The organism is Corynebacterium sp. MSK073 (assembly GCF_030232085.1).
Classification (GTDB): Bacteria; Actinomycetota; Actinomycetes; order Mycobacteriales; family Mycobacteriaceae; genus Corynebacterium.
The window spans coordinates 108912-224254 of sequence record NZ_JASPIY010000002.1 but is presented as its reverse complement, the minus strand read 5'-3'; the positions used below and the strand labels follow the sequence as shown (position 1 = coordinate 224254).

Below are 115343 nucleotides of genomic sequence, written 5' to 3'. Positions count from 1 at the left end.
AAGACCGGTGGCCTTATTGATGGTCCAGGCGTATTCGAAGGCGTTTTGGCGCCACTTATCGTAGCGGCCGGATACGCCACCATGCCCGGCGGCCATTTCCGTCTTGAGCAGGAACTCGCCGCCGGTGGCGGTAGCGCGCAGCTGCGCAATCCACTTCGCCGGTTCCACATACAGCACGCGGGTATCATTCAGCGAGGTGATAGCCAAGATGTCCGGATAGTCCTTGGCCTCAACATTCTCGTAGGGAGAGTAGGACTTCATGTAGTCGTAGTATTCCGGATCGTGGTACGGATCGCCCCACTCTTCCCACTCGGGAACGGTAAGGGGAAGCTCTGGCATGAGCATCGAGGTCAGCGGGTCCACGAAGGGGACCACGGCTTGGATAGCGGTAAAGCGGTCAGGTGCCATATTCGCCACGGCGCCCATGAGCATGCCGCCGGCGGATCCACCTTCGGCCACCATTTGGTCCGGGGTGGTCACGCGGCGCTCGATGAGGTCATCAGCCACAGCGATGAAATCGGTGAAGGTGTTTTTCTTCTGCAGCATCTTGCCGTCGTCGTACCACTGACGGCCCATCTCGCCGCCGCCGCGCACGTGGGCAACCGCATAAATCATGCCGCGGTCCATGAGCGATAGCCGGGTCGCGGAGAAGTACGGGTCCATGCTGGCCTCGTAGGAGCCGTAGCCATACAGCAGCGTCGGATTGGGTTTGGTGCGGTCCAAGTCAGAACGGTGCACCACGGAGACTGGGATCTTGGTGCCATCGCTGGCGGTCGACCAGATGCGGTAGGCCACGTAATCATCCGGAACATAGCCGCCGGGGACTTCCTGTTCCTTTAGCAGCGTGTACTCGCCGGTATCCACGCGGTAATCAAAAAGCTGCGCGGGCTGGATATAGGACACGTAGTTCACGCGGACTACCGGCGCGTCCCATTCCGGGTTGCCGTCCACGGCGACGGTAAAGAGTTCCTCGTTGAAGTTGAGTTCTTCGAATTCCCCGAAGTCATCGCCAACGCGCATGATGGCGGCGCGGCCGATGCCACCGCGGCGGTAGCCCACCACCATGTGGTCGCGGTAGGTGTCCACGCCCTCGATTCGGGTGGTGTCATCGTGTGCCAAAAGCTCCGGCAGTTCGCGCAGGGCGGGAAGATCCTCATCGACCTTGGCATAGCCCACCGCGAAGTTCGGGCCGGTGGCATTGTGGGTGACAATCCAGTAGTCTTCGCCGCCCACCACGGCATGGTCTACGTCGTAGTCAACGCCGGTCTCGCGCGTCCACAGCGGGCGGAATTCGCCTTCTGGGTTGTCCGTATCTAGCACCCAGGCTTCCGAGGTAATCTTCGACCCCACCCCAATGAAGAGGTATTTATCGGAGCGGGCACTGCCGATGCCCACGTTAAAGTGCTCATCCTCCTCATGGAAGACGCGCACATCCGCGGATTGCTCGGTGCCTACCTTATGGCGCCACACCGCATCCGGGCGCCAGGCATCATCCACCGTGGAGTAAAAGATATAGCCGTCGCCTGCCCAGGTAGCGCCGTAGAAAATGCCGGTGAGGTGATCGTCCAGCAGCTCTCCGGTATCGAGGTCCTTAATGGACAGTTCAAAGCGCTCATCGCCAGCGAAGTCCACGGAATAGGCCAAGTAGCGGCCGGAATCTGAGATGGAGGCCGCACCAAGGGCGAAGAAGTCCCTTCCCTCTGCCAGGGCATTGGCGTCCAAGATAATTTCTTCGCCTTCTGGGCTTCCTTCTTCCGGAATCACCGGTGCGGTCCAGGGATCGCTGCCTTCTTCTACCGGGATGCGGCAGGAATAGCCGTAGTTCTTGCCCTCCTCGGAGCGGCCGTAGTACCAGTACTTACCGCGGCGGGCTGGCACGGACATATCGGTTTGTTTAATGCGGGATTTAATCTCTTGGAAGATATTCTCCGTCATCGCATCCAAGTGCCCGGTATGCGCCGCCGTGTAATCGTTTTCGGCATTGAGGTAATCCAGGGTTTCCTGCGATTGCTTATCGCGTAGCCACTCGTAATTATCCACGAATTCGCGGCCGTGAAATTCGCGCTTTACGGGGTGGACTGGGGCTACCGGTGCGGTCGTCTTTTCATCACTCATGCCCTACCACTGTACGCGTCACCGGTTATGCCCCAGCGGCGGGCAACAGCCGTGGGCAACCAGCTAACGCGCGGTTGCCCTATCCGGCCTAGACCGGCCTGGGCGGCTAGGAACGCGGCGCAAGGAAGTCCGCGAAGCGCTCACCCGATAGCTTTTCGTAGGCCTCGATATAGCGCAGGCGGGTGGCGGAAACGACGTCATCGGGAAGCGCGGGCGGGGTGGTCTCAGAGGACTTATCCCAGCCGGAGGCATCAGAAGTCAGCCAATCGCGCACGTACTGCTTATCAAAGGAGGGCTGGACCTCGCCTTCCACGTAGGAATCTGCGGGCCAGTAGCGGGAGGAATCGGGGGTGAGGACTTCATCGGCAAGCACGAGCGTGCCATCCGCATCGAGGCCGAACTCGAATTTGGTATCGGCCAAGATGATGCCCTTCTCCTCCGCCAGCTGGGCTGCCTTGGCGTAAATGCGCAAGGTAGCCGCGCGTAGCTCCTCGGAGCGCTCGCGGCCGAGCTTATCTGCCACGTGTTCGAAAGAGACGTTCTCATCGTGATCGCCCTGCTCCGCCTTCGTAGCAGGGGTGAAAATGGGTTCGGGCAGGCGGGAGGCCTCGACAAGGCCTGCGGGCAGCTCGATGCCACAGACGGTGCCGTCTGCCTGGTATTCCTTCAAGCCGGAGCCGGTAAGGAAACCGCGCGCCACGCACTCGAAGGGCAGCATGTCTAGCTTCTTGACCACCATGGCGCGACCCAAGCATTCTTCCGGAATGCGCTCATCATCGAGGGGCCCGGCGAGGTGGTTGGGAAAGTCGATGGCATCGAAGAAGAACTTCGAGGTAGCCGTGAGAACTCGGCCCTTATCAGGGATGGCCGGTTCCAAGGCAAAGTCGTAGGCGGAGATGCGGTCAGAGACCACCATCAGCAGGGTGGTGTCATCCACATCGTAAATATCGCGGACTTTACCGGAGGCTACATGGGTATAAGAAGAAAGCTCAGGACGCATGGTCTTCATCATAACGCGCGGGCGTGCGCGGGAACGTAAGCCCGCGCACAGCGCTAAAGGATTTCGCCCGGTGTATAAGCCGCGGCCTTGGGGTGCTCGCCCACAAGGGCCTTGATGCGGTTTAGGACCTGGGAGACTTGGGATTCGGCGGCGCCGATGAAGGCGTGCTTATCCTCGAGGACCCTTTCGAGCTCGGCCTCGTCCATGGGCAGGCGGTCATCTGCGGCAAGGCGCTGGACCAAGTCCTGGTTGCCGCCGTTTTCGCGCATATTCAGGGCCACGGCCACGGCGTTTTCCTTGATGACCTCGTGGGCGGTCTCGCGGCCCACCCCGGCGCGCACCGCCGCCATGAGGATGCGGGTGGTGGCGAGGAAGGGCAGGTAGCGCTCCAGCTCGCGGTCGATCATGGCGGGGAAGGCTCCGAATTCATCGAGCACGGTAAGGAAGGTTTCGAATTGGCCGTCGATGGCAAAGAAGGCATCGGGAAGCGCCACGCGTCGCACCACCGAGCAGGAGACATCGCCCTCGTTCCACTGGCTGCCGGCGAGGTCTGCGGCCATGGTGAGGTAGCCACGCAGGATGACCTGCAGGCCGGTCACGCGCTCGCAGGAGCGGGCGTTCATCTTATGCGGCATGGCGGACGAGCCCACCTGGCCTTCCTTGAAGCCCTCGGTGACGGTCTCGTTGCCGGCCATCAGGCGGATGGTGGTGGCAAGCGATGCCGGGGCGGTGCCCAGGGAGACGAGGCAGGAGATGGCATCGAAATCCAGCGAGCGCGGGTACACCTGGCCCACGGAGTTGAAGATGCGGCGGAAGCCCAGGTAATCCGCAATATTGGTCTCTAGGGAGGCGAGCTTATCCTCGGAACCGTCCATGAGATCCAGCATGTCCTGCGAGGTACCCATGGGGCCCTTGATGCCGCGCAGCGGGTAGTGCGACAGCAGGTCTTCCACGCGCTCGATGGCCAGCAGCATTTCATCGCCGGCGGTGGCAAAGCGCTTGCCCAGCGTGGTGGCCTGCGCGGCCACGTTGTGCGAGCGCCCGGCCATGACCAGGGATTGGTACTCGGCGGCGTGGCGGCCGATGCGCGAGACCACGGCGATGGCCTTATCCCGGATGATTTCCAGCGAGGTGTGGATCTGCAGCTGCTCCACGTTCTCGGTGAGATCGCGGCTGGTCATGCCCTTGTGGATGTGCTCGTAGCCGGCCAGCGCATTGAATTCTTCGATGCGGGCCTTCACATCGTGGCGGGTGACGCGCTCGCGCTCAGCAATGGATTCGAGGTTCACGTCCTCGATAACGGCTTCATACGCGCTAATGGCCTTGGCGGGGATGTCCACGCCCAGGTTCTTCTGGGCGTGCATCACGGCGATCCACAGCTTGCGCTCGAGGATGATTTTATGCTCCGCGCTCCAAATATTGGCAAGCTCCGCAGAAGCATAACGGGAGGACAGGACGTTGGGGATATTCTTCTTCTCAGCCACGTGGCTTATTATTCCATGCCTGCCCTCCCCCGTGGCTACTTGCTAGATAGAAATTTCACCGGCTGCCGCACGCTTGCCGATGTCCCCACGGACAAACCCTCCCGCAAATTCAATGCCCTGAGCGGTGGCGTAGGCATTCTCGCGCGCGGCATCTAGCGTGTCTCCCTTGCCCAGCACGTTGAGCACGCGGCCACCATTGCTTTGGAATACCCCATTGGAGCGTTTCGTGCCGGCGTGCAGCACGCGCTCTGGATCCTCGAGGCCCTCGCCCGTGATGGCATCGCCCTTGCGGGGCGAGGCGGGGTATCCCTCGGCTGCCATGACCACGGTGATGGCATAGCCATCTTCCCACTGAAGGGGCTCGAGTTCTGCCAGCGTGCCGGTGGCAGTGGCGTTGAGCGCTTGCGCCAGCGGGGACTGTAGGAGCGAGAGCACCGCTTGGGTTTCTGGGTCACCAAAGCGACAGTTAAATTCCACCACCGCTGGGCCCTCGTCGCCCCAAGCTAGCCCGGCATAGAGCAGGCCGGAATAGGGGGTGCCGCGGCGCACCATTTCCTTGGCAACCGGGGTACATACCTCGTCGACGATGCGCTGCACGTCGTCCTTGCCCAGCCACGGCAGCGGTGTGTACGCGCCCATGCCGCCGGTATTGGGGCCTTCGTCGTTATCGTAGGCGCGCTTGTGGTCCTGGGCGGGCAACAGCGGCACGACGGTCTCGCCATCGACAAGGCAAAATAGCGATACCTCGGGGCCGTCGAGGAACGATTCCAAGAGCACCGGATTGCCGGCGCCTAAGACCGCATCTACATGCGCGCGGGCGGCGGCGCGCTCGCCGGTGACTACCACGCCCTTGCCACCTGCCAGCCCATCATCTTTGACCACGAACTGCGGGCCAAAATTATCCAGCGCGGCCTCAATATCGGTATCGCTAGCGCCTGGGCGCAGCTGCTCCGCGCGGGCCGTCTTGACCCCAGCGGCTTCCATGACTTCCTTGGCAAAGGCCTTGGAGCCTTCAATTTGGGCCGCGTCCTTATTCGGCCCAAAGACGGCGATGCCTGCTGCGCGCAGCGCATCCGCCACGCCGGCGACCAGCGGCACCTCAGGGCCGATGACCACGAGCTCGGCAGCGATCTCCCGGGCCAGTTCCACCATGCGTTCTGGATCATCTACCTGGGAGTATTCCGGGTGCAGGGTAGCCAGCGGTTCCATGGCCGCGCTGCCGGGCGCGACGTGGATCTCCGTAGCCTGTGGATCAGCGTGCAGTCCTTTCACGAGGGCGTGTTCACGGCCGCCCGAGCCAATTACGAGAATGCGCATGCCCACTATCATAGCTGGGGGTAGCCTGGCAGCTATGGCTTCTGTATTTAGCAAAATCATCACTGGTGACCTACCCGCCCGCTTTGTCTACCGCGATAAGACCTGCGTGGCATTTCTCTCCATCGAGCCGCTGCGCTACGGCCACACCCTGGTCGTGCCCGTAGAGGAAGTGGATAAGTGGACCGACCTGGATCCGCAGACCTGGGCGCACCTGAACGAGGTGGCCCTGGAAATCGGTGAGGCCATCAAGAACGCGTACGACACCCCGCGCACCGGTTACGTCATCGCCGGCTTCGATGTGCCGCACACCCACATCCACCTCTTCCCCACCGAGAAGATGGAAGAGTACGACTTTTCCAAGGCCTATGCCGCCGAGGACACCGACGATGCCGCCATGGATGAGGCGGCCGCGCGCATCCGCCAGCACCTAGGCACCAACGAGGATGGCTACCGCGAGGACTAATCCTCTGGTTCCTCCAGCGCGGGCAGGCGCACCGTAAAGGTGGTGCCCTGGCCCAACTTGGAGTCCACGCTGATGCTGCCGCCGTGCTGTTCCACCAAGGAATGCACGATGGCAAGGCCCAAACCGGATCCGCCGGTATCGCGCGTGCGCGAGGAATCCGCGCGGTAGAAGCGCTCGAAGATGTGGGCGGCGTCCTCGGACGACATTCCCTTGCCGTCATCGATGACATCCACAAGGATGTCCTTGTTGTCGCGGCGCAACTGCAGGGTGACCGTGGCATCCTCGCCGCCGTGGCGCAGCCCATTGGTAATCAAGTTGAGCAGAACTTGGTGGAGGCGGTCTGCATCGCCATTGACCACGGGGATGGACTGCGCATTATTGACCACCTTGACCTCGCGCTCGGGGAAGGCAGCGCGCGCGGACGATCCCACCGAAAGGGAAAGTTCCAGAAGGTCCACCGGCCGCAGGTCTAGACGCGTTCCTTCCGCGCGGGTAAGCGCAAGCAGATCCTCTACCAGCAGCGACATGCGCTTGGATTCCTTATCGATCTTGGAAAAGACCAGATCGACATCGTTTGTCGCCCCGGAGCGATAGAGCTCCGTGTAACCGCGCAGGCTGGTCAGCGGGGTGCGCAGTTCGTGGGAGGCATCGCCGACAAAGCGGCGCATCTGTTCCTCTTTTTCCTGCGCCGTAACGACCGAGCGCTGCAGGTGGCCCAGCATGATATTGAGCGCGGCGGCCAATTGGCCAACCTCCGTATGCAGCGGCCATTCAGGCACGCGCTTGTCCAGATCGCCGGCTGCGATTTCCGATGCCGTCGATTCCACCACCCGCAGCGGCCGCAACGCCCTACGGATAAACCAGAAGCCCACGCCGGCCATGGCTGCCAAGGCAATCGCTGCAATGGATACCTGCACCATGGCAAGGCCGTGCAGGATCTCCTTTTCATGGGTCATGTCCTTGGCAATGACGGTGATAACGCCATTGGAATCCGCAAAGGCCAGCGCGCGCCACTTGGTGTTATTTTCAATCGAGCCCACCGTCGTGGGGTACCCGCCCAAGGGAACGCCCTCCACGTCCGGGGTGGTGGACGTGGGCCCCGAATAGCGAATGGTGCCATCCGGAAGGTAATTGAGCACCACGTATTCCGTGGGCGGGCGCTTGGTGTGATCACCTAAAAAGAAGTCATTGCCCACATCGCGTGCCCAGGAAGACGACGCTGAGCGCAGTTCGCTATCGACGTTGTTATACAGCACGTTGCGCATGATCGAGTTCACGGCAAAGGACGAACCCGTCAACCCGAGGCCGGAGATGACCACGAGGAGAACCACAAGCCAGGTGCGCAGGGGCATCGCCTGCGGAATCTGCTTGATGTAGTCGCGCTTGGAGCGCTTCTTTTTCTTTCCCTGCCCCTGCTGTGGCAGCTGATCCAGCTGCTCATGCCACTTCTTTGGCGGCTGCTGCGGCTGCTGGGGCTGGGACTGCGCGGTCCTTCCCGCAGCGGGGTTCTCCTGTGAATCTGCCATTATAAAACGTCAGTTTAGGATCGCGGGGTGCGCAGCACATAGCCAACGCCGCGCACGGTGTGGATAAGCTGCGTATCGCCGGTATCGATCTTGCGGCGCAGGTAAGAAATATAGGATTCCACGACGTTGCCATCGCCGCCGAAGTCATAGTGCCAGACGTTGTCCAGGATCTTGGACTTGGAGAGCACCACTTCCTTGTTTTGCATGAGGTAGCGCAGGAGGTTGAATTCCGTGGGAGAAAGCTCAATGAGCTCGCCGCCCTTGGTGACCTCGTGGGTATCGTCATTCAAGGTCAGATCGGCATAGCTCATGGTGGCGTCGTTAGAAGACTCCTCGGCGGCACCGCCGCGGCGCATGATCACGCGCAGGCGGGTGATGACCTCTTCGAGGCTAAAGGGTTTGGTGACGTAATCATCTGCGCCGATGGTCAGGCCGTGAATGCGCTGATCCACGCCGTCCTTGGCGGTCAGGTACAGCACTGGGCCATCCAGGCCTTCCTGGCGCAGCTTGCCCAAGAGCTCAAAACCGTCCATCCCCGGCATCATGACGTCCAAAATGTAGGCATCCGGGTTGACCTCGCGCGCCACGCGCAGGGCCTCATTGCCCGAGTTGGCGCTGTAGACCTCAAAATTTTGGAACTTCAACGATACCGTCAAAAGCTCCACGATATTCGGCTCGTCATCAACGACGAGGACTTTGGCAAGTTTATTGTCTTCCATGCGTCCTGTAGCTCCTATTACTTCCTGTCATCTGCACACCTGCGTGCGTGCAAGCTTCACTAAACCATCATGGCAAACCCAGTTTCTAGCCTACTGATAAGTTTCTGACTGAAACCTGTGAAAGCAAAAAAGCCACGCTTCCCCTTCCCAACCGTGGAACGGAATCCGCGGTAAGAAAAAGGAAGCGTGGCTAGCGCGCTATTTGGCAGTTATAGCTTAGAAGTCCTGCGGGCGCGGGATATTGCGCAGGTTGGACTTGGCCATGGACAGCATGGAGCCCACGCCGCCGCCGAAGACGGTGCGGGTAGCGGCCTTGGAGAAGCCCAGGAGCTGATCGAAGGTCAGCGTCGGTGGCAGGGACAGGGCGTTGGGGTCAGTGACGACATCGATAAGCGCAGGGCCGTTATAAGCCAAGGCCTTCTTGATCTGCTTCGGAGCCTGCTTCGGATCCTCGATTCGGAAGGTCTTGATGCCGGCGGCTTCTGCGATCTTGGAAAAGTCCACGGACTCGTGGTCGGTCTCGTGCTCTGGGATGCCGCCTACCAGCATCTCCAGCTTGACCATGCCCAGCGAGGAGTTATTGAACACGAACATCTTGACCGGCAGCTGGTGCAGCTTGACCGTCAGCAGCTCGCCCATGAGCATGGACAGCCCGCCGTCGCCAGAGAAGGTAATGACTTGGCGGCCAGGATTAGCCTGCTGCGCGCCGATGGCCTGCGGCAGGGCGTTTGCCATGGTGCCGTGGCGGAAGGAGCCGATCTGCTCGCGCTTGCCATTCGGGGTGATGTAGCGCGCGCCCCAAACGTTGCACATGCCGGTATCGACGGTGAAGATGGCGTCATCGTCGGCCTCTTGGTCAATGAGATCCGCAATGTACTCGGGGTGGATCGGGGTGTGCTTTTCCACGTTGGAGGTATAAGCCTCCACGACGTGCTCCAGCTTGTCGTAGTGCTTCTTCAGCATCTTATCCAAGAAGGAGCGGTCCTTCTTCTCCTCCACGTGCGGCAGGATGTTGTCGATGGTGGCGGCAACGTCACCGGTCACGGGGTAGGAGATCTTGGTGCGGCGGCCGATATGGGCACCGTTGATATCCACCTGTGCCACATTGCCCTTAGGCAGGAAGTCGTTATATGGGAAGTCCGTGCCCAAGAGGATCAGCAGGTCTGCCTCATGGGTGGCCTCATGCGCGGCGCCGTAACCCAAAAGGCCGGACATGCCCACGTCAAACGGGTTATCGTACTGGATGTACATCTTGCCGCCGAGCGCGTGACCGATGGGGGCCTTGACCTTTTCCGCCAGCTGCAGCACCTGCTCACGGGCATTTTTCGCGCCGGCGCCGACAAAGAAGGCGACGGACTCGGCTTCATTGATGGCCTGGGTCAGCGCTGCGGCCTCGGCCGGGTCCGGGTAGACCACGGGGCGGCCGGAGGAGATCTTGGATTCTACGAAGGTGTCATCATCAACCTCTTCGGTAGAAACGTCGCCAGGGATAACCAGCACGGACACGCCGTTGCCGGCCATGGTGGACTGGATGGCGTGGTGGAGCACTACCCCGCCCTGGTCACCGGACATGACCATTTCGCAGTAACCGGAGCACTCCTGGAAGATCTGCTCTGGGTGCGTTTCCTGGAAGAAGTGGGAACCAATCTGGCGGGAAGGAATGTGCGATGCCAGGGCCAGCACCTTGGCGCCATTGCGGTTGGCATCATAAAGGCCCTGGATGAGGTGGGTATTGCCCGGGCCACAGGAGGCCGCGCAAACGGCCAGCTTGCCGGTGGTCAGCGAGTCCGCCTCGGCGGCAAAGGCCGCTGCTTCCTCATTGCGCACGTGGATCCACTCGATGGAGGAGCGGCGCACCGCGTCCACGATCGGGTTGAGGGAGTCTCCCACGAGGCCATAAATGTGCTCGACGCCCTGCTTTTCTAGCGTCTCAACAAGTTGTTCTGCGTAATTGCGTGCCATTAAACATCATCCTTAACTCTTTAACTGTTCTAGTACCACTGTGCTACTAAACGTGCAGGAAAGTCCAGCAATTCCTGCATACTCACACCACCGGCCTATCTGTGAGGAAGGCAATACTAACCTGAATTATCACACACTGATTCGCTACGGTTTCTAGCGATGAGCATCGAGTCACCTGATACTGCCACTAAGCCCCCGCACCGCGCGGCCGCGGCGCCCTCCACCCCAGCACAGCGGTGGTCCTTCTTTGCCGTGGTGTCCTTGGGGCTGCTCATGGTGGGCCTGGATAATTCCATCCTTTATACGGCACTGCCTCAGCTAACGCAGCAGCTGCACGCGACAGACATGCAGCAATTGTGGATCATCAATGCCTATACGCTGGTTTTATCGGGCTTGCTCCTCGGTACCGGCACGTTGGGCGATCGCATTGGCCACCGCCTGATGTTCCTCATTGGCCTGGCCACCTTTGGCACCGCCTCCCTCGTTGCGGCTTATTCGCCCAATGCCTGGTTGCTCATCGCCGGGCGGGCTTTATTGGGCTTGGGCGCTGCCATCATGCTGCCTTCTACCCTGGCGCTTATCCGCCTGACCTTCCCCAATGAGGTAGAGCGCAATAAAGCCATCGGTATCTGGAGTTCTGTCGCCGTCGTGGGCGCTGCCGCTGGGCCCACCGTGGGCGGATTCCTCCTAGAGCATTTCTGGTGGGGCTCCGTCTTTTTGATCAACGTGCCCATCGTGGCCCTCGCCATCATCCTTACCTTCCTCCTTGGCCCACCCAACCTGCCGAATCCGCACAAGCACTGGGATTTCCCCTCCTCGTTCTATGCGCTTATCACCCTGTCCAGCCTGGTCCTAGCTATTAAGACGGCGGCGGCCACCCAGATCAATGTCGCGCTGCTGGTCTGTTCCATTGCCGCTTTCTTACTCGGCGCCGCAGCCTTTGCCCACCGGCAAAGCCGGCTTAATGATCCGCTTTTGACCTTTGACATCTTCCACTCACCCACTTTTACCGGCGGCGTGCTTACCGCCGGTGGCGCCATGTTTGGCCTTACGGGGCTTGAACTGCTTACCACCCAAAAGCTCCAGCTTGTCGATGCCCTCTCGCCCCTCGACGCCGGCCTTTTCATCTCCGCCATGGCGGTTGCGGCCATCCCCACCGCCATTGTGGGCGGCACCATCTTGCACCGCGTGGGCTTTTTGCCCATCATCAGCGGCGGTTTCCTGAGCATGTCCATCGGCATGCTGGGCATCATCTGGGCCGACCGCGCCGATAACCTCGCGGTATTTATTACCGGCCTCATCCTTACCGGCTTAGGTGCTGGCTCCTCGATGTCTGTTTCTTCCACCGCCATCATCAATGCCGCCCCGTCCCACCGGGCGGGCATGGCCTCTGGCGTCGAAGCCGTCTCCTACGAATTCGGCACGCTGCTTTCCATCGCCATAACCGGCTCCCTCGTGCCGCTACTGATGACGCACAAGCTTCCCGATGCCCTCGCCCCGCAAGGCACCGACGCACTCCTATCACCCGCCACGCACGACACCGCCGCGGCGGCGTATGATTCCGCGTATTTCCTCACCGTCGGCGGGCTTGCCTGCACCACCTTCATCTTCGCGGCACTAACCGCCTGGTGCTTCCGCGATAACCCGAAGTCTGGGGCGCTGTCTGCGCAAAGTAGCGGGTAAATAGCCACCTGGCTGACTTGTAAACTTTTACCCCCTAACTGTTTGTGCAGCTAGGGGGTAGTTTTTTGAGCTGGAGACGAGACTTGAACTCGCAACCTACGCATTACAAGTGCGTTGCGCTACCAATTGCGCCACTCCAGCACCGCGGAATTTCTTCCGCTCGTTGCATGGTACCCGAGGACCTCGCCCAAGTGGAAAGCTGGTCCCCCTTGTATGCATTTGCGCCCCACAAGGGTTAGAGTTCAGGCTGAAATTATTACTAGTGTCCCACCGCTTTTTCGAGGGTTATTTTCGTGTCACTACTGTCCGCTATGCGGGAGCGCCTGCGCGCATCTGCAGGCCAAGTCGCCATCATTGACGCGGCCAAAGCCGCACCCCCACCATCACCACTCGCCCCGGTCGATCTGACCGATGCCGCCCAGGTCACGGGCGTGATGGAGATTGCCGCGCGCATCGGCGAGCTGCTCATTAGCGCAGGATCCGCCAACTCGGATGCCCGCGCGCAGGTCCACCTGGCGGCGTCGTCGTATGGCCTGCACTACTGCCACGTGGATATTTTGATGAATACCATCACCATCCACACCGCGATTGGCACGGGCGATAAGCGCCAGAACCTCCACGTCTTTCGCGTGGTGCCGGATGTGGGCGTGAACTTTTCCAAGCTTTCGGAAGTAGACCGCCTCATCCGCGATATCCACTCCGGTAGGGTGCCGCCCGCCATGGCGGAAAAGCGCCTGGATGACATCGACCGCATGCCAGCGCCCTATAAGCCGTCCACGGTGATGCTTGGCTGGGGCGGCATGGGTGGCCTGATTTCCATGATGCTCGGCGGCGATCTCCTCGTCGGCCTCGTTGCCTTCGTGGTTTCCGCGCTGATTATGGGGCTTAATGATTGGTTGGCCAATTACCGCCTGCCGCCCTTTTATCAAAACGTCGTCGGCGGCTTCTTGGCCGTCTTCCCAGCAGCGATTTTGTATAACGTAGCCGCCGCCTTTGGCATTAGCATGTCGCCGGCGCAGATTATTGCGTCCGGAATCATCGTGCTGGTGGCGGGGCTGACGTTGGTGCAATCGCTTGTCGATGGCATCACCCGCTCCCCCGTAACCTCTTCCGCGCGTTTTTTCTCCGCGCTGTTATCAACGGGCGCGATCATCGCCGGCGTGGGTGTGGGCATCCAGCTTGCCTCCGCCATGGGCTTTGACCTGCCCCCAATGGGTACCTTGGCGCCGCCGGTCTATCACAAGATTCCCCTCTTGGTGCTGCTCGGCGGCACGGGTTCGGCCGCCTTCGCGCTGGCCTGCGGTGCTAATTGGATAGAAATTACCCTCTCAGGCCTCACGGCGGCCGCCGGTATGGTCTTCTACTACTTCGTGGTCGTGCCCTTCGGCGTCGGCCCGGTGATTGCCTCGGGCCTATCCGCCATCGTGGTGGGCCTAGCCGGCGGTTTGATGTCGCGCCGGTGGGGCATCCCGCCGCTCATTACGATGATCGTGGGCTATACGCCCATGCTGCCAGGCCTCATGCTGTACCGCGGCATGTATGCCTCCATCAACGAGCAGATGATTACCGGCTTTACCAACCTGGCTACCGCGCTGGCCATCTCCGGCGCGCTAGCAGCCGGCGTCGTTTTTGGCGAGCGCGTCGCGCGCCGCCTGCGCCGCCCGAAGTACTTCCGCCCGTACTCCGCTTTCAAGCGCATCGGCCGGTTCTCCTTCCACAAGGCAACTCACCTGGCTCGCAAGGCCCCGCGCATCCCGCGCGTGCCGATGTCCCCCTTTGCCCCACGCGTCAACCGCCCCGAATTGCCGCCCACGCTGGGGCCAAAGCCACCGCAACACGCGCAGGCTCAGCAGCACGCGCCGGGGACCACTCCGGCGGAAGATTTGTGGCCGGCAGATTCCCAGTGGCCGGCCCAGCCGCAAGAAACTGAGCGCACCACCTATACGGTGCCCGGCCAGAAATCACCCGCGCCGGAGGAATCCGATCACACCAAGCCCGACGGGGAGGAACCCGAGGAGCCCTAAACGCCGCCGGTAGCGTACAATATTTAGCCTGATAGCTTTCCCAACATTCAGGAGGACTCGCCGTGCCACCCAAGGTCCAAGACACGCACCCACAGGCAGAACAAGATATTGCCCTGGCAGAGGAAACCGCCCGCGCCGCCCGCCGCGTGGTGGCCACCTACTCCCAAGATTTCTTGGATGGCGTGACCTTGATGTCCATGCTGGGTGTCGAGCCCAAGGGCTTGGTGCACAAGAAGGTGCTGGCGGAACAAGCCGATACCGCGCCGAAGAAATCCACGAAGAAGGCCACCAAGAAGTCGACGTCCAAGGCATCGAAGAAGTCCACTAAAAAGTCGACGAAGAAGACCACCAAGGCGGCCAAAAAGTCCACCAAGAAGTCGACAAAGAAAGCAACAAAGAAGTCGACCAAGAAGTCTTAAGCTAGTCTTGGGCTATGAGTGAGCGCGGCAATGACTTCGTAGTAGTGGCAAACCGCCTGCCGGTAGATTTAACTACCGCGGCCGATGGCAGTCAGGAGTGGACGCCCTCGCCTGGCGGTCTGGTCACCGCGCTCTCACCGGTGCTGGAAGCGCACCAGGGCTGCTGGGTGGGGTGGCCCGGCGTTGCCGATGCCGCGCCCGAGCCCTTCCGCACCGAGGCCGGGGTGTTATTGCACCCGGTCAGGCTTAGCGAGGCCGATTTTGAGGCCTTTTACGAAGGCTTTTCCAATGCCACGCTGTGGCCGCTCTACCACGATCTCATCGTCACCCCGACCTATGACCGCGACTGGTGGGATGCCTACCGCGAGGTCAACCTCCGCTTCGCGGACGAGGTAGCCCACGTGGCCGCAGAAGGCGCGACGGTCTGGGTGCAGGACTATCAGCTGCAATTATTACCGGGCATCCTGCGGCAAATGCGCCCCGATCTCACCATTGGGTTCTTCCTGCACATCCCGTTCCCCTCCCCCGATCTTTTCCGGCAGCTGCCTTGGCGGGAGGAAACGGTGCGCGGCATCTTGGGGGCAGACCTGATCGGCTTCCACTTGGAGGCCAATGCCCGCAATTTCTTGGAATTGGCCCGCCGCCAGGGCCTCGAGGTGCGTGGCGAGGCCACCACCCGCGATGTCACCGCCCATATCCGCCTCCCCGGTGGCCGCACCGTGGGCGTGGGCGCGTTCCCCATTTCCATCGCCGCGCAGGATTTCGGCCAGTTTAGCGACGAGGATAAACGCCGCGTGGCCCAATTGCGCAAGGATTTGGGCAGCCCCAAGCGCATCATTTTGGGCGTGGATCGCCTCGATTACACCAAGGGCATCCTACAGCGCCTGACCGCCTTCGAGGAGCTCCTAGAAACCGGCGCCTTGGATCCGGAAGAGGTCACCTTAGTGCAGCTGGCCACGCCCTCGCGTGAGCGCCTCGACCACTACAAGGCCACCCGCTCCCAGGTGGAAGAGGCCGTCGGCCGCATCAATGGCCGCTTTTCCCGCATGGGCCACCCCGTGGTGCACTACCAGCACCGCGGCGTGCCCAAGGACGTGCTGCGCTGCTACTACCGCATGGCCGATATCATGCTGGTCACGCCCTTTAAAGACGGCATGAACCTCGTGGCCAAGGAGTTCGTGGCCTGCCACGATGACGGTTCCGGTGCCCTGGTACTCTCGGAATTCGCCGGCGCCGCCGTGGAGCTGGATGAGGCCTACCTGTGCAACCCCTTCGATATCGAGTCCGTCAAACGCGCCTTGCTCAATGCCGTGCGCGCGCTTTCCGATGCCCCCTCCACCATGACCCAGCGCATGCTCACCATGCACAACCAGGTCATAAGCCACGATGTGCGGCTGTGGTCGCAGTCCTTTTTGGGCTGCCTGCGCGCCGTTCGGACCGAAACCGCCTCGCAAGCTCCCGACTCACTCGGAAAGGACTCCTAATGCCTCCTTCCCTCCCCCGCGTACGCACGGCCGGAGCGGCCGGTGCGGGTACACCCGCTGTGAACAAAGGCATCGGCAGGCATGCCGCAGCCGTGGCCACACTGGGTGCCGTCACGCTGCTTGCTGCCTGCGGTTCCGAGGACGATGCCCCACGGCCCGCGGGTGATGACCGGATTGTGGACAAACACTGGCAGGTCGTCTCCATCAATACTGCGCCGGACGCAGCATCCACCATCCCGGAATCGATTCCTCACGCGCCGGAATTTAGCTTCGGCGAATCCACCATGGTGGGCACCACCGGTTGCACCCGCCTTGCGGCCCGGCTGAGCTACACCGCCGATGATGAGCGCGAAAATATCCGCGATGGCAATAAGTTGCACTTCGATGAGGTTAAATACGACGACACCGATGAGGACTGCGAGGGCAGTTCCGTGTGGGCTGATAACCTGCTGCGCAACCTCATTACCTCGGATAATGATTTTATCTACACCGTAAATAGCAATAACCAGCTCATCTTGGAGCTCGATACCGATGAGGTAGATTCGCCCTCCATCAAGCTGGTCTCCGGCGCGTAGCATGGGATGCCATGACGCTTTCTACCACCATTAAGGCCTTGGCCGCGGCAGAAGAGCTCGCCGTGGTTTCTGATTTTGACGGTACGCTGGCCCCGATTGCCGCCGACATTTATGACGTGGAAATCAACGCCGATGCCGCCCGCGCCCTCAACCACTTGGCCCACCTGCCGCGCACCACGGCCGCGGTGCTGTCTGGGCGCCACCTCGAGGGTCTGCAGCGCGTGTGTCCCCTGCGCGAGCCCGTCCTCTTCGGTGGCTCCCACGGCGCCGAGTCCTCCTGGCAGCAGACCGAGCTCACCCCCGCCATGCGCGAGCACCTTGCGCGCAAGGAGGAAGAAATCCGCGGCATCATAGACCGCTTCCCCGGCGCGGAGCTCGAGGTCAAGCCCTTCCAACGCGTGCTGCACCTGCGCTCGCTCGAGCTGGACAGCCCGGAGCAGGGCGCGGCCGCCTATGAGGCGGGCCTGGCGCTCGATACCGCCGGTTTCCCGCGCACCGCCGGCAAGTCCGTCATCGAGTTTTCCGCCACCACCGCCACGAAGGGCACGTGGCTGGAGACCCTCCGCGAGCGCACCGTCGCCACCGCCATGGTCTTTCTAGGCGATGACGTCACCGATGAGCACGGCTTCCGTGCCCTCCACCAGCCGCCGGACGTGGGCGTCAAGGTGGGCGAGGGCGATTCCATCGCCGCCGTGCAGCTTGCCGATGTCGACGCCGTCGCCCACTTCCTCACCGAGCTCGCTACCGCCCGCGCGGCCGCGGTGCAATAACCGATTTCCCCGGCGCGAACCGCGTCTGCAGCACCCGCCGCGGCACCTCCTCCGCTCCTTCGGCGCCGACCTTCGCGCTGCCTGCACCGGCAGAATCACTTGTCGCGCTAGCGATGAGCTTTTCCAGCATGTGCCCGGCCGCGGCCCCCTTGGCCTTATTGGGCTGGATGACGGTAGCCAGGTCGAGGCGCTGCGCCGCATCGATGCCGTCAAAGCCGGTCACGGATAGGTCTTCTGGCACACTCAGCCCGCGCTCGCGGGCATAAGCCAGCACTCCGAGCGCCATGGAGTCGGTCGTGCACAGCACGGCCGTTAGCTCCGGATGGGCGTCGAGCAAGAGCTCGGCGGCGGCACGGGTGGTATGGGCATCGTTAATGTGCTGCGTGACCACAGGCACGGATTCGGGCGCGATGCCCGCCTCGGCGAAGACGTCGAGCGCGCCCATCACCCGCGAGCGCTGCACGTGCATCTCCGCGTCCTGGACTTCCTGCCAGGAAATCGGGCCGTCGTGGCGCTGCAGGCGCAGGCGGATGGCGAGGATGCCGATGCGGCGATGCCCGGCATCGATAAGCGCACGTGCCGCCGGGGCAATCGCCGCGCGATCATCAATGCCCACGAACGGCAGGCCTGCGTCCGTGGGCTGATCGCAGACCACCAGCGGCAGGCCCCGGCCCCGCGCGGCCGCGAGGTAGGCATCGCCCGCGGCGACCGAATAGACCACGAAGCCATCGACCGCAGCCGAACCCACCAGGCTGGTCGCCTCCGCCTCGCCTTCTGGGCCGGCGGGAATCAGCGTCAGCGTAGTCTGCGCGCCTGCCGATGCCTCCGCCATGCCCGCCAAGAAATCCACCGACGCCATGTCCTCGAAGGCGTAGGACAGGTGCTCGGTCAGCAGCACGCCTACCGACCCAGCGCGGCGGGTGCGCAGGCTGCGCGCCGTGGGATCAGGCCCCGGGTAACCGCGCGCCTTGGCGGCGGCCAAAATGCGCTCCCGCGTTGCCGGGGAGAGCTGGTCAGGGCGGCTATAGGCATTGGATACGGTTGTGCGCGAAACCCCCAACTCCGCGGCGAGGGAGGCCAGTGTCTTCCGGGTGGGGCTGCGTTTAACCATGCCTGTTACCTTACCCTGCGCCCTGGCGCCGGATTTTCAATGCATGTTCAATTGACAATGATTGCCAGCAAACGCACACTGGAGGGTATGCACACGTCACTACGCGCAACAACAGCCCTACTCGCAGCAAGTGGCCTCCTATTTACCGCCGCATGCTCTACAGATTCCGATTCTGGATCCGGAACCGACTCTGGTTCCGGCGACTCCGGTGATAAGAAGATTTCCATCGTCGCCTCTACCTCCATCTGGGCCGATGTTGCCCAGGCCGTGGCCGATACCGCCTCCGGCGTCGACATCGAGGTCGAGCCCATCGTGGAGGGCAATGACACCGACCCCCACCACTTCGAGCCCACCGCGGCCGATGTAGCCAAGGCCAACGACGCCGACATGCTCGTGGTCAACGGCGGCGGCTACGACGCCTGGATCTACCAGGCCGTCTCCGATCAGGACAACATCATTTCCGCCCTGCCGCTGACGGACCACGGCAAGCTGGACGAGGACCCCGATGTCATGACCATCGATGCCGCGAAGGCCACCGCCAAGGATGACCCGGACAAGGTCACTAATATCGAGGGCAACGAGCACATCTGGTACGACCCCGCCGCCCTGGAGGAGGTCGCCGGATCCATCGCGGACCAGATCAACGAGAAGTACTCCGACGCCGGCGCCACCACCGAGAAGATCGACTCCCACGTGGACCAGCTGCGCGATAAGCTCAAGGAGCTTCCCGATGGCCTGAATTACGCCCAAACCGAGCCCATCGCCGATTACCTCATGAAGTACACCGACGGCAAGGACGTCACCCCCGAGGGCTACCGCAAGGCCACCATCTCCGAGGGCGAGCCCGCTACTGCCGATGTCGCCGCCTTCATCAAGGCCATCGACGATGGCGAGGTCGATCTCCTCATCTTCAACCCCCAGACCGAAACCGATACCGCCGGCCGCATCAAGTCCGCCGCAGAGGACAACGACGTCGATATCGTAGAAATCGGCGAAACCCCACCGGATGGCAAGAAGTTCTGGGAATACTACGACGAAGTCACGAGCAAGCTGGGGAAGCACTAGTGCTCGTTGAATTCCATGAGGCCGCAGTAGACCCGCTGTGGTCGCAGCTTAATCTCGCCGTGGACCGCGGCGAGTTTATCGCCGTTTTAGGCCCCAATGGCGTGGGCAAGTCCACCCTGCTGGGCACCATCCTCGGCACCCGCACGCTGACCAGCGGCCGCGTCGACGTCAACTGCCGGGTCGGGTTCATCCCCCAGCAGCGCATGTTCCCCGCTGACCTTCCCCTGCGCGCCCGCGACCTCGTTTCGCTCTCCGTGGCGCACGGGGTATTCCGCCACCGGCACCCACCCCGTGGACGGGTGGACGAGCTTTTGGAAGAGGTGGGGGCCACGGGGCTGCGGGACCGGCGCGTCGGCCTGCTATCCGGCGGCCAGCAACAACTCATCCGCCAGGCCCAAGCCCTGGCCAATGACCCGGACCTTATTCTTGCCGATGAGCCCCTCCTCTCCCTCGACCCTGCCCGGCAAAATGCCACGGTTAACAAGCTGAACTCGCTGCGCCGCGAGCGCGGTACCTCCATCGTCTTTGTCACCCACGGGATCAACCCCGTGCTCGGGGTGACGGATAAGGTCCTCTACATCGCGCCCAATGGCCACACCTTCGGCCCGGTCGATGAGGTCATGCGCTCCGAGGTCCTCTCGGAGCTCTACGGTTCCAAGGTCAATGTCTTAAACGTCGACGGGAGGCTCATCGTTGTCTAATTACTGGGAAGATACCCAATACCTGCTCAGCGTGGACTTCGTGCAGTCCTCGCTCATCGCCTCCGCGCTGCTGGGCATCCTGTCTGGCGTGATGACCTCGCTCATCGTGCTGCGCCAGATGTCTTTTTCCGTCCACGCCACCTCTGAGCTGGCGCTTATGGGTGCCTCCGCGGCACTCCTCTTCGGCCTCAACCTGGGCTTCGGCGCGGTCGCTGGCGCCATCGTCGCCGCTATCATCCTGGCCATGCTGGGCTTTAAGGGCCAGCAAGACAGCGCCATCGGCGTGGTCATGAGCTTTGGCCTGGGCCTCTCGGTGCTGTTCTTGCACCTCTACCCCGGCAATTCCAATACCGCGATGACGCTTTTGACCGGCCAAATCGTCGGCGTTTCCTCCGCCTCGGTGTGGCTGCTGGCCGCCACCACGGTCATCATCGTGGCCACCGTCGGCTTCCTCTGGCGGCCCATGCTCTTTGCCTCCGCCGATCCTGATATGGCCCGCGCCGCCGGCGTTCCCACCCGCGCCATCTCCGTCGCCTTCGCCGTCCTCGTCGGCCTCGCCGCAGCGCAGTCGGTGCAAATCGTCGGCTCGCTGCTCGTCATGGCGCTGCTTATCACCCCCGGCGCGGCGGCGGTACAGATCACCTCCTCGCCCCTGCGCGCGGTGCTGTGGTCCACCATCTTCGCCGAGGTCTCCGCCGTGGGCGGTTTCATCCTCTCCCTCGCCCCCGGCCTGCCGGTTTCCGTCTTCGTGACCACCATTTCCTTTGTGATCTACCTGGTGTGCCGGTTCATCGGCTGGCGGCAAGGCAAGCACGCCATCCGCGATGAGGTCGCGGCCAAGCATTTCCACGCCGATAACCGCGCCGCCGCAGAGGCCCACCACGCCGACTAAACTCGGCGGGCATGCATATTCATCGCCGCACCGCGGATGTGGCTGGCCACACCCGCCGCTTCATCGTCATCGAGCCCGAGAACCTCGGGCCCCAGCCGGATCTGCTGCTGTTTTTCCACGGCTCCCACCAATCCGCCAACGTCATCCGCCGCTTTACCAACGGCACGGTGGACGCGCTTGCCGATGCCACCCATACCCTCATCGTCTACCCCGACGGCATCGACCACCACTTCAACGACACCCGCGCCAACCTGCCGGTCCGCGCCCGCGAGCTCGGGGTGGATGACGTTGCCTTTAGCACCTTCCTCATCGAGACTATGCAGCGCGAGTACTCCACCGCGCGCACCTTCGCCGCGGGCTATTCCAATGGCGGGCAGATGGTGCTGCGCCTGCTTTACGATGCCCCCTTTACCCTCACCCGCGCCTGCGTCTTCGCCTCCACGCTGGGCGAAGGTTCCAATCACGCACCCACCCACCCCGATGGCTACCGGCCTACCCCGCTGCTGTTTATCCACGGCACCGAAGATCCGATTGCGCCCTATGATGGCGGGCTTGCCGGCATCGATGGGCAGCAAACCCGCGGGTGCGTGATTTCTGCCCCCGCCACCGCGGAGCACTTCGCGCTGGCCAATGGCTGCCGCCCGCCCCGCGAAACCCAGCCCATCCCCGGGATAACCTCCACCTACTACGACGGCGACTACCCCGTGGAGCTCTGGACCATGGAGGGCCTCGGGCACGTGATTCCCTCTAGCAAAGAAACGCCAGCGAGCATAGGACCAAATACGGATTCCTTCAATGCTGTGGATAAAGTCCGCGAATTTTTCGGCTTAGGTGACGCTTAAGGGTAGTTGTCCACAGGGAGGTGGGGCATCGGCTAGCGCGGGCTTGCGGGGCTTCTTAGTCTCTGGGGCATGAACGCGCTGCAGACATTTCTCAAGGGCCTGGCACCCGGCATGGATATCATCGCCGACTGCCACGGCCTCTCGCTGCACGCGCTGATTGCGGCCGGGTGCCCCGATACCACCGCCACCCGACTGCTCACGCTTGCCGATACCTACTTCGGCACCACCGCCTTCCGCCGCCAGCAGCGCGAATCCATCGCCGCCAGCCGCGCCAACGGGCACAGCCTCACGGCCCTGCTCACCATCGAGCGCCACGCCGCCAAGCTGAAGAAGAAGCGCGATGCTTGGGCTCTGCGGCGCGAATTGTGCGGGATGAAGGGGAAGGTCTCGGATATTGATAAGCGGGGCCGCGCCCGCGTCAAGGAACTCAAGGGTCCCGTGAAACGCCAGCCCGGCGTGAAGATTTATCGCCGCGCCGACGGCCCCTGGACCATGTCCATTACCGGCCCGTCCGCCGATATCGCCGATATGCACGCCGCGATTAATAAAGATGCCCCGCTTGCTTCTGTGCAGAATATCTTCCACGGCGAGGCCGCCGCCCGCCCCAGCGTGACGACCAATGTCGTGCTTCGTCTCGACGAGCTCGACCGCCTCGTCGATTTCGGCTCCGGCTCCCCCGCCGGTTCAAGCTCCAAGCCTGGCTCTAGCACTAGGCCTCAGCCTGGCTCGAGCTCCAACGCCCGAGCCGGCTCATCATCCGGCACAAACTCGAACCCCAGCGCCGGTTCCGCCTCCAACGCTACAGCGGGCCCTGGACTTGGCTCTGGCGCAGACCAAGGTGCTGACTCTACCCATGGTTCTGACTCTGACGGCGATATCGTGGTCCAGCTGACCAATGGCGCCACGATGACCGGCGCTGAGCTGGTGCGACGGGTATTTACTGAGCACGGCTACGTCACGCTCATCCACCCAGTGGAAGGTCCAGTCAACCTCTACCGCACCTCGCGCTTTGCTTCTGCAAAGCAACGCCTGATGGCAGCGGCCGAAAACCCGGTCTGCCCATGGCCGGAGTGCCGCTACCCCGCCGATGAATGCCAGGTTCACCACCTCAATGCCTGGAAAAATGGCGGCGAAACTAACCCGGGAAACTTGACCATCGCCTGTCCGTACCACAATGGCGTGAACGACGATGATCCCAATGCCCCGCCCCTGCGCGGGCACTTAGCCCGGGTCGACGGAACCATCCGGTGGCTGCCACCCTGGGCAGATAATGGTTAACTGTTGTGTGCCACAACGATTCGCACTGAGAAGGTTGTGCCTCGCAAAGACCCAGCGCGCCTTTGACACTAGCTGCACCGACAACCGCACCGGCGGCTGGGGAGGCGATTCTGTGCGCTCGACTTTGCCAGCACCGAACGTGGATGGCGCTTATCCGTCGCGGCGAGCTGGCGCAGCGGAAATGGGTTATTTTTCGGCGGCGCGGCGTTGGCGCGCGAACTCGGATAGCACCGAACCCGCAGCGACGGAGGCGTTGAGGGACTCAACCCACCCGGTCATGGGGATGGACATGAGGACGTCGCAGGTTTCGCTGACCAAGCGCGAAATGCCTTTTCCCTCGGAACCGATGACGATGACGACGGGATCCGTGCCGCCTTCATAGGTATCCAGCGTGTGATCGCCGCCGGCATCAAGGCCGACGACCTGGTAGCCGTTTTTCTGGAATTCCTTCACGGTGCGGGTGATATTCGTTGCACGGGCGACCGGCAAGCGGGCAGCGGTGCCGGCCGAGGTGCGCCACGCCACCGCGGTGACAGAAGCCGAACGTCGCTCTGGAATGATCACGCCATCGCCGCCGAAAGCGGCCACGGAACGGATAACGGCGCCCAGGTTGCGCGGATCGGTGATGTTATCCAGGATGACGAACATGCCAGGGCGCGGGTTCTCGGCGGCGTTGGCAATCAAATCCTCCACCGCGGCGTACTTATACGGCGGGATCTGCAAGCCGATGCCCTGGTGCATGCCATTTCCCGTCATGCGGTCCATCTCGTGGCGCTGGACCTCGATGATGGGGATATTGCGGGTATTGCACATGGACACGGCCTCAGAAAGCCGCTTATCGTTGCGCGTTCCGGCAGCGATGTAGAGCGTGGTGGCCGGCACCTTGGCGTGCAAACACTCGATGACCGGGTTGCGGCCCACCACCATCTCTGCGGTTTCTTTCTGGTGGCGCCCAGAGTTGCGGCGCTCGCGCTCCAGCTTCGCCTTGTGCTTGGCGTGGTAGACGCGGTCCTCGGCCTTCGGGGTGGGTCCCTTGCCTTCTAGGCCCTTGCGGCGCTGCCCGCCGGAGCCTTTGGTAGCGCCCTTCTTATTCGTCTTGCGGATGCCCGCGCCACCGCGGCCATGGGTTCGTGCCATCGTTTCAGTCCTTTCGAGGAAACCGTTCAATAACCAGCGAAAATAACAGCGGAAAGCTGTCTAGCGCTGGGTCAACGACCACGTGGGGCCGTCTGGGGTATCGGTAATGGTGATGCCGGCGGCGGTGAGGCGGTCACGCACGGCATCGGCAGTAGCGAAGTCTTTTTCCGCGCGGGCCTGCGTGCGCCGTTCCAGTTCTGCCTGGACCAGCGCATCGAGCGCCGCGTCTGCTCCGCTAGCTTCGCCTCCATCTTCCCACTCCAGCGGGTCAAATCCAAGTACGTGCGCCATCCCGCGCACCTGAGCGGCCTTCGCGCGGGCGGCGTCCTCGTCCCCGGCGGCCAGGTCCTTATTGCCCGCGCGCACGGTGGTGTGGATAGCGGCCAAAGCCTTGGGCACGGCGATATCGTCGTTCATGGCGTCCTCGAAGTCCGGCGTCCAGTCGCCGCGCTCGACGCCTGCAAAGCGCTTGACGAAACCCTCAATACGCCGGTAGCCCGCCGCCGCCTCCGTCAGGGCGGATTCGGAGTATTCCAGCACGGAGCGGTAATGCGCAGAACCCAGGTAGTAGCGCAGCTCTACCGGGCGCACGAGCTCCAGCATGTTCGAGATGGAAAGCACGTTGCCGAGCGATTTCGACATCTTCTCGCCGGCCATGGTCACCCAGTGGTTGTGCATCCAGTAATTGGCGAACTTATCGCCTGCCGCGTGCGATTGCGCGATCTCGTTTTCGTGGTGCGGGAATTGCAGGTCCAAACCGCCGCAGTGGATATCGAAATTGGAGCCCAGGTAGTACGTCGACATGGCGGAGCACTCGAGGTGCCAGCCCGGGCGGCCGCGACCCCACGGGGTGGGCCAGCTCGGCTCGCCCGGCTTGGCGGCCTTCCACAGGGCGAAGTCGAGCGGGCTGCGCTTGCCCGCGTTGTCTGACTCGCCCTGTTCCATCTCCTCGACGCGGTTGCCAGACAGCGCACCGTAGTCGGATCCCTCCGCCTTGGTCCAGGCCTCGACGTCAAAGTACACGGATCCGGCCGCGCCATCGGTCTGCGGGGTGGCCTCGGCGTCTTGGGCGGGAACGGGGTAGGCAAAGCCGGCATCGATAAGCCGCTGCATGTACTCGACCATCTGGGTGACAAACCCCGTCGCGCGCGGCTCCACGGACGGCGGGAGCACGCCGAGCAGGTTATAGGCCTTGGTGAACTCGCGCTCGTAGGTGGACACCCACTCCCACCAGGGGCGATTATTCTCGGCGGCCTTGGTGAGGATCTTGTCATCGATATCGGTGACATTGCGAACGAGCGCGACGTCATAGCCTTGCGCGAGCAGCCAGCGGCGCAGGATATCGAAAGCCACGCCGGAGCGCAGGTGCCCGATATGCGGCTGCGCCTGCGGAGTGGCGCCACACAAGTAGATGGAGGCGTGGCCGGGGCGGATCGGCTCGAAGTCGCGTTGGCTGCGGGTGGCTGTGTCAAAAATGCGCAAAGTACTCACGCCCCCAGTCTAAATCACCCGTGCGCGGGGTTAGTGTTGGCGCCGCCAGACAACGGCCGTTGCCACCGCCGCGCGGCCCTCTTTGCGGCCAGTAAAGCCCAAATGGTCGGTCGTGGTGGCGGAAATGGACACATCAGCGCCGAGGATTTCCGAAAGCACGGCCTCGGCTTCCTCGCGGCGCGGGCCCATCTTCGGCGTCTGGCCAATGAGCTGGGCGGCGGCATTGCCGATGATAAAACCTTCCGCTTCCAGCAGCTCACGGCACTCGCGCAGGAGCTGGGCGCCGGACACACCGTCGTATTCGGGCCGGCCCACCCCCACGAAAGAGCCGAGATCGCCGAGGTGGGAGGCGGAGAGGAGGGCATCGACAAGCGCGTGGGCTACGACGTCGCCGTCGGAGTGGCCTTCGCAGCCGGGGGTGTCATCGAAAAGCAGCCCGGCAATCCAACAGGGCTTGCCGGCTTCGATCTGGTGGGCGTCGGTCGCGATGCCGACGCGGGGAATGATGGGCTCAGTCATGCTGCTCCTCTGCAAGGGCGTGGGCCAGGGTCAGGTCCGTGGGGGTGGTGATTTTGAAGGCGAGGATATCGCCCGGCACGGTCTCCACGCGCTGGCCGTGCCATTCCACCAGGCTGGCATCGTCCGTGGCGGTGAAATCCGGCTGCTCGCGCCAATAATCCAGGTTGGCCTGGCGCAGCGCGGCGAGGCGGAAACCCTGCGGGGTCTGCACGGCGCGCAGGCGGGCGCGATCGGGGGTGCCAACCACGGCGTTACCGGCGACTTCTTTGATGGTATCGGTCACGGGAACCACGGGAATGACGGCGGGCGCGCCGGCAAGAACGCGCCGCGCCACGCGCTCGACCATCGCGGTGGGCGTAAGCGCGCGGGCGGCATCGTGGATGATCACCACGGCATCCTCGTCCGGAATGGCCTGCAGCCCGGCCCAAATCGAATCGGCGCGCTCGCCTCGCCCATGCACCAGGCGCACCGGGATATCTGCGCCCACGCGCTTGACGATGCCCCCAGCTTCCCCCTCCATGGCCGGGCTCACCACCGCGATGACCTCGTCCACGAGGCCGGAGTTGGCCATGGTGCGCACGGATCGCTCCAGGAGGGTGCGGCCGCGAAGTTCGACGTAGGCCTTGGGCACCTCCGCGCCGAGGCGGGTGCCTTGCCCGGCCGCGGCGATTAAGGCGATAACGCGGGGTTTAGTCTTCGTCGTCGAAGGAGAGGTCATCGAGATCGATGTCGTTGTCGATATCGGTGGTGATGGACTGGTCATCGACTAGACCTGCGGCGCGGTGGCGCTCGATGGTGGCGTCGATTTCTTCCATCATGGTATCGGCCTTTTTGTCATCGACCGGCTGCGCCAGCGCCAGCTCGCCCACCAAGATGGTGCGGGCCTTGCCCAGCATGCGCTTCTCGCCGGCGGACAGGCCGCGGTCCTGATCGCGGCGCCACAGATCGCGCACCACCTCTGCGACCTTGTTGATATCGCCGGAGGCCAGGCGCTCCTGGTTGGCCTTGTAGCGGCGGGACCAGTTGCCGGCCTCTTCCACGTCCTCATCGCGCAGCACGGAGAAAACCTTTTCTAGGCCCTCCTTGCCCACGACATCGCGCACGCCGACGTTATCCGCATTCTTCTTGGGCACGCGGACGACGAGATCGGATTGGTTAATGTGCAGCACGAGGTATTCCAGCTCTTCGCCGCCCATTTCGCGAGTTTCGATATCCTCGATGACCGCCGCGCCGTGGTGCGGGTAGACGACGACCTCGCCGACCTTATATTCCATTGCCACTCCTTATAATCCCGTGAATATGCCGATGACTAAGGCCGCCATTTTATCACGCGCGACATGCCTACCACCGGATGCCCCCGATTACCCCCACGGACTACCCGCTAGGTTAGCGAGAAACTGTGTACTTTATATCGAAAGGGACTAGGCTAAAGATTTGATAAGTCCTGAGATCGCAATTGATGGAGGATGCTCAACGTGCAGTCCCTGAAGTCCGCCGCCCGCCGCGGTGCCATTATTTCCGTTACCGCCGTCTCCGCTTTGGCGCTGGCTTCTTGCTCGGCAGGCCACATCGCCCAGACCGCAGAGAAGGTAGCTGCGGTTGATGGTGCTTCTGCCAGCACCAATGACGATAAGATTGCCGTCCGCGATGTCACCATCCTGACAGAGCCTGACGGTGGCGCCGCATTGAAGTTCAACGCCGTCAACCAGGGCTATGAAACCGATGTCATCACTTTGAAGTCCGTGAAGGTCGATGGCCAGACCGTCGAGATGAAGCAGACCCAGCCGCTTAAGCGCGATCACTCCATCGTGGCGGACTCCCAGAAGAACCTGGACGCAACCCCGGATCACGATTCCGAGACCGTGCAGTACGTGGCCACCCACCTGGATAACGATGACTTTGGCTACGCCGGCCACCGCCCGGTGACCTTCGAGTTCTCCAACGGCACCATCGAGATCGACGCCACCGTCGCCGCCTCCCAGATGGAGTCCGGTAAGTACGACCGCGACGTGGAATCCCCAGAGGGCTACACCACCGACGCGAACACCGGTAACTCGCACCACTAATAGCCACCGCACGCGCGCCCTACTTTGCGGAGTACGGGCGCGTTCGTCGTTTTTGCCGCCACGTTCTAGGCTCTACACCATGGCCAAAAAATCTCGCCCCATCCACACCTGCTCCGAATGCGGTTATGTCTCCCCCAAGTGGCTCGGGCGCTGCCCGGATTGCGGTTCGTGGGGCACGATGGAGGAAAAGGCGCCGGTGGTGGCGGGGGCATCGGCAAGCGGGGGGCATGCGAGCGTGGCGCCTGCGAGCCCGGTGCAGCCCATCACGCAGGTGGGCGCGCAGGCGACGAAGACGGTGCGCACGGGCATCGGCGAGCTCGACCGCGTGCTGGGCTCCGGCATCGTGCCGGGCTCGGTGGTACTCATGGCCGGCGAGCCCGGCGTGGGCAAATCCACGCTGCTTCTCGAGGTCGCCTCCCGGTGGGCGCAGCTCGGCCGCACCGTCCTCTACGCCACCGCCGAGGAATCCGCCGGCCAGGTCCGCGCCCGCGCCGAGCGCACCGGGGCGCTGCAGGAATCGCTGTACCTCGCGGCCGAATCCAACCTGGACGCCGTCTTTGGGCACGTCGATGCCGTCAAGCCCGGCCTCATCATCGTGGACTCCGTGCAGACCATGCATGCAGTGGGGGTGGAAGGCGTGCCCGGCGGCGTCGCGCAATCGCGCGCCGTGACCGCGGCGCTGACGTCGCTGGCGAAATCCACCGGCATCCCCGTGCTGCTGGTGGGGCACGTGACCAAGGACGGAAACGTGGCGGGACCGCGGGTTTTGGAGCATCTTGTCGATGTCGTCTTAAACTTCGAGGGCAACCGCCAGTCCAGCTTGCGCATGCTGCGCGGGATGAAAAATCGCTTCGGCGCGACCGACGAGGTGGGCTGTTTCGAGCAAACCGCCGGGGGTATTAGGGAGGTCGCGGACCCGTCGGGGCTCTTCCTTTCCCACCGGGGCACGACGCCGGATGGCTCCGCGGTGACCGTCGCCATGGACGGTGTGCGGCCCATCCTCGCCGAGGTCCAAGCGCTGACCGTGGACCCCGTGGCGAAAAATCCGCGGCGCGTGGTCACCGGACTCGATGCCAACCGCGTGCCCATGGTGCTGGCCGTATTGCAGGCGCACGCCGGACAGCGCACAAACGATAAGGATGCGTATGTAGCCACGGTGGGCGGCATGCGGATTACCGAAACCGCAACCGACCTCGCGGTGGCGCTGGCCACGTGGTCCTCGCTGCACGAGCAGCCGCTGCCTGCGAAGACCGTGGTCATCGGCGAGGTGGGCCTGGCAGGCGAGCTGCGGCCGGTGCCCAATGTTGAGCGGCGCCTGCAGGAGGCGGCGCGGCTGGGATACAAGCGGGCGATTGTCCCGCGCGGGGAAATCAACCCCGTGGACGGCATGCAGGTGCGCCAAGTTGCAACGCTTGGCGAGGCCCTCGCCGCGGTCCAGCCGTAGACCAACCGTAACCGCTGGCCGGTTCTAACCCGGCCGGTTCTAGCCTGGCTGGCGACGAGGAGCCGGGTGCTCCAGCGGCGCGAACTTCCGTGCGGTCTGCTCCCGCGCGACCTGCTTCCGCCCGGGCTGGCTCTGCGCGGACTGCTTCCACGCGACCTGCTCCCGCGCGGGCTATTTCCGCCCGAGCTGGTTCTGCCCGAGCTGCTTCCGAGCGGCCGACTGCAAGGAGGCCGCGCGCTTAGCGGAGGGTGAAGTCCTGCGGCGGGGAGGAATTATCGCCAATGACCGTGTGGGCGAAGTAAGCACCCGGCTCGGCGGTCGGGCGGTCGGTGCACTTGCCCGGTTCGGACGCCTGGCGGGACCATTCGGCCTCGAATTTCAGCTCCTTGCCCGCAGGGAAGGTCTGCTCTCCGGTCTGTACGGAGGCGTAGCAATCGGTATCGGACCACACGCGCTGGTTATCGGCCATCTTGTAGACCTCGAAGCGCAGCGAGTTCTCATCTAGATCGATCGTGCAATCCGCGGCGGTGGGGTTGGTCACGGTCATAAAGAACTTCGGCAGCTCGCCGTCCGGCACGGAGTAGTTGAGCATGGAAGTGCGCACCTCCAAATCCTCAAGCGAGCAGGTATCCTTCGCGGCGTGCACGGACTCCTCGGGCTCCTTGCTTTCCGATGCCCCATCCCCTGCTTCCTCCGCCTCGGACTCAGATTCAGAGGCAGACTCGGATTCGGATTCGCCCGTCGAATCCGCGGACGTGGTTTCAGATTCGCTGGTGGATTCCGAAGACGTGGTCGCCGCCGAAGACTCTGAGGACGCGGCAACGGAATCATCGCTATCGCCGCCGAAGGCGGCCACCGCCGCCCAGATCAGCACCACGGCCAGGACGATCACGATGATAAGCGCGGCGACCCGGCGGCGCTTATAGATCTCTTCTGGAAGGGGCTTATTCTGGTTCACGCACTCAATTTTAAGTGGTAGACGCGCCTGGATCCGCTAAGAGGGCTCCGCGTGTCAACTCAACGCCGTAAGAGTGCAACGGCTCCACGCGCGAGTCCTCGAGGAGGTAGCGGGCGCCGACGATGCCGAAGGAGCCATCGTCAAGCTGCTTGCGCACGTTGGGGATGCTGGCCACTACCTGGGTGACGGTTTGGAGGGTGTGTTGGCGCTCGACATCGGCAAGCGTGGCATCAGGCCCCGCAGTCCAGGCGGACGTCGCGACCTTCTCGATGATGGGCCGCTGCAGGCCGATGGGCAGCTCGCCGCCGCTGACAAAATCCACCGCGGCCGCCACCGCACCGCAGGACTGGTGACCCAAGACCACCAGCAGGTTGGGGTGCAGGTGGTCGAGCGCATAATCCAAGGAAGCCAGCACGGAGGCGTCGAGGATGTGGCCGGCGGTGCGGATGACGAAGGCATCGCCAAAGCCGATATTGAAGATGTGCTCGATGGGCGCGCGGGAATCCGAGCAAGCCAGGACCACCACGCGGGGATCCTGGCCCTTGGTGAGCCCTTCGCGCTCATAAATCTTGTTGAGATCCATGATGGTGCCGTCGATGACGCGCTGGTTTCCGGCCTGGAGGGCCTCCCAGACGGCCTGCGGATTATGGGCAACGTTACTTAATGGCATGAAGTATATTTTAATGCCCTAGACTGTCCTGCGAGATGGATACGCACGCACTTCTTTCCTGGTTTGACGCCAATGAACGCGATTTACCCTGGCGGCGCCCCGGTACCTCCGCCTGGGGAGTGCTGCTTTCCGAGGTCATGAGCCAGCAAACCCCCGTCGCGCGCGTCGCCCCCGTGTGGGAGGAGTGGATGCGGCGCTGGCCCACCCCCGCGGACTTCGCCCAAGCCTCCCGCGCCGAGGTGTTGCGCGCGTGGGGCAAGCTCGGCTACCCGCGGCGCGCGCTGCGGCTCTGGGAGTGCGCGGGGGTAATGGACGAGGTTCCGGCGGACGTGGATGAGCTGCTGGCGCTGCCTGGAATTGGCGACTATACCGCCCGCGCCGTGGCGTGCTTTCACTTTGGCCAGAACGTGCCGGTGGTCGATACCAACGTGCGCCGTGTCTATGCCCGCGCCGAAGACGGGAATTTCCTCGCTCCGTCGCCCTCCAAGCGCGAGCTCGCCGCTGTGGCCGCGCTGTTGCCCGAGCGCAATGGGCCGCGTTTTTCCGCCGCGCTCATGGAGCTCGGCGCGCTGGTGTGTACTGCGAAAAATCCCGATTGTAAGCGCTGCCCCCTGCGCGCGACCTGCGCCTGGCAGCTCGCCGGATGCCCCGAACCTTCCGCCGCGGAACAAACGCGCGCCAAAAAGCGCGTGCAGAAATTTGCCGGGACCGATAGGCAGGTGCGCGGCAAAATCCTAGACGTGCTGCGCGCCGCCGATCACCCAGTGCCGCAGTCCGCGATCGACGTAGTCTGGCCCGATGCCGCGCAGCGTTCCCGCGCGCTGGCTTCGCTGCTTGACGATGGCCTCGCCGAGCAAAACCCCGCCGGCCTCTTCCATCTGCCGGACTAACTGGCCGCCGGGCCTGCCAGCGTTTAGGCGCAGCGACTCGCTAACGCCAGCGACCGCGGAAGTTGAGTCCGCCCGGTAGGTTGACCCACATGCCGCCGCGGGAATTAAAGGTCACCGGCCCAATCTTCGTGGACATGGAGGCACCGGATCCGGAGATGTTAATCCAGCTATTCTTGCCGGTCTTTTTGCGCGAACGATACTGAAGTCCCATAACCGGTCATTCTAGCAATACCCCCGTGCACGACGCTGCGCCACAGAACCAGCGGGCCGCTGTACCGCCATACCGCTGGACAGAGGCATTCGCCCGCCCCGGCTGGTGAGCAAGCTGACCATGGGTGGGCGCATACGAAAACCACCCAGGGTTCGCGGTGGAACCGTGGGTGGTTTATGCAGGCCCGCACGGGGGCGGGGCTTAGCCGATTAGTTACATCGGCTGGCCAGCGCCTGCCGGTGGCGGGTTCTTGCCATCGTCGTCGGAGTTGCCGAGGCCCGGCTTTTCCGAAGGCACATCCGGGGAAATGACATCTGGCTCGCCGTTGGTGTCGATGCCATCATTGCTGGAACCGGAACCGCCGTCCTTCGGGCCACCATCCTTCGGATCGTCGCCCTCTGGGCCGCCGTTACCATCGCCGTTGTCGCCATCGGAATCGGAATCGGAATTATCCGAAGCGGAACCGTCGGCGGCCTCGTCGGAGGGGTTGTTGTCGCGCACGGAGGCATCGGCAAGCGAGGGCTCATCGATGTCATCCGGCAGCGGCTTCGGGCGCGGGGTGAAGGTGAAGGTAGCGCCGGAGTCGTCCTTGGACTCGCCGTCCCAGCCTTCGACGTCGACCGAGATGATCTCGCCGGCGCCAATCTCGCCGAAGAGAATCTTCTCCGAGAGCTGGTCCTCGATATCGCGCTGAATGGTGCGACGCAACGGGCGGGCACCAAGAACCGGGTCGAAGCCGCGCTGGGCCAAGAGGTTCTGGGCTTTATCGGTGAGCTCGATGCCCATATCGCGCTCTTCCAGCTGGGTACCCACGCGGTCAATGAGCAGGTTAACCATCTGCACGATCTGCTCGCGGGTGAGCTGGTGGAAGACCACGACGTCATCGATACGGTTCAGGAACTCGGGGCGGAAGTGCTTCTTCAGCTCGTCGTTAACCTTCGCCTTCATGCGCTCGTACTGGGCGTCCGAATCGTTCTCGCTGGCGCCGGTAAAGCCCAAGCCCACCGGCTTCGAGATGTCCTGGGTACCCAGGTTCGAGGTGAAGATGAGGACGGTGTTCTTGAAGTCGACGACGCGACCCTGGCCATCGGTAAGCCGGCCATCTTCCAGCACCTGCAGCAAGGTGTTGTAGATCTCCTTGTGGGCCTTTTCGATCTCATCAAAAAGCACCACGGAGAACGGCTTGCGGCGAACCTTCTCGGTCAGCTGGCCGCCCTCTTCGTAGCCAACGTATCCCGGAGGGGCACCGAAGAGGCGGGAGGCGGTGAAGCGGTCGTGGAACTCACCCATATCGATCTGGATGAGGTCATCATCCGAACCGAAGAGGAAGTTAGCCAGCGACTTCGACAGCTCGGTCTTACCCACACCGGACGGGCCGGCGAAGATGAAGGAACCGGACGGACGGCGCGGATCCTTGAGGCCTGCACGGGTGCGGCGGATGGCGCGGGAGACGGACTTGACCGCCTCGTCCTGGCCAATGATGCGCTTGTGCAGCTCTTCTTCCATGTTGAGCAGGCGGGAAGATTCCTTCTCCGTCAGCTTCAGCACGGGGATGCCGGTCCAGTGCGCCAGAACCTCAGCGATTTGGTCCTCGCCCACCTCGGCGATTTCCTCCAGGTCACCGGAGCGCCACTGCTTTTCCTTCTCGGAGCGCTCCTCACCCAGCTTGCGCTCGTCATCGCGCAAGCCGGCGGCCTTTTCGAAGTCCTGGGCATCGATAGCCGCTTCCTTTTCCCGGCGAACCTCGGCAATGCGGTCATCGACCTCGCGCAGGCCCTTCGGGGCGGTCATGCGCTTGATGCGCATGCGGGCACCGGCCTCATCGAGGAGGTCGACGGCCTTGTCCGGCAAGAAGCGGTCATTGATGTAGCGGTCCGCCAGCTGCGCGGCGGCGTGCAGCGCCTCATCGGTGTAGGACACGCGGTGGTGCGCCTCGTACTTATCGCGCAGGCCCTTCAGGATGAGGAAGGTGTCATCCAGCGAAGGTTCATCGACCTGCACCGGCTGGAAACGACGCTCCAGCGCGGCATCCTTTTCGATGTGCTTGCGGTACTCATCCAGGGTGGTAGCACCGATTGTCTGCAGCTCGCCGCGGGCCAGCTTGGGTTTTAGCAGCGAAGCGGCGTCGATGGCACCTTCGGCAGCACCGGCACCGACGAGGGTGTGGATCTCATCGATGAACAAGATGATGTCGCCGCGCTGGTTAATTTCCTTAAGAACCTTCTTCAGGCGTTCCTCAAAGTCACCGCGGTAGCGGGAACCGGCAACCAAAGAACCCAGGTCAAGCGAGTACAGCTGCTTGTCCTTGAGAGTTTCTGGGACCTTGCCGTTAACAATGTCCAGCGCCAAGCCCTCAACCACTGCGGTCTTACCAACGCCAGGCTCACCGATGAGCACTGGGTTGTTCTTGGTGCGGCGCGAGAGCACCTGCATGATGCGCTCAACCTCGGACTCGCGGCCCACGACGGGGTCTAGCTTGCCGTCCTTGGCTGCCTGGGTGAGGTTGCGGCCAAACTGGTCTAGCACGAGCGAGTTGGAGCGCTCGCCCGAGCCGCCGGAACCACCGCGCCCGCCGGCACCGGCACCGGAGCCTGCGCCCGCACCGATGGGGCCTGGGCCCTGGTTCGAGTCGCCGCCGCCTTCTTGCTGGCCGCCTTCGTAGCCAGACAGCAATTGGATAACCTGCTGGCGCACGCGCGGCAGATCAGCACCCAGCTTCGTCAGCACCTGTGCGGCAACGCCGTCACCCTCACGGATAAGTCCGAGCAGGAGGAACTCCGTGCCGATGTACTTGTGCCCCATCTGCAGGCCTTCGCGCAAGGACAGCTCGAGGACCTTCTTGGCGCGCGGGGTAAAAGGAATGTGGCCGGTGTGCGGCTGGCTACCCTGGCCGATGATCTCCTCTACCTCACGGCGCACGTCCTCCAAGGAAATGCCCATGGACTCTAAAGCCTTGGCAGCTACACCTTCTCCTTCGTGGATAAGGCCGAGCAGGATGTGCTCGGTTCCGATGTAGTTGTGGTTAAGCATGCGTGCTTCTTCTTGCGCCAAGACGATGACGCGACGAGCACGGTCTGTAAACCTCTCGAACATGACTCCCCTAAAATTTCGCTTCTAATGTGGTACCCACTGTAACGCCGCACGCCCCAAAGGATTTCCTGTTTTTGGCCCCCAGCGCCCTCTACACGGCCCAAACTGCCCATACTCGCAGCTCACATGGGTGTACGCCGGTAGCGAACAGGCCCCATTTGGCCTAGAATCTTCTTCATTCTCCCTGTCGTTCCATAGATGCAAAGGACTAAACCAACCGTGCCACACCTTCCCGAATTCTTTGCTTCCCTGCACAACTTGCACGAAAAGGCAGTGCTGGATGAGGCGCCTAATTCCACCCTTTTTGCCGTGGAGGATGGCTCCACTAACGAGGAACTTACGGTGGAGATTTTCGCTCCGGGGACTACGGGCATAGTCAAGGCCTCCACCGCCTTGCACGGCCTGCACCACCCTGCGCTTGCCGGCTTGGTGGGCTCCGGAACGACTGCGGATGGCCAGGAGTTTTTGGTCCGCAAGGGCTGCTCAGGCACAGCCTTGCCCGCGCTTGCCGATGCCCCCACCACTCACCGCGCCCAAGAAATCCTCACCCCCGTGGCCGGCGCGGTGGATTTCCTGATTAGCCGCAACCACCCGGATTTCGCCGTCCATGGGCTTCACGCCGAGCGCGTTTTCGTGGATGAGGACAAGGAGGTCGCTGTCCTCGCCGCCGCGGGTCCAGGTGGTGCCAGCACGGCGGAGGAATCGGCGGAGGAAACCGCCGAGAAAACTCCAGAAAAGGCCGAGAGCGTGACCGGCGCCGATGCCGTCCGCGCCTTCCAAAAACTCGTTGCCGCCACGTGCCCTTCCTTTACGCCGGACAAAGATTACTCGAGCGCCAAAGAGGTGGTGGCAGCGCTGCGCCCCGAGCGCGATCTCGATACTTCGCAGTTCCCGCCGGTGCAGGCCGAAGAGCCCGAGTCCCAGCCGCAACAACAGTTCCCACCGCAACCGCAGCAGCAGTTCCCGCCGCAGAACCAGGCGGGCCCCCAGTATCAGCCGCAGTATCAACAGCAATACCAGCAACAGCCGGTACCACCGATGAATGCGGCCCCGCCAAAGAAGAAGGGCAAGGGCGGGCTCATCGCGCTCATTTCTGTTTTGGCCGTCATCGCAGTGGCTGCGGCGGGAGCGTTGTGGTATTTCCTGTCCTACCCCAGCTGGGATGACAAGGAAAAGAACCTAGCGAATGCTTATCCGAGCCTGATTGGCTCGCGCAGCGGCCAAGACGGCGCGCTCGGCGCGGAGTGTTCCTCCCGCGCCCCAGAGGATGGTCAAGAAGCGAAGATCACCTGCTCGGGAGACGGTTTCGACTACACCGCCGCCTACTACCCCAGCGTGGAAGAACGCGATGCCGTCCTCCCAGACGCTGACCCAGTAGAGCTGTCTAACGATAGGTGCACCATCCAAAGCTACGAGGCCTCAACGGATCCGCAGACCTACGTCATGGCCGTAGAGGGTACTCAGTCCATCTTCATGGTGTGGGGCGACGATGCCGAAGCCGCGCGGCTAAAGCTGCCGCTGTGTGCGCAGTAGGCGTCGCAAGATAACCGGCGGCGGGATGGCCCGGAACGCCCGCGCGGAGGCCACTCCGTCGGCGCGTCGGGCGACGTGCAGCTTCCCGGCACGGGGACTAGTCTTCGGCGGGCACGCGTTTGAGCAGGGGCGCTAGCACGAGCACGAAAAGCGAGAGCACGCCGGCGAAAAGGAAGGCCCAGTGCGCGCCTTGGGCGGTGGCGGCGGCCTCGCTCATCCCCTCGGCTTGGCCGGATTTGGTGCCGCTGGTCAAAAAGGCCACGAGGAAGGCGGTACCCGCCGCGCCGGCGAGTTGCTGCAGCGTATTTAGAATGGCAGAGCCGTGGGAGTAGAGGTCATCGGGAAGCGAGGACAGCGAGACCGTCATCAGCGGGGTCATCATGAGCGCGATGCCCACGGCGAACAGGATATGCATGCCGATGACCATCCACACCTCGCTGTTTTCTGTCAGCAGGGTCATCAGCCAGATGCCGGTAGAAAACATGACTGCGCCGGGAATCAACAGCGGCCGAGGTCCAAGGGCGTCATAAATCCGTCCCACAATCGGGGAAATCCCGCCCTGCAAAAGGCCGCCGGGCATCACCACGAGGCCGGTGACCAGCGAGGATACCGCTAGCGAGGTCTGTAGATAAATGGGCAGGATATTCACCGTGCCCAGCAGCAGGGCGAACATGAGCAGCATGGCGATGACCGCGAGGGTGAAATTGCGGACTTTAAACGGGCGCAGGTCCAAAAGCGCGCGGTTTACCTTAGCCAGCCGGAGTTGGCGCACGGTAAAGGTAATGAGGGTGAGGACGCCGAGGAGGAGCACGAGGGCATCGGCAAGCGAGCCGCCCTCCACCATCTTCTCGATGGACGATAGGCCATAAATGAGCCCGCCGAAGGCCAGGGCGGATAAGAATACCGACGGGATATCGAGCGGGGTATCCCTGCGCTCGCCCACGTTGACCAGGCGGAAGTAGCCGGCGATGCAAATGGCGGCGATGAGCGGGACCATGGTCCAGAAGATGACGTGCCAGGTCGCCATGCTCAAAATGAACCCGCCGACGGTGGGGCCCAGGGCCGGCGCCACGGAGATGACCACGGTGATAATGCCCATGACGGTGCCGCGGCGTTGCGGTGGAACGAGCGTCATGGCCACGGTCATAAGGGTAGGAATCATCAGCGCGGTACCGGCGGCCTGCAGCACGCGGCCGGCAAGCAGCAACCCAAAGGCCGGGGCGAGGGCCGCCAGCACCGTGCCCGTGAGGAAAACGCCGGTGGAGGCGCCAAAAATCTGCCGGGTGGTGAATTTATCCATCAGGAACCCGGTGGTGGGAATGACCACACCCATGGTGAGCAAGAAGCCGGTCAGCAGCCACTGCGCGGAGGTCGCCGGGATGGAGAAATCCGCCATGATGGTGGGCAGCGCCACCGAAAGGGCGGTTTCATTCAAAATCATCACCATCGCGGAGAGCACCAAGATGGTGAGGTTGACTATGACCTCTGCGGAGATTTTCGGAGCGGGATTCTGAGACACCAAATCAGGATACTGACTTGGCTAAACCTGCAAAACTTGGGGCGTATGATTTAGATGTCTTTTCCTGCACCCTCGATTCACGTTAGGCAATCTCACAGTGCATTTCCTCAATGATTCCCGCCCGCCCTACGAGCTGACCTACTCGGATGTATTTATGGTGCCGAACCACTCAGATGTTGGCTCGCGGCAGGCGGTCGACCTCACCGCGGCCGATGGCACGGGCAATACCATCCCGCTCATCGTGGCGAATATGACCGCTGTGGCCGGCCGCCGCATGGCAGAAACCATCGCCCGGCGCGGCGGCATGGCCATCCTGCCGCAGGACCTCAGCCTGGAGGCCGCGGCGGAGACGATCGCCTCGGTAAAGGCCGCCGACCTGGTCTATGACACCCCTATCACCATCAAGCCGCACCATACGGTGGGCTATGCCAGCAACCTTTTGCACAAGCGCGCCCACGGCGCGGCCATCGTAGTCGACGGCGCGCTGCCTGTGGGCATCATTACGCCGAAGGACCTGCGCGGGCAGGATAATTTCACCGCCGTGGGCGAGCTCATGACCCCGGATTTGGTGACCCTGCCGGTGGGCATCGACCCGCAGGAGGCCTTTACCCGCCTGCGCGCAACCTCGCGCAAGCTCGCCCCAGTGGTCAATCCGGATGGCACGCTGGCGGGCATTTTGACGCGCAAGGGTGCGCTGCGGGCGACGATGTATAAGCCGGGCATCGACAAGCAGGGGCGCTTGCACATCGGTGCTGCGGTGGGCATTAATGGCGACGTTGAGGGCAGGGCGCGGGCGCTTGCCGATGCCGGCGCTGACGTCCTCGTCATCGATACCGCCCACGGCCATCAAGACAGCATGCTGGCGGCGCTGCGCAAGGTCAAGGCCCTGGATCTGGGCCTACCGATTGCCGCTGGCAACGTCGTCACGGCCGCCGGCGTGCGCGAGCTGGCCGAGGCGGGCGCGGATATTATCAAGGTCGGCGTGGGCCCCGGCGCGATGTGCACCACCCGCATGCAAACCGGCGTGGGCCGCCCGCAGTTTTCCGCCGTGCTGGAATGCGCGGCCGCGGCTCGCGAGGTTGGTGCGCACGTGTGGGCCGATGGCGGCGTGCGCGATCCCCGCGACGTGGCCCTGGCGCTGGCTGCGGGCGCGTCCAATGTGATGATTGGCTCCTGGTTCGCCGGCACCTTTGAATCGCCCGGTGACCTGCACAAGGACGCCGATGGATCGTTCTACAAGGAATCGTTCGGCATGGCCTCGCGCCGGGCGGTGCGCGGGCGCAATTCCGCCACCGAGGCCTTCGAGCGCGCCCGCCGGGAGATGTTTGAGGAAGGCATTTCCACCTCGCGCATCTACCTCGATCCGGAGCACGGCGGCGTGGAGTATTTGGTAGACCGCATCATCTCCGGCGTGCGCTCATCCTGCACCTACGCCGGGGCCGATTCACTGGCTAGCTTCCACGAGCGCGCCACCGTGGGCGTGCAATCGGCAGCCGGTTTTGCCGAGGGCCAGCCGCGGGCCACCAACCGCTAGGGTGCTTTGGGCGCGTGCTACTTTTGCAAGTATGTTGACTCGCTATGACCAGGCGGCCTCGCGCGCGGCCGCGCGGGTTATGGGGCAGTATTCCACCAGTTTTTCCCTGGCCACGCGCCTGTTGCGCGGGCGGGTGCGCGAAGACATCCGCCACCTTTATGCCGTGGTGCGCATCGCGGACGAGCTTGTCGATGGCACCGCACATCAAGCCCGCATCGATGCCGCCGCCGCGCTCGATGCCTACGAGGCCGCTATCTTGGCGGCGCCGGAGAAAAGGCTGCACACCGATCCCGTCGTGCACTCTTATGCCATTACCGCCAGGCGCTGCGGCTTCCAGCGCGATCATCTCGTGGCTTTTTTCGATTCCATGCGCGCAGATCTCACCCATCGGGAGTATTCCGCTTCCGAGCTCGCCGAGTATATCTACGGCTCCGCCGAGGTCATCGGCTTATTGTGTGTGCAGGTCTTCTTGGCGGAAGAGACCGTCTCCGCCGCCGATCGCGCCACGATGGACCGCGGTGCGCGCTACTTGGGTTCCGCGTTTCAAAAGATTAACTTCCTGCGGGATCTGGGCGAGGACTCCTCGGTCCTGGGCCGGGCCTATTTCCCGCAGGCCGCTGGTGGCGAGCTTTCCGAGGCCGCCAAGTCCGCCCTCATCGCCGAAATCCGCCGCGAGCTCGCCGCCGCCGAAAAAGCCATACACCTCTTGCCGCTATCCGCCCGCGTTGGCGTGCGCGCGGCCGCCGATATCTTTGCCGAGCTCACCAACCGGCTCGCCGCTACCCCCGCCGCGGAGTTAAAAACCACCCGCATATCCGTGCCGAATCGCACCAAGGCGTGGCTGGCCGCCCGCGCGGTGCGTGCGGTGCGATAGCGCACCGCACGTAGATGAACCCGCACGTAGATGAACCCGCACGTAGATGAAGAACCCCGCCGAAGACTGAATACTAAGGAGAACATTATGCACGCTGTCGTCATCGGGGCCGGCATCGCCGGCCTTGCCACCGCTGCCCTCCTGGGAAAAGAGGGCTACGAGGTTACCGTCGTAGATTCCCTAGACGAGGTAGGCGGACGCGCGGGCAGCTATACGGAGGCGGGGTTCCGCTGGGATACCGGACCGTCCTGGTACCTCATGCCGGATGCCTTCGACCACTTCTTTTCCCTCTGCGGTACCTCGACAGAAAAGGAACTGGATCTGGTGGGCCTCTCACCCGATTACCGCGTCTATACCGGCGGCCCCGCCGAATCCGCTCCTGGCACCGCCGCGCGCCCTACCCCCGTGGATGTACATTCCGGGACCGATAACGTTGCCCACCTCTTCGAATCGATTGAACCAGGTGCTGGCAGCCAGGTGCGCACTTATTTAGCAGATGCCAGCGACGCCTACCACGTAGCGCTCGATCACTTTTTGTACACCACATTTTCGGCGCCGTTGAACCTGGTGCATGCAGATATTCGGCATCGGCTAGCGCGGATTGCAGCGCTGCTGACTACCAGCTTGCAAAAACACGTCAACGGGCAATTTTCGGATACGCGCCTGCGCCAGATTCTGAGCTACCCAGCAGTTTTTCTCTCTTCCGAGCCCGCCGCGGCCCCAGCACTGTATTCCCTTTTAAGCCATACCGACCTGGTGGAAGGCGTGCGCTACCCCCTCGGCGGATTCCACGCAGTGGTGCAGGCCATTTACCGCCAAGCAGAAAAATTCGGCGCCACATTCCGCTTGGGCGAAGAGGTCACCGCCATCACCACCGCCAGCGGGTCTTCCACACGTGCCACCGGTGTCCGCACGACAACCGGGCATATCGATGCCGATATTGTGGTCTCCGCCGCGGATTTGCACCATACCGAAAATCAGCTGCTTCCCCGGAAACTGCGCACCTATCCGGAGCGCTACTGGGCCCGCCGCAATCCGGGGCTGGGCACCGTGGTGGTACTTGCCGGTGTGCAGGGCAAGCTCCCGCAGCTAGCTCACCATACCTTTTTGTTCAGCCAGGACTGGGACCCCGATTTCCGCGCGGTCTTTTCCGCACCGGACCCAGAACGTCCCCTCGGCGCCTCTGAGTCCATCTACATTTCGAAGGTTTCTGCCACCGACGCGAATGTCGCACCGGAAGACCACGAAAACCTGTTCTTCCTCGTCCCCGTACCCGCTGCAGAAGCCTACGGGCACGGCGATGCCTACCACTCCGAGGCTTCCCCGCGCGTTGCTGCTATTGCCGATGCCGCCCTCGACCAGCTTTCCCGCACCGCCGATATTCCTGACCTCCGCGAGCGACTCACCATCACACGCAGTCTCGGACCAGCCGATTTTGCCGAGCGCTATCACTCCTGGTCAGGTGGAGCTTTGGGGCCAGCGCATACGCTATTTCAATCTGCATTCTTCCGCGGGCGCAATGCCTCGCGCAAGGTGGCCGGCCTCTACTACGCTGGTGCGACCACCGTGCCGGGCGTCGGCGTGCCTATGTGCCTGATTTCTGCAGAAAACATCATCAAGCGCCTGCGCGGCGATACCTCCGCTGGGCCCCTGGCAGGCTAATCGAGGTTACGCGTCGAGCAGCACGACGCGGCTAATCCCGCTCCGGTCCTGACAATTGGGCAATCTGTTGCTTGGCTCAGTGTCATCGAGGAATTTCGGTGCAGCAAAGCTGCATTCCCACTCGCCGATATTCAGGATGCCACGCGTATTGACCTCTTTAGGCTTGAACTCATAGTGCACATAGTAATCCACCACTTCCATTGCCTTGGAGCAGTTGGTGCCATCTACCTGCACATAAACATTTTTAAGGCCCCATTTAGTCTCCATCTGTCCACAGATGGTGCCTTGCTCCGCATAGCCATTGGAATCCGGTTCTAATGGATAGGTATCGGCGGAGAACTGACCGTTATCTTTAAGAGTGAAGTGATGGCCGTTGACGGTGACCATAAATTCATCTTCATGTGGGGCCGAAAAGGTCACGCCACTGATTTCTACCTCTTCGCCGGCATTGAGTGGTTGTGCTGGAACAAGATCGCCCGGCTCGACTACAGCCGCAGGAAAGAACCCTGCGCCTTTCTTGTAGCTAACCATATTGGCCTCCCATTGCGGGATTTCCGGGTCCGGCAGAATTGGTGGGTCGGAGAATTGTACGGAGCACCACGGGCCTTCAGATTGCTCATTGAAGGAGCACTGAACCTTCCCATCGGGGCTTTTTACTCCCCAAGAGTTCATCTGCTCGTATGCGGGACCGGTCGCGAGAAAGTCTTTGGCATCGCGCTGTTTAAGACCGTGAGAATCTTTCTCCTCCTCCGTCTGCTTAGTCGTTGTGGTTGTCTCTTCCGTTGACTCAGGAGCGGAGGTTTCTTCCGAGGATGCCTGCGTTGTGGGCGAACTAAAGGCCTGGTTCTCCGCGTCATCGTCGGGCGAAGAGCACGACGCGAGGCCGACTGCTAATAAGGGGACGGATAGGAGAGATACGATTCTTTTCATATATTCAGTTTCGCACAGTATGTGCACCATCACATGAGTTTGCAAGCCCTACCGGCGCCGCTGCCTGCGATTGCGAAAACAAAATCCGCCGACCCCAGTGAAGTCGGCGGATTCGGTGATTGCAGCAGCGTTGCGGGCTACTTCTGTTCCTCCAGCAAAGTGCGACCTCCGATGCACAACGTCTGATGCAATAGGTCCTCGGTGATAACTGAGCAAACTCGGCCCTGAAATGTAGCATTTTCCGCTCAGATATCACCGAGGAGGTTGCACTTTTGTGAAGTCGATAGAAGTAGGCGTGCGACTCGGGCTGCGAGGCACACGCGGCGGGTGCAATGGGCAAACAAAAAGGCTGCAGCCAAAGGAAGGCTGCAGCCGGTGTCGTTGCGCTAACGGTGCCCGCGCGGGTGGGCACCGAGTGGGAGCGCCGGGTATGGACTACTTCTGTTCCGGCTTTACCAGTGGGAAGAGCACGGTCTCGCGGATACCGAGGCCGGTCAGGGCCATGAGCAGGCGGTCCATGCCCATACCGGTACCGGCCGTGGGCGGCATGCCCTGTTCCATCGCGGCGAGGAAGTCCTCGTCCAAGACCATGGCTTCCTCATCGCCGCCGGCGGCAAGGCGGGCCTGATCCTCGAAGCGCTCGCGCTGGACAACGGGATCGACAAGCTCCGAGTAGCCGGTGGCCAGCTCGAAGCCGCGCACGTAGAGGTCCCACTTTTCGGTCACGCCGGGTTCGGAACGGTGCTGGCGGGTTAGCGGGGAGGTCTCCACCGGGAAGTTCTTCACAAAAATGGGGCCTTCCAGTTGGTCCTCGCACAGGACCTCCCAGATTTCCTCCACCAGCTTGCCGTGGCCCCAGCCCTCGCCCTGCGGCACGTCGAGGCCGATGACCTTGGCAATGCCCTTCAAGGTCTCCACGTCGGTATCGATGGTGACCTCCGGCTGGCCGGGGAACTTGCGCTGCAAGGCCTCGTTCAGGGAAGGATACATCTCGATTTCGGGCCATTGCTCGCCGCCGAAGTCGAAATCGGTGCCGTCGGCAAGCGTGACGGTAGTGGAACCAAAGACCTCGCGGGCCACGGACTGGATGGATTCGCGGGTCATGCGGGCGCAATCGTTGTAATCGCCCCAGGCGGCGTAGGTCTCTAGCATGGCGAACTCCGGCGAGTGGGAGCGGTCCACGCCCTCGTTGCGGAAGTTGCGGTTGATTTCAAAGACGCGGTCGATGCCACCGACGACGGCGCGCTTCAAGTACAGCTCCGGGGCAATGCGCAGGTAGAGGTCAATATCGAGCGCATTGGAGTGGGTGATAAACGGGCGAGCGGCCGCACCACCGTGCAGGGTCTGCAGCATCGGGGTTTCGATCTCTACAAAGTCCTGGCCTTCCAGGTAATTGCGCAGCGCGCGCATGACCTTCACGCGCACCATGGCGTTCTTGCGGGCCTCTTCGCGGATAATGAGGTCGTTATAGCGCTGGCGCACGCGGGTATCTTCAGCCATTTCCGCGAAGGACACCGGCAGCGGGCGCAGGGACTTAGCCGCCATGGTCCATTCCTCAGCCATGATGGACAGCTCGCCACGGCGGGACGCAACCACGTGGCCGCTAACGGAGATGAAGTCGCCCAAGTCCACATCGGACTTCCAGGCATCGAGGCGCTCCTTGCCCACCTTGGCCTGCGAAAGCATGGCCTGCATTTGGGTGCCATCGCCGTCCTGCAAGGTGGCAAAGCACAGCTTGCCGGTATTGCGCATGAAGATAAGGCGGCCAGCAATGGCGTGGGAAACCTCGGTTTCCTCGCCGGGCTCCAAGTAGGTCACGTCCTCTTCATTGCCCGGCTCTTCGCCCTCGGCCACTACGCGGAAGTCATGGCGCAATTCCTTAAGCGCGATGGTGCGCTCGACGGATACCGGGTAGGCCTCTACGCCGGATTCGAGCAGGCGGTCGCGCTTTTCACGGCGGATGCGCAGCTGCTCAGGGACATCATTTACTTCAGTATTCTTCTGCTCGCTCACGTTAGCCTAGGGTAGTCGATCCCAGCTGCTACCCGCGATTTGGCCCAGCTATGTCTACCAAAGCAGCGAAAGGGCGCACAGACCGCAAGCACACACCATGACGTTGTATCGACTGAGAACACTAACGATTCCTACAAAATATCGTTTAAGCCTGCGCTTCCCCACCTATAAAAAGAATCCGGCCCTGAGATAGTTTCTCAGCGCCGGTATTCTGTAGCTGCGGGTACTGTCCCGCTTTATAGCTAAGATATTATACCTATTCTAAAAGAAAGACAAGTGTGTGATGCCTAAACTGACATATCGTGCGGCTAGGCAAATAGAACGGGCTATCCCTCCTGCGCGCTTCCAGACATATAAGCAAGCCACGGTAGGGCTTGTTGAGGCAGCTCAGCTTTATCTATGGAATATACAAGCCTCCAGCGCGGTTACCGAGCTGACGGGGATAGTTGAAGTCTTGCTTCGTGACACAATCGATATGCGTCTCCGTCAATGGAATGCTGCTCTCGGAGGTCATGAAGATTGGATTGTGAATCCGGCTCCAACGATTTTGCAACATCTAGTTCGTCCCAATGTCCCCGCTTCATGGCAGCCCCGAAATGATTCAGACCTATATCCAAGGTGGTGGGAGAAGAAGGCACTAGATAATTATGCTAAGCCCCATCCCGGTAGCCGTTCTGTGAGGTCCGTTCCACCAACTCACGATGATTTGGTGGCGAGTTTGAACTTCGGTTCATGGACTAGCATTCTTCCTTCCCCGAATGCTGGTCCTCGAAACAAACGAGTCGAAATATGGAACTCAGCACTGTCATCAGGATTTCACGGCGTTCGACATGAAGCGGTATATCGCTATGCCCATGAACTACGGTGGATGAGAAACCGAGCTGCTCATCTACGGCCAATGCTTGATATTAATCGTCTCTGGTCTACGCATCGCTACGCGATACGCTTACTTAGGTCTATGGATACTGATTTTGCACAGATCATTGCAGGCCAAGCTACTCTTCCGACCGTTATTAAGGCCAAGCCCCATACTCTATGAAGAAGCCAATAAATCCAAGGGCGAGTGACATGCCTGAATGCCCTGGGCTTGCCTAGCATTTTCTGCGACCCAGCCTTTGAGCATCGGTTTCGAGGTACTTATATCGGGCCACTTTAATTGCACTCTGCTCAGCCAAAGAAGAATAAACCAAGTGCCGCCTCGGAGCTAAGGTTTCCTGCGATCAAGCAAACCCAGGAAATCCAGATTTGATTGGCCCCTGTCTTTAAATAGATCGATGCTGCTAGTAGTTACTACCATTGAAGCGTGATTACTAACGAACTTCGGGGATTAACAGCCAAAGCAACCGCCCATGCGCAGCGTTTCCAAGACGGAGGCGACCACACCGTCGCCGCAGCCCTCCTGACCAAATCAGGAAAACAGGTTCTCGGTTTAAACGCACACCATTTCCTTGGTGGCCCCTGCGGTGAAGTCTCTGCTTTAGCAAACCATGCCGCTAGTTACCCAGAGGATCCCATCCAAGCAATGGTCGCCGTATATGGACCTACCGGACAAGTAATTTCACCCTGTGGTAAATGCCGCCAGGTACTTTTTGATGTCGATCCATCCATCCAGTGTATTGTGCGCGGAAGCAACGGCCTTGAAGCGCTCACCGTGGAAGAGCTTCTTCCATTCGCGTTTAACTGGCGAGATATGGAAAAAGAGCAGCGTATCTACATGTGGGAAGGCTACGAGGATTCCATTCGGAGCGGAGAAAAGCAACAAACAATCCGAGTAGATGATCCCTTCTATGAAGGAAAAGCCCAAATAGTCTTTGAGAAGGAAACCGGAGAAGTTGTCACGCTACCCGCACAGGTCACAGCCGTTGTATCTACCCAGCGCGGGCTACTGTCGGAAAAGCAAACTAAAAATGACGGGTTCAATTCTCTATCCGAGCTTCACGAAGCTTTAGATACCCACTACCCCGGATTAGCGGATACAGACGAAGTTGACGTTGTAGAATTCGAGCTCCAGTAGACTATCCAGACCGAAAATCGGATCATTCGCTACCTAACCAAAAAGCTGCTGTTCGGAAATTTTTGAGATATTTCGTCAAGATTTACAAGTGCCGCCACCAAAGGGCTCCCAACTGTAGGAAGCGAGCTAACGACTCCTCCATAAGTCCAGTCGATTGAGCCTTCGCCGTTAACCACGGTACTTCGGCACGACTGGCTCCATGCCGCGCCAGCAGAGTCCTTTAATCCCGGCCGCTACCCGCGATTTGACCCAGCCATGTCTCCCAAGCGGCGTCGAGCACGCATAAGCCCCTGCGATCCACTCCCGCGCGTCCACATAGTGGAACACCACCCCCTTAATTTACCCGCACTGCAAGAATTTGTGTGAACCGTGACATACTGTTCAGACCTGTGATACACAACACCTCACCTTCGACGCGCAAGGAGACACAGCCATGAACTCTCTCATCCTTGTCATCATCGGCGTGGCGATGATGCTGGCCGGCTACCTGCTCTATTCCAAATTCCTGGGCAAGAGCATCTTCCGGCTATCAGAGAACTACACCACCCCGGCGCACCGCCTCAAAGACGGCGTGGATTACGTTCCCACCAATAAATACGTGCTGTGAGGCCACCACTTCACCTCCGTGGCGGGTGCGGCACCGATTATCGGCCCGGCAGTAGCCGTCATTTGGGGCTGGCTCCCGGCATTCTTGTGGGTCACGTTCGGCACTGTTTTCATCGCCGGCATGCACGACCTCGGTGCGCTGTGGGCCTCGCAGCGGCACAAGGGTCAGTCGATTGGTACGTTGTCGGGGCGCTACATCGGCAAGCGCGGGCGCAACCTCTTCCTCATCGTGATCTTCTTGCTGCTGCTCATGGTCAATGCTGCGTTCGCAGTGGTGATTTCGAACCTGCTTATTTCCACGCCCTCGGCGGTCATTCCCACGTGGGGTGCAATCGCCGTCGCGCTGCTGATTGGCCAGGCCATCTACCGCCTGAACTGGAACCTGCCGCTGGTGTCCCTGGTGGGCGTGGTGGCGCTGTATTCGCTGATGGTTCTGGGTGACCGCTTCCCGGTCGTGCTGCCAGAGACGGTCCTGGGCATTCCCGCCAACGGCGTGTGGATCATCCTGCTATTTATCTACGCCTTCATTGCTTCGCTGCTGCCGGTGTGGGTGCTGCTCCAGCCGCGCGATTACATCAATGGCCTGCAGCTTTTCGTAGGTCTTATCATCTTGTACGGCTCCTTCCTCATCACCCGTCCGGAACTCGCCGCCCCTGCCGTGCGCGAGAATGTTCCTGAGGGCACCCCCGGGATTTTCCCGCTGCTTTTTGTCACCATCGCCTGCGGCGCCATCTCTGGTTTCCACGGCATCGTGGCCTCGGGTACCTCGTCCAAGCAGATTGATAAGGAAACCGACGTTCGCTTCGTGGGTTACTTCGGCGCTGTGGGCGAGGGCCTGCTGGCGCTCGGCACCATCATCGCCACGACCGCCGGCTTTAAGACTCTGGCGAATTGGGAGGAAATCTACGCCGAGTGGAACGCCGGCGGCGTCGACGCCTTCGTGCAGGGCGGCGGTGCGCTGATGAACGAGGGCCTGGGCATTCCCACCTCGCTGTCTGCCACCATCCTGGCAACCATGGCCGTGCTCTTCGCCGCCACCACGATGGACTCCGGCGTGCGCCTGCAGCGCATCGTGGTCCAGGAAATCGGCGAGATCTTGGGCATCCGCATCACGGCGCTGGTTTCCACCATCATCGCGGTGGGCCTGGCCTTCGGCCTGACCTTCTCGGCGGGCGCGGACGGGTCCGGCGGCATGACCATCTGGCCGCTCTTCGGTACCACCAACCAGCTCATGGCCAGCCTGTCCTTGGCCATCGTCATGGTCATCCTCACCCACCTGCGTCGGCCCACCCTGCCGGTTATCATCCCGCTCATCTTTGTCACCATCATGTAGCTGTGGGCAGCGCTGCTACAGCTGAAATCCCTGTTTACAGATCAGAACTGGCTGCTCTTCGGCATGGACGTCGTCATCGTCATCGCCTCCATCTGGGTCATCGTGGAGTCGATCGGCGCCATCTCCAACGCGCGCAAGGAACCGCCGCTGGAGTGGACCGATGACGATACCGACGCTCCCCTTCCCCAGCATGCTCGACAAGCTTAAGGCCTTCGGCGCGGGGCTCAATGAGTTCTACCAAGCCCCGTACCGCGCCGTATTTGCCAAGGCCCAGCAGCAAGAAGATGACCTATTTATGATGCTGGTGGCCTCGGAGGCGCTCGGCATCCCCAACCCCGCCAGCTACTACACGCTGGAGCTATTGCCGCTGGTCTACGAAGATTTCCACGCCTGGCACACGCGCATGGGCATGGATAAATCACCCCTGGAGAATATTCAATGCTGCTAGAAACCGCGCCCATCATGTTCTTTGGCGGCAAGGGCGGCGTAGGCAAGACCACCCTCGCCACCGCCACGGCCCTGTCTCTTTCTCAGGACCACAACGTGCTGTTGGTCTCCACGGATCCGGCGCACAACCTGGGGCATATCTTTGATGCCACGCTTTCCGATGCCCCCACTCACCTCACCCCCTCCCTCTCCGCCATCGAGCTCGATCCGGCCCAAGCCACCGAGGAACACCTTGCGACCGTAGGCGCCTCGATGCGCCGTTTCATGCCGGAGCACCTGCACGGCGAGGTAAAAAAGCACCTGGATTTGGCCCGCCAATCCCCCGGCACGCAGGAGGCGGCGCTCTTAGAACGCATGGCCGCCCTGGTCGCCGCCGCGGACGAGTACGACTACCTCATCTTCGATACCGCGCCGTCCGGCCACACCTCCCGGCTGATGGCCCTGCCGGAAATCATGGCGGCCTATACCGATGGGCTGCTTGCCCGGCGCGAAAAGTCCGATAAATTCGGCTCGCTGGTGCGCGGGATGTCCGCGGAGTCCGGCGCCGATAATGACCCGGTGGACCGGCGCAATCAGGAAATCCGCGCCACGCTCTTCCAGCGCCGCGAGCGCTTCGAGCACCTGCGCGCTGCGCTGACCTCTCAGCGCACTGTGTTTCATATCGTGCTTACCGCCGAGCGCCTGCCCGTCCTAGAGTCCTCCGAGTTCCACGCGGATCTCACCGGCAATGGCGTGCGGGTGGACTCCATGCTGGTCAATCGCCGCACCCCGGCGGACCAAGGCGAGTTCTTGGCCTCTCGGCGCGCCGCCGAGGACGAGGCTCTGGCGCTCTTGCACGATAAGCTTCCCGATACCCCGGTCCACGAAATCCCCTGGCTCCCAGAAGAAGTGGGAAGCCCCGAAGCCGTGGCGCGGCTCGCGCGGCATCTATAGCGATCTGTAGCGATCTCTAACGGCCCATCCAGCCCCAGCGGCCTCGCGTGAGATCGCCGTCTGCTAAAACGGTGAGTATGACTTTGCTCACCAATGACTTCCTGTCCCAATTGCGCGAGGAGGCCGCGGCGGACTCCCAGCTGCGCGTCGCGCGCAATGCCATTACCAGCGTAGGGGTGGCCAAGGCGGCCCTTGACCGCGACCGCATTACCGCGCTCTACCCCACCACCGAGGTAAAGCTCGACAGCCTCGGGGTCACCGACCAGATGCGCTCCGGGCGCTGCTGGATGTTTGCCGCGCTCAACGTGTTCCGCCACCGCGCGGCCAAGGAGCTCAACATCGATGACTTTGAGTTTTCCTTTACCTACCTGCAGTACTTCGACAAACTCGAGCGCGCCAACTTCGCACTCAACCAGCTGCTGGATCTCACCGAAGACGGCACCGACTGGGATGACCGCGACGTGGCTACTTCCCTCGAGCTCACAGGCGACGACGGCGGCTGGTGGTCATTTTTCACCAACCTCGTGGACAAGTATGGCGTTGTCCCGGCCGAGGTCATGCCGGAGGTGCACTCGTCCGGCCACACCGCGCAGATGAACCGCGATATCGCCACGATCATCCGCCGTGCTGCGCACCGTGCGGTGGAAGGCGAGGGGGATCGAGGGGACATCGTCAAGCAAGCCCGCACCGATATCCAACGCGTGCTCGCCATTCACCTGGGCACCCCGCCCGAGGAATTTACGTGGAGCTACCGCACCAAGGACGATCAATTCTTCCGTGTGCACTCCACCCCGCGCGAGTTTGCGGATAAGTACCTGCCGAAATTGGACGAATACGTCGTGCTTGCCGATGACCCCCGTACCACCAACGACAAGCACCGCCTCTACACCAGCGCCGGCGTGAACAACGTCGCTGGCGGCGCGCCCGCCGGCTACCTCAACGTGGATGTGGACGAGCTGCGCTCCGCCGCGCGCGCCAGCATCGAGGCCGGCGAACCGGTGTGGTTTAGCTGCGATGTCTCCCGCCAGTTCTCCTTCCAGAACGCCGTGTGGGACGAGGGCCTCGTCGATACCGATGGCCTCTACGGCATCGATTCCACCATGAGCAAGGAGGAGCGCTTTACCTCCGGCGAATCTGCGCCCACCCACGCGATGGCGCTGACCGGAGTTGATGGTGCGCCGCGGGCATGGCGCGTGGAGAACTCCTGGGGCACCAAGCCGCCGCGCAAGGACGACGCCGACGAGGTACCCGGCAAGGGCTTTGCCACGATGTCGGATAAATGGTTCGGCGAAAACGTCTTCCACATCGCCGTGCGCAAGGAATTCCTCACTCCCCAGCAGCAGCAAGCGCTAGAGACCGAGCCCATCGAGCTTCCCTTCTGGGACCGGATGAACTAAGGAGCATCGAAAAATGAATGAGATCAATCCACAGGAAGTTCACACCACCAACGCCACGCTTGCCAGCGAGCCGGCCATCAGGGCGGCGCGGAATGCGGTGGCGCAGGAGGGCATCGATAAGCTGAGCGTCGACCGCGACCTCGTGCGCGAGCTCACCACGGCGACCAGCCACAAGCTCGATAAGTGGGGCGCGGCCAACCAGAAGGCCTCTGGCCGCTGCTGGATTTTTGCGGGCCTGAATTCTCTGCGCGGTGGCATCATGGACCGCACCAACATCAAGGATTTCGAGCTTTCGCAGACCTACCTGTACTTCTACGACAAGCTGGAAAAGGCCAATTGGTTCCTCACCGCGGTAGATGAGCTCAAGGACCGCGATATTACGGACCGCACCTTGACCAAGCTCATGGATGACCCCATCGGCGATGGCGGCCAGTGGTCCATGTTCGTCTCCCTGGTGGAAAAGCACGGCGTGGTGCCCAAGTACGCCATGCCGGAGACCGCGTCCTCCGAGGCCAGCGCCATGCTCAACCGGAACCTGGAGACCGTCCTGCGCCGCGCCGCCCACCAGATCCGCGCGGGCAAGTCTGGGGCACAGGAGCAGGCGCTTGCCGATGTCTACCGCATCCTCACCGCCAACCTCGGCCTCCCGCCCACAGAGTTCCAGTGGCAGTACCGCGATAAGGACGATAACTTCCACCGCGAGGGCACTTTTACCCCGCAGGATTTCGCCCGCGAATACCTCCCGAAGGACCTGGGCGAGTATGTCTGCGTGGTCAATGACCCGCGCAATTCCTACGGCGAGCTCTACACCGTGGACTACCTGGGCAACGTCGCCGGTGAAAAAGTCACCTACCTCAACGCCCCGGTCGAGGTATTGCGCGATGCCACCCGCTCTGCCGTCGAGGATGGCCAGCCCGTCTGGTTCGGCTGCGATACCAGCCAGCAATCCGATGCCGATAGCGGTGTCTGGGCCAAGCAATTGCACGATTATGAGGGGCTGTATGGGGTGGATATGGGCATAGAGAAGCCAGATCGCCTCCGCCTGCACGAGTCCCTGATGACGCACGCGATGGTCTTTACCGGCGCAGATATTGCCGAGGGCGGCGACGTCACCCGCTGGCGCGTGGAAAATTCCTGGGGCACCGAGAAGGGCGACAAGGGCTGTTGGACCATGGCCGATGACTGGTTTGACGAGTACGTCTTCGAAATCGCCGTCCACCCGTCCCGCCTGCCTGAGCAGTACCAGGAGGCGCTCAAATCCTCCGATATCACCACCCTGCCAGCGTGGGATCCGATGGGCGCGCTGGCGAACTAACGCGGCGCGGGTGGCGCGGGCGGCGCGGGGAGGACCCGCGCCGCGAGAGTTCGTGCCGCGAAGTCTGTAGCGTTCGCCGATGTGGCTGCGTTGCGTGGCGTGACGCTCCGTTCGTTTGCGTGGCGTGACGCGGTAGCCTCACGCCACGTGGCGCACGTACAGCATGCAGGTAAGGTCGCGGTCCTTATCGATGGAGATTTGCTTCTCCCCCACCCGCTCAAAACCGCGGGAATCGTAGAACTGATAGGTGCAGCCATCGTCGGTGTAAAGGTAAATATCCTTGCCGGGGTGGCGCTCCTCAAAGGCCTCAATGAGCGCGGTGCCCACGCCTTTTACACCCGAGTTCGGGTCAGCGACGAGAAAGCCGATCTCTGCGTCCACGGTATTTTCGGCCAGGTAGCTGACCAACATGTCCTCGTTCGCGGCATCATAGTCACCGCGGTGCCCGCCAGGGCGCAGGCTATTGAAGAGATCCACGGCCTTGACATAAGCCTTGCGCCACCACGGATACGGCAGCGCTGGTTCGCCTTTAATCGATGCCAGAATCACGCCGAGGAAACGCCCATCATCGGCATAGGCGGCCAAAATATCGGTGGCCTGGGCCCGCTCTAAATCCCAAAAGTAACGGCCGTAGGCGCGCTCGAAGCGCGGGTTCTTCACAAACCAATGCAGGTGCATGCCTTCGATGGCAAACTCAATCGCCTTGGGCTCATCGCGCGGGTCGAGGTCGCGGATGTGGATTTCGGTCATTAGCCCTCCGGGGATTGGTCTTGTTCGCGCTGCTTTTCGCGCTCGAGCTCGGCCTTAGCCTCGTGCTCTTCAATATTAGTGAAACCAATCCCCAACGGCAGGCCAACGTTGTCAATTAATCTAACTCCGCCAATGGTGGCCGCAACGAGCAGGCGGGCATCGCCCTCGGCGGGTGGCTCGCCCAGATCGCGGCCGCGCACCTCTAAGTATTCCGGTTCAACGCCGGCGGCTTCTAGGACACCTGCGGCAACCTCGCGAACCTTGTCTGCCCCCGCCTCTGCGGCATGTGCCCCGGCGGTAAGCGCGGCGGACAGGGCGGCTACGTCCTCCCTCTTATCTTCGGGCACGCGGGTATTGCGCAGGCTCATCACCACGCCATCGGGCATGCGCACGGCGGGTACGCCCTGCACGCGAACCCCGAGGTGCAGGTCCTGCACCGCATGGTGAATGGCCAAGAGGAGCTCGTAGTCTTTTTCCCCGATGAGGACATCGGTGGGCGACAGTGCCATCATCAGCGTGAGGTAGAGGGTGAGCTCGCCTGATAGATCGGGCTCTAAGCCTTCAGGTGCAGATTCAGCATCAGGCGTCTGCTCGGCAGCGGCGGAGTTCGCGGCGTCGCGTTCGACGGCGACGCCGCGAGCCGAGATAGTAATCCGGCGACCATGAGGCCAGAGCTTCTCGGGAGTGTAATCCCAGATGACGTCCACGCCCTCGGCGCGCAGGAGATCTACATCCTCGGCACGAGGTTCTTGGAGCGCCACGACAGTCACCGCGCCGCGGATGCGGCGGGCCGCACGCACCAGCGCGATATGCCCAGCATGCACGCCGGTGGTCAATGGCACGAAGGCCACAGGGCGGCCGGTCTTGCGCAGCGCGCTACCCACCATGCGGATGCGGTCGACCTCGCTGATGACGGTGGCTTGTCCCATCTTCAAGCTCATCGGGATTCCTCCTGCAAGGCCCACATTTCCAATTCGGTGCGATCTTCTACTTCACCCAAGCGCCGAGCGGTTTCTAAGTAGTGGCGGCGCATTCCGGGATCCGTGGCACCGCGATAGGCTGCGATGATGTCTTCTGAATCGATGTCGAATTCAGACGGTGGGATCTCATCAAACTCGGCAAAGAAATTGGCTTCTACGGCAGCTGCTAGGTGCAGGCGGCTAAGCATTTCTATGTAGTAGGAGCGGGCGGCGAAGGCGGGACGTTCGGCATCGGAAAGCGGCACTGCCTGCCCCCGGAATTCGCTCACTACGAAGTCAGCGATGTTTTCTCCCAGCTCATCTAGCGTGGATACTGCCCAGCGCCCGCCCGCCATGGGTGCGACGGCCGCCACGATGCAGCCGTGGGTCTCCAGCGGGTCAAGGCCTTGCACGCCTCGGGACAGGCACGTGTGGAAAGCGATGAGACCCTTGTGTACGTGGTCCTCAACAAGCTCTACAGCAGCATCCAGCCGTGCCTCACCCACGGCAAGAATCAGTGCCTGGAAGGAGCCAAGCTCGGCCGGATCATCAAGCATCTCCACGGTATGGCCGGCGCGCTCCATGGCAGTGGCCAGGGAGATCCCGGCGAGGCTGCGCCCGAAAAGGGCAACGCGCATGCGCGGTGGACGCATTTATTTATCCTTCTTCATCTGTGCCAATAGCTCCGACACGGACACGGAACCATCGCGCTGTTCATCGCTGCGGCGGCGGCCGCGGGTCTGCTGCTGGCGGCGCGAGGCCGATTGCTTCTGCTCGGCGGCCACGTGGTGTCCCGAGCCCTTATATTCCTCGCGCGCATCCTTGCCTGTGGTTTGCTGCGGGATGTTCTGGGTCACCGCATCGGAAGCGGGCTCGGCTGCGGTATCAGCCTCTGGCTTGCGGTGGCTACCTCGTGCGCCAGAGTGAGCTGCGTTGCCAGAGCCCGACTGCCGAGAGCCTTGGCGCTTGATATTGGAGTCCCCACCCGAATCCCAGCGCACGGCCTGGAAGCTGCCGGTATCGAAGGAAACGTCCTTCGGCTCCTTCGCCCCCGCGGCCTCGCTGGACGTGGCGGGCTTGGGGGCATCGGCAAGCTGCTCGGAGTGGGCGGGCTTAGCGGCATTATCGGTCCGGGAAGAGCTGCGCTGCGCGCGGGTGTTTTCGCTGATGATGTCATTGAGCGGGTTAGAGTCCGCGTGCTCGCCGGAGGGTTGATTGCCCAGGCGGCCAGCGATGGCATCGGCAGACGGCGCGCCGGTAGACGTTTGCTCAAAGTCGACGTTTTCTTCCCTGTGGTGGGACGCCGCGGCGGTCTGCGCCTCCAGCTCCATGATGCGGCGCGCCTCCGCGTGCAAGGCGGCTGGCTCGTAGGTGAAATCGTGGCCGGACAAATCCTCGATCTGCTTCCGGATAGAGGCCAGCTCGGTGCGGATCTCATCGAGGATTTGCTGATCCGGCAGCTCCTTGCCTTCGGCTGCGCGGGCCTGCTTGAGCTCCGCGCGGTGGGCGCGCTCCTGCAGCTCCAGCTTGGTCACGGATTCCTCGGCCTGGCGGCGGTAGCGCATCACCAAGAAAAAGCCCACCACTGCGGCCCACAGGGCGGCAATCAGCGCAATCTTGAGCGCCGCTGCGGAGCCGGAAATGAGCATGACGATGCTGGCGATAACGGCCAAGATGACGAGGGCGATAATCCCAATTTGTCCCCAATCTGGCGAGGACGACGAGTTTTTGGAAGAAGAGCGCGGCTGAGTCATGTTCCCTAATGTACCGCTTGAAGCCCGTCCGGTGGCGGCGGGGTCTCACAGTGTCGCTCCAATCGCAGGCCAGCCGCAGACATGGCGATGCCGCCAATCGCGGATGCGAGCACTCCCACCAGATCATCGGAAGCCGCGACAAGGGTGCCCGCATTCGGGATGACATACACCGCCACCCCTGCATAGAGCCCGCCGACGATCGCACCCGTCCACGCCGAAGCCTTGCCCACCAGCATGAACTGCGCGATGGTCATCGGATTAAGCTGCGAATTATCTAGCCCGATGCCGTGATCCTCATCGGTGGCCTTATCCACTTTCCAGGTAAGCCCCAAGCACACCACCACCATGAGCCATAGCGTGGCAGATACCGTAACCGGGATGGACATCATGGAGCCATAAAAGCGCGTGGTGAGGATGGCCGCCGCGGCTGCCATGAATATCCCAACACCGATAAGCGCACCGAGCGAGGTCCGTTTCATAACTCCTCCATCAGGCCCAAGCGGTGGATATTGACGGTTTCCTGCGGGTCCAACGCGGCAACCAGCGCGGAGACATCCTGTCCCTTCAACTTAGCAGCCGGCTCGGCGGCCAACCAGGGTATAAGCACGAATGCGCGCTCGTGGGCATAGGGATGCGGGACGATAAGTTCCGCATCGGAGGAGCTATAGCCCTCGATATCGACGATGTCCACGTCCAGGGTGCGCGGGCCCCAGTGGCGCACGCGCACGCGCTCAGCCGCCTCTTCCAGCTTCTGGCCGCGCCGTAAGAGCTCCAGCGGGCTCTCCTCGACGTCCACGATGAGCACCGCATTCAAGAATTCATCCTGGTCCGTTACTCCCCACGGCGGGGTGGCATAGACGGGCGAGGCCGCCACGATGTCCTCGCGGAACTCGGTAAATACCGTGCGCAAAAGCTCCACGCGGTCATCCATATTGGAGCCGATGGATAGTACCGCGCGCATTACTGACTCCCGGGGTTCGTGCCGGGGCGCTGCGCGTCGGCTCCCTGCGGAGTTCCCACCTGCGGAGCGGGCCGTGGGGCTCCGGTGCGCGCGTGCTTGCGGGAGCGGCGGGCGACGACGGCGACATCGGCAAAAGTGCGCGGGATCGGCGCCTTGGGCTTGTGCACGGTCACTTCCACCGCGTGCAGGTCGGCGAAGGATTCCATGATGGTATCGGCCACCTCGCTGGCGACGGTCTCAATGAGGTCGCGGGAGGGGCCTTCGACGATGCTGGCGGTGACATCGGCAAGCTCTGCGTAATTGATGGTCTTGGTCAGATCATCGTGAGCTGCGGCCTCGGCAAACTCGGACCAGCAGGTGATATCGACGATGAAGGGCTGGCCGGTGCGCTTTTCCTCATCAAAGACGCCGTGGTAGCCAAAGCACTCCAGGCCGGTTAATTCGATGCGATCTGCCATGGTTAATTCCTTTCCGTACCCATCGCGGTAGAGGTCACTGTGCCCGTGCCGGTGGCGGCATTGCGGTAGCTGCCGGTGGCATTGGCGCCGCCTACATAGGACTCGCCGGCGTTCCACGCGGCGGCCACGTCGACGGCATCGCGGGATACGCCCACCTCGTGCACGCGCACGCCCCACGCGCCCATCTGGGCGGAAATGGCGGTCACGGCGGCGGTGGCGGGATCGGCAAGCAAAGGGCTCGCCTCTACCCCGCGGTCTTCCCGGATAGCGGCGAGGAAGCGCTTGCGCGAGGCGCCCACCAGGATGGGGAACTCGCCGTCCAGGAACTCGGGCAGGGCCTTAAGCAGCGCCCAGTTATCCTGTGGGCTCTTGGCAAAGCCGAGGCCCGGATCCAGCACGATATTGTCCTTTTTCACGCCTGCATCCAGGGCGTTTTGGCTCAGCTGGGCGAGGGTCTCGTGCACGTCGCGGACCACATCGCCGCCGTGATCGGCCGTGCCCGCCGCGGATCCGAACGCGCCTTCCTGGAGAGTGCGCCAGTGCATGAGGCAAACGGGCACGCCGGCATCAGCCATGGCGGCATACATTTCAGGATCGGCAAGGCCGCCGGAGACATCGTTAATCATGTCCACCCCGGCCGCAGCCGCCGCGGCGGCAACCGAGGCGCGCATCGTATCCACCGAGGTGCGAATGCCCTGCTCGTGCAGCGCCTGGATGACCGGGACCACGCGGTCGGCCTCTTCCTGCGCCTCCACGCGCACCGCACCCGGGCGGGTGGATTCGCCGCCCACATCGATCATGTCCGCACCCTGTTCCACCAGCTCACGGGCATGAGTGGTGGCGGCGTCGAAGTCGAGCCACCGCCCGCCATCGGAAAAGGAATCCTTCGTAACATTCACGATGCCCATGACGAGCGTGCGCTTCGGGATGGTCAATTCTCCAACTGAGGAAGCCGGGTGCACTGCGTTCTCCTTTTCGCTCGACAAACTCGACTGCGTACGCGCTACGTACGAATGAAGCTGAGCACTTCCGCGCGGGAGGCGGCGTTATTTTTAAACCCGCCGCGCACCGCGGAAGTCGTTGTGGTCGCGCCCGGCTTGCGGATGCCCCGCATGGCCATGCACAGGTGCTCACACTCGATGACCACGATGACGGATTGGGCCTCGAGGACATCCACGAGTGCATCGGCAATCTGCTGGGTCAGGCGTTCCTGGACCTGCGGGCGCTTGGCGTACATATCCGCCAGGCGCGCCAGCTTGCTCAGCCCGGTGACGTGACCGTCCTTGCCGGGGATATAGCCAATATGCGCCACCCCATAAAACGGCACGAGGTGGTGCTCGCAGGTGGAATAGATGGGAATATCGCGCACCAAGACCAGTTCCTGGTGGTCCTCCGCAAAGGTCTTGTGCAGCACCTCCGTCGGGTCCTCGTGCAGGCCGGCGAAGACCTCGCGGTAAGCGCGGGCCACACGGGCCGGGGTTTCGCGCAGTCCTTCGCGATCAGGGTCCTCGCCCACGGCAAAGAGTAGCTCGCGGACGGCCGCCTCCGCCCGCTCCTGGTCATACGGTGCGCGGGCGGGCACCTGCTGGTTATCAGTGTGATTTTCAGACATGCACGTACTTCTTACTCTTTATCATCGCGCGGTTTTTCCGCATCGCGCGCGTAGGGGTTATCGCGGCGGGAAGACTCATTCCAGCCTGGGGTGAACCATTGGCTGGTTTCTCCCTCTGGCTTGTGGTGCTTGCCCCTGCTTTCCGATGCCGAATCCGATCGCGCTTCCCCACCGTCGCTGCTGCCGTGGTCGCTCTGGTCGGCGCGGTCGCCGCGGTCGCTCTGGTCCGCGCGGTCGTTCTGGTCGTTTCGGCCGCTGCGTCCATCGCTGCGGCCGCTCTGGTCAGTTCGGTCTTCGCGGTGGCTGCTGCCACCGCCGTGCAGCTCGCGCACCGTTTCGGGGTTCACGTAGTCGCCGGCGTGCTGGCCGAAGTTAAAGCCAACCTCGCCCTTGATCTCTTCGCCGGCGAGGCGGCGCTCGCGGGCTGCCCGGGAGGCATCGAGAAGCGTCATGCGTTTAGGAAGTTCCTCGCCGCGCTCCTTGGCCAGCTCAACCGGGGTCTTGACCGGCGCGTAACCAATCTGGCGCGGGAAGCGATCGTCTTCGCCGGGGAAGACATCATAGGCATCGCGCGGCTCAATGCCGTCGAAGATGCTCTCCAGGTCCGGTCGGCGCAGGGTCTCCTTCTCCAGGAGGGCCTCGGCCAGCTTGTCCAGGAACTCGCGGTTGGTGCGCAGGATGTCGTAGGCCTGCTCGTGCGCGCGCTCGAGGAGGTAGCGCATCTGCTCATCGATCTTGGAGGCAACGTCATCCGAGTAATCGATGGAGCTGCCACCCCCGCCCATCTGGCTGAACGGATCGCCCTGCTCCTGGCCGTACTTGACGGTGCCCAAGTCAGGAGAAAAGCCGTATTCCGTCAGCATCGCGCGGGCGATCTTGGTGGCGTTCTCGATATCGGAGGACGCGCCCGTGGTGGGAGCGCCGAAGACCAATTCCTCGGCGGCGCGGCCACCCATGGCAAAGACCAAGCGGGAAAACAGCTCGTCGCGGGTGTACATGCCCTTGTCGTCTTCCTGCGAGGTCATGGCGTGGCCACCGGTGCGGCCGCGGGCCAGGATGGTGACCTTGTACACGCGCTCGATGTCCTTCAGTGCCCACGCGGACAGGGTGTGGCCGCCCTCGTGGTAGGCGGTGACCTTCTTCTCGTGCTCGGAGATGATCTTGCCCTGGCGCCGTGGACCGCCCACCACGCGGTCGGTGGCTTCTTCCAGCGCGTCATAAGTAATGACGTTGCCGCCGATGCGGGCGGTGAGAAGCGCGGCCTCATTAAGCACATTGGCAAGGTCCGCACCGGACATGCCGGCGGTGCGCTTGGCCAGCTGCGCCACATCGACCTCTTCCGCCAAAGGCTTGTCCTTGGCGTGGACGCGCAGGATCTGCTCACGGCCGGCCAGATCCGGGTTGGTGACCGGAATCTGGCGGTCGAAACGGCCCGGGCGCAGCAATGCGGGGTCCAAAATATCTGGGCGGTTGGTGGCCGCGATGAGGATAACGCCCTCGCGATCGCCAAAGCCGTCCATCTCCACCAGCAGCTGGTTCAGGGTCTGCTCGCGCTCATCGTGCCCGCCGCCGGTTCCGGATCCGCGCTGGCGCCCCACGGCGTCGATCTCGTCCACGAAGATGATGCACGGGCTGTGCTCTTTGGCCTGTTTGAACAGGTCACGCACGCGGGAGGCACCCACACCGACGAACATCTCCACGAAGTCCGAACCGGAGATGGAATAAAAAGGCACGCCGGCCTCGCCCGCAACGGCGCGGGCCAACAGGGTCTTACCGGTACCCGGAGGGCCATAAAGCAGCACGCCACGCGGAATCTTCGCGCCGAGCTCGTAATAACGGGAAGGATCATCAAGGAAGTCCTTGATTTCCTGCAGCTCATCCACGGCCTCATCGGCGCCGGCAACATCCTCGAAGGTATTGGTCGGCATATCCTTGGTCAGCTCCTTGGCCTTGGAGCTGCCGATGCCGAACATGCCGCCTGCACCCTGCTGCATGCGGGACATGAGCCAGAACAGCAGGGCGAAGAGGATGACCATCGGCAGCAGGAAGCTGAGCATGGAGCCCAAGAACGAATCCTGGGTGACGTTGGTCTGATACTTCTCCGCACCCGAATCCTTGACCGCATCAAAGACCTGCTCGGAGGCGCGCGCGGGGTACTGAGACACGATCTCTTGTACGCCCTCGCGCTCTTCTACCGTGATTTCGTCCTTGAGCTTGATGCGCAGGCGCTGCTCGCGGTCATCAATTTCTACCTCGTCAACGTTTTTATCCTGCAGCTGTTTCAGGGCCACGGAGGTATCCGTGTCCACATATCCGCGGGTCTCGTTGCTAAAAAACGTAAAGGCGTACAGCGCTACGAGGATCAGTGCCGCAATGCCGCCGTAGCGAAGGAGTTTATTGTTTTTCATTACTGCGCGATTTTAGTTGGTGGTATAGACATCAGGGTGAAGGGTGCCCACAAAGGGCAGGTCGCGGTAGCGTTCCGCGTAGTCAAGGCCATAGCCAATGACGAATTCATTGGGGATATCAAAGCCGACATCGAGCAGATCGATCTGCGCTTTTACCACTTCCGGCTTGCGCAACAAGGTCACCACGTTGAGCGACTTCGGGTTGCGCCCCCGCAGGTTGCGAATGAGCCAGGATAGCGTCAGGCCCGAGTCGATGATGTCTTCCACGATGACCACATCGCGCCCGGCGATATCACGGTCCAAGTCCTTCAAGATGCGCACCACCCCAGAAGAAGACGTGGAGGCGCCGTACGAGGAGACGGCCATAAACTCCAGCTCCGAGGGGATGGATAGCTTGCGCGCGAAGTCCGTCAGGAAAAAGGCCGCACCCTTTAATACGCAGACCAAAAGCAGGTCCTGCTCGGCGTCGGCATATTTCTCAGATACCGCATCCGCCAGCTGCTGGACGCGGTCTTTAATTTCCTCTTCCGTGATGAGGATTGCTTCTACATCGTCTCCGTAGCGGTTTGCGGGGACGGCGAAGTCTTTCTTGTCGTGCACGTGTGCGCTCCTTTAATGACCAGACAATAGTGCCAGTTTGCCACCTATACGTGCTACTTCCAACCTCTGCCCCGCCTGCCGCACCGAACTCACAGCCACCGGCCCTTGTCCGTGCCAGTTGGTACACAGCTTGCCGATGCCCCCAATCCCCTCCCTCGTCACCTTCACTCCCCGCTCGATGAGCCAGGCCGCAATAGCGCGCCGGCGTCGCGGCTCCGGCAGCGCGGCCAAATCCGCACAGTCCGCGGTGGCCGCCGTGGCGAGGTATTCTTCATCGCGCGCGGTATCCATCGCCGCCTGCGCCAGCGCCGGTACCGCATCACCGCCGATGACCCGCGATAGCTCCGGGATGATTTCGCGGCGCAGCGCTACCCGCCGAAAATCCGTATCCGCGTTCTGCGGGTCCTGCCACACCTCAAGCCCCAGCTCCGCACACGCGCCCTCCGTATCGGCACGGCGCACCTGCAGGAAAGGCCGCACCACCCGCGCGCCTTCCACCACTGCTCGCTCCGGCATGCCGGCCACGCGGCCGCGCAGGGCACCAAGGAGGAGCGTTTCCGCCTGGTCATCGGCCGTATGCGCCACGGCAATCTCCAGCGCCCTTTCTCCTCTGCGCGAAGCTCCGTCTTCGCGCGGGGCTTTCCCGCGCGCAGCTTCCTCCCCAGGCCCCGCGTCTCGTTCGCGCGGCTCAGCCCGGCGCGAGGCTGCGTTCTCGCGGCTCTCGCACCCCTCGCACACGGCCGCGGACATCGCTTGGTAGCGCGCTTGCCGAGCCGCCGCTTCCAGCGAATTCCCCGCTTCCTCCGATACCCGAACTGCGAGCACCCGCGCCCGCGCACCCAAGCTTTCTGCTTGCCGAGCGGCCCTTTCGGCCTGCTCACGCGAACCGTCTTGTAAGCCGTGGTCGACGCACAGCGCGATCACGTCATGACCCTCAGCTATCATCGCCGCGCACAGCGCCAGAGAATCGGCGCCGCCGGATAGCCCTACCGCCACGGTGTGATCCATCTTCGCCGCGCGGACCGCGCGCCGGCAGGCCAAAAAATGCGGCGAGACCCGCGGCCAAAATAGCGTTACTCCAGGCTGTGGGCTCATTTAAAACTCGTGCAGCGCCGCGGCGAGGTCATCTTGGGCAGCGCGCGCCGCCATAATCTCGCCATCATTGACCAAGAAGGCAAAGGAATATACGCGCCCGGATTGGCCTTGCGCGGTGCCCGCCAGCGCGGAAACACCCGTCAAGGTGCCGGTCTTCGCGCGGACAAACCCCCGCGCCGCAGACTCCCCGTAGCGCTCGTGCAGCGTGCCGTCGCCACCTGCGACCGGCAAATACGCCGCCAAGGGGCGCAACTGCGGTTCCTCGACCGCGCCGTTGACAATCTCCGCCAACACCCTCGCTCTCAACCGGTTATCTACCGAAAGGCCCGAGTTGTCCTTGATATCCACGCCGCTGACGTCGAACCCGTGCTCGCGCAGCACATCCAGCGTGGCTTGGGTGTCGACCTGGAAGCTGGGCTGTTTGCCGCGGGCATCGGCAAGCTCGCGGGCAATGGCCTCCGCCATGACGTTATCGGAATGCCGCACCATCTCCAGCGCGCGCTCGCTCAGGGGCGCCGACTCGACGCTGGCCAGCTCCTCCGCACCGTCAGCCATCGTGCCCGCGGCGAATTTATCCGTGCCCAAGCGCTTGGCCAGCTCTCCCGCGACGTCGAGGGCCGGGGTGTGGCTGCGCGGGACATCGCCCTCCGTAGCGCCGATGCGACCACCGTACAGCATGGCCGGCTCCATGGGCGCGACGAAGCCCTCATCCACGTTCTCCGGATCCCAGCCCGGCGCCTGCGGCTCGCCCGCCCACGCGGAGGTATCGATGTACACGCCCGCCACCTGGGTGCCGGTCTTTTCAATCTGGTCCGCGAGGTCATCGAGCTGCTCGTTGGTCATCCAGACATCGCCAGCTGCCTTGATAACCACGTTGTTCGGATCCTTGCCGCGGTAGACCTTGGTAGTAATCCGCTTGGACTCATCCAGTGCCAGCGTTGCCGCGGCGGTGGTCAACACCTTCGTCGAGGAAGCCGGGGTCAGCGCCTTATCCGCATCGCGCTCCCAGACCACCGAGCCGGTCTCACTATCGATGACCTGCCCGCCAAAGTTGGCCAAATCCTCGCTCTTGCCCAGCTCATCGAGCTTCGCGCTGAGCGCCGCAAAATCCACGTCCTGCGCCTTAGCCGGCTGCAGGGGATTTTCCGGAGCCTGGACCGTTTCGGCCTCGCCATGCGAAAGATCGCCGTACTCGCGCTGGATGGTAACCCCCAGCGCAGCCGTGCCCCCGACCGCCGCCGTGACCACCAGCGCGGTTACTGACCACCAAACCTTCTTTGCTTTCATCGCCACTAACCCTAGCGCGGATGGGCGACGCGCTAGACTATTGACAGTAATTAATACCCAATCCCACATGGAGGACACCACTGTGAGCGTTGAAGTAACCATTGAAATCCCAAAGGGCTCCCGCAATAAGTACGAGGTGGACCACGAGTCCGGCAAGGTCTACCTGGACCGCTACCTGTTCACCCCAATGGCCTACCCCGCCGACTACGGCTTCATCGACCACACGCTTGGCGAAGACGGCGATCCCCTCGATGCCCTCGTCATCCTCCCTGAGCCCGTTTTCCCCGGCGTGATCGTTGAAGCCCGCATCGTCGGCGTGTTCAAGATGACCGATGAGGCCGGCGGCGACGACAAGCTGCTCGCCGTCATCGATGACCCGCGTTGGGAGCGCTACCAGGACATCGACGATGTGGAACAGCACATCAAGGACGAAATCGAGCACTTCTTCGTCCACTACAAGGACCTCGAGCCCAACAAGGAAGTTTCCGGTTCCGGCTGGGGCGATAAGGCCGAGGCCGAGAAGATTCTGGAAGAGGCCAAGGCTCGCCTGAAGTAGGCTTCGGGACTTGCGGGGGCTGCCGCTTTAGGGCTGGGCCCGTGCGTTTGCAGGGGCCGAGCTCGGCATTTTAGGGCCATGAAGTCTGTTTTGAGGCCCAGCTGATGCGTTTTGACAAATAGGCCGCGGAAACCGCGGGGTTTTAGGCCACTATTTGTTAAAACGCATCAAGAACGCTTCAAGAACGCATCAAACAAGCACCCAACCGCGCCACACAACCTTCGCTTCGGGGGATCGAGGGATACGAATGGAAATTTTTCGGGGGAAAAGTGCCGCTCAGCAAGCGGTACGCCACGGTGCCGTCCGGATCGCCAACGGCTTCTGCTTGTCAGAGGAGCCGACGCCGAACCAACTGGCGCGCATCATGAGCGAGGAATGGCCGGATTGCGCGCTGGATGGCTACTCGGCCGCGCTCAAGCACGTGGAGAAGCCGCTGCGCTTTCCGCTGGAGTTCCTGCGCAGCTCATCGCTGCCGTCGAGTAAGTACTTCACTTCGCGGCGCGCCCGGCCGAAGGGCGCGTTGACCTGGGACGGCGTCACCGTGTGCAATCCACTACAGGCGGTCGAGGCGATGCCGGAGGATGATGCGGTCGCCTTCCTCGAGGACTTTTATTCCGGCAAGGACGGGGTCAGCCGCCTGGAGCTGAATAAGCTGGATTACCAGCGGTTTCCGCGGCCGGTAAAGCGCGCCTTGGACAGGGCGATCATCGGCACGGATAGCGTGCCGGAACGCCAGTTAACGCGCGCCCTCGCGCCGCATTTCGCGGTCCAGAACAATATAAAAATAGGCCCTTACCACTGGGATCTGGTGATTAAGGAGCACAAGATTGCCATCGAGGTCGATGGCTACGCCTACCACCGGGGAGAAAACCGCCGCCAGTTTGAGTTGGACCGGCACAAGCTTAACGATGCCGTGCATCGCGGCTGGAAGCCCCTCCACTTCACCGCGACGACGATTGACCACTACCCGGATTTCGTGGTGCAGCAGGTAAAGGCCACCGCCAAGAATAAGCGGCCCTTTGCGCGTCCTCCCTGGCAGTGGCACCGCTTGTGGCGGCATGAAGGCGCGCGGGGCTAGAGCAAGGCCCAGCGCAACAGTCGCGCAGCGGCGAAACAAAGGCTGGCGAGACAGCTGACCAGCGCAAAGCTCAGAACAGGCGCAGCCGGGCCAGGAGGCGGGTCAGCCGGGCCAGAGTCTGGGCCAGGGCCAAGGCCCAAACCCCAGAACCACAGCCCGGCGCGCCCGAGGAAACGCCTATTCCTTGCGGCGGCTGCTGTGGAGAACGTGGCCGCGCAGGGGCTCGACGAGCGCGATGGCGAGGAAGGTTACCGCCCAACCCAGGGCGAGGAAACCGAAGGACATCAGGAACCGCCCGGCGAGGTCAATATCTTCGCCCTCGAGAGCGCTAAAGAACATCAGCGCCGCGATGCTGCCACCGAAGAGGAAGCCGAAGACGCTGAGCGCGACGATAGGCCCCATCACAGCGAGGGTGTTCGTGCGGAATTGGAAGCGGCGCGGCACGCCCATCAGGTCGAGGGAGCGGATGAGATCCTTGTCTTCGAAGGCGGACGATACTTGGCCTAAGAAGATGGACATGCTGGTCAGCGCGAAGCCGAAGAGCAAGGTCAGGATGACGCCGGTGGAGACGTCCCGGAACATGATGCCCGTTTCTTGTTCTTCCTTGATCGCCGTAGTCAATGCATCGGTGCCCATGGGCGCGCCCATGAGGAAGCCGGCGAGGAAACCGAAGAAGCCGATTGTCGCGCTTTGCCGCCAGGCGCGGCGGGCGTTGGCGCCCACGCGCTGACAGGCTACGAGGTGTGCGGTGCCGGGGAGCAAAGCCAAAAGGCGCGCGCCAATTTGCAAAAGGTAGGGCGCGACGAGGTTGATGCTCATGACCACCGCGAAGAGTACGACGGCCACGGAGATTTCGGGCGGGCCGGATTGGCCTTTGAGCAGGGCACCGCCGATGGCGACGATGAGGAGGAAGGCGATGAGGCGCCACCATCGGAAAGCGGCGGGCATCTGGCGTTTAGCCACGCCGAGGGGGCTAACGCGCACACGCCGCATGCCAGCAAGGGCCGCGGCGAGGGCGAGGAGGAAGAGGACTGCGGCCACCGCGAGGTATCCCCACCAGGGCAGGATGATTTCTTCGAAGGCAACGGGGCGGTCCTGGAATTTCACGTGCGTGAAGACGGGGGCGATAAGCGCACTGATGAGCCAGCCCAGCACGATGCCGATAAGCGCTTGGATGCCGGTCTCCACCGCGGCCATGCGCTCGACCTGGTGGGAGCTTAGGCCCAGCAGGCGGAGGGTGGACAGGCGCTGTTCCCGGCCGGAGGCGCCGAGGACAGCGGCCTGCGCGGTCAGGTTAAACAGGGCTGGAACTATGAATGCGCAGGCCATGAGCGCGAGGACGAACCAGGGCAGGAAGTAATCTTCCGGGGTGTCGCCGGCAGCGGCGCGCAGGGCGGGCACGGCGTCTTCTGGGTGGTGGGCGCGCTGCCAGAACATCCAGGTGCCGCCGGCGACGAGGAAGGCGAAGGCGGAGCCCAGCGTCAGGCTCACGATGGCCAGCACGCTGACGATGCCCGCGCCGGAGCGGGCGCGGACGGATTCGCGCTGGAGGCCGAAGACTAGGGTCGCGGTATTCATGGCTGCACCCCCAGGCGGCGGTCATCGTGAATGATGCCGTCGCGGATTTCCACGCGGCGCTGCATCCAGTCCGCCACCTTGGGGTCATGGGTGACCATGACCAGGCTGGCGCCGGATTGGCGCACGGTAGTGGTCAGCATCTGCATGACCTCGTGTCCGGTGGCTTGGTCGAGGGCGCCGGTGGGTTCATCGGCAAAGATGACGCCGGGGTTGGCCACGAGGGCGCGGGCGATGGTCACGCGCTGGGCTTGGCCGCCGGAGACTTGGGCGGGGCGGCGGTCTGCGAGGTCGCCGAGGCCCAGCTGGTCGAGCAGCGACATGGCCTTCGAACGGGCCGCGCGCCGGCCCATGCCGTTGAGCATCGCGGGCAGCGCCACATTGTCCAGGTTGGTCAGCTCCGGCAGCAGCTGGCCGTCTTGGAAGACGAAGCCGAAGTGGCGGAGGCGGGTGCGGGAGCGGGCGGCATCGGAAAGCGTGGAGATGACTTCGTCGCCAAAGCGGACGCTGCCGTCGGTGGGCGTGAGTACGCCGGACATGCAGTGCAGCAGCGTGGATTTGCCGGAGCCGGAGGGTCCCATGATGGCGACGAGCTCGCCTGGGGTGACGTCCAGGGTGATGCCGGCCAGCACGGGGCCGCCGCCGAAATCCTTCGTGATGTCGTGGAGGGAAAGTGTCTGTGTCATGCTGTTCATTTCACCGTGCCGGGCGCGCTATTCCTACAGCGCTAAGGATACTTTCCGGGTAGTGCTAGCTTTACCCCTGCCTGGGGCGCGCGCGATTAGGCTTGAGGGCGTGTTTTTCAGCAAGAAGCAGGCCACCAGCAATGAGGAGCGGCAGGCGCGGGTCATCGCGGAGCTGACGGCCTCGCGCCGCGCGATTGCGGATGCCTACGAAGTAGAGCGCGCCCGCATCGAGCGGGACCTGCACGATGGCGCGCAGCAATATTTGGTGGCGGCAAGCATGAAGCTCGGTGAGGCCCTTCTCGATGCCACCGGCACCGAGGCCGAGCTGCTCACCGCCGCGAAGCAGGACGTGGATCGCGGCCTGCGTTCGCTGCGCGCGACGGTGCACGGCATTCACCCGCAGGTCCTCCAGGATCACGGTTTGGTGGCCGCGCTTGCCGATACCGCCTCCGCCCACGGCCCCCACGTCAGCGTCTACGCCCCACACCCGTTGCCGCGACTTTCCGCCAGCGTGCTGGCCTGCGGTTATTTCTTCGGCACAGAGGCGTTGACCAATGCCGCGAAGCACGCGCCCGGCACGCCGGTTTCGGTTCTCATCACCTCGGATGCGGCGCTGCATATCTCGGTGGTGGATGAGGGCCCGGGCGGGGCGCGGATTGAGCCGGGGCGCGGGCTGGCCGGCATGGCCGAGCGGCTGGCGGCCTTTGGCGGGGAGATGTCGCTGTCCTCGCCGGAGGGAGGCCCGACACGGGTAAGGTGCACGATTCCGCTCCTTTTGGAGCGCGGGCAGACGGGAGTATCAGCATGAGTGGATTAAGGATTGTGATTGCGGATGACTCCGCGATCCTGCGCGAGGGGCTTGCCGGGCTCTTGGAGCGCCGCGGCCACGAGGTTGTGGGCAGGGCGGGGACGGCGGTGGAGCTGGAGGGGGTCATCGGCAAGCTGAGTGCCCAGTTGCCAGATGTGGTGATAACGGATGTGCGCATGCCGCCGGAGATGGGCGATGATGGACTGAAGGCGGCGGTGGCGCTGCGCCGCGCTTATCCGGGCCTGCCGGTGATGGTGCTATCGCAGTACGTCGCGCCGGCGTATGCGGTGGCACTGTTTGATTCTCCGGATGCGGGCACTGGGTACTTGCTTAAGGATCGCGTCTCTGAGGTGCGCGATTTCCTGGCCAGCCTGGAGGTGGTGGCCCAGGGCGGGACGGTCATCGATCCAACGGTGGCGCAGGCACTCATGCGCTCTGGGCGCAGCGGGTTGGGCGAGCTCAGCCCGCGCGAGCGCGAGGTCCTGGAGCTGATGTCGCGCGGGAAGTCCAATAAGGACATCGCCGCCGAGCTGGTGCTCTCGAACGCCGCGGTGGCCAAGCACGTGTCCAATATCTTTACCAAGCTGCGCCTGGATCCCAGCGAGGATAACCGCCGCGTGAAGGCGATCTTGCAGTACCTGTCCGCAGCCACCTACGGCGGCTAGCGCGCGGCACGTAGACTGCGGGGTATGCAAAACGTACAGCCAACCGAAGTTCCAGCAGGCGCGCAGCTTATCGATGTGCGCGAAAACGACGAATGGGCCACCGTGCATGCGGAGGACGCCACCCATATTCCCATGAGCGAGATAACGGGTCGCATCCAGGAAATCGATCCGGACCGCGATATTTATGTGATTTGCCACCTAGGCGGGCGCAGCGCGCAGGTCTGCAAGTATTTGGAGAACTCCCTGGGCTGGGACGTTATTAATGTTGAGGGCGGCACCGATAAGTGGGAAGCGGATGGCCTGCCCGTCGTTCGCAATTAATTGGCCTTTACCCATCTTTTGAGATTATGATGATGGTATGGCTTCCACTAATAATTCTGGCATACCAACCTCCCTGCTCGAATCCCCGTCCTTTCAGCTAGAGCGCCTGCGCCGTCGCACCCGCGATGGCGTCGAGGTGGCTCTGCAGACGAAGCAGACGACCATCCGCGAGTTCTGGGTGCTTACCTGCCTCGTCGAGGCGGATGCCGCCTCCCAGTCCTACCTGTCTGACACATTGGCCATCGACGCCTCCGATATGGTGCGGCTTATTGATGCCCTCGAGGAGCGCGGCTGGGCCAAGCGCGAGCGCGATCCCAAGGACCGCCGCCGCCAGATCGTGGCGTGCACCAAGAAGGGCACCAAGACCCACAAGGACTTGGCGGAGCTCGTCACCAACGCCGAGGATGACGCGCTCGACGTATCCACCAATAAGCAGCTCAAGCACCTGCGCAAGCTGGCCAAGGCCATCATCGCTGCGGACGAGGACGAGGCATAAGCATGGACGAGCCCGAAGAATGTAGTAGGTCTAATACAGAACTTCCCAGCGTCCCGCAGCAGTACCTCCTGCGCGATCTGGCCCCGCGCCCGCGCACGCTGTGGGACATCATCACGACCACCGCTGAGATTCATCCAGAAGCCGCCGCGCTTGATGATGGCGAGATCATCACCTACGCCGAACTCGTCCACGAGGTCCAGCTGTGGGCCACAGAGCTGCACGTCAATGGCGTGCGCCGCGGCGATCGCATCGGCATCCGGATGACGTCTGGCAAGCGTGATCTCTACCTCGCCATCCTGTCCACTCTGGCCGCCGGCGCGGCCTACGTGCCGGTGGATGCGGACGATCCGGATGAACGCGCGGAGATGGTCTTTGGTGAGGCCGATATCGATGGCTTGTTTAGCGATGACGGCTTCCGCTTCCTGCGCGAAAAACCGCGCCACGCGGCCAAAGGCGTCGAAGCCCCGCGGCCCGAAGACACCGCCTGGATCATCTTTACCTCCGGTTCCACGGGCAAGCCGAAGGGCGTGGCCGTCAGCCACCGCTCGGCGGCCGCCTTTGTGGACGCGGAGGCCAGCCTCTTCCTCGTCGATCACCCCCACGGCCCGCTCGGCCCGGAAGACCGCGTGCTGGCCGGGCTTTCGGTTGCCTTCGACGCATCCTGTGAGGAGATGTGGCTGGCCTGGGGCCACGGCGGCTGCCTGGTCCCGGCACCGCGTTCCTTGGTGCGGTCCGGCATGGACCTTGGTCCGTGGCTGATTCGCCGCGATATCACCGTCGTCTCCACGGTTCCCACCCTGGCGGGCCTGTGGCCAGCGGAAGCACTGGATAATATCCGCCTGCTCATCGTCGGCGGCGAGGCCTGCTCCCAGGAATTGGTGGACCGGCTAGCCACCGAGGACCGCGAGATGTGGAATACCTACGGCCCCACTGAGGCCACCGTCGTCGCCTGCGCGCAACGGATGATTCCGGGGCGCGCGGTTTCGATCGGTTTGCCGCTGAATGGGTGGGACCTGGTGGTCATCGATAAGCAGGGGCAACCCGTTGGCCTGGGTGAAACCGGCGAATTGGTCATCGGTGGCGTGGGCCTGGCCAGCTACCTGGACCCGCAGAAGGATGCGGAGAAGTACGCGCCGCTGGAATCCATGGGCTGGCAGCGCGCCTACCGCACCGGTGACCACGTGCGCCTGGAAGAAGACGGCCTGTACTTTGTGGGCCGCGTGGATGACCAGGTAAAGATTGGCGGGCGCCGCATCGAGCTGGGTGAGGTCGATGCGAACGTCGCCGCGCTGGATAACGTCTACAACTCCGCCGTGGCCGTGCAAAAGACCCCGGGCGGTGAATCCGTGCTGGTGGGATACGTCTCACTGGAAGATGAGGCGCGCAGTTTTAACCACGGCGTGGCCCATGAACGCCTGGCGGAAACCATGCCTGCGGCGCTGGTCCCGCGTATCTGTGTGATGGATGAGCTGCCGGTGCGCACCTCCGGCAAGGTGGATAAGAAGGCGCTGCCGTGGCCACTGCCCGGCGTCGGCGTGGAATCGACCACACTGACGGAGACCGAGAAGTGGCTGGCCGAGCTCTGGGTCGAGACCCTCGGCGTATCCGTGGAGGATGAGAACGCCGATTTCTTCGACCTTGGCGGTACCTCCCTGGCCGCGGCGACGCTGGTGGGCCGCATCCGCGATCGCTACCCCACCGTGGCCGTGCGCGATCTCTACGATCACCCGCGGCTAGGTTCACTGGCAGAACTCATCGCCGGCGCCGAACCGCGCCCCGTGGCGGAGCAACAGAAACCGCTGCGCGAGGTCACCCCGGTCGGCGCGAAGACCCGCGTGGCGCAAACGCTGCTACAGATCCCCGCCATGACGCTGGCGGCGACCACCTGGCTGGCCTGGCTCATGCTGGGCTCGACCGTGGCCTCCGCCTTGGGCGTCGAGTGGGCGCAGCCCTTCCCGTGGTGGCTGGTCATTGCGCTGGTGCTCATCTTTGCCACGCCGCTGGGCCGCATCCCCATCGGCGGCTTTGGCGCGCGCCTGATTACCGCCGGGATTAAGCCCGGCGATTACCCGCGCGGCGGTTCGACCCACCTGCGTATTTGGGCCGCGGAGCGGTGGGCGGATGCCTCCGGATCGCGCTCTATCGCGGGCGCTACCTGGGTCAATAACTACGCCCGCGCCTTGGGCGTGAAGATGAAGCGCGGCGTGGACCTGCACTCGCTGCCACCGGTGACGGGCCTGCTTACCCTGGGCAAGCACGCCGCGGTGGAACCAGAGGTCGATCTCACCGGCTACTGGCTCGACGGCGACGTGCTCCACGTCGGCGCCATCGATATCAAGGAAGGCGCCCGCGTGGGCGCGCGGTCCACCCTGCTGCCCGGCACCGTGGTGGGCAAGTACGCCCACGTGGAGGCGGGTTCCACCGTCACCGGCCGCAAGAAGATCAAGGACGGCCAGCGTTGGTCCGGCTCTCCTGCGAAGAAGGTGGGCCGCTCCAAGCACCGCTTCCCCTCCAAGCCGCCGAAGCGCCGCCCCTGGTGGGTGGCTATTTACGGTGCGACCTCGCTGTTCCTGGCCGCGCAGCCGCTCATCGCGGTGCTTGTCGGCGCCATCGTGGATTTGGCGCTGGTGCATTCCACGGACGGGAACCGCTTCGTCGGCGCGGTGCTCTTCGCTCCACTCGCGGCGCTTGCGGCCTTTGCCACCTACATGCTGCAGACCTGGCTGGGCGTGCGCATCTTGTCCATCGGCATCTCGCCCGGCGTGAACCCGGTGCGCTCTGCCGCCGGCTGGCGCCTGTGGGCCATCGAGCGCCTCATGGATGAGGCCCGCACGCAGCTCTTCCCGCTCTATGCCTCGCAGCTGACCCCGCGGTGGCTGCGCGCTCTGGGCGCGCGCATTGGCAAGGACGTGGAGATTTCCACCGCCGTGATGATCCCCGCATTCACGGACGTCAAAGACGGCGCCTTCCTTGCCGATGACACCATGATCGGCGGCTACGAGCTCGGCGGCGGCTGGATTCACTCCGGCGAGGCCAAGGTGGGCAAGCGCTCCTTCGTGGGCAACTCCGGCATTACCGCACCTGGGCGCAAACTTTCCAAGAACTCCCTGGTCGCGGTGCTGTCCTCCACCCCGAAGAAGACGAAGTCCGGGGCCAACTGGTGGGGTTCCCCGCCAGAGCGCATGCGGCGCGTTACCGCGCAGATCGATGCCCCCGCCGAGTCTGCCGAGGCCCTGACCTACAACCCGGGCTTCAAGCTCAAGGCCGCCCGCGGCGTCGTGGAGACCATGCGCCTCCTCGCGCCGATGTTCTCGGCCATGCTGCTCGCCGCCACCCTGGGGACGCTGTATTACCTGCTTGCCGATGTCGGCTTCCCCACCACCTGGGCCCTTTCCGGCCTCGTGCTCATGGCCATGGGCGCTATCGCCATGGCGGTGACCATCGCCGTGAAGTGGATCTGCGTGGGCACGCACAGCGCGGCCGACCACCCGCTGTGGAGTGTGTTCGTCTGGCTCAACGAGCTACAGGACACCTTCGTGGAGGTCGTCGCCGCCCCGTGGTTCTTCCAGCACACCTACGGCACAGGAGAGATCAACCTGGGCCTACGGGGGCTGGGAGTGGACATCGGCAAGGGCGCCTGGATCGATTCCTACTGGTTCCCGGAAACCGATCTCTGCCACGTCGGCGCTGGCGCCTCCGTGGGGCCCGGTACCGTGGTGCAGACCCACCTATTCCAAGACCGCGTGATGAGCCTGGATACCGTCACCATCGAGGCCGGCTCCACGCTTGCCTCTCATTCGGTGGCGCTGCCCGCCTCGCTCATTGGCGAATCCAGCACCGTCGGCCCCGGTTCGCTGGTCATGCGCGGTGACCGCGTTCCCGCCAACGCCACCTGGCAGGGCAACCCCATCGAGCCGTGGGGTTAGCCCACGCAAACACCGAACCCCGGCTTTAGAGGGACCACCACAAGGTCAACCTCAAGCCGGGGTTCTGTAAGCAAAAGACCCCTCCTCAGCCAAGCCGCTGAACGGTTGACCACCACAAGGAGGGGAATACTATACCGAGTATAATCGGACGTGCCGCCTCAATCAAAAATATTTTTAAAGAGCCCTTAAGTTGGTAGCCATGAGTAGTAAACGGATTAAAAAAGAGTGGTTATCAGAAAACAGGTTGGAGCCCTACCTTACAAAACCCGGTGGATCCACAGATAAGGCTTTTGAGCTTTACGAACTCGATCGCCACCTTAGTGCTTCCCTTTTTCACGAGATAGCCTTCATCGAAGTAGCATTACGTAACTCAGTTTCTGGATATCTCAGCACCGAATACGGAGATGATTGGTATTGCAAGCTCGAGATGGGGTTCGATAAACGGGTTCGAGACAATATCACAGAAGCATGGAATAGCCTGCCAAGAGACTTCACCAAGAATACCGAACGAAGCAGAAGGCTAGGAGGAAGGGTCATTGCTGCTTCGATGTTTAGAACTTGGACAAATATCCTCGATACAGGAGGCTCCACGGGCTTACCAGCCCCTTTCAACAATGCTGATCATGACAGAATTTGGTCCCGCCAAGCCTTAATTTCTGTCTTCCCAGGTGCGAATTCAGTAGCTCGGAAGAAAGATCCAGAATATTCCACTCACGGTCTGACCCGTAAGTGGGTTCATTCCAAAATCCTCGAGATAAAGAAAATTAGAAATAGGGTTGCGCATCACGAGTCTGTAGTCCTTCGCGGCATCCCTGTCACGGGCACAGATACTCGTTTACGGCCTAGAGAATGCCACGAGGCCTGCCAAGATGTAGCAGCGATGTTGGACCGTGATTTAGCCTCTTACCTCACGGAAAACCTGCCAACAACAGCAATTCTCACCGAGTTGGACACCTTCTACGCAGGTCTAAATAATTCAAACAAATCATAAATGACCCACCTTCCCCAGGCCGCTAAAGCCTAAGTACCAACCCAACGGCAGGGAAAGCAGGTCATTATGTGCCAGGCCTATTGAACCCGAGACACGCTATCTTCTACACGTGGCGGTCCAGCCAGTCCACCACGGTGTCGAGGGCCTGGTCAGCGGCTGGCTCGTTGAAGACCTCGTGCTTCTGGCCCTCCCAGTTGATGTATTCCACGTCATCAGAGGAAATGGAGTTGTACCAGTCCTGGGAGAAGTACGGCGGAACGATGCCATCCTTGGTGCCGTGCATGATAAGCGTCGGCGCGGTGAATAGGTCAGCGTTCACAGCATCGTAGGTGGCGATAGCACCCAGCTGCAGCGCGGTACCGGCGCTGGTCTTTTGCGCGATGAGCGGGCTAGACGCGTACTCGTCCTTTACGGCCTGGCTGGTGGAAATGCCTTCCGTAAAGGGGTTGGACAGCATGATCTTCTTCGTGAACTCCGGCGACTGCGCACCAATGTAGGTGCGGTGCGGGATCAGGTTCTGCGCGTAGTTGGCGTTGAAGCTGGTGATATCCGCCAACGGCAGGCGCTCGAACAGGGTGGGGTCGAGCTGCTTTTGCACCTCAGAGATCTCGTCCGGCGTGATGGTCTCGCCCGTCGCCTTCTTACCGGACAGGTTCAACGGTGCACCACCGCCATTGGTGATGATGCCATCAACCTTGCCAGGTTCACGAATACCGTATGCCTGAACGGTCAACGAGCCCATGGAGTGGCCCAGCAGGAAGGTCTTTACATCGGGGTGCTCACCCTTAGCCATATCGACGACGCGGTCGAAGTCATTGAGAATGTACTGGAAGTTATCGATGTGCCCCAGCGGCGTGCTGCCGGAGGCAGACTTACCGTGTCCACGGTGGTCCAGGCGGTAGACGTTGTAGCCAGCGTCCAGCAGGCGCTTGGCCACGTAGTCATAGCGGCCAGAGTGCTCAGACACACCGTGTGCCAACACGACGTTGCCGCGTGGGTTTTCTACCAGCTGCTTGCGGTAGTAAATCTTCACGCCCTCGCCGTCGTGGCTATCGAAGTAGCCGTCTTCATCGGCGATCTGCTTATCAGAAACGGTGGAGCGACCGAGCACGTCGGTCTTATCTGCCGCCACCTCTGCTACTGGCTGGCCGCCTTCTGCAAAGGCGGTAGCGGTGAGCGTTCCTGATACTGCGATGGGCGCCATGGATACAGCGGTTGCGGTAGCCAGAACGCACAGTTTCTTCCTCATCATGTACGTACTCCTTTTAGTGGTTTGTGTCACGAATATTGACAGGATGACTTTTAGGTCACCTTGATAGTAGTTTCCCCGGGAACGTATTTCAAGTATTTTTTATTTATGGCTGCCAGCTTTTTAAGAAATAGCTGTGAGAATTATCAGGCACCCTCAGGCTGCCGCCATGAAGATGGTTAAGCGACATCAGAGGCCTTAGACATAGCAAAGCGGGAAGACCGATCTCCTCGATCTTCCCGCTCAACGGCGCTAGGGATTAACGCTACTAATCACCAATCTGGTCGCGACCGCGCTTGACGATGTTCCCGTCCGGCTCACCCACCACGTCGTAATCTTTATTGGTGTATTCAAACTTGGACAAGACATACCGCATCGCGTTGACGCGAGCGCGCTTCTTGTCATTGGACTTGATGGTAATCCACGGCGATTCCTCAGTATCCGTATAACGGAACTGCTCTTCCTTCGCACGCGTGTAGTCATCCCACTTATCCAGAGAAGCCAGGTCCATCGGCGAAAGCTTCCACTGGCGCACCGGGTCAATCTGGCGGATAGCAAAGCGCGTGCGCTGTTCCTTCCGGGTAACAGAGAACCACAGCTTGGTTAGCGAAATGCCCGATCCCAGGATCATGTTTTCTAGCATGGGCACCTCGCGCAGGAACTCCGCGTGCTGCGACTCGGTACAAAAGCCCATCACCCGCTCAACGCCGGAGCGGTTGTACCACGAGCGGTCAAAGAAGACGATTTCGCCGGCAGCCGGGAAATGCTCGATATAGCGCTGGAAATACCAGGAGGTGGACTCACGTGGGGATGGCTTTTCCAACGCGACGGTGCGCGCACCACGCGGGTTCAAGTGCTCATTGAAACGCTTGATGGTTCCGCCCTTACCGGCAGCATCGCGGCCCTCAAATAAAATGATGTGGCGCTGGCCAGTTTCCTTGGTCCAGTTCTGCCACTTCAATAGCTCGATTTGAAGTGCGCGCTTAATGGACTCGTATTCATTGCGAGTCATACGCTCTTCATAAGGGTAATTCTCCCGCCACGTCTGCACCGGAGAGCCATCCGGCATGATCAGCGACGGATCATCCTCATCCGTTCCGTCAACGACGAAGCCGTCGGTTTTTGCAAGGTCAATCTCAGGAAGGTCGTCGTCTTTAATATCAGCCATGCACCAAGTGTAACCCGAATTTAGACATCTAGCGCGCTAACTTTTCGCAGGTGCACCCCAAAAATAAAGGAAAGAAAAACGAAAAAAGACCTACCGAAACCGGTAGGTCTTCCTTGTTTAGTAAGCCTTAAGGCTCACCCGAGGATGCTCTTAGACGAACATGCCGATCAGCTGGGATGCACCGTTAGCAATGTCGATGAACGGGCTAACAATGTCGTGGCCAGCTTCTACGATGGTGTTAGCTACGCCGTTTGCCTTGGAGGAAAAAGTGATGATTTCCATTATGGTCTCCTTAAAATGGGATGGAAAGTAATCCGGTTTAGATTACTAGGAAGACAGTTCGGTGATTGCGTCCGGCAAAGCTGCCTCAGTAGCAGTCTCAGCTGCGTTCTTCAAGTTACCAAAGGAAAGAATCTCGGTAACGCCGGACAGTACCTTGTACCAGCCTTCCTGGGTGTTTACGAAGTTGTCTAGGTGCATCTGGATGGTGGCGAGATCCACGTTCATGTTTTTCTCCTCGAATAGGTCCGAAGCTTGTACCCCGAAAGGGCTGTGCAATGTGCAGGCACCCTCGGTGGGCGCTACGAGAAGTATTTTGCCATAGGGCTTCAGGGAAGCAACCCCAGATTTCCAGAAACCTTCTCAGCTCCTTAAGTTTTCATAAAAAATTTTCACTGGATTTTTACTTCAACTGTTTACCTTAATTACAGCTGTATGCCACTGAACTGGGGCTACCGCACAGCCCCTTCGTCGCAAGGTTAAGGAAAAATTAACATCATAAGGATTGATGATGAATTTTCCTATCAATGCGGTGCTGGAGATTTATATGGAATTAGTTTTCATTACTGCGGTTTTTGCCCGCTTTTTACCCTAATACGGGGTTAGTTCCGGTAACTAAAGGCGATTGAAGCGGCTGACGATGTAACGAAAAGTAGATCCCAAGCTATACAAACGGATCCGTTCGTATCCTCTGGTTCCTCAAAGGGGGATCCGCCCCAGCGCTTCACAAAAGGGGCATAAAACGCCGCTGCGCCCCTCGCCGCGTGCGTTCAGCACACAGTGAGGGGCGCAGCTTTCGCCAGACTCAAGCGCATATAAGAGCGGGAGCTCAGTATGCGCCAGGCGTGGTGGAGGGCTCTTAGAAGCCCATGCCGCCCATAGCGTCAGCGTCAGGCATAGCGTTGTTGGAGCCGGCAGGCTCTGGCTTATCGGCCACAACAGCCTCGGTGGTCAGGAACAGTGCTGCAATGGACGCAGCGTTCTGCAGTGCAGAGCGGGTGACCTTCACCGGGTCATTGATGCCGGATTCCATGAGGTTGACGTACTCACCGGTAGCGGCGTTGAGGCCCTCGCCTGCGGGCAGGCCAGAGACCTTATCTGCGACGACGCCAGGCTCCAGGCCAGCGTTGTGAGCGATCTGCTTCAGCGGTGCAGACAGTGCCTCGCGGACGATCTTTACACCGGTGGCTTCATCGCCTTCGGCCTCGATGGAGTCGAGAACGGTAGCGGCCTGCAGCAGGGCAACGCCACCGCCGGCAACGATGCCTTCTTCCACGGCTGCCTTGGCGTTGCGGACAGCGTCCTCGATGCGGTGCTTGCGCTCCTTGAGCTCAACCTCGGTGGCTGCACCGACCTTGAGCACGGCCACGCCACCGGAGAGCTTAGCCAGGCGCTCCTGCAGCTTCTCGCGGTCATAATCGGAATCGGAGTTCTCGATCTCAGCGCGGATCTGCTTGATGCGGCCATCGATCTGCTCCTGGGTGCCAGCACCCTGGACGATGGTGGTCTCATCCTTGGTGACAACGACCTTGCGTGCCTGGCCCAAGTACTCCAGCTCGGCGGTCTCTAGGGAAAGGCCAACCTCTTCGGAGATGACCTGGCCGCCGGTCAGGATGGCCATGTCCTGCAGGGTGGCCTTGCGGCGGTCACCGAAGCCCGGGGCCTTCACGGCAACGGACTTGAAGGTGCCGCGGATCTTGTTGACCACGAGGGTGGACAGGGCTTCGCCTTCAACGTCCTCAGCAATGATCAGCAGCGGCTTGCCGGACTGCATGACCTTTTCCAGCAGCGGAACGAGGTCCTTGATATTGGAGATCTTGGAGGAGACCAGCAGGATGTACGGATCCTCCAGCACCGCCTCCTGGCGCTCCATATCGGTAGCGAAGTAGCCGGAGATGTAGCCCTTATCAAAGCGCATACCCTCAGTAACCTCGAGGTCCACGCCGAAGGTATTGGACTCTTCCACGGTGATAACGGAGTCCTTGTTTACGGAACCGTTACCCACGGTGTACATAGCTTCGGCAATCTTTTCACCAATTGCCGGGTCTGCGGCGGAAATGCCAGCGGTGGTAGCGATCTGCTCCTGGGTTTCTACTTCCTTGGCGGAAGACAGCAGGGAGTCCACAACCTTCTTGGTTGCGGTCTCGATGCCACGCTTGATGCCCATTGGGTTGGAACCAGCGGCTACGTTGCGCAGGCCTTCGCGGACGAGTGCCTGTGCCAGAACGGTTGCGGTGGTGGTGCCGTCGCCGGCGACGTCATCGGTCTTCTTGGCAACTTCCTTGACCAGCTCGGCGCCGATCTTTTCGTAAGCATCCTCGAGCTCGATTTCGCGAGCGATGGAAACGCCGTCATTAGTAATGGTCGGTGCGCCCCAGGACTTTTCTAGGACGACGTTGCGGCCCTTGGGTCCGAGGGTGACCTTGACTGCGTCAGCCAGAGTATTCAGGCCGCGCTCAAGGCCGCGGCGGGCCTCTTCATCAAAAGCGATAATCTTTGCCATAGTGTTTGTGCTCCTTGGATTTATTGAGGACGACACTCACGTCTTTCTCGCTGCGGACGCCCGCGACGGCATGGCTGGTGAGTGTGGACCAACCTCAACCACAACGATGGAGATTTATCTAGCACTCATCCTGTCCGAGTGCTAACGCCCATTCTGGCACTCTCCTACCCCTACTGCAAGAAACAACGCGCTTGCCTGTAGCGATCTTTTGCCCGCCGCATACCGCGCTGTGGCACTTCCCCTCGGAAGGACGGCTGAGGCGGAAGGTGGCGCGGTGGGGAAGGTGGGGGCATCGGCAAGCGCGGGGCAGGAATGCATAGGAATTGTCGTGCGGATCTGTCTTGCGGTGTAAGCGCTCAAGGTACCGTGGATTGCATGACAGATATGATTGACAGCATACGCAGCGACCGTGACACCATCTTCCGCCAGCTCAGCGAGCTCGTTGGATTCAACTCCGTGCACAATGAGCCGGGCTTGGAGGACCAGGCCCAGGGCGCAAGCCAGTGGGTGAAGGCCGCGCTGGAAGAAGCCGGGGCAACGGTAGAAACCATCACCACCGCGGATGGTTCCACCGCCATTCTGGGCGAGCGCAAGGGTGAAGAAGGCGCCAAAACCGTCCTGTTGTACTCGCACTACGATGTCGTGCCCGCAGGAGACCGCGCGGCGTGGGAATCCGATCCGTTCACCCTGACCGAGCGCGCCGATGCCGAGGGCACCACCCGCTGGTACGGCCGCGGCGCGGCAGACTGCAAAGGCAATGTGGCCATGCACCTAGCGGCCCTGCGTGCCCTCGAGGCCAATGGCGGCACCAAGGTAAACCTGAAGTACCTCATCGAGGGCTCCGAGGAGCGCGGCGGCGAAGGCCTGTCCCAGCTCATCAAGGACCGCCCGGAGCTTTTCGCTGCCGATGCCATCCTGATTGCAGATGCCGGCAATGCCGCGGTGGGCCAGCCCACCTTGACCACCTCCCTGCGCGGCGGCGCGCAGATTGAGGTCGAGGTCAATACCCTGGCCGCGCCCGTGCACTCCGGCCAATTCGGCGGCGCGGCCCCAGACGCAGTGAAGACGCTAATGCGCACGCTGGATTCGCTCACGGATGAATACGGCCGCACCACCATCGATGGCGTGGATACCAGCGCCCATTGGCAAGGCCAGGAATACCCGGCCGAGGCCTTCCGCGGCGATGCGCAGCTGCTCGAAGGCACCGAGATCATGGGCTCCAAGGACCCGGAGGGGGCTACCCCGGTGGCAGACATGGTGTGGTCCCGCCCGGCCATTTCCGTGACCGGGTTTACCTCTACCCCGGTGGCTGAGGCCGTCAACGCCGTTCCCGCTACCGCGGCGGCCAAGCTGAACCTGCGCGTTCCGGCCGGAACCGATGCCCGCGCCATTGGCGAGGCCGTCTGCGAGCACGTGAAAAACCACGTTCTTTGGGGCGCGCACGTCAAGGCGGAGGTCGTGGAGGCTAATGCCGGTTTCTCTACCGACCCGGAAAAACCCGCCGTCGAGCTTTTGGGCCAGTGCCTATCCGAGGCCTATGGCAAAGAGACCGCAGCCCAGGGCATGGGCGGTTCCATCCCGCTGACCACCGAGCTGCAGGAGGCGCACCCCAACGCGGAAATCGCGCTCTACGGCGTAGAGGAACCCAAGTGCACCATCCACTCCGCCAATGAGTCCGTCGATCCCACCGAGATCGAGTACATCGCCGCAGCGGAGGCGCTTTTCTTGCAGCGCTACGCGTAGGAACATGCGCGCAACGGCGACATATAATACTGTGCGCTAAAAATAATCTTTCGAAGTTGTGGAAAAACCGGTAAACTTTCGACGAGTTGACCCCGTTTCCGGCCACGCTGCTTGCACAAGTGGGACAGTTCGTACTCGGCCGAGTACGAACTGTCTTGGTGTGTATATGACTATGGCGCATATCGCCACGCCCCGCGGCAATGAGGGTCTGAGAACTTGACACAACCTAAGGAGCGCAGATTCCAACGTGCTAATACTTCTGGGTGCCCTCATCGTTGCCACCGTGGTTGCACCGCTGCTCATTATGAATGTGGGCCGCCCAGCCTTTGGTTTATTGGCAATCGTTCCCGGTGTCGGTTTCGTGTGGACCCTCGCGCACTTTGCCCGGGGTACCTTCCACGACGGCGGCGCGCTGAATTACACCATCGAGTGGATGCCGGCCGCGCACCTCGCCGTGGATCTGCGCATGGATGCCCTGGGCGGGCTCTTTAGCCTCATCATCTTAGGGATGGGCGCGTTGGTCCTGCTGTATTGCTGGGGCTATTTCGATTCCACGCGCCGCCGCCTTGCCATGTTCGCCGGCCAGATGGTGGGTTTTGCCACCGCCATGTTTGGGCTTGTCACCTCCGATAGCCTGCTGCTCATGTACGTCTTCTGGGAGATCACCTCCCTCTTGTCGTACCTGTTGGTCAGCTACTATGCCGAGCGCGCCTCTTCGCGCCGCGCCGCGCAGCAAGCCCTGATGGTCACCGTCTTGGGTGGGTTGTCCATGCTGATGGGCATCTGCCTGCTCGGCCGGCAAACAGGGGCGTGGACGTTTAGCGAAATCCACGCCTACGATCACTTCCCCCAAACCCCATACGTCACCGTCGCCATCGTGCTCATCCTGGTCGGCGCGCTCACCAAGTCCGCCATCGTGCCGGCGCACTTCTGGCTGCCGGGTGCTATGGCAGCGCCAACGCCTGTCTCGGCGTACCTGCACTCCGCGGCCATGGTCAAGGCCGGAATCTACCTGATCGCTCGCCTGGCACCGGATATGTACGAGGTAGCCACCTGGCACCTCGTGGTCATTTCCTTAGGCGTATTTACCATGCTGCTCGGCGGCTGGATGGCGCTGAAGCAAAAAGACCTCAAGCTCATTTTGGCCTATGGCACGGTCTCCCAGCTGGGCTTTATCACCTCCATCGTGGCGGTTGGCTCCCGGGAGGCCATGCAGGCGGGCCTAGCGCTGACCTTTGCCCACTCGCTCTTTAAAGCCGCACTCTTCATGGTGGTCGGCGCCATCGACCACTGCTCTGGCACGCGCGATATTACGAAGCTATCCGGCCTCGGCCGCAAGCAGCCCTTCCTCTACGGCATCGCCATTATCTCCGCCCTATCCATGGCGGGCGTTCCCCCGCTCTTTGGCTTCGTTTCCAAGGAGGCCGTGCTGGAATCCACCATGCACGAAGAGCTGCTTATTGGCATGCCGCGCAATATGATCCTGGTAGCCTATGTGGCAGGTTCCATCCTCACCATGGCCTATGCCCTGCGCTTTTTGTGGGGTGCCTTTGCCACCAAGAACCTCCCCGAGGATAAAGACGGCGTCTCTAAGGCCGTGGCCACGATGCACAAGGTCAACGTGGGCCTGTGGCTCGCCCCCGCCGTGCTCACCGCGCTGACCATCACGCTCGGCCTCGCGCCGCAGGCGCTCTCGGCGACCATCAATCAGCACCTCGATTCCACCTTTGGGGCAGGCGAGCACCACGGCCTAGCCCTCTGGCACGGGTGGTCAGTGACCTTGGGCGTATCCGCCATCATCATCGTGGCCGGAATCATCGTGCACTGGCGCCGCCAGGTCCTGGAGCAATGGCAGTTTGCGTACCCCGCACTTGGCGATGCCGACGCCGTCTACGACAAGGTCATCTCCACCCTGCGCAAGCTCTCCCTGCGCACCACGGCCGTCACCCAGCGCGGTTCGCTGCAGCTCAACCTGACCGTCATCTTCGCCACCCTCATGGTGCTGCCGCTGACCATGCTGATTACCGGTGATCTCACGGATATCCGCATGGTGGTTGCAGAAAACCCCTGGCAGGTCGTCGCCGCCATCATCATGATGGTGGCCGCCATCGCAGCCACGGTCACCGATAACCGTCTCTCCGCCGTCATCATCGTCGGCATCACCGGCTACTCGTTGTCCTTTGTCTTTGCCATCCACGGTGCCCCGGATTTGGCGCTGACCCAGTTGCTCACGGAAACCATCATCATGGTGCTATTCATGCTGGTGCTGCGCCGCATTCCGGCGTCTACCGAGTGGAAGCAGGACCCGAAGATGGGACGCCTGCGCGCCTGGCTCTCCGTTGGCACCGGCCTGACCGTCACCATCGTGGCGATGTTTGCCATCAACGCGCGCTCGGCAGAACCTATCTCGCAGTACATGCCGGAGCTGGCTAAGGAGATAGGCCACGGCGCCAATGCCGTCAACGTCTTGCTGGTGGACCTGCGCGCCTGGGATACCTTTGGCGAGATCACGGTGATTATCATCGCCGCGCTCGGCGTGGCCTCCCTGATTTATCGCACCCAATCCTTCTCTAGGGATAGCCGCCGGCCTACCCTGCAGGTCACGGGCCGGCGCTGGCTGGCCGCGGGCTCGGAATCAGAGCAGGCGCTCAACCGCTCGCTGATGATCGATGTCTCCACCCGCGTGCTCTTCCCCTCCATGATGGCGCTGTCCTTCTACTTCTTCTTTGCCGGGCACAACGCGCCAGGCGGCGGCTTCGCCGGTGGCCTTGTGGCCGCACTCGCGCTCATCCTGCGCTACCTGGCCGGTGGCCGCGCGGAGCTCGATGAGGCCCTGCCCATCGATGCCGGGCGCACCATGGGCGCTGGCCTCTCCCTCTCTGCCTTGGCGGTGGTGGTGCCTATGTTCTTTGGCCATCCGCCGCTTACCAGCGGATATACCTCGCCCGAGATCCCTCTTATCGGCGCGGTCTCGCTGCCTTCGGCGCTGGTCTTTGACTTGGGCGTCTACCTCATCGTCGTGGGGCTCACGCTCTACGTGCTCAGCTCGCTCGGCGCCAAGCTGGATGAAGAAGAAGAGATGCGTAAGCAGCGCGCCCGCGACCGCGCCCGCTCGCTGGCGCGGAAGAACCGGGAGCGCAGCACCAAGCAAAAGGCCCAACGGGCGCAAAAACAAGAGAAGAAAAAAGAAAAGATACCAGCCGCAACGAGCTCCTCCGGCACAGGTTCCGGGGATAACGCAGGAAAGGAGAAATAAATGCAAGCCAACCTCTTCCTCCTGCTCGCCGCCGGAGTAATGGTTTCTGCGGGCATCTACCTCTTGCTCGACCGCGCCATGACCAAGATGATGCTCGGGCTGCTCTTGCTGGGCAATGGCGCCAACCTCTTTATGCTGCAGGCCGGTGGCCCGGCGGGCTCGCCGCCCATCGATGGCCGCGAGGCCCAGCCTTATGGCAGCGATATTGCGGATCCTCTTACCCAAGCGATGATCCTTACCGCCATCGTCATTTCCATGGCGCTGACGGCCTTTATTCTCACCTTGGCCTACCGCCAGTACCGCTACCGCACCGCCGACGTCATTGAAGATGACGCCGAAGATACCGCGATTGCCGCTAAGGCCTCCAAGCCCGGCAACGCCGCGGCGAGCGCGGATCATGATGCCTCCAATGACCCCGCCACCGGACGGGCCACCAAGGAAGGCGATAATTTCGGCCCCGAATCCTTCGAGGAGCCGGTGAAGGGAGCCGAAGATGACTGAGCCATTCCACCAGGCGGCCGAAACAATGTACCCGTACGTCGGCGCCCTCATCCCGCTGCCCGTCATCATCCCGGCTGTGGCCGCGGCGCTCTCGCTGCTGTTTGCCCGCATGCCTAATGTGCAGCGCCAGATCGCCTTTTTCTCCCTGCTGATTACGGCTGCGGTGAACGCGAGCCTGATCATAATAGTGGATTTCCATGGCATACAGACCCTGCAGATAGGCGGCTGGGACGCCCCCGTGGGCATCACATTGGTGGCGGACCGGCTCTCCACGATGATCCTCTTTACCTCGTCTGTGGTGCTGTTCTCCGTCATCTGGTACGCCATTTCCCAGGGTGTGCGCGATGGCACCAAGGACGAACCGGTCGCGGTCTTTTTGCCCACCTACATGTTGCTGACCATGGGCGTGAATATCTCGTTCTTGGCCGGCGACCTCTTTAACCTCTACGTCGGCTTCGAGGTCTTCCTCGTCGCCTCGTACGTGCTGTTGACCTTGGGAGCATCGGCAGGCCGCGTGCGCGCCGGCGTGGGTTATGTGATGGTCTCGATGGCCTCATCCATGATCTTCTTGCTGGCGCTAGCGTATGTCTATGCCTCCGTCGGCACCATGAACATGGCCCAGATTGGCCAGCGCATGCAGGACATCCCGGAGGGCACCCGCACCGCCATCTTCGCCACCTTGCTCGTGGCCTTTGGCATCAAGGCCGCGGTGGTGCCGCTGGCCGCCTGGCTGCCGGACTCCTACCCCACCGCGCCTTCGCTGGTCACGGCCGTGTTCGCCGGCCTGCTCACCAAGGTTGGTGTGTACGCGATCATCCGCGCGCGCACGTCCATCTTTACCAATGGTGGCCTCGATACCGTGCTGATGTGGGTGGCGCTGGCCACCATGCTGGTGGGTATCTTGGGCGCCATCGCGCAGACCGATATTAAGCGTCTACTGTCCTTTACCCTGGTCAGCCACATCGGCTATATGATCTTCGGCGTCTCCTTGGGCACCGCCCAGGGGCTATCCGGCGCCATTTTCTACGCCATCCACCACATTTTGGTGCAAACCGCGCTCTTCCTCGTCGTCGGCCTCATCGAGCGCCAGGCCGGTACGTCCTCGCTGCGGCGCCTGGGCTCGCTGATGTATTCCGCCCCGCTTATCGCCGTGCTGTATTTTATCCCAGCCATCAACCTGGGCGGCGTGCCGCCGTTCTCTGGCTTCCTGGGCAAGATCATCCTCATTCAGGCGGGCACCAATGAAGGCTCCTGGCTGGCGTGGGTGCTCATCGGCGGCGCGCTGGTGACCTCGCTGCTGACCCTGTACGTCATGATGCTGGTCTGGGCCAAGGGCTTCCAGCGTGACCGCGCCGATGCCCCCGAGGGCAACGTCGCCCTAGCACGCCCCGCCCCGCTTTCTGATATCACCGATGAGGTCGAGTTCTCCTCCCGCCAGGATGTCGGCCGCGTGCCGTTCGGCATGGTGGGTGCCACCGCACTGTTGGTCATTGCCTCGACCTCGATCACCTTCCTAGCCGGCCCGATTTCCGGTGTCACCTCCCGCGCGGCCGAATCCGCGCAGGATACCTCCATTTATCAGTACGCCGTATTGGGCGAAAATGCCGATAACCCCACCCGGCACCTTGACCAGAAGGACCGCTACGAAGGCGGCGCGGACTCCTACAAAGAGCGCAGCCACCTGCTGCCGGACCCCGGCCCGGCCCACGATCCGGAATCTGCTGCCAAGGAGACGGCGAGCTCGGAGACACCAAGCTCGGACGCGTCGACGAAATTGAGGGCACCAGAAAGCCCTACGCCAGTAAAGAAGGAGGCCCGCGATGACTAAGAGCCGCTTTGCCGGTCTGCGCTACCGCTTCCGGCCGTGGTTTACCGTCTGGATCACGGTCATGTGGTGCATGCTCATGGGCGAAATCACGGTGGGCAATGTGGTCGGCGGCCTCCTCGTCGCCCTGGTCATCGTCTTCGCCCTGCCACTGCCGGCGATGCCCATTGCCGGCGTCGAGGTCGCGTGGGGCAAATTCTTCCGCTACATGCTGCGCTGGTTCTGGGAGCTGTTTTATGCCTCCCTCAAGGTGGGCTGGCTGGCCTCCCGGCCGCAGCCGCTGCCTCAAACCGCCATCCTGGAATTGCCGATGCGCCTGGAAAATGAGTTCATCCTCTCCCTTGCGGTGACGCTGTACAACCTGCAGCCGGGTGGAACGGTGACAGACATTGACATCGCCAATCGCATGATCACCATCCACATCCTGGATGCCCGGGATGAGGCGCAGATCCAGCGCGAAATTGATGCCGTGTCCCGTCTAGAATCTTCCATGATCGAGATCTTTGAAAGGAGCCACCCATAATGGATCCGCAGATCTATCACGCCATCCTGCTGGTTCCCGCATTCCTGCTGTGGGTCTCCGTATTAATTACCGTCTGGCGCATTATCGTAGGGCCCAACTCCCTCGACCGGCTGGTGGGAATGGACGGTTTTACCGCCATGTTCCAATGCGCGCTGGCGACCTACATGTGCTGGTCACTAGATACCTCCGTAGTCTCGGCCATGCTGGTCATCGCGCTGCTCGGCTTCATCTCCACCGTGTCTGTTACCAGGTTTAGGAAGAGGGATAACCAATGAGTTGGTCACTAATCGCCGATATCCTCTCGCTCATCCTCGTCATCAGCGGCAGCCTCCTCATCCTCGCCGCCGCCATTGGCCTGGCGCGCTTTAAAGACACGATGTCCCGCGTTCACGCCGTGAGCAAGCCGCAGACCACCGGTCTCATCCTCACCATCATGGGTGCGTTCATCCGCATTACCGGCGCCGAATCTTTCAGTATGGCCGAGCGTGGTGATTTGGGTATGCTTATTTTGCTGGTACTGTTTGCGATGTTTACCAGCCCGGTAACCGCGCAGCGCACCTCACGCATTGCACGCCGTGAAGGCCTGTATGGTTCCGAGGAATCGATGTCGCGCAATGACCGCCCCGCCGGCCGTTCGCTGCGCCGCAAATAGGAGGCACCTTTAACCGTGAAAAAGCTATACGGACTGCCTACTCTGGCTACCCTTCTGATTGCCTTCTTTATCTTCAGCATATCCCGCTATAGCAAATACGACGGTCCCAATGCCTTCATCTGGCGCGTGCCGCTGGATTTGAAGATTTACTGGCTCGCCGGCGGCGAGGTGGCTAACGGCGCCAACCTTTATGACAACGCTTATATTGGCAACCTTCCTTTTACCTACCCGCCCTTTGCCGGCACGCTGTTCAAGTGGATTTCTGCGCTTGCCGATGACCCCCTTATTATCCTCTGGCAAGGCGGCACCATCCTTGCTTTATTGGCCGTCATCCTCATGGTCTTCCACGAGCGCGGCCTTAAACTTTCTCCGCTGACCTGGTTTGTTGCCATCCTACTGGTGCTGTGCGCCCCGGCTGTAGAGCCGATGTACGGCACCTTGTTCTATGGCCAGATCAACGTCTTTTTGATGTTCTTGGTCGCCCTCGACGTCGTTCCTAAGAAGAGGGCCCTACCCGGCATTGGCATCGGCCTCGCCGCAGGCTTGAAACTCACCCCGGCCTTTATGGGCTTGGTACTCCTATTCCAGAAGCGCTGGTGGCAGGCGGTTATCTCCGTCCTTACCTTCGCGGTGACCGTTGCGATTGGTTTCGTCACCATTCCGGATGCCGGGGTGTTCTGGACCGATGCCATCTTCAATTCCTCCCGCGTGGGTGAACACACCAACCCGGGTGCGCAATCCATCCGCTCGGTCATGGTGCGCGCGTGGGGCATCGACGGCGGTTGGATGTGGCTCGCCGCCGTAGCGGTGGTCTTCGTCTTGACTTGCTTGGCCCTGCGCACAGCGATGAAGCACAAGAATAACTCCGCCGCCATGTCCCTTGCCGGCATTAGCGCCTGCCTGGTCTCGCCCTTCTCTTGGTACCACCACTGGGTCTGGGTCTTCCCGTTGGCCATCGTGGTTCTCATCTCCGTCAACCAGGCACTGGGCAAGCGTCTGCGCGGGGTCATCGGCGCGCAAGTAGCAGCACTCATTTCCTTCGCGGCCATGTGCGTGGTGCTGCTGCCGTACGTCTCCGCAGCCTTCTGGCTCGAGGGCTCCAACCGCTCTTTGAACCAGTTGGACTTCCAGCCCTGGGCCATGCTCCTTTTCACCGCCTCCGGCATCCTTTACATCGCCTTTTATGCCCTGTGGGGATTTATCCCCGGCACCCAGCCCAGCGAGGAAGATGCCCCCAGGGGCCGGCACGCGGCACAGCGTGCTGCTCAGCCGCAGTACGCCCAACAGCACCGCGCCCAGCAGCCCCAGCACGCCCAGCCGCAGCACGCCCAGCCGCAACGCACTCAGACAGCCGGAGCTCACGCGTCTGGCGCTACCGCACGGGGTTCTGCCACTACCGACGAAACCGCAGAGTTCCCAGTATTTAACCCTGAGACCCGCGAGTTTCCCTCCACCGAGGGCTATACCGATATTCCGGCTCCCCCGTCCCCCGGCGGCCGCCACGCCCTAGATAACGACTAAGCCGCACGCAGCCGCCGCATGCCGGCAGCCATCTGCGCACCACCGCGCCGGCCTCGTACAGCTTCCTCCAGTGCGACCCTAGGCTTGCGCTCACTAAACGCACGCCTAGCCGATCATCGCTTAGCTGATTAGCGCACCGGCCGGAAGGTGTGGAGCTCGCGGCAGGTTTCTTCGACGACATCGCGCCAGCTGCCGGTTTCTTGGAAGAGGCGGCGTTGGCGTTCGTATCCGGCGCCGCCGTCGATGATTTCGTGCACCAAGGCCAGCTCTTCCGCGCAGCCCAACTCGCGGGCTAAGGGCGTGAGTTCTTCTACCATCTGGGCCAATTCATCTTTGACCCAAGCCTCGTCCGTATCGCGCGATGTAATAACGAGGGCATCCATGCCGTAGCGCGCGCCGCGCCACTTATTTTCCGCCACATGCCACGGCTGCAAGACGGGTAGCTCCTCGCCCGCATCAATCATGCGGTCATAGTGCACGACCAAGCAGTGCGTGAGAGCGACGACGGCGGATAGCTCCCGCAGGTTCGAGGTGGCGTCGGATACGCGGACCTCTACGGTGCCCCACTTCGAGGCTGGGCGGATATCAAAGTGCATCGAGCCGGTGTGATTGATAACCCCGGAGATGGCCTGATCCCGCATATAGGACTGCCACTCGTCCCACGTGAAGAATTGATACGGCATGCCAGCGGTAGGCAGCTGTTGATAGAGCATCGTGCGGTTGGAGGCGTAGCCCGTATCGAGGCCTTCCCACCCGGGCGAGCACGCAGAAATGGCCAAGAGGTGGGGGTACTTCGTCATCAACGCATTGATGATGGGCCAGACGCGATCCTCGTGGCTGATGCCAACGTGGACGTGTGTGCCCCACAGTAGCATCTGCTTTCCCCAATACTGGGTGCGGGCGATGATCTCTTGATAGCTGGGTTTATCCGATAGCGGGTTTTCCCGGAAATCCGTAAACGGGTGCCCGCCAGAGGCCCACACATCGATACCGAGCTTGGCAGCTGCTTCTTCCACGGCCGCCAGCGAGGTTTCTAGCTCCGCAATGGCTTCTGGCACCGTGGTGCAAATGCCCGTGACTAGTTCCACCGTATTCTGGAGGAATTCCTTTTCCACGTGAATATCTGGGTGGGCGGCAGTGGCGAGATCAATAAGCTCAGCCCCACGCGGGACGAGATCGCGCGAGTCGCGGTCCACGAGCGCGACTTCCCATTCCACCCCGAGCGTGGGCTCGGGGGAACGGGCGAATACTTCTGCCGGAATCTTCACTGGTCCAGCTTAACGGGTGGCAGGTAATATTCCATGAATTTTATTTAGGCCTGTGGGACGGCGAGGGCGACCACAACGGCGCCGTCCTCGGTAGCTTCCTTGGGCAGGTCCTTATTCATGGGCTTGATTTCCGCCTGGTAGCGCGCGGCGACTTCCTTAGCCAAGGACTCCGCGGAGGTATCGCCTTCTGGGTAGAAGACGGTGGTCTTGGGCACGGTCAGGACGTCGCCTGGCAGGTTGCCCACATAGCCCACCTTGAAGCCGCCGTCCTTCAACACGTCGGCTTCGTTCTTGGCCTTATCGGATTCACCGGAGTTATTAAGAACGCTGACCTTAATGTCATTGCGGTCGCGCGCAGCGGACGGCGTATCGTTGCCGCCGGCCCGGGCTTCATCCCCGCCGCGATCGTTACCTCCGCCGCGTGCACCGGCATCGCGGCCGGCATCGCGGTTAGCCTCGCCCTCGGCGCCGGCGTTCGGGTGCGCGTTATCGCCCTCGCCTTCGCGAGGCGGCTGGTTATTGGCCCCGTCGCGGGAGCCATCGCCGCGCGCGCCATCCGCGGCAGGACCGCCCGCGCCATTGCCCTCTTGGCCGCCATGTGCGGAGCCGTCTGACTTCGACTGCTCGGAATCGGAAGCGACGGTCGAATCGTCATCCTCCGAGGTCATGGCATAAAGGCCCCACAGGCCGAGCATCACGGCCACGGCGATAAGCACCATGGCGAGCCCGCGCAGCGGTAAACCGCCCTTCTTGGCGTGGGCGCCTCCCCCACCGCCAGTTCCAGCCGCAGCGGCTCCCGCTCCGGCACCTGCAGCGCCAGCGGTAGCGGCAGCGTCCTCGCCGCCTACCTCATCGTCATAAGCGCCGTCGTAGGCGTCGTCATAATAAGCATCGCCATAATCGGCCGCGGCGGCATCCTCCGCAGCGGCACCATCTGGGGCGTCGTCGAATTGCTGGTCGTATAGATTATCCGGATTCTCTTTAGTCACTTCAGTAACATTAGTAGCCAGTTCTAACGCGGTGGGGTATTTCCCCGCGCGGCGCGCCGCGTGTTTTCACGCTCCTCCCGCAGGCGCTTCAACCGGGCCACCAAGAGAGGATGGGATTCGGCGGCAGCGGGGGCATCAAGAAGCAGGTTGAGGCGTTGGTGATAGCGCACCGGCGAGATATCCAGCTGCGCGCGGATGGCCTCTTCCTTGCGGCCAATGCTGCGCGGAGCGGTTTCCTCAAAATCTAAGATGGCGGCGTCTAGGTCAGACAAGGGGTTCATGCCTAAACTGTAAAGCATGACTATTCGCCCCATCGTTATCCACGGCGACCCCGTGCTTCATCAGCCCACCACGCCGGTGGAAGAATCCGAGATTTCCAGCCCTGAGATGCAACAGCTCATCGCGGACATGTACGAGACCATGGAGGTCGCCCACGGCGTGGGCTTGGCTGCGAACCAGGTGGGCATCGGCAAGCGGCTCTTCGTGTACCACTGCCCCGATACCGAAGGCCCGGACGGCACCGAGCTGCCCGCCGATAAGGCCGGCATGCGCAAGGGCTGCGTCATCAATCCGGTGCTGGAGACCTCCGAGATTCCAGAGACCATGCCTGCCGATGACGGCTCCGACGACGAAGGCTGCCTCTCCGTGCCGGGTGAGGGCTTTCCCACCGGCCGCGCCGACTGGGCGCGCGTAACCGGCAAGGACGAGCACGGCAACGACATTTCCGTGGAGGGCTACGGCTTTTTTGCCCGCTGCCTGCAACACGAGACCGGCCACCTCGATGGCTACGTCTATACCGATACCCTCATCGGCCGCTACAAGCGCCAGGCTAAGAAGGCCATTAAGCGCAATGGTTGGACCGAGCCGGGCTACTCCTGGATGCCGGGCGAGGACGAAGACCCCTTCGGCCACGACGATTAATCATGTCCGGCATCTTTCGCTCCGATAACGTGCAGGTAGGCGATCGCGTCGTGGCGCGGCGCGATTTCGGCGGGGTACATAGCGATGTCATTGGCCACGTCCTCAGCCTCGAGCCGCTGGTCATCCGCCCGCAGCAGGTTGGCGGCTACCCTTCCGATCTCGAGGCCGTGGAAATCGCGCCCGAGCAGCTGAAGATTATCAAGCGCCTTTCGCCGCGCATGGTGCGCAATTCCGATATCCGCGCCGTCGAATATGCCACCGCCCAGGCCTTTCCCGGCAAGGAGCACACGTGGACCGCGGACGGTTCCTGGCTCATGCGCGCCGGCGATGGTGTGACGGGCCGGTCCAATTCCGCCGTCCCACTCGGGCCCTCCGCGGGCTTTAACCCGGTCCCGCTGGCGGAAATCACGGAGTTCTATCGCCGCCACGATCTCCCGGTGCGCCTGCTCATCCCGGAGCGCATTGGCAAGCCTGCAGAGCGCCTGCTTGCCGATGCCGCCTGGGAGACCGAACCCGAAATCCTCGTCATGGTCCTGCGCGATCTCGAGGCTCTATCCACCGAGGCCCCGGGGTCCCACCCCAGCGGCGCGGAGTTTCGCATCGATGACCAACCCGATGACGCGTGGCTGCAGATGTACCACTTCCGCGGCCAGGCGCTGCCCGCCGAGGCCCTGGAGTACCTGCGCGCCCGCATCGAGGGCACGATGGGCTTTGGGCGGCTGATTATTGGCGGCGAGACCGTTGCCATCACCCGCGGCACCATCACCGAATCCGGCGACGGCACCGCCTGGCTGGGATACTCCGCCGTGGAAGTAGCACCCTCGCACCGCCGCCAGGGCCTCGGTGCGCTTTTGGGCGAGCACATGCTGCGCTGGGGACGCGACCAGGGCGCACAACACGCCTATCTCGATGTCTTGGCATCTAATACCGCCGGCATTCGCCTGTATGAAAAGCTGGGGTTCATCGAGCAGCACCGCCAGATCTACGCCCGTTTGCGCGACTAGCCCCAGCTGGGTTAGTCCGCCTAGCCCGCCGGCCGCGGCCTGGACTAGTCCGGGCCATTGCCCGCGCGGTACTGTATTATCCATGCGCATCACCACGTGGAATATCAACTCCGTTCGCACCCGCATCCAGCGGGCGCTGGATCTTCTCCACACGCACGATATTGACGTGCTGTGCTTACAAGAAACCAAGGTCAAGGACGATAAATTCCCCCGCGAGGCCTTCGAGGATGCCGGCTACCATGTCACCTGCCATGGCCTGAACCAATGGAATGGCGTGGCCATCATTTCCAAAGAAGAACCGGAAGAAGTCTTTACCGGATTCCCCCACCAGCCTGGCTTTGCCAAGGACCCTGAAAAGCCCCAGGACCGCGAGGCCCGGGCGCTTGGTGCGCGCATCCGCGGGGTAGAAATCTGGTCGCTGTATATTCCCAACGGCCGCGAGATTACGGACCGCCACTACGACTACAAGCTGGATTTCCTCTACCAGCTCTCCCACTACGCCGCCGGCCGCGCCCAATCCAAGCTGCTTTTAACCGGCGATTTCAATATCGCCCCGCGCGATGAGGACGTGTGGGATATCGAGGCCTTCCGCGGCAAGACGCATGTCACCGAGCCCGAGCGCGCCGCCTTCCAGATGCTCGAGGAGGCAGGCCTCGAAGAGGTCACGCGCTGTTTTACCGAGGATCAGCGCTATACCTACTTTGATTACAAGGGGATGCGCTTTCACAAGAACGAGGGCATGCGCATCGATTTCCAGCTCACCTCGGCGCCGCTGGCCAAGCACGTCACCGGCGCGCGCGTAGACATGGAGGAGCGCGCTGGCGAAAAGACCTCCGATCACTGCCCGCTTCATGCAGATTTTGATCTGCCCGATTTCGATTCCGTGCGTTAAATGACCTGGTCGCTCGATCTCAGCTTCTGGCAGCTGTTCTTCCTCATCATTGATTATTCCATCAAGATCATCGCCGTCGGCTTCGTGCCAGAAGGCCGTCGGCCCTCCAATTCCACCGCATGGTTGCTGGCCATTCTGGTGCTGCCCGTCATCGGCCTGCCGCTGTTTTTGCTCATGGGCTCGCCGTATATCAACCGGCGCCGCCACCGGATCCAGCAAGAGGCCAATGAGCGCCTCGAGGATATTTCCGCCCGCACCCCGGATCATCCCAAGGGCATCCTGTCGGCGGAGGTGGAATCCGTCATCAAGCTCAACCGCGAGCTGACCGGTTTTCCGGCGCTCATTGGCCATAACCTGGGCCTGCATGCGGATTATGATGAATGCATTCGCGCCATCGCCGCCGCTGTGGACCGCGCCGAAAAATACGTTTCCATCGAGGTCTATATCCAATCCTGGGATGAGACCACGGATGTATTTTTCCAGGCCCTTGCCCGCGCCACCGCCCGCGGCGTCAAGGTTCGCCTTTTGCTGGATCAGATTGGCAGTTTTAAGTACAAGGGTTATTCCTCGCTGGGGGATAGGCTCACGGAAATCGGCGTGGATTGGCGCCTCATGCTGCCCATCCAGCTGCATAAGGGCCGCTTCCGCCGCCCGGATCTGCGCAACCACCGAAAGCTCGTCATTATCGATGGCGAGGTAGGTTTTATCGGTTCCATCAACCTGATCAAGCGCCAATATAAAACCACTGACCGCTTTTGGATCGATTACATGGTGGAGTTATCCGGGCCCATTGTCACCGCCATGAACGCGGTCTTCGCGGTGGATTGGTACACCGAATCCGGCGAGAATCTCCCGCTAGATGAGCTGCCCTATGACGATGCCCAAACCGTCGATGCCAACTACCTGCAGATGATTCCCTCCGGCCCCGGCTATACCACCGAGCCGAACCTGCGCATGTTTAACTCCCTGGTGCACCACGCCAAGCAGCGCCTGGTGCTGTGCTCGCCGTATTTCGTGCCGGATGAATCCCTCTTAGAGGCCGTGACCACCGCCTGCTACCGCGGGGTGGATGTGGAGCTTTATGTCTCCGATACCGCGGACCAATTCATGGTCAACCACGCCCAGTCTTCCTATTACCAGGCGCTGCTTGAGGCCGGGGTGCATATCTACCAATTCCCCTACCCGTATGTTTTGCACTCCAAGTTCATCATCACGGATCCGGATGACCAGGAGTTCAATCCGCTGTGCATGTTCGGCTCGTCCAATATGGACCCGCGGTCCTTCGGCCTCAACTATGAGACCACCATGCTCGTGGCCAAGGGCGATCTCCTCGCCCAGTTCAACCAGCTCGCCGCCAATTACCGCGCGGTGTGCCACGAGCTCACCCTCGAGGAGTGGAACCAGCGCGGTTTTGTCCGCCGCTACATCGATAACGTCATGCGGCTGACCTCGGCACTGCAATAAGCTCTGCTTGCCGATGCCCCAATAGTCCACTCATAGGCTATCTAAACACAAGCTTTCTTTTGCAGAACCAGAGTAGAACTTCCCGCGTTGAACCGCGCACGGTATCACCGCAGAGATGAGTGTGTAGTCCACTTAATTGACTCCGGATCGGCGTTAATTATTGGAACTAATTGCGAAAGATACGCCGAATCCTCCGCAGATTTCTCTCTTGTCTATTGCTTTTACTATAAACCCTGATTCTGACTTTGATATTGCTTATGCGCGAGAGCGTATCAAAAGCTTAGGGAATACAAGAGTGATCATATCGCGGCTATTCCGAAGAGGATTATTAAAAGGCGCTTCTTTAACGCCCAAAATTCTGTACGGCAAAAAGCTCACCGTTCGCGCCAACGGCAATGCCCGTGCCAACCGTTTTCGCTTCTGGGTCCAGCAAAATCTTCCTGTGGCTGGGTGAATTCAGCCACATATTTACCAGCTTCGCATCTGCGAAATCGTCCCATGCTTGAAGGACGTTTTCGCCACCGGCAGGAATACTATCCGGATAGGTTTCCCAGTGATTTGGCCGATGCTGCAAATCCCCTGTTCCCACCAAATGGTCGGCCCAGTCTTGAGCGATATTGTTTAACGCAGGGTTTTCTGTCACGGGATTTAAACCATGATCCGCCCTTGCTGCATTGACTTCGTTAACAATAGAGTGCGCACGGGCCCCATCGGGCTTCATGTGGCTAACTACTTCAGCAGCGTTACCGATAGGTCCTTGTGCCTTAGCTGGAGGGGTAGTTGCGGCTACCCCACCTCCCACTAATGCGGCACCCGCGATAGTCGGGGCTACAAACTTTTCAACAGAATCTGGAAGCATTTCATTGGACACACTTACCACTCCCTCGGATAAACTTGACTACATTACTCTACACAATTTCTTTTTCTTCACCCCCAACCCTAACGCAAAAGAAAAATATTGTCAGTACATAAATAATATTTAAACTGCATTTCCGATAAAATATAATTATATTTAAAGGCGTTTAGAGTTTAACTTACGATATGCGCGCATCCATAGGGCTCTCAAATATTCTCCCATCTGGAAAGGCTGTTTGCTGAGGCAGCCATTAACCACCAATAAAAATAACCGGCTGATCACAATCAGCCGGTTACCAGTCATGTCTCAAACAATAGACCTACCCTCGCCTAAGCATCGCGCTTGTGCAGCACCAGCACGCCAAGGGCCCACAGCACTGCGGCCCAGATGAAGAATACGATGCCGCTGCCTGCGGATTCCGTCCACAGTGCGTTATCCACTGGGACATTGAATAGCCAGTTCTGGAAAGCGGTAAAGGGCATAAAGCTACCGATCTTATCGCCTACCACGGGCATCATGCTGACGATTTGATCCACGCCCAAGTACAAAATAAGGCCTAGCGCCACAGAGCCCGCAGTCTGGCGAATGAGCATGCCGATGCCTTGGGCAAAGGCCACCACGAGGACCGCGGCCAGTGGGTACTTCCACAGCTGCTCGCGGCCGACTTCATCGTTCCAGGGGTCAAAGGTGGCGGAAATGGAGCTATCGGCAAGCAGTTCCGTAAGCAGGTACGCGCCCACCACACCGATGAAGGTCAGTACGGCCGCGATGACCGCATATAAGACCAGCTTGGCCACGGCCACGCTCCAACGCCGCGGGGAGGCCATGAAGGTAATGGCTTGGGTGCCGAAGCGGTATTCCGTGGTCACCAGCATGATGGCCTGAATCATCAGCACCGGCAGGCCCAGGGATACCAGGAATACGACGGTGAACTCGGCTCCAATAGGCTGAAAGCCCATATCAACGGCTTCCGGATCGAGCGGCTCAGTAAACGCAGCGGTGACACCGGCCCACCCCCACGAAAATAGAAGGAATAGCGCGGTGGTCCACCAGAAGGAGCGGGTGGTGCGCAGCTTAATCCACTCGGATTTCAAGATATTCAACATGGCGGATTAAACCTCCTGCTCGTTGGGGCGGGCGAACCCACCGGATTGGCCTGGCTGGCCGGATTGGCCTGACTGACCTACCTGCGCACCCGACACGCCAGGCGTGCCTGCGTGATACTGCACGGCATCGCCAGTGAGATCCATGAAGGCATCCTCCAGCGAAGCGCTTTTCAGGGTGAGCTCGTGCAGCGGCACCCCGGTAGAATAGGCCAGCTCGCCTACGAACTCGGTGGTCTGGTTGATGACCTCTAGCCGCGGGCGGCCCTCCTCATCCTTGGATTCGGTAAAGGAAACGCCCTCCTTCTTTAGGGCCTCACCGAATTCCGGGAGGTGGTTCGAGCGCACATACACCAAGGACTGCGAGTGGCCGCGGACGAACTCGTGGGTGGGCTTATCCGCAACCATCTTCCCCTTGCCAATGACCACGAGGTGGTCTGCGGTCTGGGCCATCTCGGACAAGAGGTGGGAAGAAATCAAAATGGTGCGGCCTTCTGCAGCCAGCGCGCGCACGAGCTGACGCACCCAGCGGATGCCCTCTGGATCCAGGCCATTGACCGGCTCATCCAGGATGAGGATTCCGGGATCACCCAATAGAGCACCAGCAAGGCCCAAGCGCTGGCCCATACCGAGGGAAAAGCCGCCGGCTTTCTTACCGGCGACATCGGAAAGCCCCACCAGCCCTAGCACCTCATCCACGCGGGAGGCGGGAATACCATTGGACGCCGCCATCCACTTCAAGTGATTCGCGGCCGTGCGGTTGGGGTGTACCGCCTTCGCATCCAAAAGCGCGCCCACCTCACGCAGCGGGTGCTCCAAGTCGCGGTAGTGCTTGCCGTTAACGCGAATCTCACCCGCCGTGGGCTCGTCCAAGCCCACGATCATCCGCATGGTAGTGGATTTGCCGGCACCATTGGGCCCCAAGAAGCCGGTGACCACACCGGGCTTTACCTGAAAGGTGAGATCCTCAACGGCGCGGACAGACCCGTAATCCTTAGTCAGTCCCTGTACTTCAATCATGAGCACTACAGTGCCATAATTTTGAATACTTTACCGGTACAGTTTTTCCACCCGCTGCCGCAGGGCGGGAAAGGCGTGGCGAAATGGCGCGATAAGCGGCAGGTTTTCCACTTCATCCAGCCCCACCCAGCGCAGCTCGTGAGATTCCTCGTTAGCGGTGGTGGGCAGGCGCAGGCCGCTGCGGGTGCGCGCTAACACGGTGGTATAGGTCCACTCCCCCGGCAAATCCCCCGCCGGAGGATAGGGCCCGGCCGTTACTTGGGTGTCGAGCACCTCGACATCGGCAGGCGCGATGGCGCATTCCTCGTGCGTTTCCCTCAGCGCGGCCTGAGTGGGGCTTTCTTGTAGGTCCCGCGCGCCGCCGGGAATCCCCCAGGTATTGCCATTATTGGTCCACGCAGCGCGGTGTTGCAGCAGCACCTCGCGCCCGGCAACGAGGAAGAGGCCGGCGGCACCGAATTTTCCCCATACGCGAATGCCACTGGGGCCCGCCGCCCAGCCGTCTCCACTGTGAGGGTTATGCATATTTCCTATCCTAGCCACACACGCGGGTAAATGGTGGCGCCCAGCACACTGGGGGCGTTATTCTAAGTAAATGACTGAGCAGGCAGTGCGGGTAGAGTCAGAGCGCGAAGAGGACGCTCACCCCAGCGATCACTGGCTGGATGAGGTTACCGCGCCCTCTCGCCCGGCCCTCAGCGGGCTCACCCACCGCGCCATGGAATGGTTTGCGGGCCCGGCGCGCCTGCTGCGGCGATTTTATTATTTCGCCTCCACCACCCCGGGCAAGCTTTTTACCGTCACCCTGATCCTCACGGTGGCATTGGGCGCCGCCGGCTTGTCGATGTCCCAATCTTCCGCCGCCCGCCACTCCGACCTCGACGAGCTGCTCAATACCACCGAGCCGATGTCGAATGCGGCCCACCACCTCTATAGCTCCTTATCGGTGGCCGATACCATCGCCACCACCGGGTTCGTGCAGGCCGGCGTGGAATCAGAGGGCAATCGCGAGCGCTATAACGATGCCATCGATGCCGCCTCCATCGCCGCGACCGAATCCGTGCTGGGCACCACGCCTGACGATGCCCGCGTGCGCGACCTTGTCACCTTCATCCAGCGCGAGCTGCCCATTTATACCGCGATGATTGAAAAGGCGCGCTCGAACCACCGCGCCGGCAATGCCGTGGCTAACTCCTATATGTCCAATGCCTCCTCGCTCATGCGCGAGCACATCCTGCCAGCGGCCTCTGAGCTCTTCCAGCTGACCACCGCAAAGGTCAACCAGCAACAGCAAAAGCTCACCTCGCCGCAGTGGGTTCCACTATCTGGCCTTTTGGCCGCGGTCTTCTTCCTCATCGTGGCGCAGTGGTGGCTGTGGCGCCAGACCCGCCGCCGGTTTAACCGCGGCTTTTTAACCGCAACGGTGCTGCTCTTCTTGGCCATTTTCTGGGTCGCGCTGTCTAATTTGGCCACGTGGTCCACCGGCCACCAAGGCTTTGAAACCGCATCGCGCCCGTGGGATTCGCTAACGGCCTCGCGCATTGAGGCGCAGCAGGCGCGCACCTCAGAAACACTCGCGCTGGTGCTGCGCTCGTCTGAGGAAGATACGCTCGAGCGCTTTTCCGGATCGGTAGATTCCATTGAAAAGGCGCTGGGGGACTATGAAAGCGCGCTGCACGATGATGACGTCGAGGTCAACGATCCCGAACTCATCCACAGCGCCCGCGCCGCCACCGAAAAGTGGCAAGACTCGCACGAAAAGCTTATGGAGGCGCTGAGCGAAGGCGACTACGATGAGGCGGTCTACCAGGCCACCATCACCGATCCCGAGGATGGCGAGACCACCGCCGCGCAGTCCTTCAACGAGCTCGATAGCGAGCTTTCGGAGCTCATTGGCCAGGCGCGCATCGCCATGCGCACCTACCTAGAGCGCGGGCTGACCGCCATGACTGCGGTCTCCTCCGCCGTCTTCCTGCTCACCCTGTGCGCCATCTTCGCGGTGTGGCTGGGCATTCGTCCCCGACTGCAGGAGTACCTCTAATGCACTACCGAGCACGGCTTACCGCACCGCTGACCGCCATCGTTGCCACCTGCAGTGTCCTTACGCTGGCCGGCTGCGATATTCGCTCCGCCCCGCCACTGGAATCACCCGAACAGCAGGCACTCGATGCCAGCCCCGGACCGCCGCTGCCGGAGGGCTCCACAATAGAAGAAGCCGGTAGCACCGCGCCCAACAAGGAAGACGATACCGAACTCAGAGGCACCTACCGGCCGGATGGCAAAACGGCGAAGGAGCGGGTGCCGGACATCGTCAAGCGCGGGCGCCTTATCGTGGGCGTGGACCGCTCCAATAACCTGCTGAGCTACCGCGATGCCGCCTCCGGCGATGTCCGCGGCTTTGAGGTCGATATCGCCCACGAGATTGCCCGCGATATCTTCGACGATCCCAGTAAGGTGGATTTCCGCTTCGTCGAATCCTCTGACCGCACCGCCGCGCTGGATAATGGCACCGTCGATATCATCGTGCGCACCATGACCATTAGCCCCGAACGCGAGAAGGAAGTGGCCTTTTCCATTCCCTATATGACCACGCAGACCCGCATGCTAGTCCTTACCAGCTCCGGGATGAATTCCATCGAGGATGCGGAAGACAAAAGGCTGTGCGGGGTGCGCGGTTCCACCGCGCTGGATACCATCCGCGAGCGCGCCCCCAAGTCTGATATCCTCATCACCCGCTCCTGGGGCGATTGCCTCATGGCGCTGCAGCTCAACCAGGCCGATGGCGTGGTGGTTGATGATGCCCTGCTTTCCGGCATGGCTGCGCAGGATTCCTATACTTCCATCGTGGGCGAGCCCCTAAAGACCGAGAATTACGGCGTTGCTGCGCGCCGCCCTAGCAAGGATCATGACTCCCGCCCGCTGCTGCGCCAGGTCAATTCCACCTTGGAGCGCATCCGCCGCGACGGGACATGGTCCGACATCTTTGATAAATGGCTAGGCGCTTACCTAGACGAGCCCACCCTGCCGTCGGGGACATACATCGAGGAAGATAAGTCATGAAGCATAACCCGAATTTCAGCGAAGACGAGCTCGAATACCTCGAGCCCGAAAACCTCGATACCCAGCGCCAATTCCGAAATCCTACCAAGGCTTCCTACCGCGACGCTGACCACGGCCAAGACCCTGACCAAGACCGCGACCTCGGCGCTGCCGACTCTCCTGACGCGGCCAATACAGCCGACGCCGCCGACCCCGTCGACCCCGCTGGTCCGGATACCGCCGCTGCTCGCCCCAACTCTGCAAACCGCAACGTCGACGTCGATACGGCAGCCACCACTCATAACGCTGGCAAAAGCGATAAAAGCACTAGCGAGGCTGAGGTGGATACCGCCGCGGCGCAGGTTCCCGGCACGGCTCCCGCGGCTGCCTTCCCGGATACGGAGGCCACGGGTAGGCGCACAGCGGGTGGCAGCACCGCTGGCCAAAACGCTGCGGGCCAGCGCACGACTGGCCCGGGCGCAGAGGGCCAAGACTCCGCGGCCCAGGGCACCGCGGCTCAGGGCGTACGAAATGGCAACGACGCCGATGAAAGCGACGATGACGGCGATACCGGCGGAGTGGGCACAGCGGCCGTGGCGTATGACCCGTTCGCCAGCGAGCCCATCGAGCACCGGGAGGATCCGGGGACTTCGGCGGTAGCCTTCGATCCCTTCGCCGATGATGATGAAGACGACGATGGATCTATCGACCCGGATCACCTCTCCAGCCTGCTCGCGGACCTAGAGAATATCCGCGCCCAGCGCGAGAGCGAACGCGATGAAAAAACGGCCCAGGAAAAATCCTCGGAGCGTTCGCGTCGGCAGGCGATCGATACCTTCCGCGAGCGCCGCGGCACGCAGCGCACCGAGCGGCCGGTTGCTGATGGCATGGTGCGCCTGCCGTTTATCACCCCGGCCAATCCCACCGCTGCCCTCATCGATCCCTCAGAGAAGATCAAGGGCAAGAAGGTCCCGCCGCCGCAGCTGGAACCGGGCGATATGGTCGCGGAGCAATACGAAATCCTCGGCGTCATCGCCCACGGCGGCATGGGCTGGATTTACCTGGCCAATGACCATTACGTCTCCGGGCGCGTGGTCGTGCTCAAGGGCATGCAGGCGCAAAAGTCAGCCGATGAGACGGCCGCTGCCGAAGCCGAGCGCGAGTTTCTGGCAGACATTACCCACCCGGGCATCGTCAAGATCTTTAACTTCATCGACGATGACCGCGTGCCCGGTGGATTCATCGTCATGGAGTACGTGGGCGGGCCATCGCTAAGAAGCAGGCGCAATAAGCAGCCCAACGAGCTTTTGCCCGTTGACATTGCCATTGGCTATATCCTGGAAATCCTGCCGGCGCTGGAGTACCTGCACTCGCGCGGCGTGGTCTATAACGACCTGAAGCCGGATAACATCATCGTCACCGAGGACCAGGTCAAGCTCATTGACCTGGGCGCGGTCTCCGGCATCGGAGCCTTCGGGTTTATCTACGGTACCCAGGGCTTTCAGGCCCCGGAGGTCGTGTCCAAGGGGCCGTCCATCGCCAGCGATATCTACACCATCGGCCGCACCCTGGCGGCGCTGTGCCTCAAGCTGCCCAGCGAGGACGGCGTCTTCCTTCCCGGCATCCCCAACCCGTCCAAGGAGCCGGAGCTGCGCCGCTTCCTTTCCCTCTACCGCCTGCTGCTGCGCGCGACCCACCGCGACCCGCAGCGCCGGTTTAGCTCCATCAAGGAGCTGCGCACCCAGCTCTACGGCGTGCTGCGCGAGGTGCTCGCCATCCGCGACGGCCGCCAGTACCCCTCCCAGCACTCGCTCTTCTCGCCGCAACGTACCACCTTTGGCACCAAACACCTGGTCTTTCGCACGGATCAGCTTATCGATGGCATCGACCGCACCATCCAAATCACCGCCCCCGAGGTGGTCTCCGCCTTGCCGACGCCCCTGGTAGACCGCGACGATGTCGGCGCCAGCCTGCTGCAAGGTACCTCGTACGCCGAGCCGCAGGAAGCCCTCGAGACCCTGCGCCAAGCCATGCGGACTCCGGAATACGAGCATTCCGCCGAGATTCCCCTCGGCGTGGTGCGCTCCATGATTGATTTGGGCTATACCGACGAGGCCCGCCAGTGGTTAGGATCCATCGAGGACCGCCTCGGCCGCGACTGGCGCTACCAGTGGTATGCCGGCATCACCGAGCTCTTGCACGATGATTACGTCGATGCCCAAGAGTACTTCGCCACAGTCCTCGATTTATTACCCGGCGAGGCCGCCCCCAAGCTCGCCATCGCGGCCATCAATGAGCTCATCCTGCAGCAGATTGATTACAGTGAAACATCGCTTATTGATGCCACCGTTGCCCGCGCCTGCTCCAACCTCTACACTACCTTGGCGGATCTCCCCTCTTCTGCCTTTGAGGGCCAGCCGGAAATCTGGTCCCACGTCACCCAAGACCCGGGCGCGCTACGCTTTAATTCCATGCGCCTATACGGCATCGTCTGGGCCACCAACCCCACGACGGTGTCCTCCGCCTTTGGGCTTGCCCGCCAATTGCGCGCGGAGGGCCAAGTGGAGCTGTCCGTAGCCACCTTGGATAAGGTACCCAATGCCTCGCGCCACTTCCGCATGGCGCTGCTTACCACCGTATTGCAGCTCATCGTGCACGATCTATCGGAATCGCGCATTCGCCGCGCTGCCCGACGCCTCGAAGAAGTCCCCACCAACGAGCCGCGCTTCCTCCAAATCAAGATCGCCGTCATCTCCGCGGGCCTGAACTTCCTGCGCAACGCCGATCTCGCGCGGGCGTCCTCGCCGAATGACCTCTTCGAGTACGCCTTTACCCAGCGCGGCCTGCGCACCGGCCTGGCCGAGACCCTGCGGGCCCTTGCCCGCCAGGCCCCGTTTAGCCGCCACCGCTATGCGCTGGTGGACTTGGCCAACCAGGTCCGGCCCATCACCACCTTCTAGGGCCTACTTAAATTAGCCTGCCTCGCGCGCCTGGGCGGCGACCTCCGCAGACTTCTGCGCGATGGCCAGCTCCTCATTGGTGGGAACCACTAGGACCTTGACCGGGGAATCGTCGGTGGAGATGACCCGCGGCTCATCGGAGCGGACGAGGTTGCGCTCCTTATCAAAGTCGATGCCGTACATATCCAGGTTGTACAGCGCGTCCTGGCGCACCTCGGTGTCGTTTTCGCCCACGCCGGCGGTGAAGGTAATGGCGTCCACGCGGCCCAGGGCAATCATGTAGGAGCCGATGAAGCGGCGCAGCTGGTGAATGTAGATGTTATACGCCAGCCACGCGTCTTCATCGCCGTTATCAATGTGCTCGCGCAGCGTACGGAAGTCATTGACGCCCGCAATGCCCTTGACACCGGATTGCTTATTGAGCAGCTTATCGATCTCATCGATGCTCATGCCCGCCTGGCGCACCAGGTGGAAGATGATACCTGGATCGATATCGCCGGTACGCGTACCCATGGCCAGGCCGGCCAGCGGGGTAAGGCCCATCGAGGTATCGATGGCGCGGCCATTGCGGATGGCGGCCGCGGAGGCGCCATTGCCCAGGTGCAGCGTGATCTGGTGGGTGTGCTCCGGATCGCGATCCAAGATCTTCGGCACCTGCTGGGAGACGAACTCGTGGGAGGTGCCGTGGAAGCCGTAGCGGCGGATATCGTACTTGGAGGCAACCTCGCTATTGATGGCATAGAGCGCTGCGGCCGGCGGCAGGGTATTGAAGAAGGCGGTATCGAAGACCGCCACGTGCGGAATATCCGGCAGGATCTTGCGCGCCACGCGGATGCCGTCCAGGTTGGCGGGATTGTGAAGTGGGGCCAGCGGGATGAGGTCCTCGATCATCGATTCAATTTGATCCTCGATGAGCTGCGGTTCCGAAAAGAGGCGGCCGCCGTGCACCACGCGGTGTCCCACGGCGATGATATCGACGTCCTTCGGGCCCACCTGATGATCATCCATCAGGTCAAAGGCGCGTTTTAGGCCAAAGGAGTGATCGGGAACTTCCAGTTCCTCGGTGACCTTTTCCCCTTTGACCTTGATGGTAATAGCGCCGCTCGGCTCGCCAACCTGTTCCACCAGGCCGGAGACGAGCGGATCATCGGTGGCAGTAGCGGTTGGGTCCACCAGCTGAAACTTGATGGATGAGGATCCCGAGTTAAGGACCAGTACGTATGACATTTATTTCTCTCCAGCCTGGATAGCGGTAATGGCAACGGTATTGATGATGTCTGGAACGGTAGCACCGCGGGATAGGTCATTGACCGGCTTGTTCAGGCCCTGCAGGATGGGACCCACAGCCAAGGCACCGCCGGTGCGCTGCGCGGTCTTATAGCCAATATTGCCGGCATCCAGATCGGGGAAGACGAAGACATTGGCCTTACCCGCGACATCGGAATCCGGCATCTTCTTCGCGGCAACGCCGGGATCGCAGGCGGCGTCGAACTGCAGCGGGCCATCCACCTTCACCGAGGAGTCGAGCTTCTTGGCGGCCTCGACGGCCGCGATGGCGCGCTCGACGTCCGGGCCGGTGCCGGAAGCGCCGGTGGAGTAGGACAGCATGGCCACGCGCGGGTCGATGCCGAACTGGGATGCGGTCTGCGCGGACACCACGGCGATTTCGCCCAGCTGCTCCGCGGTCGGGTTCGGGTTTACGGCGCAGTCGCCGAAGGCCCACAGGCGCCCGCGCATGACCATCAGGAAGATGGAAGAGACCACCGATGCATTCGGCTTGGTCTTGATGATCTGGAAGGACGGCTTAATGGTGTGGGCGGTGGTGTGGGCGGCGCCGGAAACCATGCCATCGGCAAGTCCTTTGTGCACCATCATGGTGCCAAAGTAGGAGATGTCCTGCATGGTCTCGCGGGCCTGCTCCAGGGTCACACCCTTCTTCTTGCGCAGTTCCGCGAAATCGGCGGCGAATTCCTCCGCAAGCGGCGATTCCAGGTGGTCGATGATATTGGCTCCCGAAATATCCAGCCCCAGCTCCTTAGCGCGGGCCTGGACATCGGATTCCTTGCCCAAGATGGTCAGCCGGGCAACCTCATCGCGCAGCAGGGCATCGGCGGCTTCAAGGATGCGGTCATCATCGCCCTCAGGCAGGACGATGTGGGATCCAGTCGTCTTGGCTTGGTCAATGAGCTGCTTCTGGAAGAGGTCTGCGGACATGACGGGCGCGGTCTCCTCTGCCGCGCTTAACGCACCTGGCACGGCCTCTAGGTCGGTGAAGACGCCTGCCACGGTGGCGCCGAGGGACTCGGCCTTGCGCTGTGCCAGCTCCGCGGCGCGCTCTGGGGCGCCGGAGATAATGACCAGCGGCAGGCCCAGCGCGGCGGCGACCTCCGCATCGAAGGAGATCTCGCCGGTGCCTTGGACCAAGAGGGCACCGGCAGTAGCGGTGGGCGCGTTGGCCAAGACATCCGCCACGGTGGGGTCGAAATCTTCTAAGCGGAGCAGTTCAGCGCCAAGGCTTTCCGCCAAGGCGGGAATATCGAGGCCATCGAAGCCGCGGCCGATGGAGCTTAACACTGTGGACTGGGATGCAGACATGCGGATTACCTTTCCTTTGCCGTCACGGGAACACTGGGAACACGCGCCGTAACATTATGTCGTACATCACAGTTACTAGCACGTGGTGACGACTCCACTGTACGTGAATCACCCCCTCCCCCGCCCTTCCGCAACCTCCTAAACTGGGGGTAGATAACTCAGAGCAGTGTGGCATTTATCGCACTGCCACCGCGTAGAATGTGAGAAAAACCTAAAGAAAGGACACCCTAAACAGATGACTAGCCCCATGCGTGTCGCCGTGGTCGGCTCCGGACCGGCCGGCATTTACGCCTCTGACCTCCTCGTAAAGTCCGATGTGGACGTGCAGATCGATCTCTTTGAAAAGATGCCTGCGCCCTTTGGCTTGATTCGCTACGGCGTCGCCCCGGATCACCCACGCATTAAGGGCATCGTGCAGTCGCTGCACAACATCATGGAGAAGGAAGACATCCGCTTCCTGGGCAATATCGAAGTGGGCAAGGACATCACCGTCGAAGAGATGCGCGATTACTACGACGCCATTATCTTCGCCACCGGCGCCACCGCCGATAAGGAAATGGGTATCCCCGGCGAGGACCTCGAGGGCAACTACGGTGCCGGCGAATTCGTGGGCTTTTATGACGGCAACCCCAACTTCGAGCGCGATTGGGACCTATCCGCGGAGTCCGTCGCCGTCGTGGGCGTGGGCAACGTTTCGCTCGACGTGTCCCGCATCTTGGCCAAGACCGCGGACGAACTGCTGGTGACGGAGATCCCGGATAATGTCTACGCTTCCCTGAAGGAAAACCGCGCCAAGGAGGTCCACGTCTTTGGCCGCCGCGGCCCGGCGCAGGCCAAGTACACGCCGAAGGAGCTCAAGGAGCTCGATGAGTCCCCCACCATCGAGGTCATCGTGGACCCGGAAGACATCATCTATGACGAGGCTTCCGAGGAGGCCCGCCGCGCCGCCAAGTCCACCGACTTGGTCTGCCAGACCCTGGAGTCCTACGCCATGCGCGAGCCTGGCGATGCCCCGCACAAGCTCTACATTCACTTCTTTGAGTCCCCGGTAGAGGTGCTTGGCGATGCCGGCCACGTCACCGCCATCAAAACCGAGCGCACCCAGCTCAATGGCGATGGTTCCGTAAGCGGCACCGGCAAGTTCACCGAGTGGCCCGTGCAGTCGGTCTACCGCGCCGTGGGCTACCACCCGCAGTCCGTCGAGGGAATTCCCTTCAACGACGACACGGCCACCATGCCCAACGACGGCGGCCACGTCCTGACCGATGTGGACGGCGAGAAGCTTCCCGGCCTCTACACCACCGGCTGGATCAAGCGCGGCCCGGTGGGCTTGATTGGCAATACTAAATCCGATGCCAAGGACACCACCGGCATGCTGCTTGAGGATTACAAGGCGGATAAGCTCGACTCCGCCACCAAGCGGGATCCGCAAGATATCCTCGACCTGCTCAGCAGCCGCGATATCGCCGTGACCACCTGGGACGGCTGGCACCGCCTCAACGCCGCCGAGCAAGCCGCCGGCGAGCCGCACGGCCGCGAGCGCATCAAGATCGTCGAGTGGGACGAGATGGTCAAGCACGCCGGCCCACAGCGCTAACCAGCGCTGCACTGCGGGCCTGACTAGGCGCCGACTGGCACGGTCGGCAGTGCCCCGCAGCGCTAACCAGCGCTGCGCTAGTCGGTATCGTCCACCCCAGAGGTCAGCTTGGGGTCGAGTTCGACCCCACCCTCGTATTCAACGACCTCGATATCGGGCACGTTTTCCGCCTGCGGGTCGATGCCCCGCGCACCGCCCTGCGCGAGCAGGCCAGGTGTGGAGGTCACGCTCACCTTATGCGCCGCCAAAGCGGCGCGGTCGCGGGCCTCTTCTACCGTTTCCGCCGTCGTCGTCACGAGCCCCATGCGCCGGCCCTTATAGGCATCGGGCTTGCCAAAGAGCTTCACGTCCGTCTCGGCGTAGTGGAGGGCGGAGGCGATTCCGGTAAAGGCGACATCGGCAAGCGGCTCAGGCGCGTGCAAGAACATGCTGGCGCCTGGGGTTATCAACGTGGCATCGATGGGGTAGCCCAAAATGGCGCGGGCGTGCAGGTCGAACTGGGAAAAGCGCTGGGTATAGGCGGTGAGCATCGCCGTGTCCGAAGGCCGCGGGGAGACCGAAGAAAAGTAAACATCATCGCCGGCGACGAAAAGCTCCACGCCGTACACGCCACGCCCGCCCAGCTCATTGGAGATGCGCGCCGCAACCGAGCGCGCGTTCTCCAGCGCAATCTCGCTCATGCCTGTGGGCTGCCATTCCTCAACCAAATCGCCCTTCTCGTGGCGGTGGCCAATGGGCTCGCTAAACCACGTGGCCAGCTTGCCCGTGGCCGGATCGATGGACCGGATGGCCAGCAGCGTGACCTCAAGGTCAAAATCCACGAAGCGCTCCGCCACCACGCGCTGCGAATCCGAGGACACGCGGCGCACCGTCTCCCACGCCTCGCGCACGTCTTCCACATCCCGCGCCAGCATGTGGCCCTTGCCCGAGGTGGACACGTCCGGCTTCACGATGCACGGAAATCCCAGCTCCGTCGCCGCTTCCTCCAGTTCTTCCACAGAGGAAGCAAAGCGGTAGGCGGAGGTCGGCAGCCCAATATCTTCTGCCACCGCGCGCACCCGCTCGCGGTCCTGGGTGAGCGCGCAGGCGCGCGCCGTGGGCACGACGACGGCATCGGTGGACTGCTCAACCTGCTCGAGGGCCGCTACCGCGACGGTTTCCACCTCCGGCACCACGTAGTGCGGCTGAATCTGCTGCACCAATTCTGATACCTGCGCGGAGTCAGTAATATCCGCGATATAGCTATAGTGCGCCACTTGGTGCGCCGGCGCCCCCTGGTACTTATCCACCGCGTGCACCTCAAGGCCCAGGGACTGGAAGGAAATAGCCAGCTGCTTTCCCAACTCGCCCGCGCCGAGCAGCAATACCTTCGTGGCATTGCCCGTCAGCGGCGTGCCGATATGACCGGCGATTTTGCCTGGAATATCCATGACTTTGCTCCTTTGATTCCGCTCCGAGCAGCAGATACTTCCCCAAATTATTTCATAGATACCCGCCACACCCAGGGCGCACATGCGTGAAGTGCATAAACGCAAGCGCCCGGCCAAGGATTTTCATCCTCGAACCGGGCGCTCGTTGGGCTCTAAAGCAGACTGCTAGGCCTGGGGTGCCTCTGGTGGAACCGGGGCATCTACTGGCTCTGCCACGGTAATGATGTTGTCCTCATACCCCAGCGCACCGCCGACGAACTTGCCGCCGCAGGTGATAAGGACCAGGCGGTTGGTACCGTCCGTGTCATTAACCACGTCCGGGAAATCCCCGCCCTTGGGCAGGCGGTACGGCTTTTCCGTCACGCGGAAGGTGCGCTCCTCACCATCGATGACCACCGTGAATTCCTGGTTTTCCTGCAACCGGGTGAATTTCTCCGCATAGCCGGTGCCTTGGCCCTGGTAATTCACGTGGCCGGTGATGACACTGGAGCCGACATTGCCGGCATCGCCAGGCACGGCCGAGGCGGAGTACCAGCCCAGGCGGGAGACATCGTGTGGCGGCAGCAGCACGCCCTGGTCCGTCACCTGCACCGGGTCCACGGCAGCGTACTCGCCATCGATGCCCACGGACATGCCTTCAAAGCCTTCGAATTGGCCCGGGGCCGGCTCGAATTCGTGCTCCTGCGCACCGGAATCATCGACGTAGGCATCGCCCTTATCGTCCTCCGGGGTGTCTACGGCCGAGACGCTTTCCGATGCTCCCTCACTAGCCTCATCATCTTCCCCACCGGTGGTGAGGTAGAGAGCCAGCTGGATCAACATCAGAATTACGGCCACTACCAGCACGATAAAGCCGATCTTCTTACCCCGGCTTACGGGTTCCTCGCGGCCTGTCTCCTCAGACATTGCCCAATCTCCTCATTGTGGTCTTCTCGATGGTTCATCAGATGGGTTGCCCCCTCCAGCGTGTGCGGTGACACCCTGAAGGGGGACATGTTGTGCCCAGGCGCTATCGCCTGTTACCTGACCAGTACGCTCACACTACTTAATGTAGTCCTGCATACCTGGGTCAAGCTCGGTAGCACCGGACGGTACGGACTTGATCTCCGTACGTCCTGCGTCGGACGGTAGCGGTTTACCAGTCTTTCCAGGCTCTTGGCCCATAACCTCGACCGGACGATCGTCCTTGTCGGTACCCTGGTCAACCTTATCCGGCGTATCCTGACCCTTCACCTCGGTGGGGCGAGGCTCTTCGCTGGAGTTCTGGTCAACCTTATCCGGCGTATCCTGGCCCTTCACCTCGGTGCTTGGGTGCTCACCGTGGCCCTCGGTCTCCTTCTCAGGACGATCCTTCGGCTTGTCGTGATCATGGTGGCCGTGGTCGTGATCGTGGTGGCCGAAGATAATCTTGCCCAAGCCGATTCCCAAGCCAATGCCCGGAATCAGGATGGCCCACTTAGGAATCTTGCCCTTGGACGGCTTGCCTGGGACATCGGAGTCATCAGAGGTTACGGTCTGATCCTTATCATCAATGTCCTTGTGCTCAGCAACCTCATTCGGCTTCTCAGCATCCGGAGTCTCCTCACCGTTCTTATCAACTTCGCTGGACGTGAGCTCCTCGAAGGCAACCGCAGCCTCAACCGGCTCCGTCACATCACTATCAACAGTGATCTTCACATCAACCTTGCCAGCAGACTCCTCCGGAGTAAAGGTCGTCTCACCCTTACCCAAAACAGTCTCTTTATCGGCCTTGCTAATCAACTCAGCCTGCAGCGTGTATTCCTTACCAGGAACCAAGCCCTCATAGCTGACCTCATCAACAATCTCAGCACCAGCAACAACCTCATGCGAACCCTGAGCAAAATCAGCATCCGTCGAAATCTCCGGCTTCAGATCCTTCTTAGAATCATCAGAGGTTACGGTCTGATCCTTATCATCAATGTCCTTGTGCTCAGCAACCTCATTCGGCTTCTCAGCATCCGG

At 61.9% G+C, this 115343-nt stretch carries 100 protein-coding genes, 1 tRNA gene and 2 pseudogenes (1 of these 103 only partly in view); 50 read left to right on the top strand and 53 right to left on the bottom strand.

The genetic code is table 11. From position 1 onward, the window contains the following. From QP970_RS02260 to purD, 4 genes are all read right to left on the bottom strand, one after another. Positions 1-2115, bottom strand: partial view of a S9 family peptidase gene (locus tag QP970_RS02260; protein WP_023023864.1) — the 5' portion only. Its footprint begins 9 nt before the window's first position; only the first 2115 of its 2124 coding nucleotides appear in the window; the start codon lies at positions 2113-2115; the stop codon falls past the left edge of the window. Between the two features lie 106 nt (positions 2116-2221). After that, positions 2222-3115 carry a phosphoribosylaminoimidazolesuccinocarboxamide synthase gene (locus QP970_RS02255; protein WP_198010514.1) on the bottom strand — a complete coding sequence of 298 codons (894 nt, stop codon included), beginning with the start codon at positions 3113-3115 and terminating at the stop codon, positions 2222-2224. Positions 3116-3168: 53 nt separating this feature from the next. Next, a complete protein-coding gene (purB, locus tag QP970_RS02250; protein WP_284869494.1) occupies positions 3169-4608 on the bottom strand; it encodes an adenylosuccinate lyase in 1440 nt (479 codons plus the stop codon). A gap of 33 nt (positions 4609-4641) precedes the next feature. Then, on the bottom strand, positions 4642-5916 hold the full coding sequence (purD, locus tag QP970_RS02245; protein ID WP_034659601.1) for a phosphoribosylamine--glycine ligase: 1275 nt from the start codon (positions 5914-5916) through the stop codon (positions 4642-4644). Between the two features lie 34 nt (positions 5917-5950). Between purD and QP970_RS02240 the strand changes: the two genes are divergently transcribed. Further along, entirely contained in the window at positions 5951-6379 is a 429-nt protein-coding gene (locus QP970_RS02240; protein WP_023023872.1) for an HIT family protein, read from the top strand. Here the strand turns inward: QP970_RS02240 and QP970_RS02235 are convergent. The 3 genes from QP970_RS02235 to QP970_RS02225 form a co-directional block, all read right to left on the bottom strand. Further along, entirely contained in the window at positions 6376-7905 is a 1530-nt protein-coding gene (locus tag QP970_RS02235; protein ID WP_023023874.1) for a sensor histidine kinase, read from the bottom strand. The two genes, QP970_RS02240 and QP970_RS02235, sit on opposite strands and share 4 nt — an antisense overlap. 14 nt (positions 7906-7919) lie before the next feature. Then, positions 7920-8624 (bottom strand): response regulator transcription factor, encoded by a 705-nt coding sequence (locus tag QP970_RS02230; RefSeq protein ID WP_005279568.1) that lies wholly within the window; start codon positions 8622-8624, stop codon positions 7920-7922. A gap of 216 nt (positions 8625-8840) precedes the next feature. Next, positions 8841-10586 carry a pyruvate dehydrogenase gene (locus QP970_RS02225; protein WP_284771747.1) on the bottom strand — a complete coding sequence of 582 codons (1746 nt, stop codon included), beginning with the start codon at positions 10584-10586 and terminating at the stop codon, positions 8841-8843. 159 nt (positions 10587-10745) lie between these two features. Here QP970_RS02225 and QP970_RS02220 point away from each other — a divergent pair, with 159 nt between their 5' ends. Continuing rightward, entirely contained in the window at positions 10746-12269 is a 1524-nt protein-coding gene (locus tag QP970_RS02220) for an MFS transporter (protein ID WP_284869476.1), read from the top strand. Positions 12270-12337: 68 nt separating this feature from the next. On the opposite strand, the gene QP970_RS02215 is transcribed toward QP970_RS02220, so the two are convergent. Next, positions 12338-12410 (bottom strand) — tRNA-Thr (locus QP970_RS02215). Positions 12411-12562: 152 nt separating this feature from the next. On the opposite strand from QP970_RS02215, the gene thrE reads away from it, so the two are divergent. The 5 genes from thrE (at position 12563) to otsB (ending at position 17541) form a co-directional block, all read left to right on the top strand. Continuing rightward, a complete protein-coding gene (gene thrE, locus QP970_RS02210) occupies positions 12563-14293 on the top strand; it encodes a threonine/serine exporter ThrE (RefSeq protein WP_239268378.1) in 1731 nt (576 codons plus the stop codon). Positions 14294-14355: 62 nt separating this feature from the next. Then, on the top strand, positions 14356-14712 hold the full coding sequence (locus tag QP970_RS02205) for a hypothetical protein (RefSeq protein WP_284853866.1): 357 nt from the start codon (positions 14356-14358) through the stop codon (positions 14710-14712). 14 nt (positions 14713-14726) lie between these two features. Continuing rightward, on the top strand, positions 14727-16196 hold the full coding sequence (locus QP970_RS02200; RefSeq protein WP_023023882.1) for an alpha,alpha-trehalose-phosphate synthase (UDP-forming): 1470 nt from the start codon (positions 14727-14729) through the stop codon (positions 16194-16196). After that, positions 16196-16771, top strand: coding sequence for an META domain-containing protein (locus tag QP970_RS02195; RefSeq protein ID WP_284869474.1), 576 nt, complete (start codon positions 16196-16198; stop codon positions 16769-16771). Before QP970_RS02200 ends, QP970_RS02195 begins: the two co-directional genes overlap by 1 nt. A gap of 11 nt (positions 16772-16782) precedes the next feature. After that, positions 16783-17541 (top strand): trehalose-phosphatase, encoded by a 759-nt coding sequence (gene otsB, locus QP970_RS02190; RefSeq protein WP_023023885.1) that lies wholly within the window; start codon positions 16783-16785, stop codon positions 17539-17541. Here otsB and QP970_RS02185 read toward each other — a convergent pair. Continuing rightward, positions 17513-18652, bottom strand: a complete 1140-nt coding sequence (locus QP970_RS02185; RefSeq protein ID WP_284869472.1) for a LacI family DNA-binding transcriptional regulator — start codon at positions 18650-18652, stop codon at positions 17513-17515. The genes otsB and QP970_RS02185 overlap by 29 nt on opposite strands. Positions 18653-18691: 39 nt before the next feature. Here QP970_RS02185 and QP970_RS02180 point away from each other — a divergent pair, with 39 nt between their 5' ends. The 5 genes from QP970_RS02180 (at position 18692) to QP970_RS02160 (ending at position 23430) form a co-directional block, all read left to right on the top strand. Beyond that, the gene (locus QP970_RS02180; RefSeq protein ID WP_502870058.1) at positions 18692-19717 is read left to right on the top strand and encodes a metal ABC transporter solute-binding protein, Zn/Mn family; all 1026 of its coding nucleotides are present in this window, start codon (positions 18692-18694) and stop codon (positions 19715-19717) included. Beyond that, the gene (locus QP970_RS02175) at positions 19717-20418 is read left to right on the top strand and encodes a metal ABC transporter ATP-binding protein (RefSeq protein ID WP_284869469.1); all 702 of its coding nucleotides are present in this window, start codon (positions 19717-19719) and stop codon (positions 20416-20418) included. The genes QP970_RS02180 and QP970_RS02175 overlap by 1 nt, the downstream gene beginning before the upstream one ends. Then, positions 20411-21310: a metal ABC transporter permease gene (locus QP970_RS02170; protein WP_284869468.1), complete on the top strand. Its 900-nt coding sequence runs from the start codon at positions 20411-20413 to the stop codon at positions 21308-21310. Before QP970_RS02175 ends, QP970_RS02170 begins: the two co-directional genes overlap by 8 nt. A gap of 11 nt (positions 21311-21321) precedes the next feature. Next, complete coding sequence (locus QP970_RS02165) at positions 21322-22152, top strand: CE1 family esterase (protein ID WP_284869467.1); 831 nt, start codon at positions 21322-21324, stop codon at positions 22150-22152. Positions 22153-22221: 69 nt separating this feature from the next. Next, on the top strand, positions 22222-23430 hold the full coding sequence (locus QP970_RS02160) for an HNH endonuclease signature motif containing protein (RefSeq protein ID WP_284869466.1): 1209 nt from the start codon (positions 22222-22224) through the stop codon (positions 23428-23430). Between the two features lie 186 nt (positions 23431-23616). Here the strand turns inward: QP970_RS02160 and rlmB are convergent, their stop codons facing one another. The 5 genes from rlmB to QP970_RS02135 are packed head-to-tail and all read right to left on the bottom strand — an operon-like array spanning position 23617 to position 27851. Then, positions 23617-24567 (bottom strand): 23S rRNA (guanosine(2251)-2'-O)-methyltransferase RlmB, encoded by a 951-nt coding sequence (gene rlmB, locus QP970_RS02155; protein WP_237792359.1) that lies wholly within the window; start codon positions 24565-24567, stop codon positions 23617-23619. Positions 24568-24627: 60 nt separating this feature from the next. Further along, positions 24628-26058: a cysteine--tRNA ligase gene (gene cysS, locus QP970_RS02150; RefSeq protein ID WP_023023900.1), complete on the bottom strand. Its 1431-nt coding sequence runs from the start codon at positions 26056-26058 to the stop codon at positions 24628-24630. A gap of 30 nt (positions 26059-26088) precedes the next feature. Beyond that, entirely contained in the window at positions 26089-26577 is a 489-nt protein-coding gene (gene ispF / locus QP970_RS02145; protein WP_023023902.1) for a 2-C-methyl-D-erythritol 2,4-cyclodiphosphate synthase, read from the bottom strand. Beyond that, positions 26570-27295: a 2-C-methyl-D-erythritol 4-phosphate cytidylyltransferase gene (gene ispD, locus QP970_RS02140; protein ID WP_284869464.1), complete on the bottom strand. Its 726-nt coding sequence runs from the start codon at positions 27293-27295 to the stop codon at positions 26570-26572. The genes ispF and ispD overlap by 8 nt, the downstream gene beginning before the upstream one ends. Further along, entirely contained in the window at positions 27267-27851 is a 585-nt protein-coding gene (locus QP970_RS02135) for a CarD family transcriptional regulator (RefSeq protein WP_005279544.1), read from the bottom strand. Before QP970_RS02135 ends, ispD begins: the two co-directional genes overlap by 29 nt. Before the next feature lie 192 nt (positions 27852-28043). Here QP970_RS02135 and QP970_RS02130 point away from each other — a divergent pair, with 192 nt between their 5' ends. Beyond that, entirely contained in the window at positions 28044-28643 is a 600-nt protein-coding gene (locus tag QP970_RS02130) for a hypothetical protein (RefSeq protein ID WP_284869462.1), read from the top strand. Positions 28644-28722: 79 nt separating this feature from the next. Continuing rightward, positions 28723-30087 carry a DNA repair protein RadA gene (gene radA / locus QP970_RS02125; RefSeq protein ID WP_284869460.1) on the top strand — a complete coding sequence of 455 codons (1365 nt, stop codon included), beginning with the start codon at positions 28723-28725 and terminating at the stop codon, positions 30085-30087. 238 nt (positions 30088-30325) lie between these two features. Here radA and QP970_RS02120 read toward each other — a convergent pair whose 3' ends face one another. Beyond that, entirely contained in the window at positions 30326-31045 is a 720-nt protein-coding gene (locus QP970_RS02120; protein WP_284869459.1) for a hypothetical protein, read from the bottom strand. Positions 31046-31055: 10 nt separating this feature from the next. After that, complete coding sequence (locus tag QP970_RS02115; protein ID WP_284869457.1) at positions 31056-31715, bottom strand: carbonic anhydrase; 660 nt, start codon at positions 31713-31715, stop codon at positions 31056-31058. A gap of 35 nt (positions 31716-31750) precedes the next feature. Here QP970_RS02115 and QP970_RS02110 point away from each other — a divergent pair, with 35 nt between their 5' ends. After that, positions 31751-32605: an HhH-GPD family protein gene (locus QP970_RS02110; RefSeq protein WP_239268414.1), complete on the top strand. Its 855-nt coding sequence runs from the start codon at positions 31751-31753 to the stop codon at positions 32603-32605. Between the two features lie 40 nt (positions 32606-32645). On the opposite strand, the gene QP970_RS02105 is transcribed toward QP970_RS02110, so the two are convergent. After that, positions 32646-32816 carry a DUF4236 domain-containing protein gene (locus QP970_RS02105; protein WP_081443674.1) on the bottom strand — a complete coding sequence of 57 codons (171 nt, stop codon included), beginning with the start codon at positions 32814-32816 and terminating at the stop codon, positions 32646-32648. A 213-nt stretch (positions 32817-33029) separates the two neighbouring features. Next, entirely contained in the window at positions 33030-35909 is a 2880-nt protein-coding gene (locus QP970_RS02100; RefSeq protein ID WP_284869456.1) for an ATP-dependent Clp protease ATP-binding subunit, read from the bottom strand. 216 nt (positions 35910-36125) lie between these two features. Between QP970_RS02100 and QP970_RS02095 the strand changes: the two genes are divergently transcribed. Continuing rightward, the gene (locus QP970_RS02095) at positions 36126-37439 is read left to right on the top strand and encodes a hypothetical protein (protein ID WP_023023918.1); all 1314 of its coding nucleotides are present in this window, start codon (positions 36126-36128) and stop codon (positions 37437-37439) included. 97 nt (positions 37440-37536) lie between these two features. Here QP970_RS02095 and QP970_RS02090 read toward each other — a convergent pair whose 3' ends face one another. Further along, positions 37537-38958, bottom strand: a complete 1422-nt coding sequence (locus QP970_RS02090; RefSeq protein WP_023023920.1) for an MDR family MFS transporter — start codon at positions 38956-38958, stop codon at positions 37537-37539. Positions 38959-39055: 97 nt separating this feature from the next. Here QP970_RS02090 and QP970_RS02085 point away from each other — a divergent pair, with 97 nt between their 5' ends. The 3 genes from QP970_RS02085 (at position 39056) to crtI (ending at position 43028) form a co-directional block, all read left to right on the top strand. Then, entirely contained in the window at positions 39056-40492 is a 1437-nt protein-coding gene (locus QP970_RS02085) for a GuaB1 family IMP dehydrogenase-related protein (protein ID WP_284869453.1), read from the top strand. A 31-nt stretch (positions 40493-40523) separates the two neighbouring features. Then, positions 40524-41366 carry a phytoene/squalene synthase family protein gene (locus QP970_RS02080; protein ID WP_284869452.1) on the top strand — a complete coding sequence of 281 codons (843 nt, stop codon included), beginning with the start codon at positions 40524-40526 and terminating at the stop codon, positions 41364-41366. An 87-nt stretch (positions 41367-41453) separates the two neighbouring features. Beyond that, positions 41454-43028: a phytoene desaturase family protein gene (gene crtI, locus QP970_RS02075; protein WP_284869451.1), complete on the top strand. Its 1575-nt coding sequence runs from the start codon at positions 41454-41456 to the stop codon at positions 43026-43028. A 6-nt stretch (positions 43029-43034) separates the two neighbouring features. Here crtI and QP970_RS02070 read toward each other — a convergent pair whose 3' ends face one another. Continuing rightward, positions 43035-43958: a hypothetical protein gene (locus QP970_RS02070; RefSeq protein WP_284869450.1), complete on the bottom strand. Its 924-nt coding sequence runs from the start codon at positions 43956-43958 to the stop codon at positions 43035-43037. A gap of 435 nt (positions 43959-44393) precedes the next feature. Continuing rightward, complete coding sequence (lysS, locus tag QP970_RS02065) at positions 44394-45971, bottom strand: lysine--tRNA ligase (RefSeq protein WP_284869449.1); 1578 nt, start codon at positions 45969-45971, stop codon at positions 44394-44396. A gap of 1303 nt (positions 45972-47274) precedes the next feature. Between lysS and QP970_RS02060 the strand changes: the two genes are divergently transcribed. From QP970_RS02060 to QP970_RS02035, 6 genes and pseudogenes are all read left to right on the top strand, one after another. Next, a complete protein-coding gene (locus QP970_RS02060) occupies positions 47275-47985 on the top strand; it encodes an ASCH domain-containing protein (protein ID WP_284869448.1) in 711 nt (236 codons plus the stop codon). Positions 47986-48418: 433 nt separating this feature from the next. After that, positions 48419-50131: pseudogene (locus QP970_RS02055) on the top strand (carbon starvation CstA family protein). Next, on the top strand, positions 50115-50372 hold the full coding sequence (locus tag QP970_RS02050) for a cory-CC-star protein (RefSeq protein WP_023029243.1): 258 nt from the start codon (positions 50115-50117) through the stop codon (positions 50370-50372). The pseudogene QP970_RS02055 and the gene QP970_RS02050 overlap by 17 nt, the downstream one beginning before the upstream one ends. Next, entirely contained in the window at positions 50363-51304 is a 942-nt protein-coding gene (locus QP970_RS02045; protein ID WP_284869447.1) for an ArsA family ATPase, read from the top strand. Before QP970_RS02050 ends, QP970_RS02045 begins: the two co-directional genes overlap by 10 nt. Before the next feature lie 77 nt (positions 51305-51381). Continuing rightward, entirely contained in the window at positions 51382-52701 is a 1320-nt protein-coding gene (locus QP970_RS02040; RefSeq protein WP_284869446.1) for a C1 family peptidase, read from the top strand. Positions 52702-52714: 13 nt separating this feature from the next. Continuing rightward, the gene (locus QP970_RS02035; protein ID WP_284869445.1) at positions 52715-54016 is read left to right on the top strand and encodes a C1 family peptidase; all 1302 of its coding nucleotides are present in this window, start codon (positions 52715-52717) and stop codon (positions 54014-54016) included. Between the two features lie 138 nt (positions 54017-54154). On the opposite strand, the gene QP970_RS02030 is transcribed toward QP970_RS02035, so the two are convergent. The 13 genes and pseudogenes from QP970_RS02030 to dacB all read right to left on the bottom strand — a co-directional run bounded on the left by QP970_RS02030 (position 54155) and on the right by dacB (position 65900). Next, positions 54155-54766 (bottom strand): GNAT family N-acetyltransferase, encoded by a 612-nt coding sequence (locus tag QP970_RS02030; RefSeq protein ID WP_284869444.1) that lies wholly within the window; start codon positions 54764-54766, stop codon positions 54155-54157. Next, positions 54766-55707 carry a pantoate--beta-alanine ligase gene (locus QP970_RS02025; RefSeq protein ID WP_284771716.1) on the bottom strand — a complete coding sequence of 314 codons (942 nt, stop codon included), beginning with the start codon at positions 55705-55707 and terminating at the stop codon, positions 54766-54768. The genes QP970_RS02030 and QP970_RS02025 overlap by 1 nt, the downstream gene beginning before the upstream one ends. After that, positions 55704-56378 (bottom strand): Rossmann-fold NAD(P)-binding domain-containing protein, encoded by a 675-nt coding sequence (locus QP970_RS02020; protein WP_284771715.1) that lies wholly within the window; start codon positions 56376-56378, stop codon positions 55704-55706. Before QP970_RS02020 ends, QP970_RS02025 begins: the two co-directional genes overlap by 4 nt. Beyond that, positions 56379-57479 carry a DUF6779 domain-containing protein gene (locus tag QP970_RS02015; RefSeq protein WP_023023949.1) on the bottom strand — a complete coding sequence of 367 codons (1101 nt, stop codon included), beginning with the start codon at positions 57477-57479 and terminating at the stop codon, positions 56379-56381. A gap of 5 nt (positions 57480-57484) precedes the next feature. After that, positions 57485-57958, bottom strand: a complete 474-nt coding sequence (locus tag QP970_RS02010; protein ID WP_023023950.1) for a DUF3180 domain-containing protein — start codon at positions 57956-57958, stop codon at positions 57485-57487. After that, positions 57955-58440 carry a 2-amino-4-hydroxy-6-hydroxymethyldihydropteridine diphosphokinase gene (folK, locus tag QP970_RS02005; RefSeq protein WP_023023952.1) on the bottom strand — a complete coding sequence of 162 codons (486 nt, stop codon included), beginning with the start codon at positions 58438-58440 and terminating at the stop codon, positions 57955-57957. Before folK ends, QP970_RS02010 begins: the two co-directional genes overlap by 4 nt. 83 nt (positions 58441-58523) lie before the next feature. Beyond that, a pseudogene (folB, locus tag QP970_RS02000) lies at positions 58524-58898 on the bottom strand (dihydroneopterin aldolase); the annotation flags it as partial. Positions 58899-58900: 2 nt separating this feature from the next. Beyond that, a complete protein-coding gene (folP, locus tag QP970_RS01995; RefSeq protein ID WP_023023957.1) occupies positions 58901-59860 on the bottom strand; it encodes a dihydropteroate synthase in 960 nt (319 codons plus the stop codon). Between the two features lie 41 nt (positions 59861-59901). Then, positions 59902-60510, bottom strand: a complete 609-nt coding sequence (gene folE, locus QP970_RS01990; RefSeq protein WP_023023959.1) for a GTP cyclohydrolase I FolE — start codon at positions 60508-60510, stop codon at positions 59902-59904. Positions 60511-60521: 11 nt separating this feature from the next. After that, a complete protein-coding gene (gene ftsH / locus QP970_RS01985) occupies positions 60522-62918 on the bottom strand; it encodes an ATP-dependent zinc metalloprotease FtsH (RefSeq protein ID WP_284869443.1) in 2397 nt (798 codons plus the stop codon). Positions 62919-62930: 12 nt separating this feature from the next. Beyond that, positions 62931-63518: a hypoxanthine phosphoribosyltransferase gene (gene hpt, locus QP970_RS01980; RefSeq protein ID WP_005279498.1), complete on the bottom strand. Its 588-nt coding sequence runs from the start codon at positions 63516-63518 to the stop codon at positions 62931-62933. Positions 63519-63530: 12 nt separating this feature from the next. After that, positions 63531-64613: a tRNA lysidine(34) synthetase gene (locus QP970_RS01975; RefSeq protein ID WP_239268453.1), complete on the bottom strand. Its 1083-nt coding sequence runs from the start codon at positions 64611-64613 to the stop codon at positions 63531-63533. Then, entirely contained in the window at positions 64614-65900 is a 1287-nt protein-coding gene (dacB, locus tag QP970_RS01970) for a D-alanyl-D-alanine carboxypeptidase/D-alanyl-D-alanine endopeptidase (protein ID WP_284869442.1), read from the bottom strand. 82 nt (positions 65901-65982) lie between these two features. Here dacB and QP970_RS01965 point away from each other — a divergent pair, with 82 nt between their 5' ends. After that, positions 65983-66456, top strand: coding sequence for an inorganic diphosphatase (locus QP970_RS01965; RefSeq protein ID WP_035108560.1), 474 nt, complete (start codon positions 65983-65985; stop codon positions 66454-66456). 247 nt (positions 66457-66703) lie between these two features. After that, positions 66704-67534, top strand: coding sequence for an endonuclease domain-containing protein (locus QP970_RS01960; RefSeq protein ID WP_284869441.1), 831 nt, complete (start codon positions 66704-66706; stop codon positions 67532-67534). 177 nt (positions 67535-67711) lie between these two features. Here QP970_RS01960 and QP970_RS01955 read toward each other — a convergent pair whose 3' ends face one another. Both QP970_RS01955 and QP970_RS01950 read right to left on the bottom strand, forming a co-directional pair. Continuing rightward, positions 67712-69112, bottom strand: a complete 1401-nt coding sequence (locus QP970_RS01955; protein WP_284869440.1) for an FtsX-like permease family protein — start codon at positions 69110-69112, stop codon at positions 67712-67714. Further along, positions 69109-69795, bottom strand: a complete 687-nt coding sequence (locus tag QP970_RS01950; RefSeq protein WP_284869439.1) for an ABC transporter ATP-binding protein — start codon at positions 69793-69795, stop codon at positions 69109-69111. Before QP970_RS01950 ends, QP970_RS01955 begins: the two co-directional genes overlap by 4 nt. On the opposite strand from QP970_RS01950, the gene QP970_RS01945 reads away from it, so the two are divergent. From QP970_RS01945 to QP970_RS01920, 6 genes are all read left to right on the top strand, one after another. After that, entirely contained in the window at positions 69794-70603 is an 810-nt protein-coding gene (locus tag QP970_RS01945; protein ID WP_284869438.1) for a sensor histidine kinase, read from the top strand. The two genes, QP970_RS01950 and QP970_RS01945, sit on opposite strands and share 2 nt — an antisense overlap. After that, the gene (locus QP970_RS01940) at positions 70600-71268 is read left to right on the top strand and encodes a response regulator transcription factor (RefSeq protein ID WP_005279481.1); all 669 of its coding nucleotides are present in this window, start codon (positions 70600-70602) and stop codon (positions 71266-71268) included. The genes QP970_RS01945 and QP970_RS01940 overlap by 4 nt, the downstream gene beginning before the upstream one ends. 24 nt (positions 71269-71292) lie before the next feature. Next, positions 71293-71589, top strand: coding sequence for a rhodanese-like domain-containing protein (locus tag QP970_RS01935; RefSeq protein WP_284869437.1), 297 nt, complete (start codon positions 71293-71295; stop codon positions 71587-71589). 37 nt (positions 71590-71626) lie between these two features. Further along, positions 71627-72085, top strand: a complete 459-nt coding sequence (locus QP970_RS01930) for a MarR family winged helix-turn-helix transcriptional regulator (protein WP_284869436.1) — start codon at positions 71627-71629, stop codon at positions 72083-72085. A 2-nt stretch (positions 72086-72087) separates the two neighbouring features. Beyond that, a complete protein-coding gene (locus QP970_RS01925; RefSeq protein WP_284869435.1) occupies positions 72088-76011 on the top strand; it encodes a Pls/PosA family non-ribosomal peptide synthetase in 3924 nt (1307 codons plus the stop codon). 199 nt (positions 76012-76210) lie between these two features. Beyond that, entirely contained in the window at positions 76211-77002 is a 792-nt protein-coding gene (locus QP970_RS01920; RefSeq protein WP_284869434.1) for an Abi family protein, read from the top strand. 103 nt (positions 77003-77105) lie between these two features. Here QP970_RS01920 and QP970_RS01915 read toward each other — a convergent pair whose 3' ends face one another. The 5 genes from QP970_RS01915 to groL form a co-directional block, all read right to left on the bottom strand. Beyond that, positions 77106-78254 (bottom strand): alpha/beta hydrolase, encoded by a 1149-nt coding sequence (locus tag QP970_RS01915; protein ID WP_284869433.1) that lies wholly within the window; start codon positions 78252-78254, stop codon positions 77106-77108. 265 nt (positions 78255-78519) lie between these two features. Next, positions 78520-79419 carry a polyphosphate kinase 2 gene (gene ppk2 / locus QP970_RS01910; protein ID WP_023023989.1) on the bottom strand — a complete coding sequence of 300 codons (900 nt, stop codon included), beginning with the start codon at positions 79417-79419 and terminating at the stop codon, positions 78520-78522. A gap of 150 nt (positions 79420-79569) precedes the next feature. After that, entirely contained in the window at positions 79570-79701 is a 132-nt protein-coding gene (locus QP970_RS01905) for a hypothetical protein (protein ID WP_023023991.1), read from the bottom strand. A 45-nt stretch (positions 79702-79746) separates the two neighbouring features. Further along, positions 79747-79926, bottom strand: a complete 180-nt coding sequence (locus QP970_RS01900; RefSeq protein WP_023023993.1) for a hypothetical protein — start codon at positions 79924-79926, stop codon at positions 79747-79749. A 631-nt stretch (positions 79927-80557) separates the two neighbouring features. Next, positions 80558-82201: a chaperonin GroEL gene (groL, locus tag QP970_RS01895; protein WP_023023995.1), complete on the bottom strand. Its 1644-nt coding sequence runs from the start codon at positions 82199-82201 to the stop codon at positions 80558-80560. A gap of 1 nt (position 82202) precedes the next feature. On the opposite strand from groL, the gene QP970_RS01890 reads away from it, so the two are divergent. The 9 genes from QP970_RS01890 to QP970_RS01850 all read left to right on the top strand — a co-directional run bounded on the left by QP970_RS01890 (position 82203) and on the right by QP970_RS01850 (position 92222). Then, complete coding sequence (locus QP970_RS01890; RefSeq protein WP_156904629.1) at positions 82203-82346, top strand: hypothetical protein; 144 nt, start codon at positions 82203-82205, stop codon at positions 82344-82346. A 230-nt stretch (positions 82347-82576) separates the two neighbouring features. Next, positions 82577-83944 carry a dipeptidase gene (locus QP970_RS01885; RefSeq protein ID WP_284869432.1) on the top strand — a complete coding sequence of 456 codons (1368 nt, stop codon included), beginning with the start codon at positions 82577-82579 and terminating at the stop codon, positions 83942-83944. 247 nt (positions 83945-84191) lie between these two features. Further along, positions 84192-87200 carry a Na+/H+ antiporter subunit A gene (locus QP970_RS01880; RefSeq protein WP_284869431.1) on the top strand — a complete coding sequence of 1003 codons (3009 nt, stop codon included), beginning with the start codon at positions 84192-84194 and terminating at the stop codon, positions 87198-87200. Continuing rightward, positions 87201-87701, top strand: coding sequence for a Na(+)/H(+) antiporter subunit C (locus QP970_RS01875; protein WP_023024001.1), 501 nt, complete (start codon positions 87201-87203; stop codon positions 87699-87701). Next, positions 87694-89529: a Na+/H+ antiporter subunit D gene (locus tag QP970_RS01870; protein WP_284869430.1), complete on the top strand. Its 1836-nt coding sequence runs from the start codon at positions 87694-87696 to the stop codon at positions 89527-89529. The genes QP970_RS01875 and QP970_RS01870 overlap by 8 nt, the downstream gene beginning before the upstream one ends. After that, positions 89522-90049, top strand: a complete 528-nt coding sequence (locus tag QP970_RS01865; RefSeq protein WP_023024005.1) for a Na+/H+ antiporter subunit E — start codon at positions 89522-89524, stop codon at positions 90047-90049. Before QP970_RS01870 ends, QP970_RS01865 begins: the two co-directional genes overlap by 8 nt. Continuing rightward, positions 90049-90324 carry a monovalent cation/H+ antiporter complex subunit F gene (locus QP970_RS01860; protein WP_005279460.1) on the top strand — a complete coding sequence of 92 codons (276 nt, stop codon included), beginning with the start codon at positions 90049-90051 and terminating at the stop codon, positions 90322-90324. The genes QP970_RS01865 and QP970_RS01860 overlap by 1 nt, the downstream gene beginning before the upstream one ends. Beyond that, entirely contained in the window at positions 90321-90701 is a 381-nt protein-coding gene (locus tag QP970_RS01855; protein ID WP_005279458.1) for a monovalent cation/H(+) antiporter subunit G, read from the top strand. The genes QP970_RS01860 and QP970_RS01855 overlap by 4 nt, the downstream gene beginning before the upstream one ends. A 15-nt stretch (positions 90702-90716) precedes the next feature. Then, complete coding sequence (locus tag QP970_RS01850) at positions 90717-92222, top strand: glycosyltransferase 87 family protein (protein WP_284869429.1); 1506 nt, start codon at positions 90717-90719, stop codon at positions 92220-92222. A gap of 128 nt (positions 92223-92350) precedes the next feature. Here QP970_RS01850 and QP970_RS01845 read toward each other — a convergent pair whose 3' ends face one another. The 3 genes from QP970_RS01845 to QP970_RS01835 are packed head-to-tail and all read right to left on the bottom strand — an operon-like array spanning position 92351 to position 94778. Next, positions 92351-93490, bottom strand: a complete 1140-nt coding sequence (locus QP970_RS01845; RefSeq protein ID WP_284869428.1) for a glutamate--cysteine ligase — start codon at positions 93488-93490, stop codon at positions 92351-92353. Positions 93491-93534: 44 nt separating this feature from the next. Further along, on the bottom strand, positions 93535-94479 hold the full coding sequence (locus QP970_RS01840; protein WP_284869427.1) for a LytR C-terminal domain-containing protein: 945 nt from the start codon (positions 94477-94479) through the stop codon (positions 93535-93537). A gap of 23 nt (positions 94480-94502) precedes the next feature. Next, complete coding sequence (locus QP970_RS01835) at positions 94503-94778, bottom strand: DUF3263 domain-containing protein (protein WP_084529689.1); 276 nt, start codon at positions 94776-94778, stop codon at positions 94503-94505. Between QP970_RS01835 and QP970_RS01830 the strand changes: the two genes are divergently transcribed. The 4 genes from QP970_RS01830 to QP970_RS01815 all read left to right on the top strand — a co-directional run bounded on the left by QP970_RS01830 (position 94777) and on the right by QP970_RS01815 (position 98760). Continuing rightward, complete coding sequence (locus QP970_RS01830) at positions 94777-95400, top strand: peptide deformylase (protein ID WP_284869426.1); 624 nt, start codon at positions 94777-94779, stop codon at positions 95398-95400. The genes QP970_RS01835 and QP970_RS01830 overlap by 2 nt on opposite strands. Before the next feature lie 2 nt (positions 95401-95402). Beyond that, a complete protein-coding gene (locus QP970_RS01825) occupies positions 95403-96404 on the top strand; it encodes an N-acetylglutamate synthase, CG3035 family (RefSeq protein ID WP_284869425.1) in 1002 nt (333 codons plus the stop codon). 82 nt (positions 96405-96486) lie between these two features. Then, positions 96487-97296: an exodeoxyribonuclease III gene (locus QP970_RS01820; RefSeq protein ID WP_284869424.1), complete on the top strand. Its 810-nt coding sequence runs from the start codon at positions 96487-96489 to the stop codon at positions 97294-97296. Further along, the gene (locus QP970_RS01815; RefSeq protein ID WP_284869423.1) at positions 97297-98760 is read left to right on the top strand and encodes a phospholipase D-like domain-containing protein; all 1464 of its coding nucleotides are present in this window, start codon (positions 97297-97299) and stop codon (positions 98758-98760) included. Between the two features lie 343 nt (positions 98761-99103). Here QP970_RS01815 and QP970_RS01810 read toward each other — a convergent pair whose 3' ends face one another. The 4 genes from QP970_RS01810 to QP970_RS01795 form a co-directional block, all read right to left on the bottom strand. Then, on the bottom strand, positions 99104-99631 hold the full coding sequence (locus QP970_RS01810; protein ID WP_239268516.1) for a CAP domain-containing protein: 528 nt from the start codon (positions 99629-99631) through the stop codon (positions 99104-99106). Between the two features lie 314 nt (positions 99632-99945). Then, positions 99946-100722 (bottom strand): ABC-2 transporter permease family protein, encoded by a 777-nt coding sequence (locus QP970_RS01805; protein ID WP_239268518.1) that lies wholly within the window; start codon positions 100720-100722, stop codon positions 99946-99948. A gap of 6 nt (positions 100723-100728) precedes the next feature. Next, positions 100729-101739 (bottom strand): ABC transporter ATP-binding protein, encoded by a 1011-nt coding sequence (locus QP970_RS01800; RefSeq protein WP_239268520.1) that lies wholly within the window; start codon positions 101737-101739, stop codon positions 100729-100731. 30 nt (positions 101740-101769) lie between these two features. Next, complete coding sequence (locus tag QP970_RS01795) at positions 101770-102264, bottom strand: NUDIX domain-containing protein (RefSeq protein ID WP_023024031.1); 495 nt, start codon at positions 102262-102264, stop codon at positions 101770-101772. Positions 102265-102334: 70 nt separating this feature from the next. Here QP970_RS01795 and QP970_RS01790 point away from each other — a divergent pair, with 70 nt between their 5' ends. The 3 genes from QP970_RS01790 to QP970_RS01780 are packed head-to-tail and all read left to right on the top strand — an operon-like array spanning position 102335 to position 107738. Beyond that, positions 102335-103780 carry a GlnX family signal transduction membrane protein gene (locus QP970_RS01790; RefSeq protein WP_284770450.1) on the top strand — a complete coding sequence of 482 codons (1446 nt, stop codon included), beginning with the start codon at positions 102335-102337 and terminating at the stop codon, positions 103778-103780. Then, a complete protein-coding gene (locus QP970_RS01785) occupies positions 103780-104799 on the top strand; it encodes a glutamate ABC transporter substrate-binding protein (RefSeq protein ID WP_284869422.1) in 1020 nt (339 codons plus the stop codon). Before QP970_RS01790 ends, QP970_RS01785 begins: the two co-directional genes overlap by 1 nt. Next, positions 104796-107738, top strand: coding sequence for a serine/threonine protein kinase (locus QP970_RS01780; protein ID WP_284869421.1), 2943 nt, complete (start codon positions 104796-104798; stop codon positions 107736-107738). Before QP970_RS01785 ends, QP970_RS01780 begins: the two co-directional genes overlap by 4 nt. Positions 107739-107750: 12 nt before the next feature. Here QP970_RS01780 and QP970_RS01775 read toward each other — a convergent pair whose 3' ends face one another. Together QP970_RS01775 and pta are read right to left on the bottom strand one after the other, a co-directional pair. After that, entirely contained in the window at positions 107751-108965 is a 1215-nt protein-coding gene (locus QP970_RS01775) for an acetate kinase (RefSeq protein ID WP_284869420.1), read from the bottom strand. After that, a complete protein-coding gene (pta, locus tag QP970_RS01770) occupies positions 108966-110333 on the bottom strand; it encodes a phosphate acetyltransferase (protein WP_284869419.1) in 1368 nt (455 codons plus the stop codon). A 235-nt stretch (positions 110334-110568) separates the two neighbouring features. Here pta and QP970_RS01765 point away from each other — a divergent pair, with 235 nt between their 5' ends. Beyond that, positions 110569-111930, top strand: a complete 1362-nt coding sequence (locus QP970_RS01765) for an FAD-dependent oxidoreductase (RefSeq protein WP_284869418.1) — start codon at positions 110569-110571, stop codon at positions 111928-111930. Between the two features lie 77 nt (positions 111931-112007). On the opposite strand, the gene purT is transcribed toward QP970_RS01765, so the two are convergent. The 3 genes from purT to QP970_RS01750 form a co-directional block, all read right to left on the bottom strand. Continuing rightward, positions 112008-113360 carry a formate-dependent phosphoribosylglycinamide formyltransferase gene (gene purT / locus QP970_RS01760; protein WP_284869417.1) on the bottom strand — a complete coding sequence of 451 codons (1353 nt, stop codon included), beginning with the start codon at positions 113358-113360 and terminating at the stop codon, positions 112008-112010. Between the two features lie 165 nt (positions 113361-113525). After that, a complete protein-coding gene (locus QP970_RS01755) occupies positions 113526-114266 on the bottom strand; it encodes a class F sortase (protein ID WP_284869416.1) in 741 nt (246 codons plus the stop codon). A 135-nt stretch (positions 114267-114401) separates the two neighbouring features. Next, a partial coding sequence (locus tag QP970_RS01750) for a VaFE repeat-containing surface-anchored protein (RefSeq protein ID WP_284869415.1) occupies positions 114402-115343 on the bottom strand: 942 nt, incomplete at its 5' end.

Coding starts and splice junctions, on each gene's coding strand:
- QP970_RS02255 (WP_198010514.1), bottom strand. CDS start 3,115: ATGCGTCCTGAGCTTTCTTCTTATACCCATGTAGCCTCCGGTAAAGTC.
- purD (WP_034659601.1), bottom strand. CDS start 5,916: ATGCGCATTCTCGTAATTGGCTCGGGCGGCCGTGAACACGCCCTCGTG.
- QP970_RS02240 (WP_023023872.1), top strand. CDS start 5,951: ATGGCTTCTGTATTTAGCAAAATCATCACTGGTGACCTACCCGCCCGC.
- QP970_RS02235 (WP_023023874.1), bottom strand. CDS start 7,905: ATGGCAGATTCACAGGAGAACCCCGCTGCGGGAAGGACCGCGCAGTCC.
- QP970_RS02230 (WP_005279568.1), bottom strand. CDS start 8,624: ATGGAAGACAATAAACTTGCCAAAGTCCTCGTCGTTGATGACGAGCCG.
- QP970_RS02225 (WP_284771747.1), bottom strand. CDS start 10,586: ATGGCACGCAATTACGCAGAACAACTTGTTGAGACGCTAGAAAAGCAG.
- QP970_RS02220 (WP_284869476.1), top strand. CDS start 10,746: ATGAGCATCGAGTCACCTGATACTGCCACTAAGCCCCCGCACCGCGCG.
- QP970_RS02200 (WP_023023882.1), top strand. CDS start 14,727: ATGAGTGAGCGCGGCAATGACTTCGTAGTAGTGGCAAACCGCCTGCCG.
- QP970_RS02195 (WP_284869474.1), top strand. CDS start 16,196: ATGCCTCCTTCCCTCCCCCGCGTACGCACGGCCGGAGCGGCCGGTGCG.
- otsB (WP_023023885.1), top strand. CDS start 16,783: ATGACGCTTTCTACCACCATTAAGGCCTTGGCCGCGGCAGAAGAGCTC.
- QP970_RS02185 (WP_284869472.1), bottom strand. CDS start 18,652: ATGGTTAAACGCAGCCCCACCCGGAAGACACTGGCCTCCCTCGCCGCG.
- QP970_RS02180 (WP_502870058.1), top strand. CDS start 18,692: ATGCATGTTCAATTGACAATGATTGCCAGCAAACGCACACTGGAGGGT.
- QP970_RS02165 (WP_284869467.1), top strand. CDS start 21,322: ATGCATATTCATCGCCGCACCGCGGATGTGGCTGGCCACACCCGCCGC.
- QP970_RS02160 (WP_284869466.1), top strand. CDS start 22,222: ATGAACGCGCTGCAGACATTTCTCAAGGGCCTGGCACCCGGCATGGAT.
- rlmB (WP_237792359.1), bottom strand. CDS start 24,567: ATGGCACGAACCCATGGCCGCGGTGGCGCGGGCATCCGCAAGACGAAT.
- ispF (WP_023023902.1), bottom strand. CDS start 26,577: ATGACTGAGCCCATCATTCCCCGCGTCGGCATCGCGACCGACGCCCAC.
- ispD (WP_284869464.1), bottom strand. CDS start 27,295: ATGACCTCTCCTTCGACGACGAAGACTAAACCCCGCGTTATCGCCTTA.
- QP970_RS02135 (WP_005279544.1), bottom strand. CDS start 27,851: ATGGAATATAAGGTCGGCGAGGTCGTCGTCTACCCGCACCACGGCGCG.
- QP970_RS02130 (WP_284869462.1), top strand. CDS start 28,044: ATGCTCAACGTGCAGTCCCTGAAGTCCGCCGCCCGCCGCGGTGCCATT.
- radA (WP_284869460.1), top strand. CDS start 28,723: ATGGCCAAAAAATCTCGCCCCATCCACACCTGCTCCGAATGCGGTTAT.
- QP970_RS02115 (WP_284869457.1), bottom strand. CDS start 31,715: ATGCCATTAAGTAACGTTGCCCATAATCCGCAGGCCGTCTGGGAGGCC.
- QP970_RS02110 (WP_239268414.1), top strand. CDS start 31,751: ATGGATACGCACGCACTTCTTTCCTGGTTTGACGCCAATGAACGCGAT.
- QP970_RS02105 (WP_081443674.1), bottom strand. CDS start 32,816: ATGGGACTTCAGTATCGTTCGCGCAAAAAGACCGGCAAGAATAGCTGG.
- QP970_RS02100 (WP_284869456.1), bottom strand. CDS start 35,909: ATGTTCGAGAGGTTTACAGACCGTGCTCGTCGCGTCATCGTCTTGGCG.
- QP970_RS02080 (WP_284869452.1), top strand. CDS start 40,524: ATGTTGACTCGCTATGACCAGGCGGCCTCGCGCGCGGCCGCGCGGGTT.
- crtI (WP_284869451.1), top strand. CDS start 41,454: ATGCACGCTGTCGTCATCGGGGCCGGCATCGCCGGCCTTGCCACCGCT.
- QP970_RS02070 (WP_284869450.1), bottom strand. CDS start 43,958: ATGAAAAGAATCGTATCTCTCCTATCCGTCCCCTTATTAGCAGTCGGC.
- QP970_RS02050 (WP_023029243.1), top strand. CDS start 50,115: ATGCTCGACAAGCTTAAGGCCTTCGGCGCGGGGCTCAATGAGTTCTAC.
- QP970_RS02045 (WP_284869447.1), top strand. CDS start 50,363: ATGCTGCTAGAAACCGCGCCCATCATGTTCTTTGGCGGCAAGGGCGGC.
- QP970_RS02040 (WP_284869446.1), top strand. CDS start 51,382: ATGACTTTGCTCACCAATGACTTCCTGTCCCAATTGCGCGAGGAGGCC.
- QP970_RS02035 (WP_284869445.1), top strand. CDS start 52,715: ATGAATGAGATCAATCCACAGGAAGTTCACACCACCAACGCCACGCTT.
- QP970_RS02030 (WP_284869444.1), bottom strand. CDS start 54,766: ATGACCGAAATCCACATCCGCGACCTCGACCCGCGCGATGAGCCCAAG.
- QP970_RS02025 (WP_284771716.1), bottom strand. CDS start 55,707: ATGAGCTTGAAGATGGGACAAGCCACCGTCATCAGCGAGGTCGACCGC.
- QP970_RS02020 (WP_284771715.1), bottom strand. CDS start 56,378: ATGCGTCCACCGCGCATGCGCGTTGCCCTTTTCGGGCGCAGCCTCGCC.
- QP970_RS02015 (WP_023023949.1), bottom strand. CDS start 57,479: ATGACTCAGCCGCGCTCTTCTTCCAAAAACTCGTCGTCCTCGCCAGAT.
- QP970_RS02010 (WP_023023950.1), bottom strand. CDS start 57,958: ATGAAACGGACCTCGCTCGGTGCGCTTATCGGTGTTGGGATATTCATG.
- folK (WP_023023952.1), bottom strand. CDS start 58,440: ATGCGCGCGGTACTATCCATCGGCTCCAATATGGATGACCGCGTGGAG.
- folE (WP_023023959.1), bottom strand. CDS start 60,510: ATGTCTGAAAATCACACTGATAACCAGCAGGTGCCCGCCCGCGCACCG.
- ftsH (WP_284869443.1), bottom strand. CDS start 62,918: ATGAAAAACAATAAACTCCTTCGCTACGGCGGCATTGCGGCACTGATC.
- QP970_RS01975 (WP_239268453.1), bottom strand. CDS start 64,613: ATGAGCCCACAGCCTGGAGTAACGCTATTTTGGCCGCGGGTCTCGCCG.
- dacB (WP_284869442.1), bottom strand. CDS start 65,900: ATGAAAGCAAAGAAGGTTTGGTGGTCAGTAACCGCGCTGGTGGTCACG.
- QP970_RS01960 (WP_284869441.1), top strand. CDS start 66,704: ATGGAAATTTTTCGGGGGAAAAGTGCCGCTCAGCAAGCGGTACGCCAC.
- QP970_RS01955 (WP_284869440.1), bottom strand. CDS start 69,112: ATGAATACCGCGACCCTAGTCTTCGGCCTCCAGCGCGAATCCGTCCGC.
- QP970_RS01945 (WP_284869438.1), top strand. CDS start 69,794: ATGCTGTTCATTTCACCGTGCCGGGCGCGCTATTCCTACAGCGCTAAG.
- QP970_RS01950 (WP_284869439.1), bottom strand. CDS start 69,795: ATGACACAGACACTTTCCCTCCACGACATCACGAAGGATTTCGGCGGC.
- QP970_RS01940 (WP_005279481.1), top strand. CDS start 70,600: ATGAGTGGATTAAGGATTGTGATTGCGGATGACTCCGCGATCCTGCGC.
- QP970_RS01935 (WP_284869437.1), top strand. CDS start 71,293: ATGCAAAACGTACAGCCAACCGAAGTTCCAGCAGGCGCGCAGCTTATC.
- QP970_RS01930 (WP_284869436.1), top strand. CDS start 71,627: ATGGCTTCCACTAATAATTCTGGCATACCAACCTCCCTGCTCGAATCC.
- QP970_RS01925 (WP_284869435.1), top strand. CDS start 72,088: ATGGACGAGCCCGAAGAATGTAGTAGGTCTAATACAGAACTTCCCAGC.
- QP970_RS01920 (WP_284869434.1), top strand. CDS start 76,211: ATGAGTAGTAAACGGATTAAAAAAGAGTGGTTATCAGAAAACAGGTTG.
- QP970_RS01915 (WP_284869433.1), bottom strand. CDS start 78,254: ATGATGAGGAAGAAACTGTGCGTTCTGGCTACCGCAACCGCTGTATCC.
- ppk2 (WP_023023989.1), bottom strand. CDS start 79,419: ATGGCTGATATTAAAGACGACGACCTTCCTGAGATTGACCTTGCAAAA.
- QP970_RS01905 (WP_023023991.1), bottom strand. CDS start 79,701: ATGGAAATCATCACTTTTTCCTCCAAGGCAAACGGCGTAGCTAACACC.
- QP970_RS01900 (WP_023023993.1), bottom strand. CDS start 79,926: ATGAACGTGGATCTCGCCACCATCCAGATGCACCTAGACAACTTCGTA.
- groL (WP_023023995.1), bottom strand. CDS start 82,201: ATGGCAAAGATTATCGCTTTTGATGAAGAGGCCCGCCGCGGCCTTGAG.
- QP970_RS01885 (WP_284869432.1), top strand. CDS start 82,577: ATGACAGATATGATTGACAGCATACGCAGCGACCGTGACACCATCTTC.
- QP970_RS01875 (WP_023024001.1), top strand. CDS start 87,201: ATGCAAGCCAACCTCTTCCTCCTGCTCGCCGCCGGAGTAATGGTTTCT.
- QP970_RS01870 (WP_284869430.1), top strand. CDS start 87,694: ATGACTGAGCCATTCCACCAGGCGGCCGAAACAATGTACCCGTACGTC.
- QP970_RS01865 (WP_023024005.1), top strand. CDS start 89,522: ATGACTAAGAGCCGCTTTGCCGGTCTGCGCTACCGCTTCCGGCCGTGG.
- QP970_RS01860 (WP_005279460.1), top strand. CDS start 90,049: ATGGATCCGCAGATCTATCACGCCATCCTGCTGGTTCCCGCATTCCTG.
- QP970_RS01855 (WP_005279458.1), top strand. CDS start 90,321: ATGAGTTGGTCACTAATCGCCGATATCCTCTCGCTCATCCTCGTCATC.
- QP970_RS01830 (WP_284869426.1), top strand. CDS start 94,777: ATGACTATTCGCCCCATCGTTATCCACGGCGACCCCGTGCTTCATCAG.
- QP970_RS01835 (WP_084529689.1), bottom strand. CDS start 94,778: ATGCTTTACAGTTTAGGCATGAACCCCTTGTCTGACCTAGACGCCGCC.
- QP970_RS01825 (WP_284869425.1), top strand. CDS start 95,403: ATGTCCGGCATCTTTCGCTCCGATAACGTGCAGGTAGGCGATCGCGTC.
- QP970_RS01820 (WP_284869424.1), top strand. CDS start 96,487: ATGCGCATCACCACGTGGAATATCAACTCCGTTCGCACCCGCATCCAG.
- QP970_RS01815 (WP_284869423.1), top strand. CDS start 97,297: ATGACCTGGTCGCTCGATCTCAGCTTCTGGCAGCTGTTCTTCCTCATC.
- QP970_RS01805 (WP_239268518.1), bottom strand. CDS start 100,722: ATGTTGAATATCTTGAAATCCGAGTGGATTAAGCTGCGCACCACCCGC.
- QP970_RS01800 (WP_239268520.1), bottom strand. CDS start 101,739: ATGATTGAAGTACAGGGACTGACTAAGGATTACGGGTCTGTCCGCGCC.
- QP970_RS01795 (WP_023024031.1), bottom strand. CDS start 102,264: ATGCATAACCCTCACAGTGGAGACGGCTGGGCGGCGGGCCCCAGTGGC.
- QP970_RS01790 (WP_284770450.1), top strand. CDS start 102,335: ATGACTGAGCAGGCAGTGCGGGTAGAGTCAGAGCGCGAAGAGGACGCT.
- QP970_RS01785 (WP_284869422.1), top strand. CDS start 103,780: ATGCACTACCGAGCACGGCTTACCGCACCGCTGACCGCCATCGTTGCC.
- QP970_RS01780 (WP_284869421.1), top strand. CDS start 104,796: ATGAAGCATAACCCGAATTTCAGCGAAGACGAGCTCGAATACCTCGAG.
- QP970_RS01775 (WP_284869420.1), bottom strand. CDS start 108,965: ATGTCATACGTACTGGTCCTTAACTCGGGATCCTCATCCATCAAGTTT.
- pta (WP_284869419.1), bottom strand. CDS start 110,333: ATGTCTGCATCCCAGTCCACAGTGTTAAGCTCCATCGGCCGCGGCTTC.
- QP970_RS01765 (WP_284869418.1), top strand. CDS start 110,569: ATGACTAGCCCCATGCGTGTCGCCGTGGTCGGCTCCGGACCGGCCGGC.
- purT (WP_284869417.1), bottom strand. CDS start 113,360: ATGGATATTCCAGGCAAAATCGCCGGTCATATCGGCACGCCGCTGACG.
- QP970_RS01755 (WP_284869416.1), bottom strand. CDS start 114,266: ATGTCTGAGGAGACAGGCCGCGAGGAACCCGTAAGCCGGGGTAAGAAG.